Here is a 115,343-nt window from a genome sequence, read left to right as displayed (position 1 = left end):
GCGCGACGTTGCCGCGCAAGGCTCGCATTCAATTCGGCAAGCATGACGGGGTTTGCCTTCAGCGCGGCTTCACGCACCACTGCCGTTTCAACGGCTTCCCGGATGAAGCGCGCATCTTCGACGCCGGCGCGCGAAATCTTCACGACCTGAGTTCCTCGTTGAGGCAACACCCGCACGAGACCAGCCTCGCTCAACTTGATCAAGGCCTCCCTGACAGGAGACCGACTGACGCCGAAGCGCCCGGCAAGATCCTGCTCGGACAGCATTTCCCCCGGCGACAATTGCATTGTCACGATGGCTTGACGGAGGGCTCGCGTGACCTGACGGGCCATGGGCTCCCTGCTGAGGCCGAGCTTTGTGAGACTTCTTTCGTTCATAAGTAGTACACTACCATACTAGTAGACCATTGCAAAGAAGCGTCAGTCGCTCTAAGCTCAGGCTCGTTGATGCTTGAAACCGATCAAGAAGCAAGTCGGAGCGAAGTGTCCAGGGAGTGACGCCATGCTGATCCATCCGGACCGGCTTTTTCCTGTTGAGCCAACAGTCCGCGCCGTCGCGCAGAGGCTCTACAGGGCTGTCCAGGATCTGCCGATCGTCTCGCCGCATGGCCATACGGACCCGCGTTGGTATGCACAGAACGAGCCGTTCCCCGATCCGGCAACGCTGTTCGTGATCCCCGATCATTATATTTTTCGCATGCTCTACAGCCAGGGCGTCAGCCTGGAGGATCTGGGCGTTCCGACCAGGGATGGCAGCCCCGTCGAGCGCGACGCGCGCAAGATCTGGCGGCGCTTTGCCTTTCACTACCATCTCTTTCGCGGCACGCCGACGCGAGCATGGCTGGACCATACCTTTGCGACGCTCTTCGGCTTTACCGAGCGGTTGTCGCCGAAGACGGCGGACGATTATTTCGACCGGATCGACGCAGCCCTTCGCACGCCTGAATTCAGGCCCCGTGCGCTGTTCGAGCGTTTCCGGATCGAAGTTATCGCCACGACGGAAAGCCCGCTCGATCCGCTGAAATCTCACGAAATGATCCGGCAATCAGGTTGGAAGGGCCGAGTGATCACAGCCTATCGCCCCGACCCGGTCATCGACCCGGATTTCGAGGGCTTTCGAGATAATCTCGTCAGCTTCGGCGAGATCACGGGTTGCGATACGCTCTCTTGGGATGGGTATCTGGAGGCCCACCGCAAGCGCCGCGCTTTCTTCCGCGGTTATGGCGCGACATCGACCGATCACGGCCATCCCACGGCGCGAACGGCGGACCTGCCACGCGCGGAAGCCGAGGCGCTGTTTCGTAAGGTGTCGACCGGCGCAGTGAGTGTCGACGAAGCCGAACTCTTTCGCGCGCAGATGCTGACCGAGATGGCGGCCATGAGCGTCGAAGACGGTATGGTGATGCAGGTCCATCCCGGCTCGTTCCGCAACCACAACAACACGGTCTTTTCTCGTTTTGGCCGCGACATGGGAGCGGATATTCCCTCTCAGACCGACTATGTGCGCGCATTGAAACCGCTTCTCGACCGGTTCGGCAATGAGCGTAATTTTACGCTGATCGTCTTCACCCTCGATGAGACGAGCTATTCGCGGGAACTGGCTCCGCTTGCGGGGCATTATCCTGCGCTGAAGCTTGGTCCTGCCTGGTGGTTTTTCGATGCCCCGGAAGGGATGCGTCGGTTCCGCGAACTGACCACTGAAACTGCCGGGTTCTATAATACGGTCGGCTTCAATGACGACACGCGGGCTTATCTCTCGATCCCTGCGCGCCATGACGTAGCCCGCCGGGTCGACTGCGCTTTTCTCGCCAATCTCGTGACGGGCCATCGCCTCGATGAGGATGAGGCGCACGAGGTGGCACATGACCTCGCTTATCGCCTCGCGAAAGAGGCCTACAAGCTGTGACTTCGGACATGGTTCACAAGAATCATGCCGCACAGAACGGGAGGAAGATGATGAAGAACCCAATCACCAGACGGACTTTCGTCGGCGGTGCCGCCGGCGCTGCGGGCGTGGCTGCGTTCGGCGGATCGAGCTTCGCGCAATTGGCGCTGCCGAAGGAACCGGTCGCGCTCAACGTAATCGACGTTGCGGGCAATCTCGCCTTGACGCAGAAAGCCATCGAGAATTACCGCAAGGCGAAGCCGAACCTCGTCTCGCGCATCACTTTTACGAAAGCACCGGCCCCCGAACTCGCCGGCAAGATCAAGGCGCAACAGGATGCGGGCCGGGTCGATATCGATCTCGTGCTGACCGGCACCGATGCACTCTCCGCCGGCATCGACCAGAAGCTCTGGGTGGAACTACTTCCGACCCACGCGGGGGCGCTACCGAAGCTCGATGACATCTATCTTCCAGCCGCTGCCAAGATGCAGACCTTGGCCAAGGGACAGGGCGTCGTCGTCACCTATTATCCGTCCGGCCCGTTGCTCGAATACATGCCCAACAAGGTGCAGACCCCGCCGACGACGGCCGAGGAACTTCTCGCCTGGGCGAAAGCCAATCCGAACCGGCTCATCTATGCGCGCCCTGCCAATTCGGGGCCCGGCCGCACCTTCATCATGGGCTTGCCCTACATCCTCGGCGACAGCAATCCGCAGGATCCCGCGAAGGGCTGGGACAAGACCTGGGCCTATTTGAAGGAGCTCGGCCAGTACATCGAATACTACCCGTCCGGCACCGGCGCGGTGATGAAGGAACTTGGCGAAGGCTCGCGCGACATGACCGTGTCAACGACGGGCTGGGACATCAATCCGCGCGTTCTCGGGGTTGTGCCGAAAGAGGCGAAGGTCGCGGCGCTCAAAGGCTTCCACTGGGTGGCGGATGCCCACTACATGTGCGTGCCGAAAGGGCTCTCGAACGAGAAGCAGGCTGTGCTCCTCGACCTGATGAACTTCCTGCTTACCAAGGAGCAGCAGGCCTACACTTATGACGAAGGTTATTTCTACCCCGGCCCCGCCGTGAAGGGCGTGACCCTCGACATGGCTCCGGCCGAAAGCCAGGCCGCGATCAAGGAATTCGGGCGTCCCGAATACGAGAAATGGATTGCCGAGAATCCGATCGAGTTGCCGCTCCAGCCGGACCAGATGGTCGTCGCCTTCCGCATCTGGGACGAGCAGGTCGGCGGATCGAAGCGTAAGTAAAGTCAGGGATCCGCGATGGCTATTGCTCTTTCACAGTTCGACGAGGTCCGGCTCGATCATGTCAGCCGCGACTTTGGCGCCCATAACGCGCTGCGCGACATCAACCTGACGATCCGGCGACGCGAGTTCATCGCGCTGCTCGGACCTTCAGGGTGCGGCAAGTCGACGACGCTGAACTGCATCGCGGGTCTCCTGCCTGTTACGGGGGGCGCGATCTGGCTCGACAAGAGTCGGGTCGATACCCTGCGGCCCGAGGAGCGTGGGTTCGGCATGGTTTTCCAGAACTACGCGCTCTTTCCTCACTTGAATGTGCGCCAGAATATCGGCTTCGGCTTGAAGATGCGTGGCACGCCCAAAGCGGAGATGGAGCGCAAGGTCGATGAGGCGCTGCGTCTCGTGCGCTTGCAAGGTCAGGAGCATAAGCTGCCCGGCCAACTCTCCGGTGGTCAGCAGCAGCGCGTGGCGATTGCCCGCGCCATCGTCATCGAGCCACCTCTCGTCCTGATGGACGAACCATTGTCCAACCTGGACGCGAAACTTCGCCTCGAGATGCGCGCTGAAATTCGACGCATCCACAATGAGCTCGGCGCGACGACGATCTATGTGACTCACGATCAGGATGAGGCCTTGTCGTTGGCCGATCGGATCGTGGTGCTGCGTGACGGCGTCATCCGTCAGGTCGGAACCCCGAAAGAGCTTTATGAAGCCCCGGCCCATCTCGATGTCGCCGATTTCATGGGCTTCCGCAACAAGCTGAAGGGGCGCGTTCTCTCTATTGAGAACGGCCGCGCCGTGATCGATGTGGAGGGCGCGAAGGTCAGCGGTGTCGCTCGGGAAAACCTGTCGGTTGGAGCGCCGGCTTTCGCTGCCATCCGGCCCGACGATCTCGTTGCCGGGGAGCCGGGGCCGAATGCTCTCGCGGTTACCGTCGATACCATTGAATATCGCGGCCGCGAGTTCGTGGGTACGGCTCACTCCACAGGCGGGCTCGATTTCGTGTTTCGATCTCACTATGCAGCGGAGCCAGGATCTGCCATTTACCTGCGCGCTGTTGACGAGCGCATTCTCGTCTTCGCCGAACCAATCGAGGGGAGGGGATGATGCAACACGCTCTTGCTCCCACCGTTGTTCAGGGACCCAGTCTGCGTCAACGAATGGCGTCTCGCGGGCTCGACGCAGTGACCCTGCTCGTTCTGCCCGCGGCGATCTTCAGCCTGTGTCTGTTCGTCTATCCCTTCGCTTTCGGTCTCATTCTTTCATTCGAGCCGAAGAGTGGCGGATGGCTTGCCAATTATCAGCGGTTCTTCGCAGATTCATTTCTCTACGAGACAATCGCCAAGACGTTGTGGCTCGCGGTTCCGGTTACGCTTCTCAATCTGGTTCTTGCTGTGCCGATTGCCTTTCGCGTCAGACTCATGCGCCATCAGCGGCTTCTGACGACGATCCTGGTTTTGCCGATCACGCTCGGTACGGTGCTCGTGGCCGAAGGGCTTTTGAACTATCTCGGTCCGCAAGGCTGGCTCAATCGGACCTTGATGACGTTCGGGTTGATCTCGCAGCCCCTGAAACTGGTCCACAATTACTGGGGCGTCTTCGCCTCGCTGGTGATTACAGGTTTCCCGTTCACCTTCCTGCTGACGTTGTCCTATGTCACAGGCATCGATCCGGCGTTGGAGCAGGCCGCGGCCACGCTGGGAGCGAGCGCGGCCCAACGGTTCCGCCATATCTATCTTCCGCTTCTGATGCCCGGCTTCGCCATCACGTTCTGCCTGTCCTTCGTGCAAGCATTCTCCGTTTTCCCATCGGCAGTTCTTCTCGGCGCGCCTGCGGGACCGACCCGCGTCATTTCGATTGCGGCCTATCAGGCGGCGTTCGAGGAATACGATTACTCCATGGCCTCGGCCATCGCGATGATCATGGGCTTCGTGCAGCTCGCCATCGTCGTTGCGGTGCTCGCCTCACGCGGCTTGTTCTACCGCGGCCCCGCCAGCGGCGCGAAAGGGTAAGCCGATGATCCGCGACACGACACTCGGTGCGAAACTCTGGGCGGCGGCCATCTGGGCGCTGGTCGGATTCTTTGTCCTCAATCTCTTCGCCATGATCGGCACGGTGGTGACGAGTTCCTTCGCCACCCGTTGGCTCGGCACGTGGTTGCCCGTCGGTTGGACGACACGCTGGTACGATTCCGCTTGGAGCGAATTTCAGCTCGGTGATGTCCTCATCGTCACCTTCCAGGTGGTCGGCGCGGTGGTTTTGGTCTCCGGCGTTCTGGGGGTCACAGCGGCCTACGCGCTTGCCCGGCGTGACTTTCCGGGTAAGCGCCTTATTGTGCTGCTCTTTCTCTTGCCGCTTCTCATCCCGCCGATCACTTTCGGCATTCCACTCGCCACGGTTCTCTATCGCACAGGCTTGGCGGGCACTTTCTGGGGCGTCGTCGCGGCCAATCTCGTGCCGACGGTTCCGTTCGTGATCCTCGTCATGATTCCTTTCATCGAGCAGATCGATCCGAAGATCGAAGCGGCGGCTCGCGTTTTTGGCGCGAACACCTTCAAGCTCTTCGTTCACGTGCTGATGCCGCTGCTTCTGCCGGGAATTCTCGCGGCCCTTCTCCTCGTTCTGGTGCGCACCATCGCCATGTTTGAGCTGACGTTCCTGGTGGCTGGGCCGACGAGCCAGACTCTTGTCGTGGCACTCTACTACGCGGTCTTCGCAGCGGGTGTGCGTGCCGTGCAATCCATCGATGCCATGGCCGTCATCTACATGGTGACGACGCTCATCTGGCTCATCATCGCCCTGCGTTTCGTCAACCCGACGCAGATCGTCACGCGTGCCAAACAACAACCGGCTCATTGAGATATGATGAAACGATTGAGCGAGGCCACCCTCGCGGATCTTTCGGTGGCTGTCCGGCGTCCTGTCTACGACCGGGCGCAGATCGCCACCGGCATCGTGCATCTCGGTGTCGGCGCGTTCCATCGGGCTCATCAGGCGGTCTACACGGATGACGTTCTGGCGCGCGATCCGCGCTGGGGCATTGTCGCCGCAAGCTTGCGCAGCCCGGATACCTACGATGCGCTGGAGCCGCAGAACGGCCTCTATACTGTCTCCGTTCGCTCCAAGGCGGGAGAGTCTCTTCGCGTCATCGGTTCGATCTCGCGCATCATTGTCGCGCCGGAGGCGGTGGACGAATTGCTTGGCATCATGGCCCATCCGGCGACGCGCATTGTGTCGTTGACCGTCACCGAGAAAGGATACTGCCATGATCCTGCAACCGGTGTGCTCAATGAAAAGCATCCGGATATCGTGCACGATCTTGGGGAGCCGCGACGACCCAGATCTGCGCCGGGTCTGATCGTCGAGGCCTTGCGTCGCCGTCATGCGGTCGGCACGCCGCCTTTCACGGTATTGACTTGCGATAATCTTCCATCCAACGGGCGCACGGTGAAGCGCGTTCTGGTGCGCTATGCCGAACTCATCGACAGCGATCTCGGACGATGGGTCGAAAGCGAAGTCGCTTGTCCCTCAACCATGGTGGACCGGATTGTGCCCGCGACCACCGACGAGGATCGCGCTCGTATCGGCCAGATTCTCGGGGCAAGGGATGCGTGGCCAGTTGTCACCGAGCCTTTTACCCAATGGGTGATCGAAGACGATTTTCCGCAAGGGCGTCCGGCTTGGGAAGTGACCGGGGCCGAGTTCGTTACCGATGTGGAACCCTTTGAGCACATGAAGCTCAGACTTCTCAACGGCAGTCACTCGACGCTGGCGTATCTCGGATACCTCGCAGGGTATGAAACCGTGGCGGAGGCCATGGCGGATCCTGCCTACGAGCGGCTTGTTCATGGTCTGATGGATGAGGAAGTAACACCGACCCTCCACATGCCTCCGGGATCCGATATCGCGTCCTACAAACGTGCACTGATCGAGCGCTTCAAAAATCCCGCCTTGAAGCATCGCACTTGGCAGATCGCCATGGATGGGTCGCAGAAATTGCCGCAACGGCTTCTTGGAACGGTGCGCGACTGCTTACGTAACAACGCATCCGTCCATCGTCTGACGCTCGGGGTCGCGGCGTGGATGCGATACGTCACTGGCATCGATGAGACAGGTGCTCAAATCGATGTGCGGGATCCCATGGCTGCCCGGTTGCGCACATTGGCCGACAGAGCGGGTTCATCCGCCGAGCGCTTGGCGGGTGAACTCTTCGCGGTGCGTGAGATCTTTGGAGACGATCTGCCAAAAGACCTGCGCTTCACCGACGCCGTAACGGTGGCTTTGACGCATCTCTACGCGAAAGGTGCGAAGCGTACCGTCGCCGAATTCACATCAACCTTGAGCTGACGAAATTTCGAGAGCCATCATGAAGATCGAAAATGCCTATTGCATCGTGACCTGCCCCGGTCGCAATTTCGTCACGCTCAAGATCGTCACCGATGAAGGTGTGTATGGGATCGGAGATGCCACACTCAACGGGCGGGAACTGGCCGTCTCCGCTTATCTTGAAGAGCATGTCATTCCGTGCCTGATCGGTCGCGATCCGCAGCAGATCGAGGATATCTGGCAATACCTCGCGAAAGGCGCTTATTGGCGGCGTGGCCCGGTGACCATGTCCGCCATTGCGGCGGTCGACATGGCACTGTGGGACATCAAGGCGAAGGTCGCCGGTCTGCCGCTCTATCAGTTGCTTGGAGGAAAGAGCCGCTCCGGCGTCATGGTCTATGGCCATGCCAACGGACGCGACATTCCGGAAACCCTTGACGCTGTCGGGCATTATCTGGAGCTGGGTTACAAGGCGGTGCGGGCGCAGGCTGGCGTTCCAGGCCTTGATACGGCCTACGGCATCGCGCGCGGGAAGCTGTTCTACGAACCGGCCACCAAAGGTTTGCCCGAAGAGCAAATCTGGTCGACCGAAAAATACCTGAATTTCGCGCCCAAGCTCTTCGAGGCGGTTCGCGTGGCTCACGGGCTGGACTTTCATCTGCTGCATGATGTGCATCATCGCCTCACACCCATCGAGGCTGCGCGGCTGGGAAAGAGCCTCGAACCGTATCGTCTTTTCTGGATGGAAGATCCGACACCGGCGGAGAACCAGGAGGCCTTGAAGCTCATTCGCCAACACACGATCACACCCATCGCCATCGGTGAGATTTTCAATTCGATCCACGATTGCCGCGAGCTGATCCAGAACCAGCTCATCGATTACATCCGCACGACGGTCGTTCGGGCCGGTGGTATCACTCAGCTGCGCAAGATAGCGGCTCTTGCGGAACTCTATCAGGTTCGAACCGGCTCACACGGCGCAACCGACCTCTCGCCCGTCTGTATGGGATCGGCGCTTCATTTCGATCTCTGGGTGCCGAATTTCGGTATTCAAGAATACATGCGGCACACCCCGGAAACCGACGAGGTATTCCCTCACGCCTATACCTTCGCCGATGGATACCTGTATCCGGGCGATGTCCCGGGGCATGGTGTCGACATCGACGAGAAGCTGGCTGCGAAGTACCCCTACCAGCGCGCCTATCTGCCGGTCGCCCGTCTTGAAGATGGAACGATGTGGAGTTGGTAAGGACCACCGTGATCGGACAGCGAGATGCTTATGTTTCCCGATTGATGCGCGTCGTTCCGAAAGCCTTCGAGAGGACCTCGTTGTAAAGAGATCGACAAAGTCTTGTGCGGGTCTCGACGGAGGCGATCCTGGGCTGATGATTCCATAGTCGGATTTGCGGGCAGGATAGAAAGAAGAGCGCCCTGCCGTAGACCCGCACGCGTTGCCACGCGGCTTCTGAAAGAAAAAAGCTATAGGGGATGGGAAGCCGTGTTTTCCATCCCCTTTTCGTTCCGGGAGATAAGCCTACATACTTGAGCAGAGGTATATCTCGTCGAGGCATTGCAATGCTCTGCGGGGCGGCGGCCACCCCAACCTCTCTCATGAAGCAGCCTTACGAGGCAGCCGCCTTCGTCAAAAAATTCGAACGCGGCGCCTCGGAGTATTGTGCACCGAGGAGCCTCCGCCTTGAGTAGTATCGCAATCACGGCTGCAGTCATCGTCGGCGCGGTGGTCCTCTTTGTGTGGAACCGCTTGCCCGTTGTCGTCGTGGCGATGATGACGGCCCTCGCGCTCTATGCCACGGGCGTGCTGTCGGTTGAGGCGGCATTGAGCGGTCTGGGCGATCCAGCCGTCATCTTCATCGCGACGCTTTTCATCATCAGTGCGGGACTGGAGGCCACAGGTGTGACGGCCTGGGCAGGACAGTTCCTCATTACAAAGGCCGGAAAAGAGAATCGCCTACGTCTACTCCTTCTGACCATGTCGCTGGTGGCATTTCTGACGGCGTTGATCAGTGTCAATGGCGCCGTGGCGGCGTTGCTCCCCGTGGTCGTTGTCATGGCGGTTCGCCTCAAGCGCGCACCGTCGCAACTCCTCATGCCCCTCGTCTTCTCGGCTCATGCAGGTTCGATGCTTGCCCTGACCGGTACGCCGGTGAACGTTCTGGTCTCGAACGCTGCTCTTGAAGCCGGGGTTGGTCGATTCGGCTTCTTCGAATTCACACTGGTCGGCGTCCCGCTTCTCCTGGGGGCCATGGCCATCATCATCCTTTTTGGCGAGCGCCTGTTGCCGCACCGGAGTGGCCCGTCAATCCCTTCCGACTTCAGTCGGCACGCCCTGACGCTTGTCGAGCAATACGGATTGAGCAACGGTGTGTTCCAGATGCGCGTTCGCGCCAATTCACCCTATGTCGGCGCATCGCCCGATATCGTGAACGTCGCTGGTTTCCCCGGCCTTCAACTCGTCGCTATCCAGCACGGTAATGATGGAGGCCCCCTGCGCCGCACGACAATCTCAGAAGGAGACTACCTTATCATACGTGGCGAGGCGGAGACGGCCGCCGCCTTCGCGGCCGAGAAACATCTGGCTTTTAGGCAGGAGAGTGCAGCGACCGACCTGCAGGATACACTGTTCAATCGGAATTCCGGCCTCGCCGAGGTGATCATTCCACCGCGCTCCGGCATGATCGGGACGTCCGTGTTTCCAGGAATGGTCACCGAGAGTGGCGATCTGATCGTTATGGCCGTTCAACGCCAAGGCGAGGACCTTAGTCCCGACAAGGCCGTGCTCGAGGTCGGAGATACAATGCTGCTTCAAGGAACATGGAAGGCCCTGGACATACACCTCAACGACCCGAACGTTCTCGTCGTGAACTCGCCCGAACTCGTCCGTCGTCAGGCGATTCCCATGGGAACAGGTGCGAGATCGGCGATCATTATCCTGATTGCCATGGTCCTCATGCTCGCAACGGGGATAGTGCCGCCCGCTATTGCGGGCCTTCTGGCTGCGGGTGCGATGGTTTTGAGTGGTGTTCTGACAGTCGATCAGTCCTTCCGGGCGATCCATTGGACGACAGTCATTCTGGTTGGCGCCATGATGCCGCTTTCGACGGCCATGGATGAAACAGGTGCAGCGAGCCTGCTGGCGGAGGCATTGGTCGGCGCCGTCGGAGATGCGGGCCCCTATGCGCTCCTCGCTGGGCTCTTCGTATTGACCGCCGTTCTCGGGCAGTTGATCAGCAACACGGCCACGGCTCTGATCATGATCCCCATCGCCGTAGCCGCCGCAAACAGCATCGGCGTTTCTCCAAGGCCAGTCCTGATGAGCGTTGCCGTCGCAGCCGCAGCCGCATTTCTGACGCCTATCGCCACGCCCACCAACCTGATGGTCATGGCGCCCGGGGGCTACAAGTTCGGGGATTATTGGAAGCTCGGACTGCCTCTTCTCCTCTGGTTCTTTCTCGTCGCGACGTTCTACGTTCCGTTGATCTGGCGTTTCTGATCAGGCGGCGAGATCATGCAGCACACGGGCCCATGATCGGATGCCGTGATGAAAGCTCTTGAGATCGTACTTCTCGTTCGGGCTGTGGATTCGATCGTCGTCGAGCGCGAAACCCGCGAGGATGACGTCCATCCCCAATGCGGATTTGAGCTCATGCGTTACCGGGATGGAACCCCCGCCTCCGATAAAGACGGCATCGCGGCCCCATTCTGCGCTCAGGGCGTTGCGCGTCTTTTCGAAAGCGGATGCTTCGATGGGAAAACGAATGGCCCGACCGGCGCCGTGCTCGGTGAATTCCACCTTGCAATCGGCTGGGATGCGGGCGCGCACAAACTCGCGAAAAGCCGCGCGGATGGCGTGGGGATCCTGGTCGAAGACAAGTCGGAACGAAATCTTTGCGGAAGCTTGCGAAGGTATCACGGTCTTGAAACCTGCGTCCTGGTAGCCGCCGCCCATTCCGTTGATCTCGCAAGTCGGGCGTGACCAGATCATCTCGAGAGCGCCGCGGCCGCGTTCTCCTGCAGGCACCGAGAGCCCAACTGCGCCGAGGAAAGCCGCTGGATCGAAGTGCAACGTCTCCCATTGCGCGCGCAGTTTTTCCGGCAACTCAGGCACGCCATCGTAGAAGCCGGGAATCGTGATGCGGCCGTCCGCGTCGCGCAGATCGGCAAGAATTCGGGCAAGCACGTGATTGGGATTGACAGCTGCGGAGCCGTAGAAACCGGAGTGCAGATCGCGGTCGGGGCCCGTTATGACGATCTCCTCGCCGCAAAGACCGCGCAGCATTGTTGTGATGGCCGGTGTTTGGGCATTCCACATGCTGGTGTCGCAGATCAGGCCGATATCCGCGCGCAACTCGTCGGCATTGGCCTTGAGAAACGGCGGCAGGTTCGCGCCGCCCGATTCCTCCTCGCCTTCAATCAGAATGGAGACGGGTATCGGCAGCTTGCCGGTGACGGCCTTCCAGGCACGGCAAGCCTCGACAAAGGTCATGACCTGCCCCTTATCGTCGGAAGCGCCGCGTCCGCGGATCGCACGCGTGCCATCCGTTCTCGTTTCCAGGAACGGCGCGAACGGATCGTGGTCCCAGAGGTTGAGTGGATCCACCGGTTGCACATCGTAATGGCCATAGAAAAGCGCAGAGGGTCCTTCGCCGCTTCTGTCGTGTGCGACGACGATGGGATGGCCCGGGGTATCGCGCGAACTTGCGTCGAATCCGATGCTTGTGAGGTCTGCTGCATGCCATTCTGCACAGGCACGACAATCCGCTGCAAAGGCAGGATCGGTCGAGACCGACTTGATGCGTAGAACGTTGAACAATCGCTCAAGAGCGGCGTCGACATGCGAGTCGATATGAGAGAGGACGGCGTCCAGTTCCGACATCACGATCTCCGGCCGAGCTGGCTGTTGATGCACGCGGGTAGCTAATGAACGCTCAGATGAATGTTTTCCCGCCAAGTCCCGAAAGAATATATGCGTCGCTGCAAATGTACTCACTCCAAAAGCGTCTTGGAATGCTCCAGAATCCTAAACTTTGGCTTCACGTCCCAAATCGGGAACGGAAATTACGGCGCATCCGATTGTTTTCGAATGATGTCGCCCTAGGATTTTAGGACAAAGAGCCTCTCCGAAGGGAGCGGGACACGGCGTTGGCGGGACGGGGGCGGTTCGCTGCGAAGGCGGAGCCGGAACGATGACGTCGCGTGCCTCATTGAAATCCAGACGCGAGGAAATATCCACATCCGGTCGCGTCACGAATCGGCGGGTGCCGGCTCTGGAACAGTCCGGGGTTTGGCGAGAATTTCGATTGGACGATGTCGAAGTCTCATCTGCCAGAAATGACGCTCCAGGTTTCTCGGTCGATCATCTCTCATGGGACCTCGGTGGTGTCTTACTCGCGCAGACTTTTCTGCCCGCGAGTGCCGAAAGATGGTGGTGGGATCTTCCCAAGTCCTTTGAGGATCATTGGTGCCTGGCCCTTGCCCGCGGCGATGGGCGGACGCATTCGCGGGTTCGTTGGGCGAGTGGACCTGCGAGTTTTCTCAGCTTTTTATCTCTGATCAAATCTTTCGAAGAGCAGGGAGCTGGCGAAGAGGCTCTGACTTTGTTTTTGCCGCGAGCCCTTTTTCGTAAAGAAGTGAGAGCGCTCGACAATACACACGGGGTGGTGCTGGATCCGGGACATGGAGTGATCCTTGCCGATTATTTAACCTCCCTCGCTCGGGTGCTGCCATCCATTTCCCAGGAGTATTGGCCCGGCTTGAAAGCGGCCACCTGTGCCATGGTGGCGGCTTGCCTTGCACCCATGGTCGATCGAATGACGGGTGATGAAAAGCCGATAATGGCGGCTTTGCGCGAGCGCGCCCGCCGCATCGTGAAGCAGAATATCTCTTCGGCGGAGTTCGGTCCCGAAGCGCTCGGTCGACTCTTGTTTGTATCTCGTTCGAAGCTCTATCGCGTGTTTGAGAGAAGTGGCGGTGTGGCGCGCTTCATTCAGCGCGAGCGTCTTGAAGAAGCGCATCGACATCTCTTTTACGCCAAGCTTGGCATGCCGATCAGCAGGCTCGCGGGCGAGGTTGGCTTCGGCGATCACTCCGCTTTCAGCAGGGCCTTCAAATTGGAATACGGTTATAGCCCGAGCGAGCTTAGAGAGATGGCATTGGCCAAGCACCTTCTCGAAACGCAGGCTCCTAATGAAGGCGTGTGCGATAGCGACAGCGCATACGGGGCTGCAGATGATGTTCATTATAAGTCTGAGATGTTGAGATAGTCTCTGGGCGTCGGATTTCATTCCCCTCAGCTCAGCCACCTCGGACAAGTGTTGCCGGAACAGTCATTGGAAGGATGAGAGCGGTGAACGATGCAACCGAAGCCCCCAAAACGGCAATGCAGAAGATACTCGATGTTGTCGAGAGAGTCGGGAACAGAGTTCCTCATCCAGCGGTGATCTTCATCATCCTGATCGGCATCGTCATCGTCCTCTCCCACATTTTTTACCTGATGGGGGTAAGCGTCGGCTATGAGGTCATCAACCCTGAAACGCACAAAGTCGAGCATGCATCGACCGCCGCGAGGAGTTTGCTGACCGCTGACGGCATTCGGTTCATGTTTACAGGGGTCGTCCAGAATTTCATGAATTTCAATGCCGTCGGCGTCATCATCGTCGCGATGGTGGGTGTCGGGGTGGCCGAGTCCGCTGGCCTGATCAGCGCTCTGATCCGCAAGCTTGTTGTCGTCGCTCATCCGAAGGCCCTGACTTACATTCTCGTGTTCGTCGGCATCTTGTCGAGCATCGCCGCCGATGCCGGATATCTGGTTCTCATTCCGTTGGCTGCGGCCGCTTTCATCAGCATTGGAAGACATCCTCTCGCTGGATTGGCGGCCTCGTTCGCAGCGGTGGCCGGGGCCTTTGGCGTAAACATTCTGATCGTTCCGATCGACGGCATCCTGACCGAGATTACGAACGATGCAATCCACCTTCTCAATCCAGCGATCTCCATCAGCCTTGCGGCGAACATCTGGTTCTCGATTGCTTCCGTCATCATGCTGACGGTCGTCGTCGCGCTCATCACCGAGAAGATCGTGGAGCCGCGCCTGGGGCTCTACACAGGAGAGCATACCGTCGAGGCGAGTGAGGGATTGTCAGCAGAGGAATTGCTCGGACTGAAATACGCGACCTATGCGTTGATCGGTGTCGCAATATTCATGGCTGTGCTGACTCTGCCGCCTGGAGCCCCGCTGCGAAATCCGGAGACCGGCGCCATCGTCGGTGACTCTCCGTTGATGAACAGCTTGATCGTGGTGATCGCCCTTGTATTCATGGCGATGGGGATTGGTTATGGCATCGGTGCCAAGACGATGAACAACACCAACGATGTCATCAACGCGATGACGAAAGCCATCGCGAATCTCGCCGGCCTCATTTTTCTGCTGCTGATTATCAGCCAGTTTCTGGCTTACTTCAATTATACGAACATGGCGACGCTGGCGGCCGTCTCTCTTGCCGATATTCTGAAGCGGGCGGACTTCGATGCGCTCTGGCTTCTGGTTGGTTTCGTCGTCGTTGTCTTGATCCTCGATCTCATCATCACGGGCGCCGTGCCGAAATGGGCAATCTTTGCGCCCATCTTCGTGCCGTTGCTGATGAAGCTGAACGTGACGCCTGAGGCGGTTCTCGCGGCCTATCGCGTCGGCGACTCGCCCGTGAACGCGATTACACCGTTGAACGCTTACTTCGCGATGATCGTCACGTTCGCGCAGAGATACCAAAAGGATGCGGGAGTCGGCACGGTTATTGCGTTGATGTTGCCCTATGTCGTCATAATGGCCGTGGTTTGGACCCTATTGCTGGCCATTTGGCATCTGCTCGGCCTTTCCTGGGGGCCGGGCTAGTATAACCCGTCCTCGCCTTCGACACCGGCTGTGACGCTCCTTATGACCGTCTCTCGGCATTGCGAACGCGCGGCGCGGAACTCTTGCGTTCAGCCACAAAGGTCGTTGAATCGCGAACGATCAATCGGCACGCGAGTTCGGTTCGGCGAACCAGTCTCTGTCCCTGCATTGCCAATTCAACGAGCGTTTCCACGGCGGCTTCACCCAGTTGTCGGGCGGGAATATGAATCGTGGTGAGGCGGGGCTTGAGGAGGTCGGAAATCGGCAGATCGTCGATGCCCAGGACCGAGATGTCTTGCGGGCAAGCGATATTTCGCGATGACAGAGCGGACAGCGCGCCGAGAGCGAGACTATCGGCAGCACACAAGAGAGCAGTGGCGTCCAGCTCCCGACGATCAAGACGCTCGCCGATTGCGCGCTCCGCACATTCCGGCGTCCAATCCTCCACTTTGATCACATGACCGGGCAACGGATCCAGACCGTGCTCCTGAAGCGCGTCGGCCCAGCCTTCGAGGCGGCGTTGAATCGTGACGCGTCCCGGTTTCATCACAAAGGCGATGCGGCGATGACCCAGCCCGATGAGATAATCGCAGGCAAGTCGCGCTGCTGAACGGTTGCACGGACTGACGCTCGAAATGCGCATGGACGGATCGTCACTGTTGATGAGAACAGCAGCCTTCCCACTTGCGTGGACACGTTCAAGGAGCTGTGCGTCGTCCACCGTGAGAAAAAGCACGCCGCGCACGCTCTTGTCGGCCAGCACCTCATCCAGTGCGGTGTATTGATCCTCACCGCCGGAAAGCGGGATCAATGAGATTTCGGTATCGTGCGCGGTGGCGGCGGACTTGAGGCCTTCAAGCACATGCCAGGTAAATTGTGACCGGCTGTAGTCTGTCATCGCCGCGGGACTTGCGAAAACAGCGATGCGGCTGCCTGCAAACGATGTCGGCATCGGATAGCGCGCCATCTTGGCGGCCTCGACAATGCGCTGGCGAATGTCGTCTCGAACGCCTTTCTGTCCTGCAAGCGCGCGGGAAACGGTGCTGATCGAGACATCGCAGGCGCGCGCGATATCGCGCAACCGGCTCCGGCCTAAGGAAGATCTATTGGTTTTCGGCGAATTCGAGGTCATGCATGGATCATGCAAAAAATTTTCATGTTGCGCAAGTTTTGCAGATCGAGAAAAATATCCATCAAGAACAAAACTATTGCCTTGGGAGGCAGCGCGCATGCTCGAGCGGGGAAAACTCGTCCGTCAACTTGATCGTTTGGTCGAGGGAATGGTCGCGTTGCGTCATGATGGTGCCTTCCATGAACCGAATCTCGACGGCACCCCGGGCGATTACATCAGTTTCGATGGATGGGAATGGCCGCAAGGCGTGGGCCTCTACGGTCTTGTACGCTATTGGGAATTTACCGGTGCGGACCATCATCGCGCCCTGGTTGAAGCTTGGTATGAGCGTCAGCTTGCGCGCAAGCTTCCTTCCGCGAATGTGAATACGACTGCTCCCATGCTCGCGCTCTCGATCCTCTGGGCGCGCACCCGCGACGAACGCTGGCGCGGCCCCCTCGATGATTGGGCCGCTCTCGTGATGAAAGACTTGCCGCGCACGGAAGAGCAGGGCTTTCAGCACATCGTTTCAGACAGCATCAATCCCGGCGAGCTGTGGGATGATACGCTGTTCATGGTTGTGCTGTTCCTCGCGAATTATGGACGCACTGCCGGTCGCCCCGAGCTAGTCGAAGAAGCGGTTCGGCAATTCCTGCTGCATGTGCATTACCTTACGGATACCGACACGGGCTTGTGGTTCCACGGCTGGACTTTCGAGGGACGTCACAATTTCGCGCGGGCACGTTGGGCTCGTGGCAATGCCTGGGTCACGGCCGGATTGCTCGACTTTATCGAGCTCGGGGGCATCGAGGGAGGCGTCAAGGATTTCCTACTCGGATGCCTGCGCAGTCAAGCCCGCGCGCTCCTGCTCTATCAGCATGAGAGTGGCGGTTGGCATACGCTGATCGATGATCCGACGTCCTATCTCGAAACATCCGCGACGGCGGGCTTCGGCTACGGCCTTCTGAAAGGCGCGCGGCTGGGCGTGCTGGGCGAAGACGCGCGCGAGGCGGGTTTGAAGGCGTTGGACTTCGTACTCAAGAATATCGACGATCGCGGCACAGTGCAGAATGTATCCTACGGCACCCGCATGGGTCATGACCTGCAATTCTACCGCGACATTCCCATTCAACCGACCGGCTACGGGCAGGCGCTCGCAATTCTGCTTCTGGCGGAAGCCGTACGTCACACTGGCGAAATTCAATTGGAGGCTGCTCAATGATCGATGTTCGCTACGGCGCGGGGCCGGAGGCGATCTCAGGCATGTCGTCGCAGGAGCTGCGCTCGACCTTCTTGATCGAGAGCGTTTTCACGGTAGACGAGATGCGTCTCGTCTACACGCATGTGGACCGCATGATCATCGGCGGATGCTGCCCGGTGAAGAAGATCGTCGAGTTCGGAGAAGGCACAGCCATCGGAACGCCGTATCTGCTTTCCTATCGCGAGATGGGTATCGCCAACCTCGGCGGCGGAGCCGGACGGGTCGAGGTGGATGGAAAATCCTTCGACCTGGCAAGCCGCGATATTCTCTATGTGGGTCGCGGAGCGCAAAAGCTGAAGCTGTCGAGCATGGATCCCACAAAGCCGGCTCGGTTTTATGTGAACTCGGTTCCTTCGCAGGTCGATTACCCGCATCGCTTGATTACGCGCGCGGAGTCGAAGTTGCTAGAACTCGGAAGCGAGCAAAACTCCAACAAGCGCTCGTTGCGGATGTATATTCATCCTGAAGTCGCGCCTTCGGCGCTTCTCTTGATGGGCATTACGGATCTCGCTCATGGAAGCGCCTGGAACACCATGCCGCCTCATCTCCACGAGCGCCGCATGGAAGCTTATGTCTATTTCGATCTCGCCCCCGAGGATCGGGTGATCCATGTCATGGGGCGGCCCGACGAGACCCGTCATCTTGTCGTCGCGGACGGCGATGCAGTTCTTTCTCCCGCGTGGTCGATCCATATGGGTGCGGGAACCGGGCCTTATGCTTTCGTCTGGGGTATGACTGGCGAGAACCAGGAATACACTGACGTCGATCCCGTTCCCGTCAATACATTGCGCTAACGAGGGCCGCTCCATCATGAACACGGAAGGCTACCTGACCGTTTCACTCAAGCCGGGAGATGCCATCGGGCATTGGCAGCTCGGTGATGTCCTTGAAGAGCGTTATGACGTTCCGGATCGCACCATGGAAGGGAAGATGGATGCGTTCTTCTTCCTGACCAAGGATCGGAATTTCATCCCACACCAATATCCCTGTCGGACAGACTTCATCGCTGCCTATCGCGGGCAGACGCCGAAGCCTGCCAGCGCTTTCGAAGCGAAACGCGTGTGGTTCCCATTCGGCAGCCCCCGCGTCGATCTCTCCGGTTTCTGGTTCCGCGCGACGCGGGTCGAATGTTGGGCCCGCACCACGGTGGAGAGTGCGACGGATCAGGTTGCGCAGTTCCGCTTTTCCACCTGCGGCGGCGCATTCGTCGAGGTGAACGGGCAGCGCATTGCTGAACTGTCCCGCTATCAGCGCAACTTCGAGGAAAGTGCGGTCATTGACGTTCCGCTGCGCGCAGGGCGCAACGAGATCCGCGTTTGGTTCGCCGATTTGTGCGAGCGCGACGCCCGCTACTATTTCAGCCTTGAATTCGTAAGCGGAAACAATCTCTCGGTCGCATTGCCGACGCCGATCGAAGGTGCGCGCGCCGCTGCGGTGGAGCAGATGCTCGAGGGCATGCGTGTCGAAAGGCCATTCTACGGCAACGGGGAAGTCGCTGTCGTTTTTGATGAGCCTCTTACTCACGCGCTCGACGTGCATGTGGAGGTGCGCGGCGATTTCATGTCGACGGAAGGTAACGTTGAACTCGTCAAGCACTTGCCCGCTGGTGCGACGCGCATTGCACTTGCGGATGCCAAGGATCTGCCGGCCGACTTCCGCCATTTCGACGTGACCCTTAGTGACGGACCTTTCACGGCGACGCGTGTTCTGGGCGTCGAGATCTGCCATCTGGACGATGCGCCGCAGCAGGCCTCGGATGTGAAGGCACGCGCCCGCATCGTGCTGGATCATGTGGCCGAGAAGGGCGAGCGCGACATGGTCGCTGCTCTGGCGAGGCTCGCTCTCGACCGTGGAGGCCAGGAGACGGATCGGATCATCGAGTCCTGCCTGCCCATCGTCGGGGACTGCCATGATTGCGCGGATTTCCTGCTCGTTCCGCTGCTCTGGTGCCGCATGGCATGGCCGGAGCGAATCTCTCCGGAAACGCGGGCGCGCATGGACGATGTGATCCTGCGATTCCGTTTCTGGATGGACGAGCCCGGCAACGACGTGATGTGGTATTTCAGTGAAAACCACGCTCTGCTGTTCCACACGGCTTGTCACCTTGCCGGAACGCTGTTTCCGGAAGCGACGTTCAAGCGCTCTGGCCGTAAGGGGCGTGAGCAAGCCGAGATCGGGCGTCAACGCCTGCTGGAATGGCTGACGCATTTCGAGGCCTGCGAAATGGCCGAGTGGAATTCGGCTCCCTATTTCCCTATCGATCTCAAAGGTCTGTGCGCTCTCTATGCTCTCTCGCCCGATGCCGGTATTCGCGAGCGTTCCGGTGCAGCCATCCGTCGTCTTCTCGAGATCATGGCCTTGTCGAGCCACCATGGCTTGATGACGGCGTCGCAGGGGCGCAGCTACGAGCACACTCTGCGTCCCGGACGCACGCTCGAATTGTCGGGTATTTCTTATCTGGCTTTCGGCAAGGGTTGGTTGGGCCGCCGGTTCCACGCCTTGCCGCAACTCGCCTTGTGCTTCACCGAGAAAGGCCTGGAGATCGACCCTAAACTCGCGGCCATTGCCGATCACAAAGGCGATGAAGCCTATGAGTGGCGTTACAAGCAGGGCGAGAATGGAATCGCCTCGCTGTATCACTTCAAGACGAAGGATTACGCACTCGGCAGCATCGCCGCTTATCGTGCCGGCGAATGGGGCTATCAGGAAACGATGATCCATCTGCGCTTCGGGGATAAGCCGGAATCGCAAATCTGGATCAACCATCCGGGTGAAGTCATTCATAGCGGTTATGGTCGCCCATCTTATTGGGGCGGCTGCGGCACCGTTCCCCGCGTGCAGCAATATCGCTCGCTTGCGATGGTTGATTTCGAGGCGCATCCCTCGCAGCCCGACTTCACGCATGCCTGGCTGCCCGAGGTCGAGATGGATGAGGTCGTCTACGACGGAAATCGTGTGCTCGCGCGTTCTGGGAACGGCCTATGTCTTCTGGTTGCGAGCGGGCCGCTGGAGCGGGTTAGCGTCGGCCCGACGGCCGGATGTGAAATCCGCCTCGCGGGGCATCGCGGCCGCTGGATCGTGCGCTTGTCCGACATCGCGACCGAGGGCGACCTGAAAGCTTTTGGCAAGCGCTTTGCCGGGCTTACGGTTTCCGAGGGCGCCGATGGCAGCTTCGTTCTGAATGATCCCGATTTCGGAGCCGTTACCTGCAATGCAGATGCAACTATTCGGGCTGGTGGGGAAACTCTCGACCCGAAACGCTGGACCCTGTCCGGTGAACTTCGGACCTTTCCGGAGGGAGCGCTCGTGACGCTTCCCTCCCAAAATCAATGGCAGCGCCTCAAGACTGCCTGAAATCGAAATTCATCATGGGAGGAAAATGATGAGAAATTTTAAGAAACTGACACTTGGTGCCCTGGCTTTGACGCTCAGCGCATCGGCATCTCTGGCTGCGACGGAAGTCCGCATCATGTGGTATTCCGACGGCAACGAAGGCGAAGTTCTTCAGGATATGGTGAAGCGCTTCGAGGCGCAGAATCCCGATATCAAGGTCGTGGTCGACAACGTCGCTTTCGGTGTCATCAAGGATCAGCTGCCCGTGCAACTCGAAGCGGGACGCGGTCCCGATATCGTGCGTGTGGTGGAGTTGAAGTCGCAGGCCAAGCACTGGCTCGATTTGCGCCCGCATTTGAAGGACGCCGCGACATTCGAGAAAAACTTCAGCAACACGCTCGACTGGATGCGCGACGACGGCAGCAAAGCGCTGCCGGGATTCATGACCCAGCTCACGATCACCGGTCCGCTTGTCAACACGACCCTGTTCGAGCAGGCCGGCGTGCCGGTCCCGGGGGAAAAGGCTTCCTGGGATGATTGGGCGGCCGCCGCCCGCAAGGTCGCTCAGAACCAGAAGGTTCCGATCGCGCTCGCTTTCGACCGTTCCGGTCACCGCTTCATGGGTCCTGCGATCTCGATGGGCGCGAAGGTCATCGGTGCCGACGGCAAGCCTGCTGTGACCGATGAAGGCTTCAAGGCCATGGCCCAGCGCATTGCCGACTGGCACAAAGACGGCACCATGCCCCGCGAAATCTGGGGCGGCGTTGCCGGTACGACTTACAAGGGCGCGAACGACGAGTTCGTGAACGGTCAGGTCGCCGTCTACTTCTCGGGCTCCTGGCAGGTCGCGCAGTTCTCGCAGAAGATCGGCGACAAGTTCGATTGGTCGGCTGGAACGGAGCCTTGTGGTCCGGCAGCCTGCACCGGCATGCCCGGTGGCGCTGGTCTCGTCGCTATCAAATACACACAACATCCGCAGGAAGTTGCGCGCGTGGTGGAATATCTGGCAAGCGAACCGGTTGTCCGTGAGTTCTCCGAGCGCACTCTGTTCCTGCCGGCGCACCAGGGCGTTGCCGCTAAAGGCGTCGACTTCAAGTCGAAGGATCCGAACGTCAAGAAGTCCCTCGACATCTTCCTGAAGGCCACGCAGACCGCGTCTCCGCTGGCGCTCAAGATGCAGAGCTACAAGTGGTCGGGTGCGATCTACGCTTCGGTCATCAGCCGGCTCGGACAAGTGGTCGCCGGAGAGGCGCAACTGGCCGACGCCTACGCTCGCATCGAAGACGACATCAAGCAGAAGGTCGCTGAGGCCTCCCGCTAGAGCACTCACACCGGCAAGTCGCAAACGGCTTGCCGGTGCAATCACGCTCTCTCGAATGAGGATGTCCGAACATGAGCACCGTGAGTGAAACGCAAGGGCGGGCGTCAAACCTGTCCGCTGTGTTGACTGTGCCGATGCGCCTTGTCATGGGCGCGTTGAATGCGCCAATGAGCTTCATTCAGAGGCGGTTCGGTCTCGGCGGCATGGGCGCTGTATTCCTTGCGCCGAACATGCTGATCTTCGGCGTCTTCGTCCTCATTCCGGTTGCGATCAATCTGGCCTATTCCTTTACCGGCGGCATGGCGATTTTCTTCGGCGAGCGCCATGCCGTGGGCTTTGAGCAATACCAAACCCTGCTTACGTGCGGGGACTATACGAAGCCCGCGACCTGCCGGGAGGATGCATTCTGGCAGAGCATCCACAACACCGTTTTCTTCGTCTTGGTTCAGGTTACGATTCTGGTTCTGGTGGCATTGGGAACGGCACTCGTTCTGAATCGCGAAATGCGCAGCCGCGGTTTCTGGCGCGCCGTATTCTTCTTCCCGGTTCTCTTGTCGCCTGTTGTGGTAGGACTGATCTGGAAATGGATTCTCCAACGTGACGGTCTCCTGAACGCGGTTCTGGTCGAATACGGCTTCGAGCGGACCTTGTGGCTCGCGGAGCGGAACTGGGCCATGTTCTGGGCCATCTTTGTATCGGTCTGGGCGCACCTCGGATTCTACGCCCTGATTTTGCTAGCAGGGTTACAAGCCATCCCACGCGATCTTTACGAAGCCGCGATGATGGACGGAACGAGCCAGCCGCGCACATTCTGGCGCATCACCCTGCCGTTGCTGTGGCCCAACCTTTTGGTGGTCATCACTCTCGCACTTATCCGTGCGGTTCAGATTTTCGATGAAGCTTTCGTGCTGACAGGCGGTGGCCCCGGCACGAGCACGCTCTTCATTACCCAGTACATTTACGAGACGGGCTTTGCCCACGTGTTGCGCAATCTCGGTCTGGCTTCCGCAGCATCCATCCTCATGGGATTGGTGCTCGTCGGCCTGACATTGCTGCAATTGATGGCATCCAATCGTCGAAACCGGGAGGAAAAGGCATGAGCGCGGTTTCCACCTTCCTTCTTCGGCGACGCGGCGGCAAGGGCTGGCATTGGACGGACGTGCTCTCCTATGTCTGGCTCGGGATCGGCTTCTTCCTGATGTTCGGCCCCATCGTCTGGCTCGCTCTTTCCTCGTTCAAGACGCCGGCCAATCTCGTGGAATTCCCGCCGACCATGTTGCCGCTCGATGCTCGCATGGCGAATGTTGAGGGTTACGACAAACCACTGCCGCTCTATCGTGTGAAACAGGAGGACGGCACAGAGCGCGTACTCGCGCAGGTGCGCCGCGTCGGCATCATGGCGCAGATGGTCGCCCCTGAGAACCCGCAACAAATCATCCGTGTGCCGATCGACAAACGGACGCCGGAGCGCGAAGTAAAACTTGCGACGAGTAACTACACGGAGCCGCTGCAGCAATTCGACTTCCTTCGCTATTTCCAGAACTCCATCTTCGTCACTGTCATGGCGACGATCATCACGTTGATCGTCAATTCCATGGCCGCCTTCGCGCTATCGAAATACGAGTTCAAGGGGCGCACGGCGGTTCTCGGAATCATTCTCGCGACCTTGATGGTGCCACTCTCGGTGATTGTGGTTCCGCTCTATCTGGTCGTGAACGAATTGCGCTTGTTCGATACGCTGTGGGGCGTCATTCTTCCAACCGTGGCAACGCCAACGGGGGTCTTCCTGCTCCGCCAATATATGCTGACCATTCCGGACGAGTTGATCGACGCCGCGCGGATGGACAAAGCCTCGGAATGGCAGATTTATTGGCGCATTGTTCTGCCGCTCGCAGCACCTGCGCTTGCGGTCCTTGCGATCTTCTCGATCATGTGGCGCTGGAACGACTTCCTGTGGCCTTTGATCGTGCTCTCGCGCAAGGAGCAATACACGTTGCAGGTTGGGTTGAACGCCTTCTCCGGTGAGCTGAACGTGCAATGGCACTACGTGCTGGCGATGACGGTTCTATCGATCCTTCCTGTCGCCGCAATCTTCCTGTTCCTTCAGCGCTACATCACCAGCGGCATCGCGAATACGGGCTTGAAGTAATGTCGGTTCCAGTCGGAAAGAGAACATCGTGAGCAACCTCGCCCTTCATCAAGTTACAAAGCAGTTTGGTTCCGTGAAAATCCTGCACGGTATCGACCTCGATGTGCGCGACGGGGAATTCGTGGTGTTCGTCGGTCCATCGGGCTGCGGAAAGTCGACGCTTCTTCGGATCATCGCAGGACTGGAAGCTTCCAGCTCGGGGGAGATCCGTCTCGACGACAGGCTCGTGAACGACGTTTCTGCCGCTGACCGTGGTCTGGCGATGGTGTTCCAGTCCTACGCGCTCTACCCGCATATGACCGTAAAGCAAAATCTCGCCTTCGGCCTTGAAAACAGTCGCATGGCGAAGGCTGAAATCGAGGCTCGTGTAATGGAAGCTGCGCGGATGCTTCTGATCGAGCCGCTGCTCAACCGAAAGCCTGGTCAACTTTCCGGAGGCCAGCGCCAGCGCGTGGCCATCGGGCGCGCCATCGTACGCCGTCCTGGTATTTTTCTGCTGGACGAGCCGCTGTCCAATCTCGATGCGGAGTTGCGTGTGGTGATGCGCGCCGAACTCGCGGCGCTTCACAAGCGTCTCGACGCTACGATGATCTATGTGACGCATGACCAGACCGAGGCGATGACGCTCGCCGACCGGATCGTCGTTCTGCGCGATGGTCGTGTCGAGCAGGTCGGCACGCCGCTTGAGCTATATAACAAGCCGGCGAACCGCTTTGTCGCGGGGTTCATCGGTTCGCCGCGCATGAACTTCATCGATGCGCAGGTCTCACAGTCCGGTCTTGATGTTGGCGGCAGATCGCACGCTCTCCCGAGCATCGAACTGGCATTGGGAACACCTGTTACAGTCGGCGTTAGGCCTCACGAACTCGACATTACCGATGTGGAGGATGGAACTCTGGCTCTCGAAATAACGCTCGTCGAGCAGCTTGGGGCTGAGACGGTTCTCCACGGCAAGACTCATCTCGGCGGAATGTTTACGTTGACGGCCCCCGGACAAGGCCGCTTTGCGGTAGGCGACCGCATCGGCGTGGCGCTGCCGTCGCAGGTTCATCTCTTTGATGCCCAGGGCCAAGCCGTCGCTTCGCACTGAATCAAAAAGCGACGGCATGATGCCGTCGTTTTCTTTTTGAACACTGATAGCGTTTGTTCTCGGTCGATTATCGCGCGAGCCAGCCTCCATCCACCGGAAGCACGGTACCGTGAATGTAATTTGCGGCTGAGGAAGCGAGAAAAACTGCGGCGCCGCCGATATCTTCCGCGTGCCCCCAACGCCCGGCCGGAATTCGGGAGAGAATTTCCGCGCTACGCTTCGCGTCCTCGCGCAAGGCTTCCGTGTTGTTCGTCACGATGTAGCCAGGCGCAATCGCGTTGACATTGATACCTTTCGCGGCCCACTCGTTCGCAAGCAACTTGGTCAGTCCCGCCACTCCGCTTTTACTCGCGGTATAGGACGGGACCCGAATGCCGCCCTGAAATGACAGGAGTGAGGCGATATTGATGATCTTTCCGCCTTTTCCATCCTTCAACATGCGACGCGCCGCAGCCTGAGACAGAAAAAACGTCGTCTTGAGATTGAGATTCATCACGTCATCCCAGTCGGATTCCGTGAAGTCGATAGCATCGGCCCGACGAATGATGCCGGCGTTGTTGACGAGAATATCGACGCGGCCGCTTAGGCCCTCGGCAGCGTCCAGAATCTCTTCGATAGGGGCGAGATTGGAGAGGTCCGCTGCGACCGCACGAAAAGGTACTTTCGTTGGCGAGATCAGTTCTCGCGTTTCATCCATCGAAGAGCGGCCAACGGCTACAATGCTTGCGCCCGCTTGCGCGAGCGAAAGCGCAATTCCTTGGCCGATTCCTGTGTTGGCGCCGGTGACGATGGCGAGCTTATTTTGAAGATCGAAGGCGTTCTGCATCAGTTTTTTGCCGCACGAAAAATACGTACGGAATGTATGCCATTTTATCCGCCCGTCCGCGACATTTAATTGACCCAACTCAAGGAGCCGGGCTGGAAAATTCTCATCATCCGATGTGAATGACAACGTCGTGCTCTAATTGGACAAGTGATCTTTCACAGGTCGGGTTAGAGCGGGGTTCTGCTGGTGTCAGAGAAACTGGCCGGTGACCTCTTCCACTTCGCCAGAAAATCTAAGTCAACCTCGAGCCTCGCGGCGCACAGATCTCCCATCGCCTTCAATCTCAAGAATCGCCCGGGTCATGTCGAAGCCGATGCTTTGTGTTAAATTTTTAATATACTTGTCTAATTCGACGGAGTGGATTTGTGAAATAGACCCGGTATTCTTGCAAATTAAAACTAAATTTATATTGTGTTGCTTGGGTTCGGCAATATTCGAGATAGCATATTTTTTATTTGAATTTATTTTGTATACCAAATCGGCAGAAATCAAAAATTCGAGAGCTCTATAAACGCTCACAGCGTTTATTTGTTTGTTGCTTGAGCTCAAATTGTGAGCCGCTTCGTATGCGCCAATGCTCTCATGTCTTGCTATTTCAAGATAAACGCGTTGCCGCATCGGAGTGAAATTCAAACCTTTTGTAGAGCAGAACTCTCTTGCGCCGCTCAATAAGCTTTCTTCTCGGGACTTTTTTTTCACTGGTCGTTCTCCAACGTCTATAAAGCATTCGATTCCAGGAGCGCGGCTCTCGACCCGAATATTCGAAATACGGATGTTCTTGCGCGGCCGGGCGGGACTCGATTCGAATATATTGCGGATACGTTACATCGTCCGTAGGTGCTGTCCCCATCGATTCACCTAGAATCGGAATTAATTGCTGAGCATTTTCTCAGTTAAAATAGCTTTGCCATGACATGGGGCGCTGTGTCAGCGCTCAGCCCAACACCTCAATTGGAGCCACAAGCCACGCACCCTATCCGTCAACCGATTGAGATACGAAGTGAAGGATGCGACTAGAGGCCTTGGCATGATTGTCGACGGAAGAAACAAGTGAGGAAATAGCATTTTTGCAGGACCACCCACCTTGCCGTTCAAACAGCGCAGGGTGCCCAGCTCATTTCCCGACTATAAATTCATTCATAGAATCGGCACAGTTCTTTTGAAAAGACGGCGCCTGCGTGAACGCCTGCCTTACTTTGCCGGAGGACGTTTCCCAGAGGGTGTACCGTCCGGATTCATGCCGTATCGTCGATAGTTCTCCTGGAGATCGCGTTCCAGTTGGGCGTCCATGCGAGCATTTGCGCTTGCCGTCCAAGCATTTCTTGCGGCCAGTCCAGCGGAGGCGGTGGCCATGCTCGCAAGCCCCGTCGGGTCCACCGATGCGGCGATCCCGGCGACGCCTTGAGCAGTGCCGAGCATCACGGCTTCCGATTCCAATTGCTTTTCCAGTGCTCTCGTCTCACCGGAGAACTGTTCGCTCTTGAAGTTGGATTTCGTGGTTTGACAGCCGACAAGCGAGAAGCTGCAGGCAATTGCTGCGAGAGATCTAAGGGCGCGCATTGAACGATTCCAATTAATAAAGAGAGAAAACCCTGGGCAGTTCCTGCCCGGGATCTGTTGAAGAACGCCTGTCGCTTAGATGACGTAAAAATCCTATAGGTCATCTTGAGCTTCTTCGGCAGGGTTGCGATCTGGACCGCGGCGCCGCTGCCCGAGCCATCGGCATCGTAGTAGAGAATGCCCTTCTTGTTGTCGTAGATGATGTAGTCGTTAGCATCCTTCGCCTCGGGGCCAATGATGAAGAAGTTCTTTTTCAAGAGAGCCGGCTTGCTCTCGGAACCTTTGGATCCGAGCTTCTTGAAGTACAAAGATGTCCTTGCTGGCGCCGCCGAAGAGAACATCCCGATGTGGTTGTCCTGCCTCGATCTGAGCTTGCATGACCGTCCATGACAGGTCTTCGCTGAGTTCTCTGTCGAACGCGCGCTCGATTTCCACGAGACGGTGGCTGGCGACAAGGAGAGAGATGACGAATGCAATGATGGCAGCCGCGGAGAAAAAAAGGCCTTCGAAGTGGTAACCCGACCGTTCATTGGACCGTGAGAATCTTCAGTTGCCCGATCCACCGGGAGTCATACTGAGGGTTGCGTAGAGCCTCCTCCTGATCTCGTGGATAGACGATCCAGAGAGGACCTTTGTCCCGCACACGCAAATCCCGGCCATCCATTCGAAATGCCAGGAGCACATCATATTGCTCAAAGTCGGATATCGGGATCTCGACCGCAGAGTCGTTGAGCGCAGAGGCGATGACGCTCGAACCTCGCGCTCCAACGAAGGTCATGAGATCGCGCATCGACACGCCTTCGAACGTCTTCACTCCATCGGTCCAGTTCGTCGAGGTACGCAAGATCCTAACACCAAGTCGCTCGATCATTGCTCGATCGAAGGCGGCGCCATGGTCGCTGTTGTTTGATTGGATCGAGCCGCTCACTGTCAGAACAACTTTCCCCATCGGGTGAGGAATGTTTTGCTCCCCTGATGCGCCGTAAGCGAGCACAAGAGTAAACAAAGAAATAAGCCACGTGAGCCGCGCAACCATGCTTTGCCCTAAATGTTGTCGATATGAAGCCGCGGCACTGAAATCTTTAGAATCGAACCTGCGCTTTAGCGGGCTACTCAAAGTTCAAGCCAACTTGCAAACGCAGCTGAAAACGGCGCGTCGAAATGCATGCGTGATGAAAATCGGAAGGTGAGCGTTTCCGAATGAGGCGTACGAGGCAGCATCATCTGAAACTATGCTCAATGCCGAATCGGCCACCACGACAGTGGTCCGTGGTATCTGTGTATTGCTATTGCAAGCCAAACGTAACCATGCATTTGCATGGGATGACACGTTTCATTGTTTCAATTTTTGCGACGCAATCGGGATGAAGGCTACATGATATTGCGTGCTTGCAGATACCGGTCGAAATCGTCGCTTACTGAGACTGTGATCTCGTGTCAAAATGGGGTTCGCACGCAGTGATCTGATATGAAACACTGTTGTATTTTGTTGATCTTATTGATCTTATTGATGTTTTTACCTAGTCGTTCAAGGGGGGACTAAACTTCTTGTATCGGCTTTTCTGCCCGGCTCTTATTCCAACTTTCATATATGCCCGGATATTCCCGGCAGCGCACGGAAAGGCGGACAACAATCCGCCATCAGAGAGATGCTTATCAATTCCGATGTGAAGCTTCGTGGGGGATGCGTGCGATACATTGCTTTCTCCCATCGATATGAGGAGACTGGGAATTGAATTGCCAGAGAAAGTCTAAAGGTCAGTTCGATGCTGAACAACGACACGAATATAAGGACTACGGATCGAATTATCCTTTGCGTAGAGGACGATCTTCGCCTGCGTTCCGATATCGTCGAGGAGCTCGAGGCAGTCGGTTATCGGGTCGAGAAAGCGGAGAATGGTGAAGAGGCGCTGAGGAACCTTGGGATCTGTAAGCCGGATCTCATTCTCTGTGACATCACCATGCCTGTCATGGGTGGATATGATCTTCTGCGGTCAATTCGCAATCAGCGTCCTGATCTGGATGACGTGCCGTTCGTGTTCATGTCTGTTCTGAGCGACAAGCGAGATGTGATCCAGGGCAGGACCCTCGGCGCGGACGACTATCTGCTGAAACCCCTCGACTACGACGTGATGCTGGCAACGATCCGTTCCAGGCTCAGCCAAGTCGAGCGGGTGCGCCGCAACATGGTGGTTCAGCTCGAACGAGAGCGGCGTGAATTGCTGGATACGACCATGCTCGAGACGCGAGATGCATTCGCGGGCTTGGCAAATGCTTTTGACAGCCTGTCCAGTGGAGTCATCTTTCTCGATAGCATCGGGCAGGTGCAGCACATGAACCGCACGGCACAGCAGATAACGCAGGGCGAGGATGGTCTTGTACTATCCGCGCAGAGCCTGCGTACGACCTCCACGGCGAGCACGCGCAGTTTAAAACAAGCGATTCATGACGCCCTTGGCGAGCCCAATAACAGCAGCATGGTGACGATTCCAAGAGCGATGCACCGGCCGCTGGTCCTCCAAATCTACCCGCTGAGTTCGGGGGATGCTGCAGGTTCGCCCGCTGTCGCCGTGTTCGTCGTCGATCCCGAAATGCGCCCGCGCCTTTCGCAGGAAATGGCCTCCCGGATGTACGATCTCACGCGCGCGGAAGCTCGCTTGGCTGTGGCTCTTGCCGACGGCAAGCGTCTCGACGAGATTGCCACCGAGTTCGGCGTGTCACCCACGACGGTGTCTTTCCACCTGCAGAATCTCTTTCGGAAGACCCATACGAGTCGGCAGGCGGATTTGGTCGCGCTTCTCATGCGCGGAGCTCTCGCTTTCCAACCCGACGAGGCGAGTTTGTAACGCGGATGGGCACGCCTTGGCGTCTGTTCTGCTGCTCCGGTTCAGTTAAATCAGTTCAAAGATGACGCCTTAGTCGGCGAACGGTCTAAAGCCGATACCTTCCGGCCGGGCTAAGCGTGCAAGGCTTTCCACCTGATAAGCAGGCTGCTGAAATTTCAGCGGCTCGTTTTCCATGACACGGATGCAGCTGCTATCGGGAGCGCTTCGTCGGAAGAGGCCGTCCTCTAGCGGCAGTTCCTTGGTTTCCAATCATTCGGCAAATTTGATCACCCATACGGGTGATGTGTGGAGATTGGCCTCCCCCTATCAACAGAGAGGATTTCGTCAGCGAGGCGACCACTCGTCGCCTCTGCTCCTATGACAAAGATGCTCGAATGAATCTTCGCGTTGATATAACGTTGGACAAGAATGTTTGGAGTGCGACGCCCGGTTTGGGTAGCGTCGCTCTCGACGGCGCAGATGTGCTGACACTTCTTGCTCATCAACTTCTCACACCGCTCGCAGTTATCGATGGAACGGCCCAACGGCTCATTCGTCAATCGAACGTTATCGACGCCTCTGGAATCGTTGAGCGGAGTCATCGAATCCGGATCGCCGCGGAGGAGCTGCTGGGCTTGGTGCGGGCGCTTCTGGATAAGATCAATCCCGCGTCTGGGCAGGTAGCGCCGGAGCAAGACCTGTGTTCGTTACTCGATATCGTGTCTCGCTCATGCAAGCATGTGTGGTGTGATCAGCCGGATCGCAAGTTCGATATCGATATCAGCGCCCAAGCCGATGCGATCGTGGGCGATCCAATTCTGTTGCAGCAGATGATGCATATCCTCGTTAGCAATGCATCGAAATACTCATCAGAGCAGACGACGATCCGCATCGAGGGATCGATTGTCGACGGTTATCTTCTCGTTTCTGTAAAAGACTCAGGAATCGGCATCCCTGCCGATGACCAACAACAACTGTTTCAGCCGTTCTTTCGCGCGCGAAATGCGACCGAGCATTGTGGGACCGGCTTAGGTTTAAGCCTTGCCCGGCGAATCGCACGGAGCCACGGGGGAAGTATCCGTGTGGAGAGCGCAGAGGGGTATGGGTCGACTTTCACAGTCGCCTTACCGTGGTCGCAGCCTCCGCTTCCACCGCCGCTATAGCTTCAGCCCTGCTCTCCGTCGGCATCCAGTCCCAGATCCAGAATCGGGGCGCTGTGGGTAATCCAGCCGGTGGAAATCAAGTCGACACCACTCGCTGCGATTGCCGGGGCGGTAGCGGATGTAATTCGGCCCGACGCTTCGGTGATTGCTTGCTTGCCGACACGGCGGACCGCCTCGGAGAGCATCGCAGGGCTCATATTGTCCAGCAGGATCGCGTCCGCGCCAACGGCCAGTACTTCGTCGAGCTGATCGAGCGTGTCGACTTCAATCTCGATCTTGACGAGATGGCCGACTGTCGCGCGGGCACGCTCAAGGGCAGGACGGATGCCACCGGCGATAGCGATGTGGTTGTCCTTGATGAGAACGGCGTCGTCGAGGCCGAACCGGTGGTTGGATCCGCCGCCGGCACGAACGGCATGCTTCTCCAGCACCCTCAGGCCCGGTGTCGTTTTGCGGGTGCAGACAATACGAGCATGCCCGTGGGCGCGAACGGCGTCGGCCAATATTGCCGTTGTCGTCGCGATGCCGGACAGCCGGCAAAGCAGATTAAGAGCGACGCGTTCCGCCGATAGAATACCCCGCGCCGGTCCCGCCAGCCGAATAACCGTTTCGCCCGGTTCAACCCGAAAGCCATCGGACCGCTCGATCGTGACACTGATCGATGGGTCGATCAGCGCGAATGCGAGGCTTGCAACGTCCGTTCCAGCCACGACACCAGATTCACGGGCGACAATGGCGCCGTGAAGGATTGCAGTTGCCGGAATGACGGCGTCGGTCGTGATATCGCCAGCGCGACCAAGATCCTCCATGAGGGCGGCCCGCACGATAGGCTCGACCAGCAGGTGCGGAAGCGGAACGATACCGTTTAGATTCTCCCTGGTCACGTTCATGCCACTCTCCTTGTCGGCAGCGTCTCATTGATCTCAGCCGCCATTCGCAAGGCCTGATCGAGCGTGAATTCGGTGGAGCTGACTGCGGGCGAAATTGCGGGGTAGTCCAAGCGCTGATGGGCTCCTCGGCTTTCCTGCCGCATGTAGGCTGCAGTCGCGATCAACAGGCCGACCAGGGTTGCGTCGGGTAGGTTACTGACGGCCTCACTGTGCCTAAATGCCAGAAGGTGATGGATTGCGTTCTTCAAACCTTCCGCCTCACGCACGACCCCAACTTGCCTGTCCATGAGATGTCGGATCTCTTGCATGGTCATGACTTGAATGCTGCGCAAGGGAGGTCGGGGCTGCGAGGAGGCTTGTGTCATGGCAGTTCGCGAAGCGGTCTCCTTCACATCGCGGGCAATCCACTGCGCGTAGGCCAACGCTTCGAGCAGCGAGTTGCTGGCCAATCGATTGGCTCCATGCAACCCGGTCGAGGCTATTTCGCCACAAGCCCAGAGCCCTTCGACCGAACTGCGCCCGTTGTCATCGACTTTGATTCCGCCCATGTGATAGTGCGCGGCGGGCCGCACCGGGATCCGATCCAGAGTCGGGTCAAGACCGGCGGTTCGGCACAGCGCAACGACGCCTGGGAACTTTTCATAGATCCCTTCTCCAAGGGCCTGCCGCGTGTCCAGGAAGACGCGCTCACCCGCCGTGATCTGAGCGAAGATCGCGCGCGCCACGACGTCGCGTGGGGCCAATTCCGCGCATGGAATGTCTTCCATGAATCGTTCGCCCCGGCTGTTGACGAGTATCGCACCCTCACCGCGTAGCGCTTCGGTTGCGAGCGGCATTGGATCGAGATTTGCCGCGATGGCGGTGGGATGAAACTGAACGAATTCGACATCTCGCAAGAGAGCGTTCGCACGAGCCGCAAGCGCTAATCCTCCGCCTGCAGAACTAAGCGGGTTCGTGGTATACGAAAAGAGACCTCCAACCCCACCCGTGGCGAGGATCACGGCCCGGCTTGCGATCAGGATCGGTTCTCCCGTCGATCCGGTTTCACAGGGTGAGCAGAACACACCTGCGACGGAGCCCTTTTCGTCGAGCGCGAGATCGGTGACGCATCTGTTCTCCAGGATCTGAACCGAGGGTGCCAGCTTTGCCGCTCGAATGAGGGTGTCCAGCACGCGTTGTCCGGTTCTGTCGCCTCCCGCATGAACAATCCGCCTGCGTGAGTGCGCGGCCTCGAGCCCCAAAATCAGATCGCCAGCAGGTTCAGTTCGATCAAACAAAGCGCCCTGAGCAATCAGCCACTCGATGCACGATGGGGCTTGTGCTGCAACACGCGCCGCAACGCTCGGCTCACTGAGACCGGCGCCGGCCAGAAGTGTATCCGTTGCGTGCAGACTGGGATTGTCATTTGATCCGAGAGCCGCCGCGATCCCTCCTTGTGCCAGCGCAGTCGAGGCCTGCAGGCCAAGAGGCGCTGCGACGATCAAGGTCACGGGCAGCGGCGCGAGGTGCAGAGCAGTTGCAAGCCCTGCGATCCCCCCGCCGACGACCACCACGCGGTCGTGCGGGCCGGGTGTTCTCATATCAACCTCTTACCTAACCGCGAGCATGCGCTCGACAGCGGCTCTCGCCCGCTCGGCGACGGCTGGGTCAATCGTGACTTCGTGCTCGCGTCGTTCGAGAGCTCGCCGGATCTTCGGCAGGGTGATCCGTTTCATGTGCGGACACAGATTGCACGGACGCACAAACTCGACCTCCGGGTATTGGACAGCAACGTTGTCGCTCATGGAGCATTCGGTGACGAGTGCGACACGGGCCGGCCGCTTGTCGCCGACAAAGTTAGCCATGTCCGCGGTCGATCCGGCGAAATCAGCCTCGGCCACAACTTCGGGCGGCGCTTCCGGGTGGACGAGCACAGCCACTCCCGGATAACTCTCACGCACCTCGCGGATATCTTCGGCCGAGAAGCGTTCATGAACTTCGCAATGACCTGCCCAGGTGATGATCTCGATGCCAGGCACCTGCGCCGCGGTGTTCTGCGCCAGGAACTCGTCAGGCAGCATGATGACGCGGTTCACGCCAAGGGATTCGATCACTTTCTTGGCATTGCCGGAAGTGCAGCAGATGTCCGACTCCGCTTTGACGGCCGTTGACGTGTTCACGTAGGTGACGACCGGGACACCCGGATAGCGCGCGCGCAGTCGGCGCACATCCTCGGCTGTGATCGACTCCGCCAGCGAACAACCGGCATCGGCGTCGGGGATAAGCACGGTCTTGTCCGGATTCAGAAGTTTGGCAGTTTCCGCCATGAAATGCACGCCGGCAAGCACGATGATGTCGGCATCGGTGGCTACGGCCTCGCGTGCCAATGCCAAGCTGTCGCCGACGATATCCGCCACCGTATGGAAGATCTCGGGTGTCTGATAGTTGTGAGCTAGAATGACGGCATTGCGCTCCCGCTTGAGCGAGAGGATGGCCTCGATGTCCTGTGCGAAGATCGGCCATTCCTGCGAGGGAATATGGCGACTGACCCGAGCATAAAGATCCGGCAAAGGCAGAGTTGCAGGTACGAGTGGCGCAGCGCTGAGCATTGCAGCCTCCTATGCTCAGTTTGAGCATTAGTGGGTCGAAAGAACGCCGGCTGGTGAGCCGGCTTCTTATGCTAAGACTGAGTATAAGTTGGCGTCAACCCGAAATCTTTCAAGAGATGGTTCGCCGCGCTCCGGGTAAGCGCAGCCCAGGCGCAGGGCGCTCGACCAAAACCTCACGCCGGAATCGCACGAGCCGGGCCGGGCGTCCTCCGGTCTCGGCTGTCACTTCGCCGGTTTCCTCGACCAGTCCTTGCATTTCTACCAAGCGCCGGAAGTTCTGCTTGTGGAGACGCACACCCGAAAGGGCCTCCACGGTTTTTTGCAACTCCAGAAGCGTGAACGTGGGAGACATCAATTCAAAGATGACGGGGCGATATTTGATCTTTGCGCGCAGACGGCCGATGGCCGTGGACAGCATGCGCCGATGGTCGAGAGCCATGGACTGACCGGGTGCGAGCCGCGCTTTGGACGGTGGTTGAACATTGCGCAAGGCCTCGGGAACAAGGCCAGCCTCGAACAGAAGTTCGTAGCGCTCGAGCACGCGCTCGTCTGTCCATGTGCCTGACTGCAATCCGAAGGTGAGCTCGATGCGTTCATCACGGAACTTTTTGAGAGGTTTGCCTCCCGCACGCGCCCACGCTTTCAAGGCAGGCTCGATCACGTCGAGCGCTTTTGGGCGCCCTTCGCGCCAGTCCTCCCAGGGGAGGTAATTGTACCAATTGCGCCAAGCCGCATGGGCTAGCCCGGTCGGGCGCGCCTCGCGAAGGAGTGCGAGATAGGCAATCGACAGAGAATGCCCGGCATCACGCATGCCCGCCTCCGCCCGAGCGCGATCCCCGAACGTATAGAGCTGTTCGACATAACCAAGTTTAAGTTCCGTCTGCTGTGCAACCCAAGCCCGCAATCCCGTTTCCAGCGTCCGATGCTGTGATTGCAAAGGTCCCGATGGCAGGCCGTCAAGTTGCGGCGACTCGGCACGGATGGTCAGGACTCGCGGTTCATCAGGGGTGGCCGCCATGATGACAGCGCTGAGCTCGACAGAAAGGGCAACGTCACGCCGCACGCGGGTCTTGGGTCGTGGGGAGGAGGGAAGGGGCGGCATGGACACTCAAGAAAGGACACGGTTCAGCAAGGCCGCAAGGATGGGTCTCCTTGCCTCCACAGTCGAGGGATTTTTGACAGATCGAGAAGGAATCCCCTGCGGATCGCCTATCCCTGCCCGTATCAGAGTTTCATTAAATGTGTCGACATAAACTGATTTTATCGGAACAATAGGCTTGCTTTTTCCGGAAATTACGAAAATTATGTCGACATAATCATGCGACCTAGCGACACGGACACGCCGGGTAGGTCAGAAAACCAAGCGGGGAGACGATCAGGAAACCATGGCTAGCTTCACCAACAATGAGCGCCCGGCGCCCGACAGCGTCCTGGTCGACATCGCCGATTACGTGCTGAATTATCGTGTCGACAGCGCTCTTGCGTATGAAACCGCGCGCAACTGCCTGCTGGATACGCTCGGCTGTGGTCTGGAGGCCCTCGAGTATCCCGCTTGCACGAAGCTGCTCGGGCCGGTGGTGCCGGGAACTGTGGTTCCGAACGGTGCGCGTGTACCCGGCACCCCCTATCAACTCGATCCGGTGCAGGCGGCCTTCAACATTGGGACGCTGATCCGTTGGCTCGATTTCAACGATTGCTGGCTCGCCGCCGAATGGGGGCATCCGTCCGACAATCTCGGCGGAATTCTCGCTGTGGCGGATTGGCTCTCGCGCAATGCGGTCGCTGCCGGTCGCGCGCCATTGACCATGCGCGACGTGCTGACCGCCATGATCAAGGCGCACGAAATCCAGGGCTGTTTCGCCCTGGAGAACTCATTCAATAAGGTCGGCATCGACCACGTCATCCTGGTGAAAGTGGCGTCGACCGCCGTCGTTGCGGGTCTGCTCGGTCTCACCCGCGACGAAATCGTCAACGCACTTTCCCTCGCCTTCCTCGACGGCCAGGCGCTGCGCACCTATCGCCATGCGCCGAATGCGGGTTCGCGCAAGAGCTGGGCGGCGGGCGATGCCACAAGCCGCGCGGTTCGTCTCGCCCTGATCGCTCAGACCGGCGAGATGGGTTATCCCTCGGCGCTCAGCGCGAAGACCTGGGGGTTCTACGACGTCTCCTTCCGCGGCCAGCCGTTCAAATTCCAGCGGCCCTACGGCTCCTACGTGATGGAAAACGTGCTGTTCAAGATCTCGTATCCGGCCGAGTTCCATGCGCAGACGGCGGTGGAGGCGGCGATGGCCTTTCATGAAAAACTTGCCGCCATGGGCCGCAGCGTCGCCGATATCGCATTGATCAAGATTCGCACGCACGAAGCGTGTATCCGCATCATCGATAAGAGCGGTCCGCTGCACAATCCGGCCGATCGCGACCACACGATCCAGTACATGGTCGCCGTGCCGCTGATCTTCGGGCGTCTCGTCGCGTCGGACTATGAAGACGCGGTGGCCGCCGATCCACGCATCGACGACTTGCGAACCAGGATCGAATGTGTCGAGGATCCGGCTTTCACGCGCGACTATCATGATCCCGAAAAGCGCTCCATTGCCAACGCAATGACCATCACGCTGAATGACGGCACCGTGTTGCCCGAACTCGTGGTCGAGTATCCCATCGGCCACAAGCGGCGGCGCGCGGATGGTATTCCGTTGCTCGAAGCGAAGTTCCGCACGAATCTCGCTCGCCGTTTCGTCGAGAAGCGCCAGCGCCAAATTCTGGACGCTTCACTCGATCAGGCTCGGTTGGAGGCGATGCCGGTCAACGACTATGTCGACCTCTACGCGAATTGAGGAGAAATCGGCATGCCATATCTGGTGAGTTCCGACCTCCCTTCGATATCTGCGGGCCAACGCTTCCGCTCATTGGTGGAAGCGCGCGGCATCCTCTCCGTTCCTGGTGCGCAAAACGGCATGGCAGCACTCCAGGCCAAGGCGGCAGGGTTTGAGGCGCTCTATCTATCGGGGGCCGCGATGACGGCCTCCATGGGCCTGCCGGATCTCGGCATCATCACGGTCGACGAGGTCGCGTTCTTCGTCCGCCAGCTCGCACGGTCGAGCGGGCTTCCGGTGTTGGTCGATGGCGATACCGGTTACGGCGAGGCGCTCAATGTGATGCACATGGTGCGCACATTCGAGGACGCCGGTGCGGGTGCTGTACATATCGAAGACCAATTGTTGCCGAAGAAATGCGGGCACCTCAACGACAAGAAGCTCGCTGATGCTCACGACATGGCCGCGAAAGTGGCGGCGGCGGTGAAGGCGCGGCGGCATCTCTATGTCATCGCGCGCACCGACGCGGCGGCCAGCGAAGGAATCGATGGCGCCGTCGCGCGCGCCCGGCTTTATCTTGAAGCAGGCGCGGATGCGATCTTTCCGGAAGCTCTCACCACAGCTGAGATGTTTCGCACCTTCGCAGAACGAATGCCGGGTGTGCCGCTGCTCGCCAACATGACGGAGTTTGGCCGCACGCCTTTCTTCACCGCATCTGAATTCGAAGCGATGGGCTATCGCATGGTGATCTGGCCCGTGTCTGCGCTGCGTGTCGCCAACAAAGCGCAGGCCAAGCTCTATGCAGCCATTCGCCGCGACGGCGGAACCCACAAGATGATCGATGAGATGCAGACACGCGCCGAACTCTACGATCTGATCGGACTCGCCGACTATGAGTCGCTCGATGCCTCCATTGTAAAGACGGTCATTCCGACAGGGATACCGCAGCATAAAGAGACTGTTTGAACGGCGCATTGCGCCGTTGTCGAAATAATAAAGCCGCCACAAGAGCGGCAGCTAACGCCAAACGCTGGATGGTCCGGCCGCGGCGAAAAGGTCAAACGAGGGAGACGACATGTTCAAGACACTTCTGATCACGGGCGGATTGGCCCTGACGCTGACGACAGGTATCGCGGTTGCCGATCCTGCTAAGGTCATGATCCCGGCCAATCCGGGCGGCGGGTGGGATGGCGCCGGGCGCCAGACGATGGCGGCGCTCAACCAGGCCAAGATCTTCACGGACGGTGTGAATTTCACCAACAAGGGTGGTGCTGCCGGTACCATCGGGCTCGCCGAGTTCGTGCGTACCTCGAAGGGCGACGACAATGCGCTGCTCGTCACAGGCGTGATCATGGTCGGTGGTGTCATCACCAACAAGACGCCGGTTTCGCTCGATGACACAACCCCGCTCGCGCGCCTCACGAACGAATATAATGCGATTGCCGTCCCGGCGGATTCGCCGATCAAGACGCCGAAGGATTTCATCGCAGCGTTGAAGGCTGATCCGACAGCGGTATCGGTCGGCGGCGGTTCTGCGGGCGGTGTCGATCATGTCATGCTGGCTCTGTTGGCGAAACACGCGGGCGCACCTGTCGACAAGATCAACTTCGTCGCCTTTTCGGGTGGTGAGATCCTGGCCGCGCTCGGCGGTGGTAAAATCAAGGCTGCGATTTCCGGCGCATCCGAGTTCCGCCAATTCGCCCAGTCCGGTCGCATCCGCATCATCGCCGTGTCGGGTCCGACGCGATTGGAAGGGCTCGATGTGCCGACGCTCAAGGAAGCCGGCATCCCGGTCGAGATCGGCAATTGGCGCGGCATCGTCGGGGCGCCCGGTATGAGTGAAGCCGGACGCAAGGCCTGGGCCGAGCGCTTCGAGAAACTGCGTAAAACCGATGTCTGGACGGCCACACTGAAGAGCCAGGGCTGGGAAGATGCGTACCTCCCCAGTGATGCGTTCGCCGCATTCCTGAAGCAGGAGAAGGCTGACTGGTCCGTCGCGCTGAAGGAAGTCGGCATCCTCAATTGAGCGGTATGCATTGGAGCCCGTCACACCTTGCGGCGGGCTCCGGCGCTGCATCCACGCCTTCCTGCGCTTTTGAACGCCGGTGCCGATATGATCGGTGCGCGTAAGAGGCGCCAGCTTTTCGGAGCGACAGCATGCTCACGACTGACGGAAAATCCACCCAGCTACGCTCAACCCGTCCATGGTGGATCGGTATCGCCGTTCTTGTCATAGGGGGGATTTGGATCCATGGAGCGAGCGGAATTTCGGCGACGACTAAATATGTCGGCATGGGCCCTGCGGCCATGGTCGGCGCGGTCGGTGCCGGGCTTGTTCTGATCGGGGTGCTGCTGATCCTCCAAGTGGCGCGCGGCGAGAACTTCAATCCGCAGGAAGAGGAGAGCGCCGATGCGGACGCGCCGCCCTCGCGAAAGGCGTTTCTTCTCGCGCTCGCGGGGATCTGCGTGCCGCTCGTCACCATTCAGGCGCTCGGCTTCCCGATCACGGCGGCGCTGACCTTCGCGCTGGTGACGCACGCCTTCGGATCGCGGCGCACCGTCTTCGATCTTGCGGTCGGTGCGGTGATCGGGGCCGGCTCGTGGTTCGGCTTCTCAAAACTCGGCATCGACCTCGGCGCTTTCCTGCCGCTCATCAGGTGACACAATGGACACGCTGAACCAGCTCATCGGCGGTTTCGCCGTCGCCCTGCAACCGATGAATCTATTCTGGGCGCTTGTTGGGTGCGCCCTCGGCACAGCCGTCGGCGTGCTGCCCGGCATCGGGCCCGCTTTGACCATCGCACTGCTGCTACCCGTGACCGCGCAGGTCGCGCCTGAATCCGCCTTCATCATGTTCGCGGGTATTCTCTACGGCGCGCTCTATGGCGGATCCACCACCTCGATCCTGCTCAACACGCCTGGCGAGAGCGGATCGGTGATGACCGCGATTGAAGGCAACCGCATGGCGCGAACGGGGCGCGGCGCAGCCGCACTGGCGACGGCTGCAATCGGCTCGTTCATCGCGGGCACCATCGGCACGCTGGCGCTCACTTTCCTTGCACCGGCCATTGCCGAACTCGCCTTCATTTTTGGGCCGGAGGATTATTTTGCGCTGATGATCCTGTCTTTCACCTCCGTCGCGGTGGTGATGGGAACGTCGCGCGTTCGCGGTTTCGCGGCGTTGTTCCTCGGTCTTGCGCTCGGCACTATCGGCATCGACACGCAGACTGGCCAACCGCGCATGGTGTTCGGTTCGCTCGAATTGCTCGACGGCGTCTCCTTCACGGTGGTGTTGGTATCGCTATTCGCAATCGGCGAGACTCTCTATGTGGCAAGTCGTTATGCCAAGGCACCCGCGATGCTCAACCCGCTGTCGGGTGGCGCATGGATGACGCGGGAGGACTGGAAACGGTCCTGGAAGCCATGGCTGCGCGGCAGCCTGATCGGATTCCCCATCGGCTCGCTACCTGCGGGCGGCACTGAGATTCCGACCTTTCTGTCCTACACCATAGAACGGCGACTGAGCCCACACCCGGAGCAATTCGGCAGCGGCGCCATCGAGGGCGTCGCGGGGCCGGAAGCCGCAAACAATGCGGCGGCGGCCGGCATTCTCGTGCCGCTGCTCACGCTCGGCCTGCCTTCGACCGCAACAGCTGCCGTGCTGCTTGCGGCCTTTCAGAACTACGGCCTACAACCCGGCCCGCTGTTGTTCGCCACCAATCCAAACCTACTGTGGGGGCTGATCGCCTCACTCTATATTGGCAACTTGATCCTCTTGGTGCTCAATTTGCCTCTGGTGGGAATCTGGGTGCGGTTGTTGCTGATCCCGCGCCCCTACATCTATGCGGGCATCGTCGTTTTCGCGATGGTCGGTGTGTGGGGTGTCTCCACATCCTGGATGGATCTTGCGCTCATGTGCGGGCTCGGGCTCGTCGGCTATGTGGCGCGAGTCTACGACTTTCCCATCGCGCCAGCCTTGATCGGCATGATTCTCGGACCGCAGGCGGAGATCCAGCTCCGCCGCGCGCTTGCGGTGAGCCAGGGCGACTGGACGGTGCTGGTCAGTACACCTATCGCGGCTGGCCTTCTCGCGATTGCGGCAGGCGTTCTGCTGTTGCCGCTCGTGTTGCGCCGATTGCGCAGTGCGGCGGAAGCTTCCGAGACGGCAATCGGTGTCGAGGCGAAATGAGGTCAGGCTGAACGGCTCGCCCCGCCTCCGGCGAGCGCCGTCTGTAGCGCGGCGCGCGCGGAACGGATATGGCGGCGCATCAGGATTTCAGCGAGTTCGCCGTCGCGCTGGCGGATGGCTTCCGTGATACGCAGATGCTCTCGCCACGCTTCGCTGCCACGGCCCTGCACCGTGCGGTGCAGACGGCGGCATAGCCGGAGACGAGGATAGAACTGGTCGCATAGCAGCTCGGCCAGGATCGGATTGCCGCTGCCTCGCGCAATGCGCATATGGAAATCGGTTTCAGGATCGTCCTGAAGATAGGCGCCAAGCGGATTGCGGTCGATCTCGCCACGATGCCCGGCGACCAGTTGTTCCAGAGCGGCGATATCGTGATCGGCCATATTCCCGGCGGCAAGGCGCGCAGCCATACCCTCCATGGCTTCGCGGACGTCGAGCAGTGCGAGGAACTCCTCGGCGCTCGGCTGCGAGACTCGCGCTCCTTGGTTGACCACATAAGTGACGAGGCCACGCTCCTGAAGACGACGGATCGCCTCGCGTACCGGCGCGCGGCTCGCGCCGAAGCTTCGGGCGATGGCAGGCTCGCTGAGCTTGGCTCCAGGGGCCAACTCGCCGGCCAGAATAGCCGCCGTCAGATCCTCATAGAGACGGGTCGCGAGCCCGGTCGAGGCGATTTCGTCCGATACGGTATCTAGGTCCGCGCCCTTCAACATGTCGACACCTTTTTCCGAGCGTTCTTGAGTTTGGCTGATTTCATAAGGGAAATCCTTGAGATTGTCATTGCGGGCAACCTCTCATGCCGACAGATATAAAAAGTTTGATACTGAATTACGAGCGATGCCGTCTGACAGCCGAAGCGTTCGACGCTAATATGGCGGTGAACAAGGACGGCTTTCGATGGCCACACGCTGCCCAGATGCTTCCAAGCCCTATGTCGTGTGGACGGCGATCCTCGGCTCCAGTCTCGCCTTCATCGATGGCACGGTGGTCACAGTCGCCATGCCTCAGATGCGTGCAAGCCTCGCAGCCTCGCTCTCGCAGATGCAATGGGTCACAAATGCGTACGCGTTGACGCTTTCCGCCTTCCTGTTACTCGGAGGCGCTGCCGGCGATGCTTACGGGCTCAAGCGGGTTTTCATGGTCGGGATTGGCCTCTTTGGCCTTGCTTCCGTCTGGTGTGGACTGACCGTAACGCCTGAGACATTGATCGTCGCCCGAACGGTTCAAGGCATTGGCGGCGCTTTGATGGTGCCCGGTTCGCTTGCCTTGATCAGCGCGAGTTTCGAACCGGCAGAACGGGGCAAGGCCATTGGGACCTGGGCGGCCGCCTCCGGGATCGCCGCTGCGCTTGGGCCGATCCTTGGCGGCTGGCTCATCGATATCGGTCCTTGGCAGGCGATCTTCTGGATCAATCTTCCGATCGCTGTCGCGGCGCTCTGGTTGTGTTGGAGGCATGTTCCGGATGACCCGATTTCCGCCGGATCGAATAACTTGGATTGGTTGGGGGGAGTCCTCGCCGTGGTTGGCTTGGCGGCCCTGGCCTTTGGCCTGACTTCTCTTGGAGATTTGGGAGGTGCGAGGGAAGAAGCCATTCTTTCCGTCTTGATCGGAGCCATTTTTCTCACGGTTTTCGTGGCGCATGAGCGGCGCTCAAAGATCGCGATGATGCCGCTTGATCTTTTTCTTGTTCCGGCGTTCGCAGGGGTGAACATTCTGACGCTGCTGCTCTACTTCGCACTTGCCGGTGCTCTGTTTTTTCTCCCCACAACCCTCATCGAGGCGCACGGCTACTCGGCGGCGCGAGCCGGCTCCGTGTTCCTGCCCTTTACCCTCATCATGGCGCTTCTCTCGCGGTTGGGCGGCATCCTCGCCGACCGGTTCGGCGTTTGCATCCTTCTGACTGTGGGACCAATTCTGACAGGGGCGAGTTTCGCTCTTCTTGTCCCCGCCGTCGCTTCCGGAGATTATTGGTCCGCGCTTGTGCCGGTCATGGCGTTCATGGGTCTCGGGATGGGGATCACGGTTGCTCCTCTCTCGACAACCGTGATGAACGCGGCTCCGCCTCAGCGCATGGGCGTGGCGTCAGGCATCAACAATGCCATTTCACGTGTGGCAGGATTGCTCGCGGTCGCGTGTCTCGGTGCTGTGGCGACTTTCGGTTTTCAGGGCGCGGCCGCATCGGCGGACCCCGGCGTCGCAGCGCTTCTCGCGCCAGTGACATTCGGGGCTGCTCCGCCCAAGCCGATTTCGATGGATGCCAGTGTCCAGAATTCTCTGGCTCTGATCTACACTCAGGCTACGGTCAGAGGGTTTAGCTTGGTCGCCTTGATCTGCTCGGTGGCGGCAATCATGAGCGCCTATTTCGGGTATAGGTCAACACGCTCGCCATCCTGAACTCTCACGATGCCCGGGGCTTCCATCGTGGAGCAGTCTCTCCGTTGGGACGCCACCTAATAACCGCTTTTATGGATGCGAATAGGGGCGGGTCGTCCGGCTGGGGGCTTGATCTGGAAGGTAAGAAGCAATGTCGTCGGAGTCGGCGCACCGATGAGCACAAAAATCGCGGCTGCAAATGTCATGTTAAAGCGTGCCTACGAGGTCTCGACCTCCGATGACGGTACCCGGATCTTGGTCGATCGGCTTTGGCCTCGCGGGGTCTCCAAGGAGGCTGCCGCTCTCGATGAGTGGATGAAAGACATCGCACCGAGCACCGGTCTTCGTAAATGGTTCGGGCATGATCCAGCTCGTTGGGAGGAGTTTCGTCGGCGCTACACCGACGAAGTGCGTCAGAAGCCTGACTTGCTCAATCGATTGCGATCTTTAGCGCGACAAGGCCCGATCACGCTGGTGTATTCTGCCCATGACGAGACGCATAACGACGCTGTCGTTCTCAGGGAGATGGTTCTGAATCGGTAGCTGTTGAGCGCCGCTCTCGGTTTTCATCATCTTGCCTCAATCGCAGAGGACGATTCCGGCGTCCGAAAGACGGAGGTGGCTCGTGACTTCATCATGGACCTTCGAGGCCGTTCAATCGCTCGTGACCCTCGCCAAAGAGGGTGCTCCAGTCTCGGTTATCAGTCTCAAATTGAAACGCTCGGTCGTCGAGGTCAGGGCTAAACTCGATGAGCTTGGCATCATTCCGCCGGCAGAGGCCTAATGCCCAAGGCGTACGGAATGACTATCAGCCAGGCGTAGCCTCGCGTGGTGACGAATTGAACGCGATCGGTGCTTCTCGCCAGTGATGGCGAGGCGTGTTTCCTCTGTCTTGACTTCTTGAGGCCCGGGGAAAGTGGCCTACCTACACTCATGCTGGCTGCGACAGGGCATGACAGATGGCGTCTGGTTGGCGCCGTTTGTGCTTGTGTTGTCGAGGTCGAGCATTCGTGCAGCGGAGGCGTGCATGCGGATCATCCTTGTTGCCCTGATGATGTTAGGGGCTGCTCTTCCTTCGCGTGCGCAGCAGACACCGCCGCCCGATGCGATCCCAGTCGGGACCGTCCGCGCCGAGCAAAAGGCGATCTCGCAGAACATCGAATTCGTCGGCCGCGTCGAGGCCCCTGAGCGCGTCGACGTCCGCGCGCGGGTGAAGGGATATCTTGAGGATGTCCTCTTCAAAGAAGGCGACATGATCAAGGCGGGCGCCCCGCTCTACCGCATTGAGAGCGATACGTTCGAGGCGGAGGTCAAACAAGCGGAAGGCGCCCTGCAACGCAGCAACGCCGGTTACGATCTCGCGGTCATCCAGCTTCGAAGAGCGGAGGAATTGCTGAGTAAGAATGCCGGAACGGTCGTCGCCCGGGATCAGGCACGCGCTCTCGCCGACCAGGCGAAGGGAGCCGTCACGTCCGACGAGGCCAATTTGAGCACGGCGAAGATCAACCTTGGCTATACCGTCATCTCTTCCCCCATCGACGGGCGCATCGGCCGGACGAACGTCACGGTTGGGAATGTTGTCGGACCGGACAGTGGTGTTCTGACGACGATCGTCAGCCAGGACCCGATGTACGTGGTTTTTCCAGTCAGCCAACGTGAGCTGCTGAAGAATGCCGCCTCGGAGAACAAAGCTGATCCGCGTGACATCAGTGTGCGCATCCTTTTTTCGGACGGGGTCACCTACGATCAGGTCGGACGCATCAACTTTATCGACGTTTCGGTTGAGCGCACTACCGACACGGTCACCGCGCGGGCCGTCATGCCGAACCCGAAGGGGCAACTGACCGACGGACAGCTTGTCCGTGTCCTCCTCGGGACCGACAAGCCCGAGACCAGGATCGTCGTTCCGCAGGCGGCCCTCATTGCCGATCAGGGCGGCGTGTATGTCTTCATCGTTGAAGACGGCAAGGCGGTGATGCGGCGGGTCAAAGTCGGGGGCGAAAGCGGACCAGGGAGCATTATCGACGAAGGCCTGTCGGGTGGCGAGCAGGTGATCGTCGAAGGATTGCAGAGCGTGCGACCTGGTGCGCAAGTGAGAGCCACACCGGCGTCCAATGCCTTGAGCGGGATGTAGCACCATGCTCTCGGCCATTTTCGTCGACCGACCGCGACTTGCAATCGTCATTGCCATCGTCACCACCATTGCCGGCTTGCTTTCCCTTCTGGTGATCCCGGTCGCCCAGTATCCGGATATCATTCCGCCCCAGGTCTCCGTCACCACGAACTATCCCGGTGCCTCGGCCGATGTGGTGGACGCAACCGTCGCCCAGCCGATCGAATCCCAGGTCGTTGGCGTCGATAAGCTCATCTATATGAAAAGTGTCAGCGGGAATGACGGAAGCTATACGCTGACCGCCTCCTTCGAACTTGGCACCAATCCGGACATCAACGCCGTCAACGTGAACAACCGGGTGCAGGTCGCGCTCTCCAAGCTGCCGCAGGACGTGCAGCGGCAGGGTGTCACGGTCAAGAAAAAGTCGTCGGCCTTGCTCGGCGTAGTCGCTTTTTCCTCACCCAAACAGACCCACGATCCGCTGTTCATTTCAAACTATGTGACGATCAACATTCTCGATCAGGTCAAAAGCACGCCGGGCGTCGGCGACGCTTCTCTCTGGGGACCGCAGGACTATGCCATGCGGGCCTGGGTGCGGCTTGACCGACTGACGGGTCTGAACCTGACGACAGGCGATATCATCAACGCCATTCAGGCCCAGAACGTCCAAGCCGCCGTCGGCCGCATCGGCGCTCGCCCTATCTCGGACGATCAACAACTGCAGTTGAACATTCAAACCAAGGGCCGCCTGAGCTCCGTTGAGGATTTCGAAAAGATCGTCCTGCGGACGAACCCGGATGGATCGGTTCTCCAGCTTCGAGACGTCGCGCGCCTTGAATTGGGCGCTGCCAATCTCGATCGCGAAACCCGCTTCAACGGCGGGCCCGCCGCCGTGATGGCGATCTATCAATCCCCCGGTGCCAATGCTCTCTCCACGCTGGACGCGGTGAAGAAGCAAATCGGGGATCTCGCCCAGAGCTTTCCGGAGGATCTCGAGTGGAAGGTCACCTACGATCCCACGACCTTTGTGACCGACACGATTCACGAGGTCCAAAAGACCTTGGTCGAAGCGTTCATCCTCGTCGTCCTTGTGGTCTTTCTCTTCCTCGGAAGTCTGCGCGCGACGCTGATTCCAACCCTCGCGGTTCCTGTGAGTCTGATCGGCGCGTTCATTGTGCTCAATGCCGTCGGCTATTCCGCCAACTCCGTCTCCCTCCTCGCCGTCGTGCTGGCCATCGGTATCGTGGTCGACGACGCCATTGTCGTTGTCGAGAACGTTGAGCGCGTGATGGAAGAGCATCCCGAGCTTTCACCGGCCGAGGCAACCAAGAAGGCAATGGAGGAGATTACCGCTCCGATCATCGCGATCACGCTGGTGCTGCTTTCGGTTTTCGTGCCCGTGGCTTTCATTCCCGGCATCTCGGGCGAGCTGTTCCGCCAGTTTGCGGTGACGGTCGCGGTGGCGATGTTTCTCTCCGCGATCAATGCGCTGACATTGTCACCGGCGTTGTGCGGTGTGCTTTTGCGGCCGCACCACGGGCCGCGTCGCGGCATCATCGGCTTCGTGATGCGTTCCATCGACCGCGTTCGTGACGCCTACGGCAATGTGGTGGCGCGGATCGTCCGGGTGTCCATCATCGGGTTGGCCATGGTCGCGGTGGCGAGCGCCGGTGTGTATGCTCTCTCGAAGATCACACCCACGGGCTTTTTGCCAGAAGATGACCAAGGGGCCTTCTTCGTTGTCGTCCAACTGCCCGATGGTGCGTCTGTCGCAAGGACCACGGATGTCATTCGGCGCACCGAAGCGGTCTTGAAGGAAGAGGAAGCGATTGCGGATTACACCTCGGTCATCGGGCTGAACTTCATCGATAATTACTCGCAGGCCAATGCCGCGTTCATCGTCGTCACCATGAAGCCGTTCGAGGAGCGTCATGACCGGTCCCTTGGTGCGAATGCCGTCATCGCGCGTCTCGGGGCCAAGCTGCGTCAGATTCAGGGTGGGACGGTGGTTCCCATCGCGCCACCGCCGATCATCGGGCTCGGCACCGGCGGCGGCTTTACCTATGTCCTGAAGGATCTGCGCGGAGGGGACCCGAAAGCTTTGGCCCAGGTCTTGCGTGGGTTGACGGTCGCGGCCAATCAAGATCCGCAGCTGTCTCGTGTCTTCAGCACGTTTTCTGCCACCAACCCCTCTATCTATCTCGATATCGACCGGAACAAGGTGCAGATTCTCGGCGTGCCGCTGAACAACGTCTTCCAGGCGCTGCAGGCCGCGCTCGGCGGATACTACGTCAACGATATGAATCTCTTTGGACGCACATGGCAGGTGCAGGTGCAGGCCGAAGCGGTCGACCGATCGAAGGTCGATGACATTTACCGCATCAACGTCCGAAACGCCGACGGTGAGATGGTGCCGTTGCGAAGCCTTCTCGAGGTTCGGGTCATCGTCGGGCCGCCGGCCCTCATCCGCTACAACAACCGTCGCGCTGTTACGATCCAGGGGAGTCCGGCGCCGGGCGTTTCGTCCGGACAGGCGCTCAACGCGATGGAAAGCGTTGCAGCTCGTGTGCTTCCCGCAGGCTTCGCTGGGGAATGGACAGACACTGCCTTCCAGGAGAAGCGCGCCGAGGGCAAGACAGGCATCATCCTCGCCTTTGCGGTGCTTTTCGCTTTTCTCTTCCTCGTCGCGCTCTACGAGAGCTGGACCATTCCGATACCCGTGCTGCTGTCCGTTGCTATCGGCGTGCTCGGTTCTTTTGCCGCGATCGTCGTCGCCGGGCTGACTTTGGATCTCTACGGGCAGATCGGAATGATCGTTCTGATCGGCTTGGCGGCGAAGAACGGCATTCTGATCGTCGAATTCGCGAAAGAGCAGCGGGAGAGAGGTGTGCCGTTACTAGAGGCGGCGACCGAAGGGTCGCGGCTACGGTTCCGCCCGGTCATGATGACGTCACTGGCCTTTATTCTGGGCCTTTATCCCCTCGTGGTCGCAACGGGAGCGTCGGAGCTGGCGCGGCGTAATGTCGGGACACCCGTGTTCGGCGGAATGATCCTCGCATCGTTCGTCGGAATTTTCGCGATCCCGCCGCTTTACGTGATGTTCCAAGCGCTTCGCGAGAGGGTAAAAGGAACCGCTGGCCCCAAGGTTTTAAAGCCGGCGGACGCACCGACATCGCCATCGGTGCATGAAACGACCGAGCAGGCTTTGGAGCAAAACGCTATCGCGGAGGCATCAGAGCGGGGGTAGTTATCGGCAACGCCGGTAGATGGTCCCGGTCGTATCCTGTTCGTTGAAGTAGCGCGCGAGGCCACCGTCAGGCGAAGATGACATGATCGTCTTTACCTCATTTGCGGCGACGGAGTTCGCGCAGTGCATGTTGAGGATCTGACGGTTCCCGCTCGTCGGCTCGACAGAAAGGATTCGGCATGAGGCCTGGGGTGTCGTCAATCGGTTTCCGGACACGACGAAGGCTGGTGCGAAAATGTCGAGAGGCTTCTTGAAAGAGGTGCTCTTTCCTCCCGAGGCATAGACGGCCTCGCAGTTGAAGCTCTGCTCCAGCCAAGCTCCCTGATACGCGGATAAGTTCAGTTTCGCGGCATGTCCATCCGATGCCTCAAACGTCAGGGCGAGACCGAATGCGATGAAACCGATGGTGAAGCGAATGCTCATCGAGACCTCCTTTGGAGTCGGGTGCCGTTAGACTTGTAGAGACCGATGTTCCACGCTCGGAATGGCTGAGTGCGAGAGGCCATACTCCGAGGCATATAAGCGGTTAGCTTATCAGAATTCCCAGAGTTGAGCAGCGGCAACTCGCGAGGATCAGCTCCGTGTATTTCATTTAGAAAAAGTGACTTTCTTTCCCCTGCTTCCGCGCCACATGCATGGAGGTGGGAAGCGGGGCACGACAATGGTGCCGGACATGAGGTGTATTTCGCGCTCGGTTGTCCCTCATTTCCGAGAAGCCGCATGACACCGGCTACGTGGACCCGCTGAAGAGCAAGTGACAATGGGGAGATATACGGAGGACACGCAATATGGATTTCCTCGTCTCGGCCCTGCGGCACAATCCGGAACTTGCTATCTTCCTGACGTTGGCGCTCGGTTTCCTGATCGGCCGCATCAAGTTCGGGAGCTTTACTCTCGGAACAGTCGTCGGTTGTCTTTTGGCCGGTGTGCTGATCGGCCAACTCGACATCAAGGTTTCCCCTTTGGTCAAAACGATCTTCTTCGACCTTTTTCTTTTTACGACAGGTTACAAGGTCGGGCCGCAGTTCTTCCGCGGTCTCAAGAGCGATGCTCTTCCTCAGGTGGCCCTGACCGTTCTTGTCTGCGTCACTTGTCTGCTCGCGGCTTTCGGCTTTTCAAAGCTGATGGGATACGACGTGGGAACGGCGGCAGGCCTTCTTGCGGGAGCCTTCTCGGAGTCGACGGTGATCGGGACGGCCGGCGAAGCCATTCAACGCCTTGCCATTCCCGAGGCGGAGCGAGCTGCTCTCGTCAACAATATTCCGGTGGCCTACGCGGTGACCTATCTGGTGGGAACGGCCACGCTGGTTTGGTATCTTCCCACAATCGGACCGAAGCTCATGGGAATCAATCTCCGCGAGGAGGCTCTTCGACTCCGCGCGAGCGCCAGGAAAACCGATGAAACCATAGAAGGCGTCACGTCTGCGGCACGTTCATTCGACGTGCGGGCTTATCGCGTCACCAATCAAAATCTGTTTAACAAAACGATAGCCGAGCTTGAGAGCCTCCCCCGACATGCCCGCGTATTCATTGTGCGTGCTCGCAGTGGAGACCGGGTTCTGGACGCGGCACCGAATCTCGTCATCCAGAAGGACGACGTCATAGCGGTGATCGGTCGGCAGGAGATCCATGCCACACGCGGTGATATGATCGGCCCGGAAGTCAGCGACCCGGTTCTCCTCGACATTCCGCTCGAGACATTGGACGTCGTGGTCACCAATCGGTCGGTCGAAGGCAAGTCGCTAACGGAATTGTCGCATCTGCAATTCGCGCGCGGCGTCTTTCTGTCCAAGTTCACACGATCCGGGCTTGAAATGCCGATTGGGCTCGAAGCCCGCATTGATCGGGGCGATGTGATGCGCCTCATTGGACCCCTGCCCGAAGTCGAGCGGGCGGCAAAGGAATTAGGCTATCCCGACCGACAAACCTCGGCGACTGATATGGTTTTCGTTGGAAGCGGCATATTCTTAGGCGGTTTGGTCGGCCTCTTGTCCGTCGTGGTGTGGAGCGTACCGTTGACGCTCACGACAAGCGGGGGAGCGCTGGTGATGGGTTTGGTGTTCGGATGGCTGAGGTCCGTCTACCCGTTTTTCGGCCGTATTCCGGAGGCGGCCATTTGGATCTTCGATACCGTTGGGCTTTGCACGTTCATCGGCATCGTTGGCTTGAGCGCCGGTCCGAGTTTCATCTCCGGGCTGCGGGCATCCGGTCTGAGTCTTGTCGCCGTGGGTTTGATATCGGCTCTGCTGCCGCACACGCTTGGAATCCTGTTCGGACGTTTCGTGCTGAAGATGAATCCTCTCATCGTCCTGGGAGCCTGTGCCGGCGCCGGTACGATCACTGCTGCGCTACGTGCCGTGCAGGATGAGGCACAAAGCAACGTCCCGGCCCTGGGCTACACAATTCCCTATGCCATCGGAAACATTTTGCTCACCGCCTGGGGGCCCGTCATCGTTGGGATGATGACGCTCTGAAATGGATTTCGCTCGATTGAGCGATGTTCAACGCACCGAACACTGCTCGTCTCCCTGTCGCAGGGACAGTCACGCGTACCTACATAGTCTCTGAAGGCATTGTGCCGGAGAAAGACCATGACAGCTCTCGATCAAAAGCTGGGTCCGTCCGCGTTAGCTGAGCGGCGGTATAAGATCGGGATTATTATTTTTATTCTCGCATTCGCCGTGTGGCTGCTCATTCCGCTGGCGGCCGCATTACAGGTCTCGCCCTCTCGTATCGCAGCGTTGTCCGGGGCAATTTTTATTGCCAACAAGGTCCTCCTGGTCACCTGTGTGGTCGTCATGGGCAAGGAGGGATTCCAAAAACTCAAGGCTCTCGCGTTGAAAGGGATATTCCCCGTAGAGGTCGGCCCCACGCGATACACCATCGGACTGATAATGTTCTGCCTACCGCTCGTGTCAGCGATGTTTGAGCCATATGTCGAGCAATTTTGGCCTGATCTGGCATCAGATCTATGGCTCAAGGTGCTCAGCGACCTCATGCTGATCGCGAGTTTCTTCGTGCTCGGCGGCGAGTTCTGGAACAAGGTTCAAGCCCTGTTTATCCGGACGGCCAAGGTTGTTGACGTCGGGAACATGGATTTCCCGAACGGATCGTCGTCGACCCCTGCCCGCTAAGTCGCGACTTTCTTTCCTCGGTCTCTGCGCCAGATGCATGGAGATGAGAAACGGCGTAGGACCGTGGTGCCGGACATGAGATGGATTTCGCTCCGGATTGTCCCTCATTCCCGAGAAGTCGCATGACGTCGGCTGCGTGGAGCCGCTGGATGCCAGGGCTGGTGACAGCGCGTGAATACAAGCTCGCCTGGTTGCCGCATGACATCTTTGCAGGTCTCGTCCTCACGACGATGCTGGTGCCCGTCGGCATCGCCTATGCTGTCGCCTCCGGCGTGCCCGGCATCTATGGCCTTTACGCGACGATTGTACCGCTGTTGACCTACGCCCTCTTCGGCCCCAGTCGCATTCTCGTTTTGGGCCCCGATTCGTCACTCGCCGCCGTCATTTTGGGTGTGGTGATGCCCCTATCAGCGGGGGACCCGAACAGAGCGATAGCCATTGCAAGCCTGATGGCCGTGGTCTCGGGCGGCCTGTGCATTCTTGCGGGCGTGGCGCGTCTCGGCTTCATCACGGAATTGCTGTCGAAACCCATACGCTACGGCTACATGAACGGCATAGCGCTGACGGTCCTCATCAGTCAGCTTCCCAAGCTCTTCGGCTTCTCGATCGAGGGCGATGGACCTCTCAGGAATCTGTGGGCAATCGGCGCCGCCATCGTCGCCGGCAAGACCAACTGGATCACGCTCGCCCTCGGTGCGGCGGCCCTTGCGGCGATCCTGCTTCTCAAGAGAGCACCGCGTGTGCCGGGCATCCTGATTGCAGTGGTCGCCGCAACGCTCGTCGTCAGCGTGCTCGATCTCTCCGCGCGCGCCGGGGTTGCGGTGCTCGGCGCTCTCCCTCAGGGCCTACCAGCTTTTTCAATCCCTTGGGTTTCTTCCACGGATCTTGTGTCCGTCCTCGTCGGCGGCGCCGCCGTCGCGCTCGTGTCGTTTGCCGACACGAGCGTCCTTTCGCGTGTCTATGCCGCCAGAACCGGCGTTGCTGTCGATCCGAACCAGGAGATGATCGGGCTCGGCGCCGCCAATTTGGCGGCCGGCTTCTTCCAGGGTTTCCCGATCAGCAGCAGCTCTTCCCGCACTCCGGTGGCGGAAGCATCCGGTGCCCGCACGCAACTGACGGGGGTTGTCGGTGCGGCGGCGGTGGCGATCCTGCTGATTGCAGCTCCCAACCTTCTCGAGCATCTGCCCTCAACCGCGCTCGCGGCTGTGGTCATTGCATCTGCCATCGGCCTCATCGAGATCGAAGGCCTGGTCCGCATCTATCGTATGCAGCCCTGGGAGTTCTGGCTGTCGATTGTGTGCTTCGTCGGTGTTGCTGTCTTCGGTGCTATCCCGGGCATCGGTCTTGCGGTTGCGATCGCCGTGATCGAATTCCTGTGGGATGGCTGGCGACCGCATTCCGCTGTGCTGGGTCATGCTGAGGGTGTCATGGGCTTTCACGACACCAAACGCTATCCTCAGGCACGGCAGATTCCCGGCCTTGTGCTGTTCCGCTGGGATGCACCCTTGTTTTTTGCCAATGCCGAGTTCTTCCGCGAGCGTGTCCTAGAGGCGGCTGCGCAATCGCCGACGCCGGCCCGCTGGCTGGTCGTCGCGGCGGAACCCGTCACCAGCGTCGACGTCACTGCTGCGGACACCCTCAGCGAACTAAACGATGCCTTGCATGCGGCGGGAATCGATTTGTTGTTCGCGGAGCTCAAAGATCCCGTGAAGGACAAACTGAGGAAGTTCGGCCTGCTCTCTGAACTCGGCGAGCACTCCTTCTTCCCAACCATCGAAGCAGCGGTGAATACCTATCTCGAAACATATCCGGTCGCGTGGCCCGACTCCGAGGAGCGCCGCTTATGACGGAGCCGCGATTTGAATGGGCGCACGGCGCGAGTGGAGTTTTGTCATGAACTGGCTCCTGATCTTTATCCCCGTGACGGCCGCGCTCGAATGGTTCGCTCCCTCCAAACATCTGCTCGTCTTCATAGCCTCTGCCCTCGCCGTCCTTCCGCTCGCCGCGTGGATGGGGCGTGCGACCGAGCATCTCGCGGAACGAATGGGCGAGGGGATCGGCGGCCTTCTCAACGCCACCTTTGGGAATGCGGCGGAACTCATCATCGCCATCGCAGCTTTGCGCGCCGGGCTTCATGACGTCGTCAAGGCCTCTATCGCGGGGTCGATCGTGGGCAACATTCTGCTGGTCCTGGGAGCCTCCATGCTCGCGGGCGGTTTGCGGCGCCCGGAGCAGCGTTTCAATGCCGTGGCAGCGCGCTCTCAAGCAACGATGCTGACGCTGGCAGCGATCGGCCTGATCCTTCCGGCCGCCTATAACGTGGCCATCGGACAGCGAAGTTCCGGGAGCCTCACCGGGCTCAGCGTCACCATCTCGGTAGTGCTTCTGGCGGTGTATTGCTTGTTCCTGGTGTTTTCGCTCGTGACGCATTCCGCCCTTTTCACTGGAACCCGCGACGCTGAAGAGGAAGAGGAGAAATCCGCGCCACCTTGGAGCGCCGGCCGGGCGGCAACTGTGCTCGCCGCCGCCACGGTGATGATTGCATGGATGAGTGAGATCCTGGTCGGTGCGATCGAGCCGGTCGCGAAAGAGTTGGGCCTGAGCAAAGCCTTCGTCGGCTTGTTCGTGGTAGCAATTCTCGGAAACGCAGCCGAGCATGCGACGTCGGTCACTGCTGCGGTCAAAAACCGAATGGACCTCTCGCTCTCGATCGCGATTGGCTCGAGCGTACAAGTCGCGTTGTTCGTGGCACCCCTCCTCGTTCTCATCAGCCTTGTCGTCGGACCGGCCCCGATGGATCTCACCTTTCCGGCCGGGATGGTGCTTATCGTCCTGTTGTCCGTGTTGATCACAGGGCAGGTGGCGGGAGACGGGCGGTCGGATTGGCTGAAAGGCGTCCAACTTCTGGCCGTCTATCTGATCCTCGGCGTGACCTATTTCTTCTTACCGGATCCAGGCCCCCCATCGAGTCCATAGAGGTTGCGTCCAGCTCCGCTCATGATCGAGCTCCCACGCGGACGTCACTTTGATTGCCATGGCGACGGTCGGCTTTTCACTGCCGCGGGGCGTCGGCCTTACTCTGCGAAGCGCCTTCGCATAGCCTCAGATGACAGAATGCTCATTCGCAATATTGGGGATAAGAGCGCGACGTTCTAGGCGACATTCGCTCGCGACGCTCTGCGAGTTGCCGCTGGACCCCGATCTCTCAGCTGCTAATCTGCACGCGAGGCCGGTATTCTGATGAATGACGTTGCCGCTGGACCACGATCTCTCAGCTGCTAATCTTGTCAGAGAGTGCCTTGCGCCCCGTCGTGCGTTGCCGCTGGACCACGATCTCTCAGCTGCTAATCTGATGGCAAAGACGGTGCCCCAGGCAGGGACGTTGCCGCTGGACCACGATCTCTCAGCTGCTAATCTTGTTGGCTCTCATTCTTCTGGCTGTCGTCAGTTGCCGCTGGACCACGATCTCTCAGCTGCTAATCTCGATGTGCCGTTATCTCATTGAAAAACATGAGATAACGGCATTTTTTTGCGGGAAAAAATCACTTGTCACGTTAGAAAAGGGCCAGTTGATCGGGATTTTTCCTCTTTCGTTTTCGGCGCTGCCCTGAGAAGCGGACGATGTTTTCATATTGTCTGTCGGTAAAGGTGAGAATGTGAACGTCACCCTGATCGGGCAGATTGGCCTCGATCCGGCGCATGTAGGCTTCGAACTGTTCTTTGCCATTACAGAAGCGCGCATAGACGGAAAATTGGCTCTTCTCGAAACCTTCGTCTAGCAGGAATTCACGAAACTTCGTCGCGGCGCGTCCCTGTTTCTTGGTGGTAACGGGAAGGTCGAACATTACGAAGATCCACATGAGTCGATAACCACTGAGTTGAGTCGCCGTCATCGCAGCAGGGCATCCAGCCCAGCCAGATCGGCAGCAGACGGTGGTTGGGGAAGAACGAGAGCGGCCGCACCCCCACTCTGAAAACAATCGGCGAGGGTCTGCGCGGAGCGGATCGCGGCTCCTGAGACAGTGGTGGTGCCAGCCTCTCCGGGAAGATCAAGTGCGATCAACCCGGCGAAAGCCCGCTTTGCTTCTGGTGTCACGGAGTCGATTCCAGCCGCAATCAGGCGAAGAGTCAGGGCATCAACCAGCGGACGGAATGGCTCGATCAGATCGTCGGCCAATGCGAAGGCGTTGCCACGATTGGCGTGGTGTATGCCAATAGAGGGATGAAGCCCCGCCACTACCACGGCACGTGCGCACAGGGAGCGAAGGACCGCATAGCCATAGTTGAGCATCGCGTTCGCGCCGCCTGAGTCGCGGTCGCGGCGAAAATCCTCCCCCATCAGCAAATTCCAATAGCGGCGCGCAGCCTGCGCTTCCACATTCTCGGGGTCTCCCGAGCCGACTTTTCGCGCAAGAAGATCGAACGCGGAGGCGGGCTTGCCGTTGGCATCCAGTACCGCAGCCTGCCAGCGTATCTTTGCGATGACAATGCGCCGCCAAAGTTGTTTGGCGAGAGGCCTTCCAGCCTCCCATTGCGCGCGGATGCGCCCGTTCTGCGCGTGGTGACCGTCGAGGGGAAGACACACTGCCACCGGCGCATGGTTGGACCCGCAAAGCAGCATCAATGCCCCACGCTCTGCGAGAGCAATGACGAGGTTGGTAGACCATGTGACCCCGTGAGCATGCACGATCACGGCAGCCACATCGTCAAGAGGGATCCGCCCAACCTCCTGCCGCTCCTCCGAAACGATCATGAAGCCGCGATAGGCCGAGAGGTGGCGGCCATCAGTCGCGATATCGACGATCTGCTCCATATCCGCCTCCGCTCAGGTCGACTTCCTGCGTGTCCGACGCTTTGCTGTCCGGGCAGGGAAGCCCGGATCTTGAACACGTCCCAGTTCATCGATGCGGACCTGGCGCGCCTTGGCCTTCTTCAGGCTGCTCCCGGTAACTGACACATATTTGAATGGGTCTACATCGTTCGGCGCTGCATCGCGGCTCTTCAAGGACCCGGCTTCGTTAGGGGCAGCCAGAGTGATTGCGCCCATCTGGGAAAACTTCACCACTCGCATCAATCGCCTTTCGCCACCCTCCGGTTCAATGGCGATCACATCATTCTGCTGAAGGCTCAGAACCTTGCGCGCGATGTGATGGTCGGCTCTGATCTTCGATATCCAGCCGGGCTGATGCGCCTCAAACATCGAAACGACTTCCGGCACCCACTTGCCGTCCGCCAGTTCCCACACGTCATAGCGATAATTGGAATCGCCCTTGTAGCCTTTGTAGGCGCGGCCGGAGGCATCTCTGATCTCGATGACCTTCAGCGGCTCGACCACGCGCACGCGACGGATGCCGCGGAATTGTAGGGGGCCGAGATGCGGGAAGTCCACGATGGCCTTTTCGAAATCTTTCCCCTGACGCCCTTTCGTGAAATCACGCAGAGCCTCCTTAAGCTCCACATCGCGAATGTTGTCGAGATCGGAAGGGCTTAGCCCCCCAAGAGACTTTCGGGTTACGACGATGCTGTTGCCCTTCGCGTCCGTTTCGCCGGTCAGGCCGTAGGCGGTCTCATTGTGCAGCCGTCCAGCAGTGATATCCCGACCCTTTGACAATCCGGATTTTGAAACCGTTCCGTGATCGGCGCGATGACTGACAACGATGTCGTTGACGGCACGGCGCAGGTCGTCACGGAATCCCTGCCACGGCTCGGGAACGATGATGCGTTCGCGCCCCTCGCTGCCATCCTGCCCTGAAGCGCGCGCGATAGCCTGCAGCATTGACCGATCCACGATGGCAACAACCGCCGCGTCGATGGCGTGGTGGCGGTGATCCAATCGGTTCTTGGAGGCATCACCGCCAGCGAAGTTGTGATCGGGCAGTAACTCGTTGAGTCCGAGCTTTCGGCGGACCATTTCCGTTAGTCGGCCCGGCGAAACCCAGACGCGACTCGAACCCTCGCCTCGTTCCGGATAGAGTGCCGTTAAGTATTCGCGCGCAAGACGCGAGAGATATTGGGTGTCGACGAGGTGGCGAGCGAGGAAACCTCCCTCGTCCCTAAAACGCTCCATGGCATCCGGCTCGAACCGCCACCGCTTGTTCTTCGGCAGGCGGGCGGCGCGGGCGCCAATCTCATCCCATTGCGGGCTGTGTCCCCAGGTTTCGTAAGGCGAGCGCTTGCTCTTGAAACGGTTGGCCTCGCGCAGGCAGACGATCTTGTTGGCGTTGGAATCGTCCAGGGTCGTTTCGAACGGGAGAATATGGTCGACCTCAACCGCGCCAGAGAAGAGCATGTCGACGGAGATCTGCTCTCCGGTATAGATACAACGCCGGTCCAAGGCGTTCTCGCGGTTCAGTTCCTCCCAGAGCTTGAGAAGCGCGCGGTTGCCGCCGGTATCCGGCTGGCCGATTTCGATGAGCTTTTTGGAACGCTTCTCAGCCGCGACGCGGTTATCGTTGTTCTCTTTGTTGCGCTGCCTTTTCTCATCGTCGGTGAGCTTCAATTCGCGGGCAAGTTCAATGGCAATTTCCTTGGGAGGGCCGTAAGCACGGATAAGCCGGTTCACCACGCGGCGAAGCTGGTTGAGGCCGATGTGCACCGTCGGGTTGGTGAGCCGTCCGACGCGCATCTCCTCCGAATCCGAGGGTTCGCCCGAACCCGGCATGATGTGTTGTTCGAGAGCGACGCCGTAATAGGGTAGGGTGGCATGAACCTCGCCGGTCCGGCGATCGCTATGATGCCCGAGTCCGGCCCGTGCGACGGCCTCGCTGTAAACGATGACACGTCCATCTTCCGTTTCGTGACGTAAGGCTTCGATGAGGCGGCTCGTGGCCGTGGAGCCGAAACGTCCGCATCCTTGTGGTAGTCTGGCTGCGGTCGAGGCGACCGCTCTCGCCTCATCCGTCGAGAGAGCGTGCGTTGCTTCAAGCCAGCCGCGGAACTCCGCATCGTCTTTATCAGTCTCGACGTCGAGCAGGCGCTTCACGACCTCCCACTGCGCCTCGACGGAAAGATGCGCCCATCGTGTACCGAAGCGTTTCTTGTCGCCCAGTAGCGCGGAAACTTCATCGCCCTTGAGTTCGAGCCGATTCTCGCTCTCCTTGTTGAAGCGTGCCTCGGGGTCGAGTTTGAGCACCTTTCGAAGGGTCTCAAATTTCACCTTCGCCTTGTCTTTCAGTTTCAGGAACAAAAGTTCGCGCTCGTCCATCCTCAGACGTTCGGCTTTTTCGCCCGGGCGCACTATCATCAGCGCATTCAGCTCTTCCAACAGACGGCGCTGCTGGAAGAGAGGGTGCGCTTTGGGAAGCCGCTTCTCCTCGGGAATCAACATGCAGATTCCGACTTCCGGGGCCTTGAGCGGTCTCTGGTGAAAGACGATTTCGAAGAGCCGGTCGTGCACTTCATGTGTGAGCGTTGCGGGATGGTGCGGGGTTTGAGCCTCCCAGATGGCATCGAACTCTTCTTCGATAAGCGCCCGGCCCGGGTAAAAGTCGTAACCGTCACCCTCTGCCCCGTCCCCGGTCTCAGGGCGCAGCCGGGTTCTTACGCTTGGAATACGGTTGCGATCCGTTGCATCACCTCGGCGGTTATGCAGAAATTCGCCAAAGGTGCGGGCTCCGCTTTCCTCGATCGCTACTCGAAGCCGATCGATACCGACGGCAATCTTTCCGGCTTCATCGTCCGCTTTCCTTTCTGCTTTGCGGTTCGATTTGAAGCCTCGTCTCTGATTGAGATGAAAGAAGGCCCGGCCGATGTGATAGAGGGGCAGGGGCTCAACCAGTGCGCGCGCTCGCAACTCGAAGGGATCTAGGCCCTCAAGCAGCCTACGCTCGGCGCCATCTGCTGGAAACAACCCGCCTTTCGTAAGGTGCTTGATGAGCGCCGCCTGACGTTGCTTGAACCGATCCCGCCGCCGCCGCGCTGCCCGAGCATCGCGCCGATCAACTGCCAGGGAAGCGCCGGACTTCAGATCGCGCCCATCGCTATAAATCCGGGAACCTGCCCCGATAATGGCCGAAGGTTGCCCATTCCCGTCGAGGCGGAGCCCGCACCATCCGAGCGAGGTTGCGCCAAGGTCGATTCCAAGCCGCCAGTCCATCATTCCCTCCGGATTTTATCCCGCAGAATAAAATCCGATTGACCTAAGCAATTCAACTGTTAGTTTAGGCATCAGAGATCGTGGTCTGGCTGTTAACAAGCAGCTAGTCTGCACCAAATAAGGGCGGCGCTCCGGCGTCGCCTTTTTGTTTTCTGCGCAGCGATATTGCGCCTGTTCTCATTCAACAGGGAAGTATCGTCCCCGTTTTTGACCTGCTCGGGAGCGAGTCTTAGCTGGGGCATCGTCGAGATTTTTGCGAGCCCTTGCAGAGCGGGAAGGCTCCTCTCTAAATGAATAGTTTCCTGTCAACGAGAATTGCAATAACACGTTGCAATGCTCTCGAATTTTGCACGTTACGATACGCCACCCCTATTCCCCATGGCGGCGCCGCTGGAAGTGCGCGCTGAGGATCTCGCGAATGCAACGCTTGAGGGCGGCGCAGGAGATGATGTTCTCCTTCTCGTCGGTGGCGGGACCTTCGATCTGACCGCCCCCAGTGTCTTCAGCAGTATTGAAATCGTTCGCGGATCTGATCAGCACGATAAAATCATTCTGAATGAGGAGCGTTTCGCGGCCATCAAGACTTTCGAAGGTGGTGACAAATCGGCCATCACTTGGAACGAGCTTGTCCTCCAAGGTGAGGTATTTGACTTCACTGGAAAGATCGTCTCCGGATTTAGTCGGATTTCCCTGGCGACAGACAATGCCGTTCTCACGATTGCAGGGGGAGACGATGTTGCAAGGGCAACCGCCCTTCTTGCGGGGGGAATTGAGAGCCAGAATGATACGCTGGAGGCTCTTGGCCTCACGTTCACCTTGGGCGAGCGGAAGGCGTTGCATCGGCAAGGCATCGACACGATCATTGATGCGTCGGGTACATACCAAAATCTTGCGCCGAAGGTATTCCAGCTTGATGGCGACCGCATAACGGCCGTTGCGAGCCAGGTTGTCTTCGTCGATGTCGGCCGAAATGCGATACTCACTGACGACGATAGTGCTTTAAGCCTGCTGACAGTGCTCGCCCCGCGTGGGGTGAACGCCACGGGACGATTAGGCATTGAGGTTTCAGGCTCAGTTGAACTTGTGTCCGGTTATGTCGCCGGCAGTATCGTTAAAGTAGCAGGCGTCGAGGTCGGAATGCTCTGGGATGCCGGCGATATCGGCATGAGCATCGCATTCGGGCCGAACGGAACGCCTGAACGTGTTCAGGAGATCGTGAGGGCTCTGACTTTTACGATGGATGACACTCCGCCTGAGGCAAGCAGACAACAGCAGGTGTCGATTACGCTGGTGGATGAGGGTGGACGTAAGGCCACCTCGACAATCGTGATCGAGCAAGTTGTCGAAACAAGCCCACCAAAGCTGAGTTTAAGCCATGCCAGTATTCCCGAGCTGGCTCAGGACGGCACGGTCATCGGCTTGCTGACGGCAAGCGTCACTGGGGCTGGGGATTCCTTCACCTATTCGCTCGTCGATGACGCGGGCCATCGCTTTGCTATTCGGGGTGACCGGCTTGTTGTTGCAAGCGGCATCAAGCTCGATTTCGAGCAGCAGCGGTCCCACAACATCACGGTCCGTGCGAAGGCGCCGGATGGCAGCCACTTCGATCAGATTTTCACAATAACGATTGAGGACGTCACCGATGAAACCGTCCTGGGCGGCGTCGGGAGTGACGGTGTCGGAACTGGAGCTGGAGGATCCGGAGCGGGATCCAGAGGGGACAACACGCTGGTTGGCGGCCCCGGCAAGGACAAACTGTCGGGCGGTGAAGGGCGCGACAAGATCTACGGGAAAGCCGGCAACGATACGCTGACGGGTGGTGAGGGCGAGGACGTTTTCGTCTTCGATACAAAGCCCAAGGCACGCAAGAACATCGATACCATCACCGACTTCAACGTGAAATACGACAGCATCTATCTGGACAAAAAGATCTTCAAGGGACTGGGCAAGGCCGGATCCCCCGATGCGCCTGTCCAACTCAAGAAGGCGATGTTCTGGAAAGGGACGGCCGCACACGACAAGAGCGACCGCCTCATCTACGACCCGAAAAAGGGTGCACTGTTTTATGACCCGAACGGTTCTGATCCAGGCGGTCTCGTCAAGATCGCGGTCCTTCCCAAAAAGCTCAAAACCTTGAGCCACAAAGACTTTTTCGTCATCTAAGAAATCTGAATCTAAGAAATCTGACTATGGCCCAATTTCCCTACTTTATCGAGACACTGCGCAAAGATTACTCAATCTTCGAGAACAAGCGCGCTTATCCCAATGCGAAGGATGGAGATGGCGTTGTCATCACCTACAACTTCATGACGTCGGTGTCAGAGGATCTGCGGTCTGACATCATTATCGACCCGGGCCCATCGTTCAAACGCTACACAGCTGCTGAGAAGCGCGTGATTGAAAGGGCGCTGAAGGCTTGGTCTTCCGTTGCCAACATCACATTCGTCAAATCGGATGCACAGGATGCCGACCTCATGTTTGGCCAGCATCGGATGCCCTATAGAATTGACGGTTATGCGGGCGGGCTGACCTACACCTTTGACCGCAATAAGCTGAAGCCAGCCGATATCTGGCTCGATACGGATGATTTCATTCGCACACCGTTGGGGCAAATAACCGCGACCCATGAGGTTGGCCATAGCCTGGGACTGACACATCCCTTCGTCGGCAAGAAGGGTTTCAAACCCGGTGAGCTTGAGACATCGGTCATGTCGCAGAACCTGTGGGGACCATCACCCTACAAAGGGTCGGGCACCAAACTCGGGGTTCTCGATACGGCGGCGATCCAGGCGATCTATGGGCCGGCAAAAAAGAAGCTCGGCGACAATACGTACAAGCTTGGAACCACAAAGTTGATTTGGGATGGCGGCGGGATCGACACGATTTCTGCAGCCGGCGCAAAGGCCAAGGCTCATATCGATATGAATGACGGTTCCTGGAACTGGATCGGCAAGAAGGCGGCGTCAATTCTGAGCGCGGGGCAGACTTGGCTTGGGCATTTCACGGAGATCGAGAACGCGGTTGGGTCGAAGTTCAGCGATACGATTGTCGGGAATGAACTCGACAACACGATTCGAGGCGGCAAGGGTAACGATACCATAATCGGTGGCGCTGGTGCGGATACGCTCTATGGGGGACCGGGCAAGGATCGGTTTGTGTTCAAGAGTTTCTCGGAGATGGGAACGCTTGATCGTCCAGATGCGATCATCGATTTCACGCCCGGCGACCGGATCGATCTGCGCGGGCTCGGCTTGAAGTTTCTCGGAAACGCAGGCGCCGACTCGATCCTGACTGCAACAAAATTTGCGCAATTCTACTTCAATTCCTCGCTCGGAGAGCTTCGCTTCGATTCTGACGGAAACGGAACCGCAGACTTTGCGATCCGTGCCGTTGCGTCGCGCGCGGATCAATTTTTGTTGTGAAGGTGATCCTCGTGAACAGCGTTCTGACAGGAAATGGAATGATTATACGCCTGATGCAAACGCTCAGTGGCGCCTTTATAATCCTGCTTCTCTCGACCGCCTTCGGGAAGGCGGCCGAGCTCGATCAGGTCTGTGGAACGCAGCCTTCGGTGCTCGAGCCGATCTACCCGATTGAGGGGCCGTTCGAAGCGCCTACGCTGGGCCACGAACCGCTGGACCGTGCGATGGATAACCATGGGATTCCTCAAATGAACGCTCTACTCGGAATGCAAGAGGCCTTTTGCCGAGGTAACTTAACAAATAAGGATTTTTTGAATGAACAAAGCTCATAAACGCATTTGGCTGGCAGCTCTAGTATCGGCGCTAACTGTGATTGATTTCGCATACTTGATGAACTTCAGAGGTTATAAAACTTATTGCAGAAATTTTTTCTGCGTGAGTTATGATGATATTGATTCAATATTTCCATTAGTTATAATAATACTATTTAAATATTTTGTATTGACTATTATTTTATATATGGCGATTCAGTTTATAGGTTTTTTTATCACAAAATTTTTCGGATTAAAAAGGCATCTTTGAAATGCTAAACATCGCCTATAAAATATTGCGGCGCTCTCTTTATGCATGCTTCATCATTTTCTGCTTATTTATCTTAGTAAATATAATAAACCTACTAATTTATATTCGCGGGCCAATTCTTTCATATGATCCAATATTTCAAGAAAAAAGATCAATATCGTTCAAAGAGCTAACTTCCAACGGCGCCTATGAGGTTTGCCTCGTATTTCCGGGTATAGAAATGGAAAGGGTGACCAGAATACCTAAAGAAAAATTGAATAAAATATTGAGACATAACGTTGACAGAGTCGATACCGCATGGACCATAGTGAGATATAATAACTCTCTCATCAAAGCTGATCTTATTAGCCCTTCGCTTTTTTCAGCTCAAATCGAGAATTCATTATGCATTAAAAATGAAGATGTCGATTCCTGCTTTGCGTTCGATGTATCGAGCAAGACGTTTCATATTGAAACGAAGTGCCATCAAGGAGTGAAAAATGGCCGATAAAGACATGAGCGGACTAGCACGTGCGATCGATGCATTGGGTTTATCAGGAATTGTTGGGAGACAGGATAGTAAATACGCTGATCTCGCCACAAAAACACGAGAAGAATTTGGGCTTCCAGAAACGTATCAAAATACACTTAAGCATTCTATTCTGTCGACCAACCTGTCTCTAAATTGGGGGCCCGCATCGTTAGTTGCCACAGGATGGCTGGAAAATTTACAAATTGGGACTGCATTTATTAGTAAAAACCCAATTCAAAATACGATAGATACGTATAACGATACTTTTAAAGATCAGTTAAACAATTTTACAGGTCCCTTTATCGCAGATTTTCTCAGACAAAATTATGAAAATATAACCTTAGACCACATTATGGCCGCAAATGGAATTTTGGCTAAAGCGGGATTGCTGTCTATCTCAGTGGACGATCCAAGGCTAAATTCTCTAGACGCTAAATTAAAGCTCACCGTGCAAATTCAGAACGTTTTAAAGAATAATATTTCTGTAATTAATAGAATAGCTAATGATCATACAGTAACAGAAAAACACAATTGCTTCCCTTCTAATACACAAATTAGTCTCGCGGGCGGATTATCAAAGCCCATTAATGAAATCCAAGTTGGCGATATTGTAAATTCTTTTCACCCAATTTCGAATAAATTCGAAAATAAAACTGTAATACGAATTTTTACTAACATAACAACCGAATGGCTAATTACTTCAATTGGCCTTGTCCTGACTCCTGGCCATCTCTTGCTGAACGAATTTGGTAAGTTCGAGAGAGCAGATGATCTCATCGCGCGTGGTGGAAAGATCGTTCTCGAGGATGGGACGCTTCAATCCGTAACGGCAGAAAGGATCGCCTATTCCGCCGAGACGCGTCATCTCTACGAAGAAGCCGAAGAATTCGCTTATGTCACCGACGGCGGAAACGCGCTCAAGCCCGAGATCCGCCGCGGCTGGCGGACTTATAATTTCGAAGTCGAAGAGCTTCACACTTATATCGCCGGCGGGGTCCGCGTACACAACGACTCGCTGCAAAACTATCTCAACCTCTCGGTTATGCTACGCAACGAAGCCTACACGGCCGTGGCATTTAATGACCTTAGAAATGAGTTCGGTATCCACGGTGCCGCAGCTGCGGCGTATCGTAGTGATTCGTTCGCATCGCCTGACTTTGGAAAGCACCTCTCAGAGCAAATGGGAGCCTATTCGAAGGCTCTTGCCAGTCATGACTTGGTGACTGCCGAGGCCATCAAGAATGGTCTTGCCAATGTCCTTGCTACGGGAATTGCACCAGCAATCAGAGAGCTGGAAGAGACGATCAAGGCAAATCCCCATTCTTCAGCAAGACCAGAGTGGCAAAAGGAACTAGACACTCTAAGGGCCAACTCCAGCAAAGTAACTCAGGCACTCAAAACAGGGCGGTTTGATGATAAATCTCCGGTTCCAAGCCCATCTGTAGGTATTCCTGATGTTCTTGCGAATGTCGGAAATTTCCTCGGCGGAGTGATTGGGGGGCTCGCCGATGCTATCGGCGGATTGCTTGGAGGGATCGCTGACGCGATTGGAAATGCGCTTGGGGCGATAGGGGAGGCCTTGGGAGGGCTCTTTGGGGGTGGCGCCACATCGCACGCGGAGGTCGAGGGGCAGAGTGAACTCTCCATAAATGGTCCCGCCCCTGCCGAAGGCGCCTCTACGACTGAACCGATTGTAGTCCAAAGAGGATCTACCACTCTGACCTACAACCCAGATGGCTCTGTCTTGTCTGAGACCTCTGGCGGGAACAAGAAGAGTTACGCCGCTGTCAAAGGAGAGGACGTTCTCGAAATAGGCGAGCGAGTGGTGCAAGCAGATGGCGCTGTGCGTGAGGAGGTTACCACTGCGCTTCCAGGGAAAAATAGCGGTGTTCAAAAAACTCTCAGCACCTACGATTCATCGGGAGCGCTGACCGCCCGTGTGGTTCAGATCAAAGACATCGTACGAATGACCTATCAGCGAGATCGCGACGGAATCCTCACGATTAGTCACTACACCCAGTCTGGAGCCCTCGAACTGCAAATCTTTATCGACAAAGATGGATCCGGCTGGAACTGGGAGTTTGACTACAAAACGAGCCGCGAGTGGAAGAACAAGAAGACTTTTTATGACAAGAAAAACAAAGCGCTCTATGCCGAAGTCGAACTCGCCAAGGGCGCCACAGAAATCTGGAGTTACACAAAGACCCGCACACTTCCATCGGACATAAACAGGCTCAAGTTGGTCGATAAGGCTAAGAACGGCGTCGGGAATGCTAATAACAACCGGATGACCGGAAACGATCTCGGCAATGACCTCTATGGCGCTGCTGGGAATGATAAGATCTTCGGCGGCCAAGGAAACGACACGCTGAGAGGCGGTGAGGGCAGCGATATTCTCCAAGGCGAGGCCGATCAGGACAATCTCGTTGGCGAAGCGGGAGACGACACGCTCTACGGCGGTGAAGACAACGATAGTCTTTGGGGTGGAGACGGTAATGACGTTCTCTACGGGGATGACGGTGAATCCAAGCTCCCGGGCGATGACAAGCTCTATGGCGGCTTCGGCGACGATACCCTCCACGGAGGGCTTGGAGACGATACGCTAGAAGGTGAACAGGGAGACGATGTCCTCTATGGCGAGGCGGACCGGGATCATCTCTCGGGCGGCGACGGAAACGACACCCTTTTCGGCGGCAGCGGTGGCGACGTATTATACGGTGACGCTGGGAACGATATTCTGCAAGGCGGATCGGGCAATGACACGCTTTTCGGCGGTACCGGCGCTGACTATCTCGATGGCGGAAGCTGGGATGACAAGCTGAAGGGCGACGACGGCAACGATACGCTTATCGGAGGTGATGGTTACGACACCTTGGAGGGCGGAGCCGGCGACGATCTTTTAGAGGGCGGCGACGATGCAGATTTCCTCTACGGTGGCGATGGCCGCGACACGCTTTACGGCGGCGGAGGCATCGACAATCTGTTCGGTGGAAACGGCAACGATCTGCTCGATGGCGGGATCGGCGATGACATCCTTTGGGGAGACGACGACGACGACACTCTGATCGGAGGCGATGGGCGGGACGAGCTTCACGGCGGAAGCGGTAACGATACGCTCAACGGCGGCGCAGATATGGATTGGCTTTTCGGGGAGGCCGGAGACGATATCCTGAACGGCGAGGGCGGCAACGACATGCTGTTCGGCGGCGACGGACGCGATAGTCTGTTCGCTGGTGATGGTGACGATACCGTCGAGGGCGGGGCTGGGAATGACACCATCGAAGGTGGCTCCGGCAACGATCGGCTGCGCGGCGACGCCGGTGACGACGTCATCCACGGCAACGAAGGCCGTGATGATATCGACGGCGGTGCGGGCAACGACCTTATCTATGGCGATGATGGCAATGACGCTCTTCTCGGTTCATCAGGTCATGACACGATCTGGGGCGGCGCCGGCGATGATGTCATTACGGGCGACGAGGGCGATGACATTCTCCATGGCAATGACGGCAATGACATTCTCAAAGGCGAAGAGGGGGCCGACTCTCTGTACGGCGAGGCTGGCAACGACACTATCTTCGGTGGAACTGGGGCAGACACAATCCTCGGTGCGGAAGGCGACGACCAGATCTATGGCGATGCCGGCAACGACAGTCTCGATGGTGGCGCAGGATCCGACAAACTTTGGGGCGGCGACGGCGCAGACACACTCGTTGGCGGGGATGGCAATGACGTCCTGACAGGAGATGCCGGAGACGACAGTCTTGTCGGCGGTCTTGGCGACGACATGCTCTCAGGAGCCGACGGGAACGACACACTTGATGGCGGCGGCGGCCGTGATCAACTCTTCGGCGGTAACGGCAATGATACCCTTATTGGCGGCCCTGATGTTGATTTCATCGATGGAGGTAGCGGCGTCGATGTGATTGTCTTGAGCGGTAGGCGCACAGACTATGAGATCCGCTTCAATACGGCGACCGGTCGCTATTCCATCGTCGACAAGCGTGCCGGTTCTCCCGATGGAACGGACTTTGCCGACATCGAGATCTTCCGCTTCAGCGACGGCCAGTTCACGAAGGCCGATCTCGACTACATGACGAATACGGACGCGGAATCTGCCTGGGATTTGGAGAATAGTGACGGCTCCAAGAACCGGCTCGGTTGGGAGATCGATCCCGACAATCCATCACAGCTTCACGCCTTTATCGAACACCGCAACCTTGCTGGCGTTCGTGTCAGCAGAACCGAATTCAAATACGACGGTTCTCGGCTCGCGTATGCGTGGGATGTAAGTCCCGGCGGGACTGAACAGGACTGGGCGTTTTACATTCAAACGTTCGACGCGAACGCCAACCTAGTCAAACATCTCTATAAGATGGATGGCGGCCTATACAAGGTTCTGCAGTGGGATCCTTACAGGGCTGAAGACTGGAGCACGCGCGAGACGCGCTACGAGAGCCAATCCGCCTACGACGGTGCCAAACCGTATTGGCAAGAGGACATGCTCCACGAAAAGATCGAAGGCGTAGTCGAATATGTTCAGCGTGAGTGGGACTATGGCGCTTCCGTTTGGAGCAACGTTGAGCGGCATCTGGATAATCTGAAGCGCACGTTGTGGCAGAGAACGAACAACGACGATGGATCCTATGTCATCGAGGGCGCTGACTATGATTCAGACGAGCTCAATTACGTGGATAGCCGCCTGGAGAGCAAGCGGCTCGGGGAGGAATGGGAGAGCTTCACAGAAAAGTACGATCCACGCGAACGCAAGGTTTGGGAGTTCTACTCCTACCACGGCTACTTCGTAGATGAGGTTTACGTAAAGCCTCGCAGCATTGAAAAGGCATGGGACTATGCCGGGCTTGATTGGGAGAGTTGGGAAATGCATCGCGAGGGTACGGGTCCCGACGCTCGCGAGACGAAATACATTGTCGACTATGATACTCACCCGACACTCTCGAAGCTCGTGAAGTTCTGGGACTATTCGGGAACAACCTGGTCAACCCAAGTGACGCACTACGACAAGGCTGTTCCGACGCGTGAACTATGGCAGGAAGAGCAGTGGCTGTCCGACAAGAAGCTGACGAAGGGTATTGTTCGGACGTGGGACTACACAGCCGCGCTCGACTGGCAGAAATATGAGGCGCACTACAAGGGTGAGACCAAGATCACCACGAAGGAGATCACCTGGTACGATAACGGGAATTACGCCGAGATCGACCACGATATCGATAATGAAACATCAGCATGGCAACGCAGGACGGTCAAATGGGTGGATCCAACCAAGACAACAGAACTTTATCGCGCCGAGCTGAAAGACAATCTGCAGTTCATGGAGCACATCTTCGATCCGTTTAACGTATCGGGCGATCCTACCTATTCCAAGATCCTATACACGAATGAAAGTCGTTCGACGAAGATCGACGAAGAGATCCTAAACGACGACGGCACGTTGCTTGATGCCAAGTATGATCCGTATGGCAGCAGATCTCCCGATTGGTACAAGTACGCGGTCACTTATACGAACGATACTCGGGCCGTGGAACTTCGGGTAGAATATGTCTACGACGACAAGTCGTCTCAAGTGCAGGAATGGGATCGCTTCAACCGCGAAAAATGGTATGAGAAGCTCGTCAAAACTGACAAAAACGAAGTCAAGTATTACGAGAAGGTAATTTCCGATTCTGTAGGCGGCGTGAAGAAGGAAGTTTTGTGGGAGAAAAATATCGGATCCGGTACCTGGAAAGAGCGCATAACGACCAAGACTGATGGAACACACATAGATCGCCGAGAGATCATCTACAAGGATAAAGAGACGATCGAAACTTGGGAGTACTCTGGCGATAACATTAAAAGCCGCGAGATCGCAACTCTCAACAAGGGGACGGGCTCTTGGGATTGGAAGATAGAACAATTCATTGGGGAAACGGATCCAAGCATCATCTATACCAAGAACAAAGATAAAACCGCTCTTCTGGAGGTGAGGGATCCAAGAGACACCTTTGACTATAGTTCTTATACAATTATCCGTGATGCGAGCGATCATGCTGTTAGTGCGGAGACTTACTATGATAAGGGTGAATATAAGGGTCAAAAATGGGTCGATACGTGGACGAAAACGGGCGTCGGAACATGGGTCCATAAACAAGTGCGATATGATGCTGATGGCAACATAGTTCAGATGGGCGAGGACAACGATAACGGCCTTCATCCTCCTTTCTTTGAAAGTCCATTCGCGACCAAAGCGTCCTTCGCGGATCTCGCTTTCGGTATTGAATCTGGTGCTTTGTTCGAGAGTAACGCTACTATTGTTTACGCGAGCAATTTCTACAGCACGGCCAAAGACGATATCTTGAAGGGGACCAGCGCGAATGATGTGTTCTCGTTCAAGACGCAATTCGGTCGCGACATCATTGAAAAATTTCAGGCAGGTCCAGGAAGTGGCGATGTGATCGAGTTTCGTAAGGCGACGTTCGTGAATTTCGCAGAGGTTCTTGCTCACTCGACGCAGCAAGGCGCGGATGTACTGATTACGACCGATGATCGTAGTACTTTGCTGCTCAAGTATGTCGCTTTGTCGAGCCTGAGTGCTGACGATTTTCGGTTCGCAGGATAGTACCTGAGTTCCAATAGGTAACAGCTAAGCCTGCGGAGTGTATCGAGGGCTATCCGGTTGCCGCTGGACCACGATCTCTCAGCTGCTAAGCTGGCCTGGTGATCTGTTGAGAGTCGCTAGTAGTTGCCGCTGCCACGATCTCTCAGCTGCTAAGCTGGACAGCCGTTATCTCATTGAAAAATATAAAGTAACGGCTCCTCGGCTGCAGATAAAAATCGCTGGACTTCTAGAAATTAGGGCGAACTGATCAGGGTTTTCCGCTGCCGTTTACGGCGCTGGTCGAAAAATCGGACGATATTTTCATACTGCCTGTCGGTGTAAGGTAAGAATGTGAACATCGCCCTGATCGGCCATGAGTCGCGATATCGACGATTCGCTCTGGCCTCAGGTCGTCTTCCTGGAAGTTGAACGCCTCGCAGTCCGGGGAAGCCGGATGCTGAACGCGCCCCCCCCAGTTCATCGACGCGGATCTGGCGCACCCTGGCTTTTTTCAGTAAGGGCGACGCTACGGCGCCTCCTTTTTTTGTTCGTCTACATAACGAACAGTCCAGTTCGCAGATGCTTTCACGACGCGAGAGAAAGGGTCCGAGTTACAAGCCGCTCAACCAATGAGCCGATCTCGCCACAGCTCTGGCGCCTGCTGGGGCCGTTGTTAGGGCCATTCTTAACGGTTCAAAAAATATCTCAATAAAAACAAAAACTTAGGCGGAAAGGTTGGCGGAGAGGGGGAGATTCGAACTCCCGATACGGTTGCCCGTATGCCGCATTTCGAGTGCGGTGCATTCAACCACTCTGCCACCTCTCCGGAGGGCCTGATCCTGTTGCCAAGGTCGGCTGGTTGAGGCGGGGTGGATATCATGGGTCTTGAGGCTCTTCAAGCACCCTCCTGCCGGTTTTTGCTGGGTTTTTGGTTGACAAGGTCGGGGGTGTTCCCTAGAGAAGCCGTCTGTACGCGCGGGCCTTTGTGTCCGCGTGTTTCGTTGCGATGGCCGTCGGTCATCGTGAATTGAAGCCGGAAACTGCCAAAAAGCCGACCCTGCGGGTTTCCCGCAGAGAGTTGGGTTTGAACACGAGGATGAAGATGTTCGCAGTGATCAAGACCGGCGGCAAGCAATATCGCGTCGCCGCCGAAGACGTCATCACCATTGCCAGGCTCGAAGGAGAGCCGGGCGCCGCCGTCACGTTCGACCAGGTTCTCATGGTCACGAACGACAACGGCACCCAGGTCGGTGCGCCGCTCGTCGAGGGCGTCACCGTGGCGGGCGAGGTGGTTGAACACACGCGCGGCGAGAAGGTCATCGCCTTCAAGAAGCGCCGTCGTCAGAATTCGCGCCGCAAGCGCGGGCATCGCCAAGACTATACGGTCGTGCGGATCACCGAAATCCTGGCCGCTGGCGCGAAGCCCAAGAAGGCTGCGGCTAAGAAGACAACCAAGGCTGCGGCTGAAGACGCTGCGCCGGCCTCCGCTGAATAAGCGACGGCTCTGACAGGAACACGGGAGTACACCCATGGCTCATAAAAAAGCAGGCGGCTCGTCTCGCAACGGTCGTGATTCCGACGGCCGTCGTCTGGGCGTCAAGAAGTTCGGCGATCAACAGGTCGTGCCGGGCAACATCATCATTCGTCAGCGCGGCACGAAGTGGCACGCAGGCGCGAACGTTGGCATGGGCAAGGATCATACCCTCTTTGCCACGGCCAATGGACGCGTCCGATTCCTTACGAAACAAGGCCGAGCCTTCGTATCGGTCATTCCAGCCCAAGAGGCAGCAGAATAAACGGCGAGAGCAAAGCGAAGGAGCTCCCGCCGGTATCACACCGACCCGGCGGATCCAGAAGCTCCTGACAGGCCAAAAAGCGGCCAAGCTCCAGATCCAGACAAGCCAGGGGAGGTGGGATACCACCTCCCCTTCGCGTTTTCGGGCCTTGAAAGATGGCCCCATCTGGATCGGAGCAAGATCATGTTTCCCGACCTCACCCGTGACGATGTTTTCCGTTTGGAAACGCGCCGCCTTTGGCTGCGTTGGCCCCGTCTTGCCGATGCCCAAGCCATCGTACGTCTTGCCGGTGAGAAAACGGTCGCGGATATGACGACGCGAATTCCGCATCCATACTCACAGGAAGACGCCGAGCGGTTCGTGTTTCACGCCAGGCAGGCGAACGCGAATGGAGACGGGCTCGACCTCGCCATCACGCTGAAGGGCAAGCCCAACAGCGTCATCGGCATGGTCGGCATCAGTTCCAATCCGGAGGATGGCAGCCCCTTTCTCGGTTACTGGCTCGGTACGCCGCACTGGAGCGAGGGTTATGCAACCGAGGCCGCTCGGGCGCTCATCGACGCGTTCTTCGCTTATACTGATGGAAATGAGCTCACCTCGGCAGCGCGTGTGATCAACCCAGCCTCACGCCGCGTCCTGGAAAAGTGCGGCTTCGCCTTCCAGGGCTCGGGCCTCATGACGTTCCACGCGCAGGGTGGGTTATTTCCGGTCGACCATTTCCGCCTCGACCGGCGGGCGTGGACGAGCCTGAAGACCTGGAGCCATACCGGCCTCGTGCGCGAGCCGGGTGAGGCGGAAGTGGGTGAATTGTCTCTGGCATATTAACGAAAAGGCGCTCCCGGTCCGCCGGGCGCGCTTTTTCGTACCCTCTTCGCGTTGCTCCGGCACGCCTTGTCCCGTAAAGGGAGGAGGCTATGAAATTTCTCGATCAAGCCAAGATTTATATTCGCTCAGGTGACGGTGGCGCAGGTTGTGTCTCGTTTCGCCGCGAAAAGTTCATTGAGTTCGGTGGACCCGACGGCGGTGACGGTGGCCGCGGTGGTGACGTGTGGGCGGAATGCGTGGAGGGCCTGAACACCCTCATCGATTATCGCTACCAGCAGCACTTCAAGGCCCAGAAGGGCGAGCACGGCATGGGCAAGAACCGCGCCGGTGCCAAGGGCCGCGACATGGTGCTCAAGGTCCCGGAAGGGACCGAGATCCTGGACGAGGATGGCGAGACCGTCATTGCGGACCTCACCAAGGTCGGCCAGAAGGTTCTGCTCGCCAAGGGCGGCAATGGCGGCTTCGGCAATGCCTATTTCACCACCTCCACCAATCGCGCGCCGCGCCGGGCCAATCCCGGCCAGGAGGCGCAGGAGCGCTGGATCATCCTGCGGCTCAAGCTGATCGCGGATGCCGGCCTCGTGGGCCTGCCCAATGCGGGCAAGTCCACGTTCCTGGCGACAGTGAGTGCGGCCAAGCCCAAGATCGCGGATTATCCGTTCACGACCCTGCATCCGGGTCTCGGCGTGGTGCGGGCGTATAACCGCGAATTCGTGCTCGCCGATATTCCGGGCCTGATCGAGGGCGCGTCGGAAGGCGCGGGCCTCGGCGATCGATTCCTTGGCCATGTGGAGCGTTGTCGCGTGCTGTTGCACCTGGTGGATGCGACCAACGAACATGCGGGCAAGGCTTACAAGACCGTGCGAGGCGAGCTGGAGGCCTATGGCCACGAACTTGCGGACAAGCCCGAAATCGTTGCGCTGTCGAAGGCCGATGCGCTCGATGAGGAAACGCTTAAAGAGCGCGTTGCGCAGTTGAAGCGGGCTGCCAAGCGCACGCCTTATGTGATTTCGGCGGCCTCGGGGCAGGGCGTACAGGAAGTGCTGCAGGCGCTGCTTCAGGTTATCGATGCCGCGAAGGTCGAGGAAATGCCGTCCGCGCCGCAAGAAGAATGGCATCCATAAGAATGGCATCCATGACGCCTGATCTGCGCCAGTTCCGTCGCGTCGTTCTCAAAGTCGGCTCGGCTTTGCTTGTCGACCGCGCGCGGGGGCGTTTGAATCATGCCTGGCTCGCGGCGCTTGCTGAAGACATCGCGGATCTGCACGCGCAAGGGGCCGATGTGCTCGTGGTGTCGTCCGGCGCTATCGCCATGGGACGCACGGTGCTGGGGCTTCCGCCGGGATCGCTGAAGCTTGAAGAGAGTCAGGCGGCCGCCGCCGTCGGGCAGATCGCGCTGGCGCGGATCTGGGCCGAGGTTCTGGCGCATCACGACATCACCGCCGGGCAGATTCTGGTGACGCTCGCGGACACGGAAGAGCGGCGGCGCTATCTCAACGCTCGCGCAACCACGTTGAAGCTTCTCGAAATGCGCGCGGTGCCCATCGTGAACGAGAATGATACCGTGGCGACGAGTGAAATCCGCTACGGTGACAATGACCGTCTCGCGGCGCGTGTTGCGACGATGATTGGCGCGGATCTGCTGGTGTTGTTCTCCGATATCGACGGTCTCTATACCGCTCCGCCCGCATCGGATGCGAACGCGAAACACATTCCCGTGGTCGAGCGGATCACGCCGGAAATCGATGCGATGGCCGGTGGCCCGGCTTCCGAACTCTCGCGCGGAGGCATGCGCACGAAGGTGGAAGCCGGCAAGATCGCGACAGCCGGCGGCACGCATATGATCATCGCCGATGGCCGCGCGAAAAACCCGCTGCGCCGCGTGCGCGATGGCGGGCGTTGCACATGGTTTCTCACGCCCTCGAACCCTGCGACGGCGCGCAAGACATGGATCGCGGGCGCGCTTGAACCGCGCGGCACGCTTCATGTAGATGAAGGCGCGGCGAAGGCCCTGCGCGGCGGCGCAAGCTTGCTTCCGGTCGGTGTGCGCCGGATCGAAGGCTCCTTTGCGCGCGGTGATGCAGTGACGATCCATGACGGAAGCCGTGTGCTGGGGCGCGGGCTTGTGGCTTACGACGCGGGAGATGCGGCCCGCATCATCGGTCGCCCGAGCAGAGAGATCGAAACGATCCTCGGCTATGCCGGTCGCGCGGAGATGGTGCACCGGGACGACATGGCGCTCTCGGATTGAGCGAGCTCAACATGCGTGGTCAACGGCCGCGCCCATAGTGACCGATCAGTTCGGCAGAAGCGATGACGTGAGACTGCGCTTTTGCAATGACTTGAGCGCCTTTTGACGAAGATAAGGAATCGCTGAGGCGCTGATCGAGGGCGCTGATCTTGAACCGATAACGATGCGGCTTGTCCCCACGCGGCGGACATGGTCCGCCATAGCCGGTGCGTCCAAAGTCATTGATGGCCTGCAAGATGTCACTCCCGCCATGATTGCCTGCGCCTTCGGCGAGCTGGGAGATGTTGGGCGCGATGTTGAAAGCCACCCAATGACAAAACGTGCCGCGCGGCGCGTCCGGATCTTCACAGGTGAGAAGCAGGGATGCGGTGTTGGAAGGAATGTCCGTCCATACCAATGGCGGAGACAGATCTTCCCCATCGCACGCGTGTCGTGGCGGGATCGAGGCGCTTTCAGGAAATGCAGTGCTCGTCAGCCTCATCCCCATCTCGATGGCCTTTTGGATTCTCGGGAACGCTAGCATCGGGGCAAGGCGCCCGGTTGATATTTCTCAATCGAGAGCGAAGCCGTTTTAGCGAATACCGGTGCTAACCCGTGGCTTTCGCCAACAAGGCCATGAGCTCGTTTGCATCATGGGGCGCTGCGCTTTTCACGTCGTTGTCGAAATAGACGAAGACGTCGCGGCCCTCGCTTCGCCACGTGTCGATTGAGCGGGCCCAATCGTGTAGCGTCTCACGGCTGTAGCGTCCCGTGTAATGGCCCCCTTTGCCGTGGCCGCGCACATAGATGAAGTCCGCCGTCACGATCCAGGGCGCGGGCGCGGCCACGTGATCGGAAAGACAGAGCGCGGCGTTATGCTCCCGCAGGATATCGAGCGGCCTTTTCTCGAACCAGCTGGCATGTCGGAACTCGACGGTGCAGCGCCGTCCGCGCGGGATCTGTCCGAGGCAGCGCGCCAGACGCTCCAGGTATTCGGGTTTGGCTGACAGAGTCGGTGGAAGCTGGAACAGCACGGGGCCGAAAGCCGGGCCGAGTCCATCCATGCGCTTGAACACGAAGTCGACGTTGTCCCCCACATCCTTCAGGCGCTTGAGATGGGTGATGATGCGCGAGGCTTTCCACGCAAAGAGAAAGCCCTCCGGCGCGCTGTCGCGCCACGTTTCCACGGCCTTCTCGGTCGGTATGCGGTAAAAGGAATTGTTGATTTCGGTCGTGTTGAAATGTTCAACATAAAACGACAGGAAATTCTTCGGCGTCAGGTCGGCCGGGTAGAAGGGGCCGCGCCAGTCGCTATAGTGCCAGCCGGACGTGCCGATGCGAAGCTCGGCCGTTTTCGATCGGGCGCTGGAACTGGATTTTGACGCGGAAGACCCGCGAGGCTTGGACATGGACGACACTCGGATGATGAGCGGGCACGATCCCGTCAGACTCAACGCCGTGGGAGCGGTATCGGGTGCGGGCGTCGACGTTCCGGCCCTGATGCAGGATCTCGGCCGCAAAGCCAGGGAGGCGTCGCGCCGCATCGCCTTGGCATCACCGGAACAGAAGAACGCGGCTTTGCAGGCCATGGCGGCGCACATTCGCACTCGTGCCGATGCGATTCTGGCGGCCAATGAGGAGGATCTCGCCGAGGCCGGAGCCAAGGGGCAGGCGGCTTCCTTCATCGACCGCCTGACGCTCAATCCGCAGCGGCTGGAAGATATCGCCCAGGCCATCGAGAGCATCGCCGCGCTGCCTGATCCGGTCGGGCGCGTGCTGGCGCGTTTCGAGCGGCCGAACGGGCTCGTGATCGAGCGTGTTGCCACGCCACTCGGCGTGATAGGTGTGATCTTCGAGAGCCGCCCGAACGTGACGGCGGATGCGGGCGCGCTCTGCCTCAAGGCGGGCAATGCTGCGATCCTGCGCGCCGGGTCCGAGAGTTTCCGTACCTCTTCCGCCATCGCCGAGGCCATGGGCGAAGGGCTGAAGGAGGCTGGGTTGCCCGCCGACGCCATTCGCCTCGTGCCAACGCGGGATCGCGCGGCGGTGGGTGCGATGTTGAGCGGGCTCAGCGGCAATATCGACGTCATCGTCCCGCGCGGCGGCAAGAGCCTTGTGGCGCGGGTGCAGGACGAGGCGCGTGTGCCTGTCTTCGCGCATCTCGAGGGTCTTTGCCACGTCTTCGTCCACGAAGGCGCGGATCTCGATATGGCGAAGCGCATTGTTCTGAACGCCAAGATGCGGCGCACGGGCGTCTGCGGCTCGGCCGAGACGTTGCTCGTCGATAGCGCCATCGCCGAAACGCATCTGAAGCCGCTCGTCGTGCAGCTTCTCGATGCCGGCTGCGCCGTGCGCGGCGATGCCGCGACACTTGCCGCCGATCCCCGCGTGACGCCTGCCTCGGAGGAGGATTGGCGCACCGAATATCTCGACGCCATCATTTCCTGCCGCGTGGTGGAAGGGCTCGATGGGGCGCTCGCTCACATCGAGACCTACAGTTCCCATCACACCGATTCCATCGTGACAGACGATCCGCTCGCGGCCGAGCGTTTCCTCACGCAAGTCGATTCGGCCATTGTCCTGCACAACGCTTCGACCCAATTCGCCGATGGCGGCGAGTTCGGCTTCGGCGCGGAGATCGGCATCGCTACGGGACGCATGCACGCACGCGGCCCGGTCGGGGTGGAACAGCTGACCTCGTTCAAATATCGCGTGCGCGGCGCGGGGCAGATCCGCTCTTGAGCCCTTCCTCGTCGCGGTTTCGCATAAGGCCATCCGGGCTCGCGCGCTTGCCGCGAGCGGCGCCGGGCATGAGGATCGGGCTCTATGGGGGCTCGTTCAATCCGCCCCACGCCGGGCATCGCCTCGTCAGCCTCATGGCGTTGAAGCGCCTCGGGCTCGACCGGGTGTGGTGGATTGTCACGCCCGGCAATCCCCTCAAGGATACGGGGGATCTCGCGACGACCGCTCTGCGCGTCGCTGCCGCGGAAAAACTCGCCAACCATCCGCGCATCGACGTGACGGCTTTCGAGGACGAGATCGGCGCGCGCTACACCATCGACACGCTGTCCTATCTCAAGCGACGCTACCCGGAGGTTCGTTTCGTCTGGATCATGGGAGCCGACAATCTGGCGAGCTTCCATCGCTGGCGTGGCTGGGAGGCGATTGCGAGCCTCATGCCCATCGCCGTGATCGATCGGCCTGGCTGGACCTTAAGAGCCATCGGCTCGCGCGGGGCCGTATCACTCGCCGGATATCGTGTTCCGGAAAGTGAAGCTAAAGCGCTGCCTGACATGCCCGCGCCTGCCTGGGCCTACCTTCACGGACCGCGCTCGTTCCTTTCCTCGACCGAACTTCGCAAGGCCGGAACAAACTTCTTGACGAAGCAGCCGTTGAAATAACATGCCTTTCCGCACTATCTTAGAAATCACGGCACATGGGTGTGCCGATGGAAAGGGCCAGAATCTGAACCGTCCAATTCCGCTTGAAGCGGATCGTAATCCGCTTCCCCCTCCCTCCGGAGCGGTGGCTCCGCAGGTCGAGGATATCCGGGCCATCGCGCTGGCCTCAATCGAGGACATGAAAGCCGAGAACACGGTCGAAATCGACCTCGCCGGCAAAACCTCGCTCGCCGACACCATGATCGTCACGTCGGGCCGCTCCAATCGTCACGTGGGCGCCATCGCCGATCGCATTCTTCAGGACCTCAAGGATAAGGGGTTCGGGAATGCGCGCGTCGAAGGCTTGCCGACGTGTGACTGGGTCTTGATCGACGCCGGCGACGTTCTGGTTCACATCTTCCGTCCCGAGGTGCGTGGCTTCTACAACCTCGAGAAGATGTGGAGCGCCGACCGCCCGCAAGACCACATGGCCTGATTTTTCGGGGGGTAGCGTTGCGATTGAGCCTTCTGGCCGTGGGCCGCTTGAAGAGTGGCCCCGAGCGGGAGCTCGTCGAACGCTATCGCCAGCGAATCGAGGGCATGGGCAAAGGGCTCGGCCTCGCCGGGCTCGATCTTGTCGAGTTGCCTGAAAGCCGCGCGCGGCGGGATGATGACCGTCGCGCCGAGGAAGCCGCCGCGCTTCTCGAAAGGGCCGGGGCGTCTGTTCTCATCGTCTTCGACGAGCGCGGCAAGAGCCCCACCAGCGAGGCTTTCGCGGGGCGAATCAGGCAGTGGCGCGACGAGGGTCGCAACGGCATCGCCTGCATCATCGGCGGACCCGACGGCCTCGATCCGAAGGTGCGCGAGAGAGCCGATCTCGTGGTTTCCTTCGGCGCGCTCACTTTGCCGCACCAGATCGTGCGGGCTCTCGTGGTCGAGCAACTCTATAGAGCCCTGACAATCATCGCCGGACACCCTTATCATCGCGTCGGACACGACGATTCCTGACGGATGATCCGCTTGGCTCGCTTTTCCAAGGTTTATACCCTCGCCGTCTGGATGGCGATTGCCGCGATTGGCCCTGCCTTCGCGCAGCAAACCATCGCGCCGCCCAACGATCCGGCACAGAAGGCGCTGGAGACGGCGGAGGAAAAGGCGCGCCGTGAGCAGGACCTGAAAACCTTGGAAGCCGCGATGACCGCCAATGCCGACGCGCGAAAGCGTCTGGAGGCGGAAGTGGCCGAGATCAGGACTGACCGCGCCAAGCTCAACGCCGCGCTCATCGAAACGGCGGGCCGGGTCCGCTCGACCGACGAGCGAATCGCGGCTCTGGAACGGCGGCTACAGACCCTGAATGCAAGCGAGACCGCTATCCGGCGCTCGTTGGAGAGCCGTCGCGGCATCATTGTTGAAGTTTTTGCTGCTCTCCAGCGCATGGGACGACGCCCGCCCCCGGCGGTTCTCGTCCAGCCGGAGGATATGCTGGAGGCCGTCCGTGCCTCGATTTTGCTCGGCGCCGTTCTGCCGGAGCTCCGCGCCGAGGCGGAGACTCTTGCCAGCGATCTCGCGGAACTGGTCCGCTTGAAGGGGGCTATCGCCACCGATCGGACGGCGCTCGAGGGCGAATTGAAGGCCCTCAATGGTGAACAGCAACGCCTTGCAGCCCTGGTGGACGCCCGTCAGGGCCGGATCGGCGAGGTCGAGCGCAGCATCGGCAGCGAGCGCGAAAAGGCCGCCGAGCTTGCGCGCCAGGCCGGTACTCTCAAAGAATTGATCGACCGCATGGAGCGGGAAATTTCGGGCGCCCACCGCGCCGCGGAGGAAGCTCGCAAGGCCGCCGAGACCCAGGCGCGCGAAACCCGGGAGCGATTCGCGCAGGCCGCTTTCCGCGATCCGGCCCGCCTCGCACCGAAGATTCCCTTCGCGGAAGCCAAGGGACAGCTCCTGAAACCGGTCGGCGGCGAGATTTCCAAAGAATTCGGCGCCTCCGACGGCTATGGCGGAACGACGCGCGGCATTTCTATCACAACCCGTCAGAAAGCCTCTGTGGTATCCCCTGCGGACGGCTGGGTTGCATTTGCAGGTCCCTTCAGATCTTACGGACGACTCTTGATCATCAACGGCGGCGGGGGATATTATGTGCTCCTGGCCGGCATGGATCAGATCAATGTCGAGGTCGGACAATTCGTCCTCGCAGGAGAGCCTGTCGCAACCATGGGTCAGACTTCCCTCGTGTCTCCGGCGGCGGGCGCTATCGAAACCAACGACCCGGCTCTCTATGTAGAGTTCAGGAAAGACGGTGGTTCGGTCGATCCCGGCCCGTGGTGGGCGAAATCGCAAAGCGAAAAGGTTCGCGGCTAATGCGTAAACTGTCTCTTCTTCTTATCGGTGCCGCTTTTGGTGCTGGCAGCGCCACGTTGGTGTCGCAGACCGATCTTCTGTCGAGCACGAGCGCGATTGCCGCCTCGGCCGATACTTATCGGCAGCTCAGCTTGTTCGGCGACGTCTTCGAGAAGATTCGTACCGATTACGTCGAGAAGCCCGACGAATCGAAGCTCGTCGAATCGGCCATCAACGGCATGCTGACCTCGCTCGACCCCCATTCGAGCTACATGGACGCCAAGAGCTTCCGTGACATGCAGGTGCAGACCCGCGGCGAGTTCGGCGGTCTCGGCATCGAAGTCACGATGGAAGACGGCCTCGTGAAGGTCGTAACCCCCATCGACGACACACCGGCCTCCCGCGCCGGAATCATGGCCAATGACGTCATCACGCAGATCAACGGTGACAACGTCCAGGGACTCGATCTCAATCAGGCCGTCGACAAGATGCGCGGCCCGGTCAATTCCTCCGTGACGCTGAAACTTCAGCGCAAGGGAGCGAAGGATCCGCTTGAGGTGAAGCTCACCCGCGAGACCATCAAGGTCCGCGCCGTGCGGGCTCGCGTCGAAGGCGATATCGGCGTCCTGCGCGTCACCCAGTTCAACGAGCAGACCTATGAAGGCCTGCGCAACGGCATCGACAAGCTGACGAGCGATATTGGAGCCGACAAGCTCAAGGGCTTCGTCGTCGACTTGCGCAACAATCCGGGCGGCTTGCTCGATCAGGCCATCATGGTCTCGGATGCGTTCCTCGACCGTGGCGAGATCGTCTCGACCCGTAGCCGTAATCCGGAAGATACGCAGCGCTTCAATGCCAAGGGCGGCGATCTGACCAAGGGCAAGCCCGTCGTCGTCCTCATCAACGGCGGCTCCGCTTCGGCCTCGGAAATCGTGGCCGGCGCCTTGCAGGATCAGAAGCGCGCGACCGTCATGGGTACGCGCTCCTTCGGCAAGGGCTCGGTGCAGACCATCATCCCGCTCGCGGGCAACGGCGCCGTGCGCCTGACGACCGCGCGCTACTACACGCCGTCCGGTCGCTCCATCCAGGCGAAGGGCATCGATCCCGATATCGAGGTGGTGCAGGACATTCCGGACGAGCTGAAGGGCAAGGACGAGACCAAGGGTGAGGCTGGCCTGCGCGGGCACCTGACCAACGGCGCCACCACAGAAGAGCGTGGCGGGTCTTCGGCCTATGTTCCGCCGGATCAGACCAAGGACAAGCAGCTGGCCGCAGCCTATGAATTCTTGCGCGGCGAGCGCAAAGGCGCGGCCAACACCACGACTGGCGGCAATGCCGCCCCGGCGACGCCGAGCGCCAACTGACGGCCCGGGTCGTCAAGCTGACCTGCGACAATTCGAATGGCCCGCGATCATCCATCGCGGGCCATTTTATTCAGAGCATGATCAGAACAAGTGGAAACCGGTTGTTGGCCCGGATCATGTGGTCATCTCAGACAGCATGATGATCGATGAAGGTCTTGTGCCGAACGCCGCAAAGCGGCACTGTCGCAACGTCATCGTCAACCCTTGTTCACGGTGTATTAGAAATGAAAATTTGGGTGGGTTGTCGAGGATAGCATTCCTTGCCGGAGTTACCCCTGAGGAGGAGCTGAGCCGATGCCGAGCGCCAGAGGATCGCGGAAATTGTCTGATTTGCCTTACCGCTCCTGTGTCGGCGTGATGCTCCTGAACAAGGAAGGCCTCGTTTTTGTCGGGCGTCGGCGTTCCGAAGGGGGCCCTGAACATGTGGCGGACGGCTATGCTTGGCAGATGCCGCAAGGCGGAATTGACCCGGGAGAAAGCCCTTACGACGCGGCCTTGCGGGAAATGTACGAGGAGACCAGTGTCCGCTCAGCGCGTCTTCTCGCCGAAGCGCCCGATTGGTACACCTACGACCTGCCCTCGATGGTTGCCGGACGCGCTTGGCGCGGGCGCTATCGTGGCCAAACCCAGAAATGGTTCGCCTTCCGCTTCGAAGGGGATGAGAGCGAGATCAACATCCTCCAGCCGGGCGGCGGTCATCACAAGCCTGAATTCGACGAATGGCGCTGGGAGGAAATGGCTCGCCTGCCGGAGCTGATCATTCCGTTCAAGCGGCAGGTCTACGAGAGCGTCGTTTCCGCATTCGAGGAACTCGCACCGAAGGCCGGCTAACACCAGCCGATGCGCTAGAGTTGATCATGTCTCGTTGAAATACGATCAAACTCAAGATCCTTTATTTTCGCATGATCCGGCGAACAACCCGGTTTCCACTTGCTCCGATCATGCCCCAAGCCTCAGTTGTCGTTTTCGCTCGTGAGTTCTTCCGGCCGGAGGCCTTCATTGAGGGGGCTCTCTCGCAAGCGGACGCCGATCCCGCCGAGTTCTGAGATCGCCCCATCCTCCACCAGCACGATCCCGGCGGTCTCCAGCGCGGCGGCAAGGGTGTGCTCGACCGCGTGGGGGACGGGCTGAGCCTCTTCGAAGGCAGCGAGCGTATCGAGCGGGATCCCGGCAAAACGGGCAAGGTCCTCTTGAGTCCAGTCGAGCAGGGCGCGCGCGGCGCGGCATTGTGCGGAAAGAAGTGCCATCCCGACGACATATGGCGCCGGTGGGGCTCTGCCAGAGGTCGATGCGCGATCCATAACCCGATCTTGTCGCTCGCGACTAAACGCCAGGCCGCTCACGTGGCTGATTAATCATAGCGCCTAACCGTGTCAGGGGCTTCGATGTGAGCAAGTCTGAAACGGAGAGCATGGTCATGATCGCAAACACTGGAATCAAACATGCGTAGTAACGAAAGCCGACATTCGGATTGATGTAGGACAAGCAGACGGCCAAGGTGATTGCCGCTGTTCCTAGCGACACGATCCCCAAATTCACTCTCGAAGCCCGCACAGAGACATCCTTGTGGCGAGAGAGGATCTGCCAGGAAATAGCAGCCGCAAACACAAGCAATATGACGCCGTATCCTTGCAGCAAGCGCGAAAAGTTTTCCGGCACATAGAGCGCCGACATGCGCGGCGGGGCGGCAAGCTCAAGTGAAGGATACAGGTCGGGAATGCGTTTGGCCCACTTCACGGCCTTATCCTGGACTTCCCAGTGCACTGACCGGGCCGATACGAAGAAGCCTCCATAAACCAGCTTCATATAGATCGGATAGGCGCTGACAAATGCCAGACCAGTCACACCGAAGGCTGCGATTGTTTCGAAAGCGGAGCGCCAGGAAGAGCGGGGGATGAGCAGCAGAGAAACGACCAGGAACGGCAAGACGAAAGCGACATTACGCTCGCTCACGAGGAGCGCCAATCCCGTGACGGAGCCCAGAACAAGTGCCTGCTTCCGGTTTATCGCGCGATTTGAAGCAGCAAAAGCCAACAGGAAGGCGAACAGCAGCAGCGAGAGCGTTTCCGGTCCGAAGGTCAATCCCAACAACCGGCGGAATCCAAGAACCGAGTTTCTCTCGGCCATCCATGCTGGAACACATAGCGTATAAAGCACGAAGCACGCGCTCACGAACAAAGGCGTCAGGAGCGTGTAAAGGCTCGTCGCATTCTTGTTGCCTCCCAGCGCGTTCGAAACGGCTCTGGCGATCAGCATGAACGAAGCCGGGAGCAAGACGACCAAATGAAAGCAGAGCAGGCTCATGTTCAGATGATTTGCAAATCCCTCACGCGTTTCAGGCGTTAGGGCCGGACTCACGAAGCGTAGAATTCCAGCGTAAGGGATCAGAAAGAACGAATAGCCCGGAGCATATTGCAGGCCGACCGAAGTGCCTTCCAAAAGCTTGATGCTTTCCGCCGCGTAGAAGATCTGGTCGGCGCCAGGCCAAATCAACGTGACCAGCGTCGCCTTGCGCAGTGCAAGTTCCGATTCCGCCTGAAAAATGTAAATTCCCAAAACCGCGACGGCGACAGCGAGCAGGCAGCACGCGTATTGAATGCGAATGTCCCTGTCGCTCCGATAGAGAAGAAGAGCCAATCGTGAAAGATGCGTGAGGGAAACGACGACGATAACGCCTTTAGCGCCAAGCTTTGTCGATGCGCCGAGGAGCAGGGCCAGGGTGTAGATGCCGAGCCATGACAGGAGATCGATCTTCCTGTCGTTCCGACGTATCGAGAAGGCTTCCTGCAGGAGAAAATCCACAAGGACAAATACTACGAATGCACCGGTGAGCGCGAAAATAGTCATCATTGGAAAATCATCTGCCATATCCTAGCGAATGCTGTCGGCTCAGTCGCTAGTTTTCATACTGGATTCGTATTGAATTTTATTAACGAGCACTTCAGCCAAGATCAAGCATCGCAAGGGATGCGGAAATCTAACGCCTACATCCCCAACGGGCTGCAAGCGCATCACTAAATTGCTGAAAAGATTGGTGAACCAAGAAAGCTTGGTGCCCCTGGCCGGGATCGAACCAGCACTCCTTGCGGAACTCGATTTTGAGTCGAGCGCGTCTACCAATTCCGCCACAGGGGCTCTGTGAACTGCCGAGTAGCATCGGGACGAGGGCGGGTCAATGCGGAGGCGACGAGAAGATTCTCGCCTTTGAGCGTGGCTTGTGCTCAAAGGGGGCGGGCCGAAACCGGGCCTGATGACCTTGGTTTTCCATGCTGCGACGCCTCTACGACTGGACCTTATCTCTTTCCGCCAAGCCGTCCGCGCCCTATGCGCTGGCCGCCGTCTCGTTTGCGGAAAGCTCGTTCTTTCCCGTGCCGCCGGACGTGATGCTGGTGCCGATGATGCTGGCGCGGCCCGACAGGGCGTTGTTTTACGCCGCAATCTGTACGGTCGCATCGGTTCTCGGCGGGCTTCTCGGCTATATGATCGGCGCTCTGCTCTACGAGTCGCTCGGCACGTGGTTGTTTCAACTCTACGGTTTGACATCGGGCGCCGAGGCGTTCCGGCATTCTTATGCCGAATACGGGCACTGGATCATTCTGCTCAAGGGTCTCACACCGATCCCCTACAAGCTCGTCACCATCACTTCGGGCTTTGCCAGTTACAGCTTGTTCTGGTTCGTGGTGCTGTCGATCGTCACGCGAGGCGCGCGGTTCTTCATCGTCGCCTTGCTGATGAGCCGGTTCGGTCCCGCCATCAAGGACATTATCGATCGCCACTTCAATCTGGTGGCCGCTGGTGCCGTGATCGTGATCGTCGGCGGGTTCGTGGCCTTCCGCTATCTGTTCTAAAGCATGATCAGGACAAGTGGAAACCGGTTGTTCGCCTGGATCATGCGGAATCGAGAGCATGATCCGGCGAAGCGGGCACCGCTTCGCAGATGATCGTTGGACACGCAAGGAGATGAGCATGCAGCTTCCGGTCACGATGCGACAGGCTGCTTTGGCGGTGGCACTCAGTGCGGCGGCCACCATCGGCGGGGCTTACATTTTTCAGTATGGGTTGGGTTATCAGCCCTGCAAGCTCTGCCTGATGCAGCGCGATCCTTACTATATCGGCATTCCGCTGGCGCTCGTCACAGCCTTCCTGCCGCCGCCTCTGCGCAAGGGCGGGCTTTGGCTGCTTGCTCTGGTCTTTCTGGTGAGCGCCGGGCTTGGCGCTTACCATTCCGGTGTCGAGTGGGGCTTCTTCATGGGTCCGAGCGATTGCGGCGGGGGCTCAGGAGCGGGCGCCGGCAATGTGGGAGATTTTCTCAACCAATTGGAGAAGACCCGTGTCGTCAGCTGTACGCAAGCGGCGTGGCGTTTTCTCGGCCTGTCGCTCGCCGGATGGAATATGCTGATCTCGCTGGCACTTGCCGCTGTGGCCGCCCTCGGCGCGCGGTCGGGCCGCAACTGAAGGCCTGCGCTACGGTTCGAGCTCGCTGTCCCAGTAGAGATAGTCGAACCAGCTCTCGTGCAGATAGTTCGGCGGGAAGAGCCTGCCGTTGGAATGCAGATCCTGAAGGGTCGGAGCGAAGGGGCTTTGCCGGGGCCACATCTCGGCTTCGCGGGGCATCCGGTCGGCTTTCTTGAGATTGCAGGGCGCGCAGGCTGCGACCACGTTCTCCCAGGTCGTCTGGCCGCCTTTCGAGCGCGGAACGACGTGGTCGAAGGTCAGATCGTTATGGTCTCCGCAATATTGGCAGTTGAAGCGGTCGCGGAGAAAGACGTTGAAGCGCGTGAAGGCAGGATTGCGTGTCGGTTTGACGTAGGTCTTGAGCGAGATGACCGAAGGCAGACGGATCTCGAAACTCGGACTTCGGACGACCTTGTCGTATTCCGAGACGATGTTGACCCGGTCAAGAAACACCGCCTTGATCGCATCCTGCCAGGACCAGATGGACAAAGGGTAGTAACTCAATGGCCGGTAATCGGCATTGAGGACGAGTGCCGGACAGGCATCCGGCTTCACGACAGGCTGGACGTGTATCGTCACATCACCTCCTCTTGGGAGAAGAGTCGTATCCGTGGACAGAGTCTACAGGCACTGTGACGTTGTTGTGAAGCTCAAATCCTTTGTCGTCTATGCCGCACCCACAGGGTAGCTAAACCGTCCAAGTTGACGTGGTCTCCCACCCTCGCAAATACTCTTTGAAACCCGAGAGGAGCCTGTGATCGCCACCGTCCAGCACAGTCTGGCCTGGATCGAGCCCGCCATCGCGGCTTACGGCGTCGCGGCCTTGTTCATCATTCTCTATTTCGAGTCCTTCGGCGTGCCCCTGCCGGGGGAGAGCGCACTCGTGAGCTGCTCGCTCCTGGCCGCAAAGGGCGATCTCGTCGTCGGGCACGTCTTCCTGGCGGCCTGGGCTGCGGCGGTGCTGGGGGACAGCACAGGATATGTCATGGGTCATTATGGCGGCCGCCCGTTGCTGGAACGATACGGCCCGCGCCTTGGATTGACTGATGAGCGTCTGACTCGCTTTGAAATCGAATTTCGCGAGCGCGGCTTTTTCATCGTGATGACCGCGCGATTCGTTGTGCTGCTGCGCCAGCTCAACGGCCTCATCGCCGGCGCGCTGAGGATGCCCTGGGTTCACTTTGTGATCGCGAACGCCCTCGGCGCTGCACTCTGGGCGGGGCTATGGAGCTTCGGCCCCTATTTCTTCACTGATCTGTTTCGACGCTGGCTATAGCCGTGTGATTACTCCGCTATTGGCGTTCCTGGCTTTGGGAGTTCGAACCCAGCCCTATATCGAGCCTACGAGGAGGGAAGAACGCTACGATGCTCGAGGACATCAAGAATATCCTGATCGGGTTTCGGCAGGAGGATTTGCACCCTTCGAACGCCGTGTCTTACGGGCTCTCCCTGGCGCGCGAGGCCAAAGCGCATGCCTCAGTCTGTGCTTTGTCTTCCAAGGTGGTTGTCACCCACGCCTTTGTCAGCGGCGTTGCGGCAGGTCTTGTCGCCAGTGAAAACAAGCGCCTGCGCGAGCTCGCCGAGAGCGCTGTCGAGCAGGCGCGGCAGAATGCGATTTCAGCCGGTGTTCTCTGCTCGGGAGAGGTGGTTCAGGAGCCCTACGCCGCTCTGACGTCCTCTTTCACGAACCGTGCTCGCGTTCACGATCTCACCGTTGTCGATGCAGAATTGAGCTCCTGGAGCCTCGGGCGCGGTCTGCTGGAAGACACACTTTTCAGCAGTGGCCGACCCCTGATCGTGATTCCGAGCGGCACGCTGGAATTTCGCGCGAAGACGGTTCTTGTCGCGTGGGACGGCAGTGCACGTGCCGCGCGGGCGGTAAACGATGCTTTGCCTTTTCTCAAGGTTGCCGAGAATGTGGAAATTCTCTCGGTTTCCGGGGAAAAGGACCTGTCCATGGCGGTGCCCGGCGGTGAACTGGCGCCTCACCTGAGCCGCCACGGGGTCACGTGCTCCGTCAAGGATCTGACGGCCAAGCATGGCGATGCGGGGGAGACGATCCGCACTCAGGCAGGCCTGATTCGGGCGGACATGATCGTCATGGGGGCCTATGTCCGTTCCCGCATGCGCCAATTCGTGCTTGGCGGCGTCACGGAGACGCTCCTCGGGAAATCGCCCGTCCCTCTGTTCCTTACCTATTGAAGATTTAGCGGGTCGGAACGGGCTTTTCTCCACGATAATCGTAGAAACCGCGCTTGGTCTTGCGGCCGAGCCAGCCGGCCTCGACGTACTTCACCAGAAGCGGGCAGGGGCGGTATTTCGAATCGGCCAGCCCCTCATGCAGGACCTGCATGACCGAGAGACAGGTATCGAGGCCGATGAAGTCGGCAAGCTGCAGCGGTCCCATGGGATGGTTCGCCCCGAGCCGCATGGCGGTGTCGATGGCCTCCACCGATCCGACACCCTCGTAGAGCGTATAGATGGCCTCGTTGATCATCGGCAGCAGGATGCGATTGACGATGAAGGCGGGGAAATCCTCGGAGACGGTTGCGGTCTTGCCAAGCTTGCCGATGAATTCCTTGGCGGATTCGTATGTCGATTCTTCAGTCGCGATGCCGCGGATCAGCTCCACGAGTTGCATCACGGGCACCGGATTCATGAAGTGAATGCCGATGAAGCGCTCGGGCCGGTCTGTCGCCGCTGCAAGCCGCGTGATCGAGATCGAGGAGGTATTGGTCGCAACCATGGTCTCGGGGCGCAGCGACGGGCAGAGCGCGGTGAAGATCTTACGCTTCACTTCCTCGTTTTCGGTCGCTGCTTCGATGACGATGTCGCACGCTGCCAGATCGTCATAGCTCCGGGCCGCGACGATGCGAGAAAGCGCTTCCTGGCGCTCGCTCTCGCTGATGGCCTCTTTCGAGACCTGGCGCGCCATATTGCCGTTGATGGTGGCGAGCCCCGCGTTGATCCGCTCTTCCGAGAGGTCGTTCAGGCGTACATTCAAGCCCGCGAGCGAGCAGACATGGGCAATGCCGCTACCCATCTGACCCGCACCGATCACACCAACGGTTTTAATCTCGACGGCCATCTGCCTATCGCCCCAAACGATTTTTTCTGAATGGACTACGTGCGGGAGGCCCGCCCGGTTCGCTTTGTCTCTTATTCCTGACCTCAACGACCGGCTTTGGTCAACTCCTCCTGAAGTTCAGGGAGGATTTGAAACAGGTCTCCAACGAGTCCGTAATCGGCCACCTGGAAGATAGGGGCCTCCTCGTCCTTGTTGATGGCCACGATCACCTTGGAATCCTTCATGCCGGCGAGGTGCTGGATCGCGCCGGAGATGCCGACCGCGATGTAGAGATCCGGAGCGACGACCTTGCCGGTTTGGCCGACCTGCCAGTCGTTGGGCGCATAGCCCGCATCGACAGCCGCGCGCGAGGCACCCATGGCCGCGCCGAGCTTGTCGGCGATGGGCTCGATGTATTTGGTGAAGTTTTCCGCCGAGCCGAGCGAGCGGCCGCCCGAGATGATGATCTTGGCCGAGGTCAGCTCCGGTCGGTCGGTGTGAGCGATTTCTTCGCCCTTGAAGCTCGATAGCTGAGGATCCGCCGTCGGGTTCACGCTCTCGATGGAAGCGGAGCCGCCCTCAGCCGCTGCCGGGAAGGCGGCGGTGCGCACGGTGATGACCTTCTTGCCGTCGGTCGCCTGTACAGTCTGGATCGCGTTGCCCGCGTAGATCGGCCGCTCGAACGTGTCGGGCGAGACGACTTTGGTGATATCGGAGACCTGCATCACATCGAGGAGCGCCGCGACGCGCGGCAGTACGTTCTTGGCCGTCGTGGTCGCAGGCGCGACGATGGCGTCATAGGGTCCGGCGAGCGAGACGATGAGGGCTGCCAGCGGCTCGGCGAGCTGATGCTCGTAGGCCGCGTTGTCGGCCAAAAGCACTTTCTCGACGCCGCCAAGCTTGGCTGCGGCCTCGGCGGCAGCTTTGGCGTTCGCGCCTGCCACCAGCACGTGAACCGGCGCTCCGAGTGCGGCAGCAGCCGACAGGGCCTTGTGGGTTGCGTCCTTCAAGTGAGCGTTGTCGTGCTCGGCGATCAGCAATGTGGTCATTGGTCTGTTCTCCCTTAAAGCACGCCGGCTTCGACTTTAAGCTTGTTCACGAGTTCGGCCACCGAGCCGACCTTCACGCCGGCCTTGCGGCCGCCGGGTTCCGTCGTCTTGAGCACTTTGAGGCGCGGGCTCACATCGACACCGAGCGTCTCGGGGCTCGTTTCATCGAGCGGCTTCTTCTTCGCTTTCATGATGTTGGGAAGCGACGCGTAACGCGGTTCGTTCAGGCGCAGATCCGTGGTGACGATAGCCGGCAGCTTCAGGCCCACCGTCTGCAACCCGCCATCGACTTCGCGGGTCACATCGATCGCGCCCTCACCCACATTCATCTTGAAGGCGAAGGTGCCTTGAGGCCAGCCCAGCAAAGCCGCCAGCATCTGACCGGTCTGGTTCGAATCGTCGTCGATGGCCTGCTTGCCCATGATCACGAGATCCGGGCTTTCCTGCTCGACGATCTTCTTGAGGATCTTCGCCACGGCGAGCGGTTCCACCATCGCATCGGTCTTGACCAGAATGCCGCGATCCGCGCCCATGGCGAGCGCCGTGCGGATCGTCTCGGCCGCTTGTGCGGGGCCGATCGACACCGCCACGATTTCCGTCGCTTTACCCTGTTCCTTCAGTCGAACCGCCTCTTCGACAGCGATCTCGTCGAACGGGTTCATCGACATCTTCACATTCGCCAATTCAACTCCGGATCCATCGCCCTTCACGCGGATCTTCACGTTGTAATCGACGACACGCTTCACAGGCACCAGAAGCTTCATGCGAATGTCCTCACTCGAAAGGCCGCTTGCAGAGACAATCGGATGCACCCGACAACCTCCGACTAGATTGGCATTTGGATGCTGGGGACCCTAGCGGGCAAGGGCCGATTGTCAACGCGAGGTGCGTGATTTCAAGGCTATGCATGTGATTCTTGTCACCGGGAAACGCTCAATTCACGCGCTTCTAAGCGGGCCAGAATAGGATCATGACGATGGCGCATGAGCGGTACCAGAAGTGCACCGGTAACGAACCCGCCGAGATGGGCGAACCAGCCGACGGACTCGTCGATGCCGAAGAAAGCGGCGCCGATCTGGAGCGCGATCCAGAAACCGATGGCTCCGAAGGCAGGAACGTGAAGCGGAATGCCGACCCAGAACAGGGCCCAGATCCGCACGCGCGGATAAAGGATGAGATAGGCCGCCACCACTCCCGACACGCCTCCCGACGCACCGATCAGCGGGCGATAGGACGTGGCGTTCATATAAGCGTGAGTGAGGCCCGCGGCGACGCCACACAGGATGAAGAAGATGAGGAAGCGCACATGCCCCATGGCGTCTTCCACATTATCGCCGAAGACCCAGAGAAAAAGCATGTTCCCGCCCAGATGCATCAGCGAGATATGGACGAAGATGCTGGAGATCGGCGTAAGCAGGACTGGCAGAAAAGGATAGCCCCCCGGAAGAATTTCATGGCCGAACAGCACGGAGGGGAGCAGGCCCAGACCCGCCACCATCGCGTCGTTTCCGAGAGAGCCGAAGCGGCTGAAGAGATAGACCGCGATGCAAATGCCGATCACCAGTCGCGTCATGACTGGGATCCGCATGTTCTTCAGCGGCACTCCATCATGCAGAGGCAGAAACATGGCGCTGCCTCAACGGTTTTGCCCGGGCACCCACAAAACGTCGAGGGCGCCGTTGTCGTTGATGGAACGTGACGCGACGAAGAGAAGGTCGGAAAGGCGATTGAGATATTTCACCGCGATGGGAGAGACTTTCTCCTCCGGCCGATCCATGAGCTCTACCACACGCCGCTCTGCTCTCCGACATACGGTGCGCGCCAGATGAAGGGCGGCTGCGGCCGGTGTGCCGCCAGGGAGCACGAAGGATCGCAAGGGCGCGAGGTCGGCATTCAGAAGATCGATTTCATGTTCCAGTCGCTCCACCTGCGCCTCGGTAATGCGGAGCGGTTCGTAGGGAAGCGGCTTGCCGGTTTCCACCGTCGCCAGATCGCCGCCGAGATCGAACAGGTCGTTCTGGATGCGCGCCAGCATTTCATCGATGGAATGGTCCTTGGTGTGCAGGCGGACCATGCCGATGCAGGCATTCGTCTCGTCCACCGTACCGAAGGCCTCGATTCTCAAATCGTATTTCGCACGCCTCCCGCCGGCCGCGAGAGCGGTCGTGCCTTTGTCGCCGGTGCGGGTGTAGATGCGGTTGAGAACGACCATGGGTGGCGGGTGCTTTTTGCTTCGGCTGAGGGTTTAAGAAGTAAGCCGATAATTGCGTGCCGCACAATCGCGACAAAACGAACGCCAGAGATATCTCAGCGAAACAAGAACCGGTTCGCCCGAACACCGTCGGTTAGAACGAATAGCCGACCCGCGCGCCGATATTCGTCAAACCCCTATTGTCGGCGCAGGAGCCGCCGTTCGAAAGGTGTTCGATGGTCGCCATCAGGTTCCAATTGGCGGCCAGACGCACACCGACCGAGCCGGACTCGCGAAACAGAGGCGAGCATCCCAGGGACGACCGATCCGGCGACGCGTACAAATGGCCTTTTTCGCCGTTGTGGATCGCGCCGCCGAAGCTGCCTTCCACGAAGAAGGTCGGGGTGATGTCGACGGTCCAGGTCAGGCCGGCATAGGCGAAACTGGCAAAACCCTCGAAATTCACGCTGCCGCCGATATGCGGGCGGGGGATGAAATAGCTCGTGAAGAGATCGGAGGCCGTAAACGGCTTAGCGAAAAGAATCTCGCCGGTCAGGTTCGCTGACTTGTTCCGGCCTTCCGGTCCCCAGGGATCCTCAGCGGACAGGCCGAAGCGCAATTCGGAAACAAAGCTTGTCGTGGGAGGCACGGTGGCCGTCGGCTCGACGACGGCGTTGGCCACTTGCTGCCGCTTGGCGTCTGCCGCAACGGCAGTCGATACGCCCGTCAACGCAATCAAAAGGCTCAGGCCTGTGATCGTGCTGGCGCGCATCGGTTCCCTATTGTTTGAACAAGCAATTAATAAGCCGCTCACGTTAACGAACGGTTATCCATAATGCGCCCCTTTAAAGGACGATGGTGGGATCGTGTCAATATCGGGTCAGCGGAGCCGTTCAGGCCGCACGCCACCAGACGACGGCCATGATGACGATAATTGCAATGAATTGCAGGAGGATACGCAAGCGCATGAGCTGCTGCGACTTATTGGGGCTTCCCCCGCGCATCATGTTGATAAGCCCCAAAAGCAGAACGATCGCGACGGCGACAACGGCGACCGATACGAGGATATTCGAAAAGCTGGTCATGGTTATTCCCTAACGTCCGGCGGTCTCGCGTCACCCGGGCCGAGCGTTTTTCGGAACCCGTCATGCTGGTTGATGCCATCCGTTACAGGTTAATTGCGTCGCAGCAAACGCTCGAAATAATCAAGTTCTTCCTGCGGGCGGCTGGGATCTCCCAGTTTGCGCCGCAATTCTTCCAGAATCCGGGCCGCACTCCCGCCACGCCCCAAGCCTGGGATTGTCGTCCCACCCTCCGTTTCGCCCCGTTCGCGGAAGGGACGATTGAGCGGATCCCGGTTGTCGGCTTGGCCATTCTGGCGCCCTAGCGAGCCCGGTTCGCCTTCTCCCTGGTCTCCGGCCTGATCGTTGCCTTGGCCCTGCTGCATCTGTTGCGCCATGCCCTGCATGCCGCGCCGCAATCCTTCGAGCGCGCGGCCCTGAGCCTCCACAGCCTGACTGTCCTGGCCCTGGCCCAATGCATCCTCGGCCTCACGCATCGCCTGTTCGGCGTCTCCAAGGCCGTCCTCGTTCTCCATCCCGAGGCCACGCATCCGGTTCTGCAGGTCGCGCAATCTGTCGCGCAAGGCTTGCTGGCGTTGCGAAAGACCCTGTGAAGGATCGCCGTCGCCGCCTTCCGCCTGCTCCTGTCCCTGACCCATTTGCGGCTCGCCGTTCTGACCGTTCTGGCCCTGCCGCTGCTGGCGCTGGCGATTGCGTTCGCCCTGGCGCATGCGTCGGTTCTGCCCATCCTGGAACGTTTCGTCGCGCAATTGCTGCTGCTCGCGCGCCATGTTTTCCAGGTCCTGCATGGACTGGCCCATTTCCCGTCCGAGAGGATCGTTCTGACCGGGCCGCGCCATCTGCAGGTTTTCCAGGATGTTGCGCAGCTGGTTGAGCAGGCGCTGCGCTTCGGCCACATCACCGCGGCGCATGGCTTCCTGCATCTGCCTGAGCATCCGGTTGAGATCGTCCTGCGAAATGACGCGATCGGGCGCGCGCTGGTTCTGCTGCGCCTGGCCGCGCTGCTGCATGCGCTGGGCAAATTCGCGCAGGAATTTATCCATGGCCTGACGCAGTTCCTGGGTCAGGCGATTGATTTCATCGTCTGGAGCGCCGCGCTCGATGGCCTCGCTCAGTCGCTCCTGGGCGGCGCGGAGATCGCGTTCGGCCTCGCTCAGATTGCCGTCCTCGATCTGGACCGCCATGGTCCAGAGCCAATCGGCGACATCGGTCAGATCAGTATCGGTCTTCGCTTTTCGCAGGCGCTGCGCGGCCGTGCGAAGGCCGATAAAGACGCCCCATTGCGGTGTGTAAGCATCAGGGGCGATGAGCAGCGCGTCCAGCGCGGTCTGGATCCTTTTGCGATCATCCGGCGCGAGCACGAGATTGCTGCGCTGTTCCACCAAAGCCTTGGCGAGAGGATTGTTGAACGAGCGCTGCGGCAACTTGAATTCGATGGGCTCGCTTAACGCTTCCTGCCCGGCATCGTCCTTCACGCGCAGCCTTACCTTGACGCGCGCGCCGGCCCAGGGATGTTCGGTCAGGTCCACAATGGAGCGGGTTTCTGCCCCGTCCGGTGCCGGAAGGGCCAATGCGATCTGCGGCGCTGGAACGAGCGAGCGGCCTTTCGTCTCGGCTTTTTCGACGATGCCCTCGATGGAAGAAATTCCGTAATCGTCCTTGCCCTTGTACGCGAGCGTGAAAGTGCCGCGCGCGTTGATTTCGGGTGGTCCGGAAAACGCGATTTCCGGCGGCCGGTCGGGGATGGCTTCCACCATCAGCTTCACGGTGCGCGCGAAGCCGGTTTTCACGGATAGAGCGGCATTGCCTTGCAGAGTAAAGCGCTGCTCACGCAGATCGCTGCGCCGGGTCGCGGCTTCTGGCTGCGCGACGAGTCCCTGTTCCGGTGTGATGGTGGCGTCGCCTTCGCCCGCCACACGGATGACGATTGTCGATTTCATCGGGGCGCGCAGGCTCTGCTCGCCTTGAGCCAAATCGATCATGAGCGGGGGGAGACGCGTGTAAAGTGGCGGGTCGATCCAGCCATCGACGCGAAAGGCTGGGTCGCGTGCGGCGGTCTCGCCCCAATCGAAAGCGGCCTTCAGTCTTTCTCCGATTTCCGGGCCGGCCACGAAGGCACTCGCAACGACTGCGACGATGCCGGCGGCTCGAAGAGCGTAACGGTCGCGGCGCGGCATGTCGGGGCGGGGTGGCGAAACCCGCAGACGATCGAACGCGGTCGCTGCGCGCTTCCGGTGTAACGCCCACAACGCGGCAGTGCCGGGATCGTCCGAGCCCATGGCGAGGCTGTCATCCAGAGTCCGCGCGGGGCTGTGCGAAATCCCTGAATCCCGGTCGAGCCGATCAAGCGCTTCAACCCGGTTCGCCCGGCGCAAGCGGGACAGGGGCCAGAACGAGCCGAGGAAAGCGAGCCCGAAAAGCCCGACACCGATCATGCGCGCCAAAGGCGGTGTCTCAAACCAGAGGCCGAGCCAGGATACGGTCAGGAAGGCGCCGATAACGGCAAGCGGCAGCCATAGGACGGGCCAGGCCTTCTCCCACCAGAGTACGGAACGAGCGCGCATGACCAAGGTATCGAGGCCTGCTCGCTCCTTATCGCCTTTGCGTTTCGGCTCCGGGCCCGCGCTCATCCAACCAAGTCTCCACCTCGCGGTTACGCCGCGCGCGATGCGAGTCAGCGCCCCGTGTCTAAGCTAGCATGCCCTCCGACGATGACCAGACGTCAATTGTGCACGGTTTGTTGAACCGCGAGCTTTCAAGGCGAGCTTGCGAAGGCAAATACAACGAAACAACGATATGTTCCGGATATGTTATTGAAATAATCAAACAGAACAGGTCGTGGCACCCAGCGCGAATTCACGGTGGTCAACAGCGCTAAGGTTGAGCACTCTTCGTCCTGGGGACGGCTTTCTCCTCCCACTCTGGGACGCCGGCGCGGCTAAGAAAAGCCCGGCGTTCATCACCGAGGCTTTTCGTTTGAACGCGATGTTCGCTATCGCCATCGCATGGCGAGCCACCGTGAAGGTCAGGCAAGCCAATCGGGCATGCGGTCGAGGCCGATCAGGTCTTCATAAGTTTGACGCGGGCGCACGACGGCATGCTCGTGCCCGCGCACCAAGACCTCCGGCACGAGGCGGCGGGTGTTGTAAGTCGTCGCCTGCACAGCGCCATAAGCACCTGTCGTCATGATGGCGAGAAGATCTCCGGCCTTCACGGAAGGCATGTCGCGTGAGAGCGCCAGATAGTCGCCCGTCTCGCAGACAGGGCCGACCACGTCGGCGATGATGTGCGTGGCATTGCGACCCGGAGCCACGACGGGTTTGATGTCGTGATGGGCGTCGTAGAGCGTCGGGCGGATCAGGTCGTTCATCGCCGCATCGACGATGACGAAGGTCTTGCCGGCGCCTTCCTTCACATAGATCACCTGTGTGATGAGAATGCCCGCATTGCCCGCGATCAGGCGGCCCATCTCGAAGACAAGCTTCAGCCCGAGATCGCGGGTGTGGCGCTTGATGATGTCGGCATAGGCCTGCGGATCGGGCGGGGGCTCGTTGTCCTCCCGGTAAGGCACGCCGAGGCCGCCGCCGAGATCGATGTGATGAAGCTTGTGCCCATCCGCCATCAGGTCGCGCGCGAGTTCCGCAAGAAGAGCCGTTGCGTTGTCGAAGGGCGACAGATCCGTGATCTGGCTACCGATATGCATATCGACGCCGGTGACCTGAAGTCCTTTCAGGGACGCCGCGCGTGCATAGACCTCGCGCGCCCGGGCAATCGGAATGCCGAACTTGTTCTCGGACTTTCCGGTCGAAATCTTTTTGTGGGTCTTGGCGTCCACATCCGGATTGATGCGGATCGAGATCGGCGCGCGTGTCCCCTTCGCAAGTGCGACTTCCGACAGGGCTTCGAGTTCAGGCTCCGACTCGACGTTGAAGCACAGAATGCCGCTATCGAGCGCAAGAGCCATTTCCGCCTTGGTCTTGCCGACGCCAGAGAAAACGATTCGCTCCCCGGGAACGCCGGCGGCCAGCGCTCGCCGCAATTCACCCTCCGAGACGATGTCCATACCCGCACCGAGGCGTCCGAGGGTCGCGAGCACCGCCTGGTTGGAATTCGCCTTCATGGCGTAGCAGACAAGGGCGTCCGTATCCGCGAAGGCCTCAGCGAGCACGCGGTAATGCCGCTCCAGCGTGGCGCTGGAATAGCAATAGAAAGGCGTTCCGATCTCGGCCGCGATGCGGCGTAAATCGACATCCTCGGCGTGCAGCACGCCATCCCGATAGGCAAAATGGTGCATGGGGTGACTTGTTCGCGGTGCTACAGAATCGGATCGAGAATGAACTGCGACTTCGGGATGGTGAAGCCGCGTTTGGGGTTCTTTCTCGGGGTCCCCACCGGCGACGGCAGAACGCTATCGTTGGTGTCGTCTTCGTCGCTCGACTCGGTGGTGGTTTGCTGGGCTTTGGGCGCGGACGGGTCCGGCGGGGCCTCAGGCGCGCCACGGCGCCCGCAAGCGGTAAGGGTCAGGACAAGGGCTCCCGCGACCAGGGCGGCGCGGAGAAAAGGCAGATCAGGCAACATCAAAACGCTCCGAAACGTGGCCGCACCATAGCGGGAAGAAACGGCGGAGGCGAGGGGGATGACAATCCAGCCTGGAAAACAGCCGTGGGACGCCGGAAAGCCTTGCGCTCACCGGCATTATCGTTACAAAATAACGTTTGGATAATTGCATCTTGCCGCGAGGAGCATGTCATGGCGCCGATCAAGTGGAGTGAATTCCATGTCAACCGGACGGTCGCCGGGGTTCAGCAGCAAGTGCAGGTCCAGGCGCTCAAGAACGGCATGTTCGTGGGGACGTGGCTTGAAGAGGTGAAAAACGATCAAGGCGTCGTCGTTTCATCGGCAATCAAGGCGCAGGTTTTCTATTCCGGAGCCGCTCCGATGGGGTCGGAAATCCCGGTGAGCCTGGCGACCACCGGGTCGGTGGAAGAGCCCACGATCACCGTTCTATCGAGCGGCCGGTTTGTCGTGGCCTGGCATTGTGAGGATCCTGATCCGGGTGCGACGGTCAAGTCGACCATCAAGGCGCGGATCTTCAATGCCGACGGAAGTGCCTACGATGCCGATGGCGACGGCATGCGGGACGAAGAAATCGTTCTCGCCGGTAGCGCCGAAGCCGGAAAGCTCTCGCATCCCTCGCTCGCCGCTCTGTCCGGCGACAAGTTTGTCGCGACCTATACGACAAACAATGGAACGCCTGCCACTCCCGAATACGATGTGAGGGGCTGCCTCTTCTCCGGCTCGGGCGTCATGCAAGGCGACGCTTTCGTCGTGAATGCGACGACTATAGGCGATCAGGGCAATGCGACGGTCATTGGCACCGATGGCGGCTTCGCGGTCGTCTTCTCAAGTATGGAGGTGATTTCGGGGTCGCCTGTCGACCGGGTTTCCGGACGTGTTTTCACGCTCGACGGGGGCACCTCGACGGGGGGCGCACAGTTCGTTCTGTCGAATTCATGGGACGGGCTCGCACCGCCCAAGATAACGAAGCTCGCGGATGGACGCTTTGTCGCCGTCTGGTCGGAGCTGGATTTTTCAGGTGCTGCGGGCGCCGATGTGGACGGAACCTGCGTCAAGGCGCAGATCTACAAGGCGGATGGGACGCCGGATAGCAATGCTATTCGCGTGAATGCGCTCGTAAAGGAAGGCGATCAATTCGCTCCCGCAGTGACGGCTTTGGCGGGTGGCGGCTTCGCGATTGCCTATGTCTCCCCGGGAGCTTCATCCGGATTCACCAACATCCGCACTGTGACCTTCAGCGGAGCGGGCGCGTTCGTCGGCGAAGATGTCGTCGCGAGTGATGTTTCGATCAATGCCTATCGCGGTGCCCCGACCATCACCGAATTGTTCGACGGTCGCCTCATCGTCAGCTGGGATCAGGTCAAGAAGATCAGCCCGAATGGGGCGCCTGCGGTGTTCGACCGCGATACGGTCGGGCAAGTGCTCGACTATCGCATCAAGGGCATCGATCTCACCTGGGGTAACGGGAACGATCAGGCGGTCGGAACACAGTTCGACGATACGATGAACGGCGGCGACGGCGACGATCACCTCGCGGGAGCCGGAGGAAACGACTTGCTGATCGGCGGCTCTGGAAGCGACCGTCTCGAGGGGGGCACCGGCGCGGACAAGATGCAAGGCGGCATTGGAAATGACGTCTACTATGTCGACAATGCGGGTGACACCGTCACTGAAGGGACTGGCGAAGGCTACGATACCGTTTTCACGTCCACCGACTACATACTCGGCGCCAATGTCGAGGCTCTGGAGGCTCTCACCGGCGCCGTTCGTCTCACTGGCAATGTGGGCGCCAATGTCATCAGGGGCAATGCCGCAGACAACATCATCAATGGTGGCGCGGGTGCGGACCGGATGGAAGGCGGCCTCGGCAACGACAGCTACGACGTCGACGATGCGAACGATGTGGTCGTCGAGAATTTTGGGGCCGGGCTCGATACCATCTTCACGTGGATCAGCTACACACTTGGCGAGAATATCGAAAACCTCACCGGCCAAGGGACCGCCAAGCTTTCTCTGAGGGGCAACGATCTCGCCAATGTCATCACCGGATCGACAGGCGCGGACACGATCAGGGGCGGCCTCGGCCAAGACAAACTCGTCGGCGGCAAAGGCAAGGACATTTTCGTCCTGGATTCGCCCGCCCTCAATACGAAGGCCAATGTGAAGGCGCTTGCGGACTTCAAAGTGGTGGACGACTCGATCTGGCTCGAGAATGCGGTTTTCACCAAGCTCGGCAAGAAAGGCAGCGAGAAGAAACCCGTGCAGCTCGCGACAAGCGCCTTCTGGCTCGGAACCAAGGCCCACGACAAGGACGACCGCATCATCGTGGACATCAAGAAGGGCAACGTCTTCTATGACGAGGATGGCAGCGGCAAGAAAGCGGCGGTTCTGATCGCGACTCTGCCGAAAAAACTCACGACGATTTCCGAGAAAGACTTTTTCATCATCTGATGAAATTCGTTCTAACTGACGTGGAAACCTCGCCCGCCGAATGCGGCGAGGTTTTTTTGTTGCGGGCTGAGCGGGTGGCGGCGATTTCCGCCCACTTTGCGGTCGTCAGAGGGCTCCCTGCCTTGCGCCTCGCTAAGTCGTGTTCGGCTCCTTGAACGCGGGGGCTTGAGGTCGGGCTTAAAACGCGCGACATCGACGGCATGTCGAATACGATTGAGAAAAAGCGAGCCCGGCGCGCGCCCTGGATAGTCGGTCTCGTCGGATTGTGCGCTCTCGGCGCTGTGACCTTGTATGGCTTTTCGGGTCGCCCCTTTATTTCCGACACGCAGGAATGCCGCGCGTCGGAGGCTGTGCTGCAACGGCTTCGGCCCTTGGCGAAGGGCGATTTGGCGGCGCTTGTCGTTCCGCTAACGTCCAAGACGCTGCCTGTGCTCGCCTTCAAGGATGAGGCGGGACAGGCGAAGACGTTGGAAGGTTTCAAGGGCAAGGCCGTTCTGGTCAATCTCTGGGCGACATGGTGCGTGCCCTGCCGCGAGGAGATGCCGGCGCTCGACAAGCTTCAGGCGGATCTGGGCTCGCCCGATTTCGAGGTGGTGGCGATCAACGTCGACACCCGCAATGCCGAGAAGCCGAAGGCTTGGCTGAAGGACAACGGGATCGCCAACCTCGCCTATTACGCGGATCCTTCCGGAAAAGTGCTGCAGACCCTGCAGAAATCCGGACATGTGGTCGGCCTGCCGACGACGCTTCTCATTGATGGATCGGGGTGCGAAATCGCCCTGTTGAAAGGGCCCGCCGAATGGCATTCGCCGGACGCGCTCGCTTTCGTGCGCGCGATGCTGGGGCGTTCCTGATTTTTCAGGGATGCTTTGTGAAGGCGCCGTTCGCGTCAGGCACGCCCACCTCGCCGGAAAAGGAAGGTTTGGAGAGACGCCACGGGCGGTCCCTGGCCTGCCGGGCTTCGCCCTTTCGCAAGAGCTTTAGCGTCCCATCCGTGCCGACCGAGTCGATGACGATGAGGCCAAACGCCTGCAGCATCGTTGCGGCCGTCTTGGTGGGGAGATCGTCGGCGCGGACAGCTATCGAACCCGCTGCATAAACCGCTTCGATCAGACTTTTGGACGCCGGCGCGGTGTGGTTCTTCTGGGCTCGTCTGAACGCAAGAACATTCGTTTCGGCAACATTCGTTTCGGTACTTGGCATTCCGGCCCCCATTTTTGCAGCGCGTGTCGCCCGTTACCGGGTCATGAACCGCGCCAGTGTGCCGGAATGCTCGACGGGGAGGGAATGCGGCAAATGCACATCCTTCAGGCAACAAAAAAGCGGGCCTGTTGTGGCCCCGCTTGATTGTCTTCTTCGGCTTCTTGAGGGCCTCAGGCGGTCTGCTTGACCGTGATGCCCTTGTCCGCGAAAAACTGCTGCAATTCGCCCGCCTGGAACATTTCGCGCGCGATGTCGCACCCGCCGACGAATTCACCCTTCACGTAGAGCTGGGGAATGGTCGGCCAGTTCGAATAATCCTTGATGCCCTGACGGATGGTCTCGTCCTCGAGCACGTTCACGCCCTTATACGGCACGCCGAGATAATTCAGAATCTGGACGACCTGGCCGGAGAACCCGCACATGGGGAATTCAGGGGTGCCTTTCATGAAAAGCACGACGTCGCTGGACTTCACTTCGTTGTCGATAACCTGACGGGCGTCAGTCATGGGATGCTCCTACTCCACGGCGGTCAAGGCGCCGGGTTCGATATGTCTCTCAATTGTCGGGTGCAAGCGTCGTCAAAGCAAGGGCGTGCAGCACACCGCCCATGTTTCCTTTCAACGCGGCATAGACCATCTGGTGCTGCTGCACCCGGGTCTTGCCCTTGAAGGCGGAGGACACGACGGTCGCGGCATAGTGATTGCCGTCGCCTGCCAGATCCTTGATTTCGATCTTGGCGTCCGGGAGCGCCGTCCTGATCATGCTCTCGATTTCGCCTGCATCCATCGCCATTTCGCGTTTCTTTCCATTCAGGCCTTGCCGGCCATGTAGTCCGGCAGCCAGGATTCATGGGCCGCCTTGAGGTCTTTCACCGATATGGCTTGGCCACCCGGCAGAATCAACGAATCGCCGCCGGTCAGGCCGAGGGTGATGGCAGGAATGCCGAGTGCCGTGGCCTCGTAGAGAATATCGGCCGCGTCATTGGGATCGACCGCAATCACATAACGGCCCTGATCCTCGCCGAAGAGGAAGGCGTGGAGGGGAATGCCTTCCGGCTGATAACCGATGATAGCGCCGATGCCGCGCGCCATCGCCATTTCGGCGACCGTGAGGGCAAGACCGCCGTCCGAGCAATCGTGCACCGTATCGACCTGTCCTGAACGGATGAGCTGGCGCACGAAATCGCCGTTGCGCTTCTCTGTCGCGAGATCGACCGGCGGCGGAGCGCCTTCCTCGCGCCCGCAAATGTCGCGCAGGTAGATCGACTGGCCGAGCCAGCCCGAGGTCGCGCCGATGAGGATGAGCGCGTCTTCCTCGCGCTTGATCGCGACAGTGGCGTGCACCGCCACATCGGCGACGATGCCGACGCCGCCGATGGCCGGGGTCGGCAAAATGCCCTGGCCGTTGGTCTCGTTGTAAAGCGAGACGTTGCCGGAGACGACCGGGAAGTCGAGTGCGCGGCAGGCTTCGCCGATTCCTTTCACGCAGCCGACGAATTGGCCCATGGCCTCGGGACGCTCCGGGCTGCCGAAATTCAGGTTGTCGGTGATCGCCAGCGGCAATCCGCCGACGGCGGTGATATTGCGCCACGCTTCCGCGACCGCCTGCTTGCCGCCCTCGAACGGATCGGCCTCGCAATAGCGCGGAGTCACATCGGTGGTGAGGGTAAGGCCCTTCGGCCCGTCCTCGATTCGCACGATGGCCGCGTCGCCGCCGGGGGTCTGGACCGTGTTGCTGAGAATCAGATGGTCGTACTGCTCCCAGACCCAACGCTTCGAGCATTGATCCGGCGAACCGACGAGCTTGCGTAGCGCCTCGATCTCGGAGACGGGCGGCTTCACGCTCTCAGGCGCGATGACCGGCAGGGCGGGGCTCGGGACATGCGGCCGGTCGTAGAGCGGAGCCTCGTCGCCGAGTTCCTTGATCGGCAGATCGGCCTTCACCTCGCCCTGATGCTTGATGACAAAGCGCAGGGTGTCGGTGGTCCGGCCGATGACGGCGAAGTCGAGCCCCCATTTGACGAAGATCGCCTCGGCGTTCTTTTCCATGCCGGGCTTGAGCACCATGAGCATGCGCTCCTGACTCTCGGACAGCATCATCTCGTAGGCGGTCATGCCCTCTTCGCGGCAAGGCACTTTGTCGAGATCGAGTTCGATGCCGAGGTTGCCCTTCGCGCCCATTTCCACAGCGGAGCTGGTGAGACCCGCCGCGCCCATGTCCTGAATCGCGATGACCGCGCCCGACTGCATGAGTTCGAGGCAAGCTTCGAGCAGGAGCTTTTCCGCGAAGGGATCGCCGACCTGGACGGTCGGGCGCTTTTCGTCCGACGCGTCGTCGAACTCGGCGGAGGCCATGGTCGCGCCGTGGATGCCGTCGCGGCCGGTCTTGGAGCCGAGATAGACGATTGGGTTTCCGACGCCGGTGGCCTTTGCGTAGAAAATCTCATCCGTGCGGGCGAGACCCACGGCCATGGCGTTGACGAGGATGTTGCCGTTGTAGCGCTTATCGAACCCGACGCTGCCGCCCACCGTCGGCACGCCGAAGGAATTGCCGTAGCCGCCGATGCCAGCGACGACACCGCCGACGAGGTGCTGCGTCTTCGGATGATCAGGCTCGCCGAAACGCAGGAAGTTCAATGCCGCGATGGGGCGCGCGCCCATGGTGAACACGTCGCGCAAAATGCCGCCGACACCGGTCGTCGCGCCCTGATAGGGCTCGATGAAGGAGGGGTGGTTGTGGCTTTCCATCTTGAAGATACAGGCCTGCCCGTCGCCGATATCGATGACGCCCGCATTCTCGCCGGGTCCTTGAATGACCCAGGGGGCCCTCGTCGGCAGGCCGCGCAGATGGATGCGCGAGGATTTGTAGGAACAATGCTCGTTCCACATGGCCGAGACGATGCCGAGTTCGGTGATCGTCGGCGTGCGGCCGATGAGGGCAACGAAGCGCTCGTATTCGTCGGGCTTCAGCCCGTGCTCCTTGACCAGCTCCGGGGTGATGGCGACGTCGTTGCGGATCATCCGAGTTCTCGCGTTTGGAAGAGGTCAGGCCGCGCGGCGGGTGGAAGAAACGAGGCTCTCGAAGAGCCCGCGTCCATCGGTGCCGCCGATGAGATCTTCAATCAGGTTTTCCGGATGGGGCATCATGCCGAGCACGTTGAGCTTGTCGGAATAGATGCCCGCGATGGAATTCATGGAGCCGTTGCGGTTGGCGTCCGGCGTCACATTCCCGTTCTCATCGGAGTAACGGAAGGCCACCAGACCTTCGCCCTCGATGCGCTTCAGGGTCTCGCCATCGGCCGTGTAGTTGCCCTCGCCGTGGGCGACGCAGACATCGATGGCCTGCCCCTTGGCATAGGCGCTCGTGAAGGCCGTGTCGTTGCGCTCGACCTTGAGGAATTGGCGGTGGCAGATGAATTTCAGGTTGGCGTTGCGCATCAGGATGCCGGGCAGAAGTCCCGATTCGCACAGGATCTGGAAGCCGTTGCAGATCCCGAGCACGAGGCCGCCCCGCGCCGCGTGGGCCCGCACCGCATCCATGATCGTGGCGCGTCCGGCGATCGCGCCGCAGCGCAGATAGTCGCCATAGGAAAAGCCGCCGCCGAGAACCACGAGATCGGTACCCTTCGGCAATTCGGTCGCGGAGTGCCAGACCGTCTCGACCTGCGATCCGGCCTGCTTGAGCGCACGCACCGCATCGCCGTCGCGATTGGTTCCGGGAAAGACGAGAACAGCGGATTTCATTCAAGCCATCCTTTTTGTCGTCATGGGCCGGTGTCCCGGCCATCCCACGCCTTGCGGCGCGGAGAAACGTGAATGCCCGGATCAGGTTCCGGGCATGACGGTCAGATGAGGTCTATCCGGTAATTCTCGATCACCGTGTTTGCGAGCAGCTTCTCGCAAGCGGCCTTCAGCGAGGCCTCGGCCTTGGCCTTATCGATCGTGTGCAACTCGATGTCGAACACCTTGCCCTGGCGCACGCTGTCGATGCCTTCGACGCCAAGCGATTTCAGAGCTCCCTCGATGGCCTTCCCTTGCGGGTCGAGAACGCCGTTCTTGAGGGTCACGGTGACGCGAGCTTTCATGGGTCTGGTCCAGGCCGGTTGGGATTTGAGCCAACGCCATAAAGGGAATGATCGCCGGATACAATGTCCCTCGGATCTTATTGTCAGGCGACAGGGTTCGCTGCACGAATCTTCGCCGGATTATGGTCTAGGTGCCGCAATATCGGGCAGCGACTCGGCGGACCGTTGCCTCGACCTCGCGCTCATCCCCGCCGATCACCAGGATGACAAGAAGGCCGTCATTCCTGCGCTGTGTAAGAGAGGCGCTCCAAACGGGCGGCTTTGCGGCGTCCGCACGGGTCAGCGACAGAATGAATCCGTTTGCGGAAGCGGCCAGAAGAGGTTTTGCTCGGGCCACCACCTCCGCTCTGCCGGGCGTGGAGGAAAGCGCTCTGGCGAGCGCCTGCGGGTTCCGCGACACCGCCTCGGCCTTATCCGCGTCCGGGCCTGTAAGGCGCAAGACACCTGCGACGATCCCCGGTCCGCATTCGGCGCAAGCCGAAATCGCCTCCAGCTCGCCGCGCCCTTCCGAAAGAAAGGGCCCCAGGGGCAGGGAAAACCAAGGCGCATTCTCCGGCACGCCCTCGACATTTCGGGGAAGATAGCTGCAACCGCCGAGCAGGAAGAGGCCGAGAATGGCGATCCGGGCGACAAGGCTGGAGGGGAGGCGACGAGAAGGCATGGCGCTTGTATGCGTCAAACTTGGCCTGAGGTCGATGGGGCGTTGCGCCGTCGAGGCCTCTGGCCCTCACGGCCCTCATCCCCGGCCGGAGCGAAGCGGAGGGGAAGCAACTATAAAGAATCTATGGTGCTTTCCGGTCCTGCGGGACCGCCGGGGTGAGACAGGCACCACGCAGCCTCACCCTGAGGGATGCGGAGCATCGTCTCGAAGGGCGAGGCGTCTCCGAGCGCGCTGGAGCCTCCGTCGAGACGCCGCTACGCGGCTCCTCAGGATAAGGTGAGGGATCCTCAAAGCAAAAAAGCCCGGCGTGAGCCGGGCTTGATCGAGCGGAATGAGGTTCGCGTCTTACTGAACGAGGCGCGGGCCCGGCATGGCCGGGTTTTCGTTCTCGGAGAGGATGCCGAGGCGGCGGGCGACTTCCGAATAGGCTTCCACGAGGCCGCCCATGTCGCGGCGGAAGCGGTCCTTGTCCAGCTTGTCCTTGGACTTGATGTCCCAGAGACGGCAGGAATCCGGGGAAATCTCATCGGCGACGACGATTCGCATCATCTCGCCTTCCCAGAGGCGGCCGGTTTCCATCTTGAAATCGACGAGGCGGATGCCGACGCCGAGGAAGAGGCCGGAGAGGAAATCGTTGACGCGGATGGCGAGCGCCATGATGTCGTCGATCTCCTGGGGCGTCGCCCAGCCGAAGGCGGTGATGTGCTCTTCCGAGACCATTGGGTCGTTGAGGGCATCGTTCTTGTAGTAAAACTCGATGATGGAACGCGGAAGCTGCGTGCCCTCCTCGATGCCCAGCCGTGTCGAGAGCGATCCGGCGGCCACGTTGCGGACAACGACCTCGAGCGGGATGATCTCGACCTCGCGGATCAACTGCTCACGCATGTTGAGGCGACGGATGAAGTGGGTCGGTACACCGATATCGTTCAGATTCTGGAAGACGAATTCCGAGATCCGGTTGTTGAGGACGCCCTTACCGTCGATCACTTCATGCTTTTTGGCATTGAAGGCGGTAGCGTCATCCTTGAAGTGCTGGACGAGTGTTCCAGGCTCCGGTCCCTCATAGAGGACCTTCGCCTTGCCTTCGTAAATGCGACGGCGGCGATTCATCAGTGTCTACCGTGGTTTGAGGAAATCAATGCCGAGGCTCCCTTGGATGCAGATCCGCGGCTCGCACAGGCATTGCGGCGAACCGCCGCCCGGCTTGAAGCGCAACCTATCCGATCCCTGGGATAAGCACAACGCGGGGCAGGGGTGTCTCATGCTCCCGAAATCATCTCGCTCGCGTCGTTTTTCAAGGCTACGATGTTGGCGAGACTGAAACCGCGCCCTTATATCGCGGAAAGCATAAAACGGGAGGAGTTGCCGATGACGGAGTTCGACAAGCGCGAAGAGGCGTATGAGAAGAGATTCGCCCTCGACGAGGAGCTTCGGTTCAAGGCAACGGCCCGCCGCAATAAGCTTTTGGGCCTCTGGGTCGCCGAGCAGATCGGAAAATCCGGGGCCGATGCGCAAGCCTATGCCAAGAGCGTAATTCTGGCCGATTTCGAGGAAGCCGGTGACGCGGATGTCATCCGTAAGGTGAAAGCCGATCTCGAAGCCGCTGGTAAAAGCACGGATGATGCCCAGTTGCAGGCGAAATTGCGGGAGCTGATGGCGCAGGCCGTCGACGCGTTGAAGGCTGGGCGCTAAGAGGCGGCAATGAATACCTTCCTTCCTGAGCGCTGGAAAAACGGCGGTTCCGCCTTTGCGGCCTGGTGTGGTCTGCCTGAGCCGAGCATTTCGGCCGTTCTGGCCCGTGAGGCCTTCGACGCCATCGTGCTCGACCTTCAACATGGGGTCATCGATTTCGCGGCGGCCGCGCGGGCCATATCCGGGATCGCGGCTGCGGGTAAGCCAACTGTCGTCAGGGTTCCCGTCGGCGAATTCGGCACGGCATCGCGCTTCCTGGATGCCGGCGCCGCCGGGGTGATCGCGCCGATGATCAATTCCCTCGAAGATGCCCGTCGTTTTGCCGGGTTCATGAAATATCCGCCCATCGGCACGCGCAGTTGGGGGCCGCACGGCGCTCTGACGCTCTCCGGCCTCGAGGTGGGCGCCTATTTCAACAAGGCGAACGGGCTATCTTCTGCCCTCGCCATGATTGAAACCCGCGAGGCGCTCAACGTCGTCGATGAGATCCTGGCCGAACCCGGAATCGATGGCGTCTTCGTCGGTCCCGCGGACCTTTCCATCGCGTTGTCGGGCGGCAAGAGTCTCAATCCGGGAAGTCCGGAGGTGGAGGCCGCCATCGACCACGTGCTCGCCCGCACGAAAGCGGTCGGCAAGATCGCCGCGATCTACGCCGCCAATGGCGAGAAGGCTGCCGAGTTGAGCCGGAAGGGTTTCCACTTCATCTCGATCGGCACCGATGCGGGGCTTCTCCGCATGGGGGCCGCAACGGCTTTGGCGGCGGCGCGAGGCTGACGCTATTGGGGATAGGGGAGCCCGAAGGACTGGGTCAGAAAAAGTCCGCCATGCTGGAGCGCACCCCCGTCGATGCCGTGGCCGACCCCCATGGAAATATGCCATTGGCAGGGGATCTCGGCGGCGGCCAGCGCCTCCTTCGAGAAGAAGAACATGTCGATCGGCAACACCTCGTCCCGGTCCCCGTGGGTAAGGAGGATCGGCGGTTTTCCCTTCGCCTCGGCCTTGAGGCTATCGGGCCCCTTATCCGAATCGAGCACCAGAAGCCCCGAAAAGCCGAGAATGCCGGCGGGAGCTACGGGTCGACGCAAGCCCATATGCAAGGCCATCATCGTACCCTGGCTGAAACCCACGAGCGCCAGCTTCGTGTCGTCGAGGCCATATCGGGCCAATTCCGCATCGAGATAGGCGCCGAGAGCCGGGGCGGCGCTCTGGACCCCGCGCCAGAACTCGGTCGGATCGCGAAGGGTCAGGGGGAACCATTCCTTCCCCATCGGCGCACCTTCACAAGAGTTCGGCGCATTGGGCGCGGCGAAGGCCGCGTCAGGCAACAGGCCTTGCCACTGATAGCCGAGTTCGATCAGATCGTCCCCGTTGGCCCCGCGACCATGCAGGAACACCACCAATTGCTTGGCGGTTCCGGATTTCGGGGCGATGCGAGGACCGTCGAGGGTAACCATGGGCGAGACCTGCCATATATAAAGGAGGAGCGAAGCGCCCCTTGCCATCGCAGATCAAGCGCGCCCTTCTTCTCCGGTCAAGCATCGAATGAGACCCGGTGCCAAGATCCGGCTTGGCGGAGTCGCCTTCGATGACGGCCCCGGTCTTCCGATTCGCGCCGAGCCCGAACGGCCGGCTGCACCTGGGGCACGCTTATTCGGCTCTGTTGAATCAGGATCTTGCCAGCCGCCTTAACGGACGGCTTTTGTTGCGGATCGAAGACATCGACATCACCCGCTGCCGGCCGGATTTCGAACAGGGGATCTATGACGATCTCAGCTGGCTCGGCCTTCGCTGGGAAAAACCGGTTCGCCGCCAATCCGAGCATTTTGAGGATTATCGCGCTGCGGCCCGGCGTCTGCGGAGCATGAGACTTCTCTATCCGTGCTTCTGTTCCCGCAAGACGATCATGGAAGCTGTGGCACGAAACGAGGCCGCAAGCGGGAATCCTTGGCCGCGCGATCCCGACGGTGCTCCGCTTTATCCAGGCCTTTGCCTTTCCTGCTCAGTCGATGAGGCCGAGAAGCGAATCGCTGCCGGCGAGGACCATGCCTGGCGGCTCGATATGCAGGCTGCCCTTGCCTCTGCTCCCGGGCCTTACACTTATCGTCGCTTCGACAAACAAGGTCGGGAGGAGTTGGTCGAGGCGCATCCGGAGCGCTGGGGCGATGCGGTGATCGTGCGCAAGGAAACTCCGACCAGCTACCATCTCTCGGTCGTGATGGACGATGCCTTGCAAGGCGTCACCCACGTGGTGCGGGGCCAGGATCTCGAAGCCTCCACCGATCTTCATGTCTTGCTGCAGCGCTTGCTCGGCCTACCGACGCCGCTCTACCACCACCATGGGCTGGTACAGGATTCGAATGGGGACAAGCTCGCCAAGAGCCGGGGATCCGAATCGCTCGCTGAACTGAGGGATCGGGATGTGAGCGCCGTGGAGGTTCGCGCGCGCCTGGGTTTTGGCGCTCAGAGCCTGATTGTGTCTCTTTGAAACACGATCAAGCTCTCGATTCCTTATTGCCGCATGATCCGGGCGAACAACCGGTTTCCACTTGTTCTGATCATGCTCTAGACGCCGAGCACCTGAAGCCAGATCAGGGTCGTGACGATGGCGAACAGGGTCGAAAGCGTAATGGCGGCCGAGGCGATAGGGACACCCTCGTTGTAACGCTCCGCGAAGAGGTAGGCGTTGATGCCGGACGGGCAGCAGGCGAACAGGATTGCGACGCCTGACCAGGCCGGCGGCATGCTGAAGACCTGCGTCGCGAGGATCAGGACGATCAGTGGATGAACAACCACCTTTAGAACTGCGATGATCGTCGGAAGCTGCCACCCCATTCCGATTCCGTAGCGACGCAGGGCGATTCCCATGGCAATCAAGGCGCAAGGGATGGCGGCGCTGCCCAGGAGATCGACTACGTGCAAGATCGGCTCGGGGACGTCAGAAGCGATGGGGCGGAAGGCACTCCCGGCCAGGATGCCGACCACGATCGGATGCGTGAGAAGACGGCGGATCAACTGAAGCGGTGAAGTGCTCCGCCCCTCCGCCAGCACCGTCGCAAGCGTCATCGTTACCGGCAGATGGATGGCAAGGAGAAGGAACAACGGCACCGCGCCCGCTTCACCGTAAGCCTTGAGGATCATCGGGACCCCGACGAAGACGGTGTTCGCCTGGCCGGCGGAAAAGCCCGCGACCACCTGGGAAATGCCGCTCAATCCATAGAAGCGGCGTCCGACGAAAGCGGCCAGTAACCAGACCGCAGCAACGCCGACGAAATAGGAAATCCAGTAGCCCCAAGGTTGAACAGCGGGGATTTCTGCTTTCACGAGGGTTCGGAAAATCAAACAGGGCAGGGCGAGAGTAAAGACAAATTCCGACAGCCCCTCGCCGACACGGTGCGAAACATACCCCGTGCGACTGGCACCATAGCCGATTGCGATCAGACCAAAGATCGGCAGGACGATCGCAAGAGATTCAAGCATGTGGCCTCAGCGCAGATCGGCCCTTTGGGCGACGTTTGTCGTAGCGGTCGCCCGGGAGAGCAGATCGTCGATTTGCTCGCGCTGGCGTTTGAACTCGTTCAGTCCGCGCCCTTCGAGCTCGCGTCCGCGTGGCAGGCGGATTTTCATCGGGTCGACGAAATGGCCGTTGACGATGACTTCATAGTGCAGGTGCGGTCCGGTGGAGAGGCCTGTGCTGCCGAGATAGCCGACGATCTGGCCCTGTTTCACCTTGGCCCCAGGGGCGACGCTTTTGCCGAAGCCCGACATATGGTTGTAGGCGGTTACATAGCCGTTGGCGTGTTGAACCTCGACGCGGCGTCCGTAACCTGATTCCCACCCCGCCTTGATGACGGTGCCGTTACCAGCCGAGAGGATCGGCGTTCCGATCTTGTTGGACCAATCGACGCCTGTGTGGGGCCGGCTGTATCCGAGAATCGGATGGAAGCGGGTGCCGAAGCCGGAACGCAGGATGCCCTCCGCGATCGGCTTGCGTAGCAGGAATTTCTTGAGCGAGCGGCCCCCTTCGTCGAAGAAGTCGACCATTCCGTCATCGCCTTGGTAGCGATAGATTCGGCGCGCTTCGCCGCCGGTGGTCAATGAGGCGTAGAGCACTTCAGGAGCCGTGCTGCTGTTTTCGTCGTCCGTACCGAAGAAGATTTCAAATGTATCGCCAGGGGAGACGCGGCGCTGGAAATCGACGTCATAGCCGAAGATCCGCACCAACTCGTCGACCGTCTGGCGTGGCAGGTCGTTCTTCAGAGCCGTTTCATAAAGGCTTTCATAGAGGCGGACACCGCGGCCATCGTCCTCTTCGTCAGTCTCTTCCGGAGCGGCGGT

Annotated in this window: 101 protein-coding genes, 2 tRNA genes and 1 CRISPR repeat array (2 of these 104 cut by a window edge); of the genes, 58 read left to right on the top strand and 45 right to left on the bottom strand. The window is 59.3% G+C overall.

The features are described 5' to 3' along the window. On the bottom strand, positions 1-332 hold the beginning of the coding sequence (locus AB4072_RS10435) for a GntR family transcriptional regulator (RefSeq protein WP_441967771.1). The gene continues 349 nt to the left of window position 1, outside the view; 332 of the gene's 681 nt are visible here — the first part of the coding sequence; the start codon lies at positions 330-332; the stop codon falls past the left edge of the window. 169 nt (positions 333-501) lie between these two features. Here AB4072_RS10435 and uxaC point away from each other — a divergent pair, with 169 nt between their 5' ends. The 8 genes from uxaC to AB4072_RS10395 all read left to right on the top strand — a co-directional run bounded on the left by uxaC (position 502) and on the right by AB4072_RS10395 (position 10,974). Beyond that, positions 502-1,905, top strand: a complete 1,404-nt coding sequence (uxaC, locus tag AB4072_RS10430; RefSeq protein WP_441967769.1) for a glucuronate isomerase — start codon at positions 502-504, stop codon at positions 1,903-1,905. 50 nt (positions 1,906-1,955) lie between these two features. Next, entirely contained in the window at positions 1,956-3,143 is a 1,188-nt protein-coding gene (locus AB4072_RS10425; RefSeq protein WP_441967767.1) for an ABC transporter substrate-binding protein, read from the top strand. A 15-nt stretch (positions 3,144-3,158) separates the two neighbouring features. Then, a complete protein-coding gene (locus AB4072_RS10420; protein ID WP_441967765.1) occupies positions 3,159-4,244 on the top strand; it encodes an ABC transporter ATP-binding protein in 1,086 nt (361 codons plus the stop codon). Then, complete coding sequence (locus AB4072_RS10415; protein ID WP_441967763.1) at positions 4,244-5,149, top strand: ABC transporter permease; 906 nt, start codon at positions 4,244-4,246, stop codon at positions 5,147-5,149. The genes AB4072_RS10420 and AB4072_RS10415 overlap by 1 nt, the downstream gene beginning before the upstream one ends. A 4-nt stretch (positions 5,150-5,153) precedes the next feature. After that, complete coding sequence (locus AB4072_RS10410) at positions 5,154-5,996, top strand: ABC transporter permease (protein WP_441967761.1); 843 nt, start codon at positions 5,154-5,156, stop codon at positions 5,994-5,996. 6 nt (positions 5,997-6,002) lie between these two features. Next, positions 6,003-7,484: a mannitol dehydrogenase family protein gene (locus AB4072_RS10405; RefSeq protein WP_441967759.1), complete on the top strand. Its 1,482-nt coding sequence runs from the start codon at positions 6,003-6,005 to the stop codon at positions 7,482-7,484. Positions 7,485-7,503: 19 nt separating this feature from the next. Further along, positions 7,504-8,712, top strand: a complete 1,209-nt coding sequence (manD, locus tag AB4072_RS10400) for a D-mannonate dehydratase ManD (protein ID WP_441967757.1) — start codon at positions 7,504-7,506, stop codon at positions 8,710-8,712. 447 nt (positions 8,713-9,159) lie between these two features. Next, positions 9,160-10,974, top strand: coding sequence for an SLC13 family permease (locus AB4072_RS10395; protein WP_441967755.1), 1,815 nt, complete (start codon positions 9,160-9,162; stop codon positions 10,972-10,974). On the opposite strand, the gene AB4072_RS10390 is transcribed toward AB4072_RS10395, so the two are convergent. After that, positions 10,975-12,357, bottom strand: coding sequence for a M20/M25/M40 family metallo-hydrolase (locus tag AB4072_RS10390; protein WP_441967753.1), 1,383 nt, complete (start codon positions 12,355-12,357; stop codon positions 10,975-10,977). Between the two features lie 310 nt (positions 12,358-12,667). Here AB4072_RS10390 and AB4072_RS10385 point away from each other — a divergent pair, with 310 nt between their 5' ends. Together AB4072_RS10385 and AB4072_RS10380 are read left to right on the top strand one after the other, a co-directional pair. After that, positions 12,668-13,744, top strand: coding sequence for a helix-turn-helix domain-containing protein (locus AB4072_RS10385; RefSeq protein ID WP_441967752.1), 1,077 nt, complete (start codon positions 12,668-12,670; stop codon positions 13,742-13,744). A 74-nt stretch (positions 13,745-13,818) separates the two neighbouring features. Further along, entirely contained in the window at positions 13,819-15,366 is a 1,548-nt protein-coding gene (locus AB4072_RS10380) for an AbgT family transporter (RefSeq protein WP_441967750.1), read from the top strand. Positions 15,367-15,406: 40 nt separating this feature from the next. Here AB4072_RS10380 and AB4072_RS10375 read toward each other — a convergent pair whose 3' ends face one another. Beyond that, complete coding sequence (locus AB4072_RS10375) at positions 15,407-16,447, bottom strand: LacI family DNA-binding transcriptional regulator (protein WP_441967749.1); 1,041 nt, start codon at positions 16,445-16,447, stop codon at positions 15,407-15,409. 148 nt (positions 16,448-16,595) lie between these two features. Between AB4072_RS10375 and bglB the strand changes: the two genes are divergently transcribed. From bglB to AB4072_RS10340, 7 genes are all read left to right on the top strand, one after another. Beyond that, positions 16,596-17,699: a beta-galactosidase BglB gene (bglB, locus tag AB4072_RS10370; RefSeq protein ID WP_441967747.1), complete on the top strand. Its 1,104-nt coding sequence runs from the start codon at positions 16,596-16,598 to the stop codon at positions 17,697-17,699. Continuing rightward, complete coding sequence (gene kduI, locus AB4072_RS10365; RefSeq protein ID WP_441967745.1) at positions 17,696-18,532, top strand: 5-dehydro-4-deoxy-D-glucuronate isomerase; 837 nt, start codon at positions 17,696-17,698, stop codon at positions 18,530-18,532. The genes bglB and kduI overlap by 4 nt, the downstream gene beginning before the upstream one ends. A gap of 16 nt (positions 18,533-18,548) precedes the next feature. Further along, entirely contained in the window at positions 18,549-21,092 is a 2,544-nt protein-coding gene (locus AB4072_RS10360; protein ID WP_441967743.1) for a hypothetical protein, read from the top strand. Positions 21,093-21,120: 28 nt separating this feature from the next. Next, on the top strand, positions 21,121-22,392 hold the full coding sequence (locus AB4072_RS10355; protein ID WP_441967741.1) for an ABC transporter substrate-binding protein: 1,272 nt from the start codon (positions 21,121-21,123) through the stop codon (positions 22,390-22,392). Positions 22,393-22,463: 71 nt separating this feature from the next. Beyond that, positions 22,464-23,492, top strand: coding sequence for a carbohydrate ABC transporter permease (locus AB4072_RS10350; RefSeq protein ID WP_441967739.1), 1,029 nt, complete (start codon positions 22,464-22,466; stop codon positions 23,490-23,492). Beyond that, a complete protein-coding gene (locus AB4072_RS10345; RefSeq protein WP_441967737.1) occupies positions 23,489-24,541 on the top strand; it encodes a carbohydrate ABC transporter permease in 1,053 nt (350 codons plus the stop codon). Before AB4072_RS10350 ends, AB4072_RS10345 begins: the two co-directional genes overlap by 4 nt. A 28-nt stretch (positions 24,542-24,569) precedes the next feature. Beyond that, positions 24,570-25,631 carry an ABC transporter ATP-binding protein gene (locus AB4072_RS10340; protein WP_441967735.1) on the top strand — a complete coding sequence of 354 codons (1,062 nt, stop codon included), beginning with the start codon at positions 24,570-24,572 and terminating at the stop codon, positions 25,629-25,631. A gap of 67 nt (positions 25,632-25,698) precedes the next feature. Here AB4072_RS10340 and kduD read toward each other — a convergent pair whose 3' ends face one another. The 5 genes from kduD to AB4072_RS10315 form a co-directional block, all read right to left on the bottom strand. Further along, positions 25,699-26,457, bottom strand: a complete 759-nt coding sequence (gene kduD, locus AB4072_RS10335) for a 2-dehydro-3-deoxy-D-gluconate 5-dehydrogenase KduD (RefSeq protein ID WP_441967733.1) — start codon at positions 26,455-26,457, stop codon at positions 25,699-25,701. 237 nt (positions 26,458-26,694) lie between these two features. Continuing rightward, a complete protein-coding gene (locus tag AB4072_RS10330) occupies positions 26,695-27,156 on the bottom strand; it encodes a Fur family transcriptional regulator (RefSeq protein WP_441967731.1) in 462 nt (153 codons plus the stop codon). A 492-nt stretch (positions 27,157-27,648) separates the two neighbouring features. Continuing rightward, positions 27,649-27,876 carry a hypothetical protein gene (locus AB4072_RS10325; protein ID WP_441967729.1) on the bottom strand — a complete coding sequence of 76 codons (228 nt, stop codon included), beginning with the start codon at positions 27,874-27,876 and terminating at the stop codon, positions 27,649-27,651. Further along, entirely contained in the window at positions 27,876-28,358 is a 483-nt protein-coding gene (locus tag AB4072_RS10320) for a hypothetical protein (protein ID WP_441967727.1), read from the bottom strand. The genes AB4072_RS10325 and AB4072_RS10320 overlap by 1 nt, the downstream gene beginning before the upstream one ends. Before the next feature lie 185 nt (positions 28,359-28,543). Beyond that, positions 28,544-29,053 (bottom strand): molybdopterin-dependent oxidoreductase, encoded by a 510-nt coding sequence (locus AB4072_RS10315; RefSeq protein WP_441967725.1) that lies wholly within the window; start codon positions 29,051-29,053, stop codon positions 28,544-28,546. Positions 29,054-29,783: 730 nt separating this feature from the next. Between AB4072_RS10315 and AB4072_RS10310 the strand changes: the two genes are divergently transcribed. Then, entirely contained in the window at positions 29,784-30,863 is a 1,080-nt protein-coding gene (locus tag AB4072_RS10310; RefSeq protein ID WP_441967724.1) for a response regulator, read from the top strand. A gap of 374 nt (positions 30,864-31,237) precedes the next feature. Then, a complete protein-coding gene (locus AB4072_RS10305) occupies positions 31,238-32,005 on the top strand; it encodes a sensor histidine kinase (RefSeq protein ID WP_441967722.1) in 768 nt (255 codons plus the stop codon). 2 nt (positions 32,006-32,007) lie between these two features. On the opposite strand, the gene nadC is transcribed toward AB4072_RS10305, so the two are convergent. The 4 genes from nadC to AB4072_RS10285 all read right to left on the bottom strand — a co-directional run bounded on the left by nadC (position 32,008) and on the right by AB4072_RS10285 (position 36,585). Continuing rightward, positions 32,008-32,895 (bottom strand): carboxylating nicotinate-nucleotide diphosphorylase, encoded by an 888-nt coding sequence (gene nadC / locus AB4072_RS10300; RefSeq protein WP_441967720.1) that lies wholly within the window; start codon positions 32,893-32,895, stop codon positions 32,008-32,010. After that, complete coding sequence (locus tag AB4072_RS10295) at positions 32,892-34,475, bottom strand: L-aspartate oxidase (RefSeq protein ID WP_441967718.1); 1,584 nt, start codon at positions 34,473-34,475, stop codon at positions 32,892-32,894. Before AB4072_RS10295 ends, nadC begins: the two co-directional genes overlap by 4 nt. Before the next feature lie 9 nt (positions 34,476-34,484). Further along, positions 34,485-35,483, bottom strand: a complete 999-nt coding sequence (gene nadA, locus AB4072_RS10290) for a quinolinate synthase NadA (RefSeq protein ID WP_441967717.1) — start codon at positions 35,481-35,483, stop codon at positions 34,485-34,487. Positions 35,484-35,592: 109 nt separating this feature from the next. Next, on the bottom strand, positions 35,593-36,585 hold the full coding sequence (locus AB4072_RS10285; RefSeq protein ID WP_441967715.1) for an NUDIX hydrolase: 993 nt from the start codon (positions 36,583-36,585) through the stop codon (positions 35,593-35,595). 283 nt (positions 36,586-36,868) lie between these two features. Between AB4072_RS10285 and AB4072_RS10280 the strand changes: the two genes are divergently transcribed. The 5 genes from AB4072_RS10280 to AB4072_RS10260 all read left to right on the top strand — a co-directional run bounded on the left by AB4072_RS10280 (position 36,869) and on the right by AB4072_RS10260 (position 42,488). Further along, positions 36,869-38,320 carry a bifunctional 2-methylcitrate dehydratase/aconitate hydratase gene (locus AB4072_RS10280; RefSeq protein ID WP_441967713.1) on the top strand — a complete coding sequence of 484 codons (1,452 nt, stop codon included), beginning with the start codon at positions 36,869-36,871 and terminating at the stop codon, positions 38,318-38,320. Between the two features lie 12 nt (positions 38,321-38,332). Continuing rightward, on the top strand, positions 38,333-39,265 hold the full coding sequence (prpB, locus tag AB4072_RS10275) for a methylisocitrate lyase (protein WP_441967711.1): 933 nt from the start codon (positions 38,333-38,335) through the stop codon (positions 39,263-39,265). A gap of 109 nt (positions 39,266-39,374) precedes the next feature. Next, complete coding sequence (locus AB4072_RS10270) at positions 39,375-40,325, top strand: Bug family tripartite tricarboxylate transporter substrate binding protein (RefSeq protein WP_441967709.1); 951 nt, start codon at positions 39,375-39,377, stop codon at positions 40,323-40,325. 131 nt (positions 40,326-40,456) lie between these two features. Further along, positions 40,457-40,960, top strand: coding sequence for a tripartite tricarboxylate transporter TctB family protein (locus AB4072_RS10265; protein WP_441967707.1), 504 nt, complete (start codon positions 40,457-40,459; stop codon positions 40,958-40,960). Between the two features lie 4 nt (positions 40,961-40,964). Continuing rightward, the gene (locus AB4072_RS10260) at positions 40,965-42,488 is read left to right on the top strand and encodes a tripartite tricarboxylate transporter permease (protein ID WP_441967705.1); all 1,524 of its coding nucleotides are present in this window, start codon (positions 40,965-40,967) and stop codon (positions 42,486-42,488) included. A gap of 2 nt (positions 42,489-42,490) precedes the next feature. Here AB4072_RS10260 and AB4072_RS10255 read toward each other — a convergent pair whose 3' ends face one another. Next, complete coding sequence (locus tag AB4072_RS10255; protein WP_441967703.1) at positions 42,491-43,201, bottom strand: GntR family transcriptional regulator; 711 nt, start codon at positions 43,199-43,201, stop codon at positions 42,491-42,493. A gap of 184 nt (positions 43,202-43,385) precedes the next feature. Between AB4072_RS10255 and AB4072_RS10250 the strand changes: the two genes are divergently transcribed. The 5 genes from AB4072_RS10250 (at position 43,386) to AB4072_RS10230 (ending at position 50,221) form a co-directional block, all read left to right on the top strand. Continuing rightward, positions 43,386-44,882: a DHA2 family efflux MFS transporter permease subunit gene (locus AB4072_RS10250; RefSeq protein ID WP_441967702.1), complete on the top strand. Its 1,497-nt coding sequence runs from the start codon at positions 43,386-43,388 to the stop codon at positions 44,880-44,882. 153 nt (positions 44,883-45,035) lie between these two features. Continuing rightward, positions 45,036-45,404 (top strand): DUF488 domain-containing protein, encoded by a 369-nt coding sequence (locus tag AB4072_RS10245; RefSeq protein ID WP_441967700.1) that lies wholly within the window; start codon positions 45,036-45,038, stop codon positions 45,402-45,404. Positions 45,405-45,486: 82 nt separating this feature from the next. Beyond that, positions 45,487-45,645: a hypothetical protein gene (locus AB4072_RS10240; protein ID WP_441967699.1), complete on the top strand. Its 159-nt coding sequence runs from the start codon at positions 45,487-45,489 to the stop codon at positions 45,643-45,645. A gap of 243 nt (positions 45,646-45,888) precedes the next feature. Then, a complete protein-coding gene (locus AB4072_RS10235) occupies positions 45,889-46,995 on the top strand; it encodes an efflux RND transporter periplasmic adaptor subunit (protein WP_441967697.1) in 1,107 nt (368 codons plus the stop codon). 4 nt (positions 46,996-46,999) lie between these two features. Continuing rightward, positions 47,000-50,221, top strand: a complete 3,222-nt coding sequence (locus AB4072_RS10230; RefSeq protein WP_441967695.1) for an efflux RND transporter permease subunit — start codon at positions 47,000-47,002, stop codon at positions 50,219-50,221. Here AB4072_RS10230 and AB4072_RS10225 read toward each other — a convergent pair whose 3' ends face one another. Beyond that, a complete protein-coding gene (locus AB4072_RS10225; protein ID WP_441967693.1) occupies positions 50,222-50,644 on the bottom strand; it encodes a hypothetical protein in 423 nt (140 codons plus the stop codon). It lies immediately after the preceding gene. A gap of 365 nt (positions 50,645-51,009) precedes the next feature. Between AB4072_RS10225 and aspT the strand changes: the two genes are divergently transcribed. From aspT to cax, 4 genes are all read left to right on the top strand, one after another. Beyond that, positions 51,010-52,695, top strand: coding sequence for an aspartate-alanine antiporter (gene aspT / locus AB4072_RS10220; protein ID WP_441967691.1), 1,686 nt, complete (start codon positions 51,010-51,012; stop codon positions 52,693-52,695). Between the two features lie 117 nt (positions 52,696-52,812). After that, positions 52,813-53,355 (top strand): transporter suffix domain-containing protein, encoded by a 543-nt coding sequence (locus AB4072_RS10215; protein WP_441967689.1) that lies wholly within the window; start codon positions 52,813-52,815, stop codon positions 53,353-53,355. 122 nt (positions 53,356-53,477) lie between these two features. After that, complete coding sequence (locus tag AB4072_RS10210) at positions 53,478-55,202, top strand: SulP family inorganic anion transporter (protein WP_441967687.1); 1,725 nt, start codon at positions 53,478-53,480, stop codon at positions 55,200-55,202. 46 nt (positions 55,203-55,248) lie between these two features. After that, positions 55,249-56,331: a calcium/proton exchanger gene (cax, locus tag AB4072_RS10205; protein WP_441967685.1), complete on the top strand. Its 1,083-nt coding sequence runs from the start codon at positions 55,249-55,251 to the stop codon at positions 56,329-56,331. 206 nt (positions 56,332-56,537) lie between these two features. Continuing rightward, a CRISPR array of direct repeats spans positions 56,538-56,838; the repeat unit is 37 nt; unit sequence CGTTGCCGCTGGACCACGATCTCTCAGCTGCTAATCT. A 71-nt stretch (positions 56,839-56,909) separates the two neighbouring features. Here the strand turns inward: cax and cas2 are convergent. The 3 genes from cas2 to cas9 are packed head-to-tail and all read right to left on the bottom strand — an operon-like array spanning position 56,910 to position 61,450. Next, a complete protein-coding gene (gene cas2 / locus AB4072_RS10200) occupies positions 56,910-57,248 on the bottom strand; it encodes a CRISPR-associated endonuclease Cas2 (protein WP_441967683.1) in 339 nt (112 codons plus the stop codon). Then, positions 57,245-58,168 (bottom strand): type II CRISPR-associated endonuclease Cas1, encoded by a 924-nt coding sequence (gene cas1 / locus AB4072_RS10195; protein ID WP_441967682.1) that lies wholly within the window; start codon positions 58,166-58,168, stop codon positions 57,245-57,247. Before cas1 ends, cas2 begins: the two co-directional genes overlap by 4 nt. Positions 58,169-58,180: 12 nt before the next feature. Next, a complete protein-coding gene (gene cas9 / locus AB4072_RS10190; RefSeq protein WP_441967680.1) occupies positions 58,181-61,450 on the bottom strand; it encodes a type II CRISPR RNA-guided endonuclease Cas9 in 3,270 nt (1,089 codons plus the stop codon). A 333-nt stretch (positions 61,451-61,783) separates the two neighbouring features. On the opposite strand from cas9, the gene AB4072_RS10185 reads away from it, so the two are divergent. From AB4072_RS10185 to AB4072_RS10170, 4 genes are all read left to right on the top strand, one after another. Continuing rightward, positions 61,784-63,613 (top strand): hypothetical protein, encoded by a 1,830-nt coding sequence (locus AB4072_RS10185; RefSeq protein WP_441967678.1) that lies wholly within the window; start codon positions 61,784-61,786, stop codon positions 63,611-63,613. 26 nt (positions 63,614-63,639) lie between these two features. Beyond that, positions 63,640-64,872 carry a M10 family metallopeptidase C-terminal domain-containing protein gene (locus AB4072_RS10180; RefSeq protein WP_441967677.1) on the top strand — a complete coding sequence of 411 codons (1,233 nt, stop codon included), beginning with the start codon at positions 63,640-63,642 and terminating at the stop codon, positions 64,870-64,872. 11 nt (positions 64,873-64,883) lie between these two features. Further along, positions 64,884-65,204 carry a hypothetical protein gene (locus AB4072_RS10175; RefSeq protein ID WP_441967675.1) on the top strand — a complete coding sequence of 107 codons (321 nt, stop codon included), beginning with the start codon at positions 64,884-64,886 and terminating at the stop codon, positions 65,202-65,204. A gap of 729 nt (positions 65,205-65,933) precedes the next feature. Continuing rightward, entirely contained in the window at positions 65,934-72,581 is a 6,648-nt protein-coding gene (locus AB4072_RS10170; RefSeq protein WP_441967673.1) for a hypothetical protein, read from the top strand. A 715-nt stretch (positions 72,582-73,296) separates the two neighbouring features. Here AB4072_RS10170 and AB4072_RS10165 read toward each other — a convergent pair. Beyond that, positions 73,297-73,386, bottom strand: a tRNA-Ser gene (locus AB4072_RS10165). 276 nt (positions 73,387-73,662) lie between these two features. On the opposite strand from AB4072_RS10165, the gene rplU reads away from it, so the two are divergent. The 5 genes from rplU to proB all read left to right on the top strand — a co-directional run bounded on the left by rplU (position 73,663) and on the right by proB (position 77,432). Continuing rightward, entirely contained in the window at positions 73,663-74,055 is a 393-nt protein-coding gene (gene rplU / locus AB4072_RS10160; protein WP_441967671.1) for a 50S ribosomal protein L21, read from the top strand. Positions 74,056-74,089: 34 nt separating this feature from the next. Further along, complete coding sequence (gene rpmA / locus AB4072_RS10155) at positions 74,090-74,356, top strand: 50S ribosomal protein L27 (RefSeq protein WP_441967670.1); 267 nt, start codon at positions 74,090-74,092, stop codon at positions 74,354-74,356. Positions 74,357-74,539: 183 nt separating this feature from the next. Further along, positions 74,540-75,181: a GNAT family N-acetyltransferase gene (locus AB4072_RS10150; RefSeq protein ID WP_441967668.1), complete on the top strand. Its 642-nt coding sequence runs from the start codon at positions 74,540-74,542 to the stop codon at positions 75,179-75,181. Between the two features lie 89 nt (positions 75,182-75,270). Then, the gene (obgE, locus tag AB4072_RS10145; protein WP_441967667.1) at positions 75,271-76,305 is read left to right on the top strand and encodes a GTPase ObgE; all 1,035 of its coding nucleotides are present in this window, start codon (positions 75,271-75,273) and stop codon (positions 76,303-76,305) included. 11 nt (positions 76,306-76,316) lie between these two features. Continuing rightward, positions 76,317-77,432, top strand: a complete 1,116-nt coding sequence (gene proB / locus AB4072_RS10140) for a glutamate 5-kinase (RefSeq protein ID WP_441967665.1) — start codon at positions 76,317-76,319, stop codon at positions 77,430-77,432. 19 nt (positions 77,433-77,451) lie between these two features. Here proB and AB4072_RS10135 read toward each other — a convergent pair whose 3' ends face one another. Continuing rightward, positions 77,452-77,913, bottom strand: a complete 462-nt coding sequence (locus AB4072_RS10135; protein ID WP_441967663.1) for a YbhB/YbcL family Raf kinase inhibitor-like protein — start codon at positions 77,911-77,913, stop codon at positions 77,452-77,454. A gap of 106 nt (positions 77,914-78,019) precedes the next feature. Next, positions 78,020-78,820, bottom strand: a complete 801-nt coding sequence (locus tag AB4072_RS10130; protein ID WP_441967661.1) for a DUF72 domain-containing protein — start codon at positions 78,818-78,820, stop codon at positions 78,020-78,022. Positions 78,821-78,836: 16 nt separating this feature from the next. Here AB4072_RS10130 and AB4072_RS10125 point away from each other — a divergent pair, with 16 nt between their 5' ends. The 7 genes from AB4072_RS10125 (at position 78,837) to AB4072_RS10095 (ending at position 85,326) form a co-directional block, all read left to right on the top strand. Next, complete coding sequence (locus AB4072_RS10125) at positions 78,837-80,153, top strand: glutamate-5-semialdehyde dehydrogenase (protein WP_441968087.1); 1,317 nt, start codon at positions 78,837-78,839, stop codon at positions 80,151-80,153. Beyond that, entirely contained in the window at positions 80,150-80,812 is a 663-nt protein-coding gene (locus tag AB4072_RS10120) for a nicotinate-nucleotide adenylyltransferase (RefSeq protein ID WP_441967659.1), read from the top strand. The genes AB4072_RS10125 and AB4072_RS10120 overlap by 4 nt, the downstream gene beginning before the upstream one ends. A gap of 178 nt (positions 80,813-80,990) precedes the next feature. After that, positions 80,991-81,287, top strand: coding sequence for a ribosome silencing factor (gene rsfS / locus AB4072_RS10115; protein WP_441968086.1), 297 nt, complete (start codon positions 80,991-80,993; stop codon positions 81,285-81,287). A gap of 17 nt (positions 81,288-81,304) precedes the next feature. Further along, positions 81,305-81,799, top strand: coding sequence for a 23S rRNA (pseudouridine(1915)-N(3))-methyltransferase RlmH (gene rlmH, locus AB4072_RS10110; protein WP_441967658.1), 495 nt, complete (start codon positions 81,305-81,307; stop codon positions 81,797-81,799). Between the two features lie 3 nt (positions 81,800-81,802). Further along, positions 81,803-83,152, top strand: a complete 1,350-nt coding sequence (locus tag AB4072_RS10105) for a murein hydrolase activator EnvC family protein (protein ID WP_441967657.1) — start codon at positions 81,803-81,805, stop codon at positions 83,150-83,152. Continuing rightward, complete coding sequence (locus AB4072_RS10100; protein ID WP_441967655.1) at positions 83,152-84,495, top strand: S41 family peptidase; 1,344 nt, start codon at positions 83,152-83,154, stop codon at positions 84,493-84,495. The genes AB4072_RS10105 and AB4072_RS10100 overlap by 1 nt, the downstream gene beginning before the upstream one ends. 294 nt (positions 84,496-84,789) lie before the next feature. Then, on the top strand, positions 84,790-85,326 hold the full coding sequence (locus tag AB4072_RS10095; RefSeq protein WP_441967653.1) for an RNA pyrophosphohydrolase: 537 nt from the start codon (positions 84,790-84,792) through the stop codon (positions 85,324-85,326). 122 nt (positions 85,327-85,448) lie between these two features. On the opposite strand, the gene AB4072_RS10090 is transcribed toward AB4072_RS10095, so the two are convergent. The 3 genes from AB4072_RS10090 to AB4072_RS10080 all read right to left on the bottom strand — a co-directional run bounded on the left by AB4072_RS10090 (position 85,449) and on the right by AB4072_RS10080 (position 87,630). Next, complete coding sequence (locus AB4072_RS10090) at positions 85,449-85,742, bottom strand: XRE family transcriptional regulator (RefSeq protein ID WP_441967651.1); 294 nt, start codon at positions 85,740-85,742, stop codon at positions 85,449-85,451. A gap of 76 nt (positions 85,743-85,818) precedes the next feature. Then, entirely contained in the window at positions 85,819-87,345 is a 1,527-nt protein-coding gene (locus AB4072_RS10085) for a hypothetical protein (protein ID WP_441967649.1), read from the bottom strand. Between the two features lie 200 nt (positions 87,346-87,545). Continuing rightward, a tRNA-Leu gene (locus AB4072_RS10080) sits at positions 87,546-87,630 on the bottom strand. A gap of 131 nt (positions 87,631-87,761) precedes the next feature. On the opposite strand from AB4072_RS10080, the gene AB4072_RS10075 reads away from it, so the two are divergent. Both AB4072_RS10075 and AB4072_RS10070 read left to right on the top strand, forming a co-directional pair. Next, complete coding sequence (locus tag AB4072_RS10075; RefSeq protein ID WP_441967647.1) at positions 87,762-88,343, top strand: YqaA family protein; 582 nt, start codon at positions 87,762-87,764, stop codon at positions 88,341-88,343. A 118-nt stretch (positions 88,344-88,461) separates the two neighbouring features. Further along, a complete protein-coding gene (locus tag AB4072_RS10070) occupies positions 88,462-88,950 on the top strand; it encodes a disulfide bond formation protein B (protein WP_441967645.1) in 489 nt (162 codons plus the stop codon). A 9-nt stretch (positions 88,951-88,959) separates the two neighbouring features. Here AB4072_RS10070 and AB4072_RS10065 read toward each other — a convergent pair whose 3' ends face one another. Next, the gene (locus tag AB4072_RS10065; RefSeq protein ID WP_441967643.1) at positions 88,960-89,529 is read right to left on the bottom strand and encodes an HNH endonuclease; all 570 of its coding nucleotides are present in this window, start codon (positions 89,527-89,529) and stop codon (positions 88,960-88,962) included. 199 nt (positions 89,530-89,728) lie between these two features. On the opposite strand from AB4072_RS10065, the gene AB4072_RS10060 reads away from it, so the two are divergent. Both AB4072_RS10060 and AB4072_RS10055 read left to right on the top strand, forming a co-directional pair. After that, complete coding sequence (locus tag AB4072_RS10060) at positions 89,729-90,226, top strand: DedA family protein (protein WP_441968085.1); 498 nt, start codon at positions 89,729-89,731, stop codon at positions 90,224-90,226. A gap of 89 nt (positions 90,227-90,315) precedes the next feature. Beyond that, entirely contained in the window at positions 90,316-91,152 is an 837-nt protein-coding gene (locus tag AB4072_RS10055) for a universal stress protein (RefSeq protein WP_441967641.1), read from the top strand. A 4-nt stretch (positions 91,153-91,156) separates the two neighbouring features. On the opposite strand, the gene AB4072_RS10050 is transcribed toward AB4072_RS10055, so the two are convergent. The 10 genes from AB4072_RS10050 to AB4072_RS10005 all read right to left on the bottom strand — a co-directional run bounded on the left by AB4072_RS10050 (position 91,157) and on the right by AB4072_RS10005 (position 100,917). Continuing rightward, the gene (locus tag AB4072_RS10050) at positions 91,157-92,038 is read right to left on the bottom strand and encodes a 3-hydroxybutyryl-CoA dehydrogenase (protein ID WP_441967639.1); all 882 of its coding nucleotides are present in this window, start codon (positions 92,036-92,038) and stop codon (positions 91,157-91,159) included. An 83-nt stretch (positions 92,039-92,121) separates the two neighbouring features. Beyond that, positions 92,122-93,066: an electron transfer flavoprotein subunit alpha/FixB family protein gene (locus AB4072_RS10045; RefSeq protein ID WP_441967638.1), complete on the bottom strand. Its 945-nt coding sequence runs from the start codon at positions 93,064-93,066 to the stop codon at positions 92,122-92,124. Between the two features lie 14 nt (positions 93,067-93,080). Further along, positions 93,081-93,830, bottom strand: coding sequence for an electron transfer flavoprotein subunit beta/FixA family protein (locus tag AB4072_RS10040; protein WP_441967636.1), 750 nt, complete (start codon positions 93,828-93,830; stop codon positions 93,081-93,083). A 155-nt stretch (positions 93,831-93,985) separates the two neighbouring features. Further along, entirely contained in the window at positions 93,986-94,693 is a 708-nt protein-coding gene (locus AB4072_RS10035; protein ID WP_441967635.1) for a rhomboid family intramembrane serine protease, read from the bottom strand. Between the two features lie 9 nt (positions 94,694-94,702). Then, on the bottom strand, positions 94,703-95,278 hold the full coding sequence (locus tag AB4072_RS10030) for a cob(I)yrinic acid a,c-diamide adenosyltransferase (protein WP_441967633.1): 576 nt from the start codon (positions 95,276-95,278) through the stop codon (positions 94,703-94,705). Positions 95,279-95,411: 133 nt separating this feature from the next. Next, a complete protein-coding gene (locus AB4072_RS10025) occupies positions 95,412-96,029 on the bottom strand; it encodes an acyloxyacyl hydrolase (RefSeq protein ID WP_441967631.1) in 618 nt (205 codons plus the stop codon). Positions 96,030-96,150: 121 nt separating this feature from the next. After that, positions 96,151-96,342, bottom strand: coding sequence for a twin transmembrane helix small protein (locus tag AB4072_RS10020; protein ID WP_441967629.1), 192 nt, complete (start codon positions 96,340-96,342; stop codon positions 96,151-96,153). A gap of 89 nt (positions 96,343-96,431) precedes the next feature. Next, on the bottom strand, positions 96,432-98,969 hold the full coding sequence (locus AB4072_RS10015; RefSeq protein WP_441967628.1) for a TIGR02302 family protein: 2,538 nt from the start codon (positions 98,967-98,969) through the stop codon (positions 96,432-96,434). A gap of 395 nt (positions 98,970-99,364) precedes the next feature. Further along, positions 99,365-100,633, bottom strand: a complete 1,269-nt coding sequence (lysA, locus tag AB4072_RS10010; protein ID WP_441967624.1) for a diaminopimelate decarboxylase — start codon at positions 100,631-100,633, stop codon at positions 99,365-99,367. A 20-nt stretch (positions 100,634-100,653) separates the two neighbouring features. Beyond that, the gene (locus AB4072_RS10005) at positions 100,654-100,917 is read right to left on the bottom strand and encodes an LptM family lipoprotein (protein ID WP_441967622.1); all 264 of its coding nucleotides are present in this window, start codon (positions 100,915-100,917) and stop codon (positions 100,654-100,656) included. A 171-nt stretch (positions 100,918-101,088) separates the two neighbouring features. Here AB4072_RS10005 and AB4072_RS10000 point away from each other — a divergent pair, with 171 nt between their 5' ends. Next, on the top strand, positions 101,089-103,368 hold the full coding sequence (locus AB4072_RS10000; RefSeq protein ID WP_441967621.1) for a calcium-binding protein: 2,280 nt from the start codon (positions 101,089-101,091) through the stop codon (positions 103,366-103,368). A 200-nt stretch (positions 103,369-103,568) separates the two neighbouring features. Next, positions 103,569-104,222: a thiol:disulfide interchange protein TlpA gene (tlpA, locus tag AB4072_RS09995; protein ID WP_441967619.1), complete on the top strand. Its 654-nt coding sequence runs from the start codon at positions 103,569-103,571 to the stop codon at positions 104,220-104,222. A 4-nt stretch (positions 104,223-104,226) separates the two neighbouring features. On the opposite strand, the gene AB4072_RS09990 is transcribed toward tlpA, so the two are convergent. The 8 genes from AB4072_RS09990 to purC all read right to left on the bottom strand — a co-directional run bounded on the left by AB4072_RS09990 (position 104,227) and on the right by purC (position 110,426). Next, positions 104,227-104,571, bottom strand: a complete 345-nt coding sequence (locus tag AB4072_RS09990; RefSeq protein ID WP_441967618.1) for a hypothetical protein — start codon at positions 104,569-104,571, stop codon at positions 104,227-104,229. 170 nt (positions 104,572-104,741) lie between these two features. Further along, entirely contained in the window at positions 104,742-105,077 is a 336-nt protein-coding gene (gene grxD / locus AB4072_RS09985) for a Grx4 family monothiol glutaredoxin (RefSeq protein ID WP_441967616.1), read from the bottom strand. Between the two features lie 49 nt (positions 105,078-105,126). Continuing rightward, entirely contained in the window at positions 105,127-105,363 is a 237-nt protein-coding gene (locus tag AB4072_RS09980; RefSeq protein WP_441967615.1) for a BolA family protein, read from the bottom strand. A gap of 17 nt (positions 105,364-105,380) precedes the next feature. After that, positions 105,381-107,591: a phosphoribosylformylglycinamidine synthase subunit PurL gene (gene purL / locus AB4072_RS09975; protein WP_441967614.1), complete on the bottom strand. Its 2,211-nt coding sequence runs from the start codon at positions 107,589-107,591 to the stop codon at positions 105,381-105,383. A 24-nt stretch (positions 107,592-107,615) separates the two neighbouring features. After that, positions 107,616-108,314, bottom strand: a complete 699-nt coding sequence (gene purQ, locus AB4072_RS09970; protein ID WP_441967612.1) for a phosphoribosylformylglycinamidine synthase subunit PurQ — start codon at positions 108,312-108,314, stop codon at positions 107,616-107,618. Positions 108,315-108,415: 101 nt separating this feature from the next. Next, complete coding sequence (gene purS / locus AB4072_RS09965; protein WP_441967610.1) at positions 108,416-108,655, bottom strand: phosphoribosylformylglycinamidine synthase subunit PurS; 240 nt, start codon at positions 108,653-108,655, stop codon at positions 108,416-108,418. Positions 108,656-108,782: 127 nt separating this feature from the next. Continuing rightward, on the bottom strand, positions 108,783-109,316 hold the full coding sequence (locus AB4072_RS09960; protein ID WP_441967608.1) for a hypothetical protein: 534 nt from the start codon (positions 109,314-109,316) through the stop codon (positions 108,783-108,785). Between the two features lie 345 nt (positions 109,317-109,661). Further along, the gene (purC, locus tag AB4072_RS09955; RefSeq protein ID WP_441967606.1) at positions 109,662-110,426 is read right to left on the bottom strand and encodes a phosphoribosylaminoimidazolesuccinocarboxamide synthase; all 765 of its coding nucleotides are present in this window, start codon (positions 110,424-110,426) and stop codon (positions 109,662-109,664) included. Between the two features lie 258 nt (positions 110,427-110,684). Between purC and AB4072_RS09950 the strand changes: the two genes are divergently transcribed. Together AB4072_RS09950 and AB4072_RS09945 are read left to right on the top strand one after the other, a co-directional pair. Further along, on the top strand, positions 110,685-111,008 hold the full coding sequence (locus AB4072_RS09950; protein ID WP_441967604.1) for a DUF1476 domain-containing protein: 324 nt from the start codon (positions 110,685-110,687) through the stop codon (positions 111,006-111,008). Positions 111,009-111,017: 9 nt separating this feature from the next. Next, the gene (locus AB4072_RS09945) at positions 111,018-111,782 is read left to right on the top strand and encodes an HpcH/HpaI aldolase family protein (RefSeq protein ID WP_441967602.1); all 765 of its coding nucleotides are present in this window, start codon (positions 111,018-111,020) and stop codon (positions 111,780-111,782) included. Between the two features lie 2 nt (positions 111,783-111,784). Here the strand turns inward: AB4072_RS09945 and AB4072_RS09940 are convergent, their stop codons facing one another. After that, the gene (locus AB4072_RS09940; RefSeq protein WP_441967600.1) at positions 111,785-112,462 is read right to left on the bottom strand and encodes an alpha/beta hydrolase; all 678 of its coding nucleotides are present in this window, start codon (positions 112,460-112,462) and stop codon (positions 111,785-111,787) included. A gap of 131 nt (positions 112,463-112,593) precedes the next feature. Here AB4072_RS09940 and gluQRS point away from each other — a divergent pair, with 131 nt between their 5' ends. Further along, on the top strand, positions 112,594-113,493 hold the full coding sequence (gluQRS, locus tag AB4072_RS09935; protein WP_441967598.1) for a tRNA glutamyl-Q(34) synthetase GluQRS: 900 nt from the start codon (positions 112,594-112,596) through the stop codon (positions 113,491-113,493). 77 nt (positions 113,494-113,570) lie between these two features. On the opposite strand, the gene AB4072_RS09930 is transcribed toward gluQRS, so the two are convergent. After that, the gene (locus AB4072_RS09930; protein WP_441967597.1) at positions 113,571-114,485 is read right to left on the bottom strand and encodes an AEC family transporter; all 915 of its coding nucleotides are present in this window, start codon (positions 114,483-114,485) and stop codon (positions 113,571-113,573) included. 6 nt (positions 114,486-114,491) lie between these two features. Beyond that, positions 114,492-115,343, bottom strand: the final stretch of a protein-coding gene (locus AB4072_RS09925; RefSeq protein WP_441967595.1) for a M23 family metallopeptidase. 1,197 nt of this gene lie beyond the right edge of the window; the window shows 852 of its 2,049 coding nt (coding positions 1,198-2,049); its start codon lies off the right edge, out of view — the gene reads right to left on this strand; its stop codon occupies positions 114,492-114,494.

Origin of the sequence: Microvirga sp. 2MCAF38 (assembly GCF_052115485.1) — a bacterium.
In the GTDB taxonomy this organism is placed as follows: domain Bacteria; phylum Pseudomonadota; class Alphaproteobacteria; order Rhizobiales; family Beijerinckiaceae; genus Microvirga.
Note: the sequence above shows the minus strand (reverse complement) of the source record. Positions and strands in the feature narration are given on the sequence as shown.

What these genes read in the sequence shown, in the direction of transcription:
- uxaC (WP_441967769.1), top strand. Translation starts at nt 502, where the DNA reads ATGCTGATCCATCCGGACCGGCTTTTTCCTGTTGAGCCAACAGTCCGC.
- AB4072_RS10425 (WP_441967767.1), top strand. Translation starts at nt 1,956, where the DNA reads ATGAAGAACCCAATCACCAGACGGACTTTCGTCGGCGGTGCCGCCGGC.
- AB4072_RS10420 (WP_441967765.1), top strand. Translation starts at nt 3,159, where the DNA reads ATGGCTATTGCTCTTTCACAGTTCGACGAGGTCCGGCTCGATCATGTC.
- AB4072_RS10415 (WP_441967763.1), top strand. Translation starts at nt 4,244, where the DNA reads ATGCAACACGCTCTTGCTCCCACCGTTGTTCAGGGACCCAGTCTGCGT.
- AB4072_RS10410 (WP_441967761.1), top strand. Translation starts at nt 5,154, where the DNA reads ATGATCCGCGACACGACACTCGGTGCGAAACTCTGGGCGGCGGCCATC.
- AB4072_RS10405 (WP_441967759.1), top strand. Translation starts at nt 6,003, where the DNA reads ATGAAACGATTGAGCGAGGCCACCCTCGCGGATCTTTCGGTGGCTGTC.
- manD (WP_441967757.1), top strand. Translation starts at nt 7,504, where the DNA reads ATGAAGATCGAAAATGCCTATTGCATCGTGACCTGCCCCGGTCGCAAT.
- AB4072_RS10390 (WP_441967753.1), bottom strand. Translation starts at nt 12,357, where the DNA reads ATGTCGGAACTGGACGCCGTCCTCTCTCATATCGACTCGCATGTCGAC.
- AB4072_RS10385 (WP_441967752.1), top strand. Translation starts at nt 12,668, where the DNA reads ATGACGTCGCGTGCCTCATTGAAATCCAGACGCGAGGAAATATCCACA.
- AB4072_RS10380 (WP_441967750.1), top strand. Translation starts at nt 13,819, where the DNA reads ATGAGAGCGGTGAACGATGCAACCGAAGCCCCCAAAACGGCAATGCAG.
- bglB (WP_441967747.1), top strand. Translation starts at nt 16,596, where the DNA reads ATGCTCGAGCGGGGAAAACTCGTCCGTCAACTTGATCGTTTGGTCGAG.
- kduI (WP_441967745.1), top strand. Translation starts at nt 17,696, where the DNA reads ATGATCGATGTTCGCTACGGCGCGGGGCCGGAGGCGATCTCAGGCATG.
- AB4072_RS10360 (WP_441967743.1), top strand. Translation starts at nt 18,549, where the DNA reads ATGAACACGGAAGGCTACCTGACCGTTTCACTCAAGCCGGGAGATGCC.
- AB4072_RS10355 (WP_441967741.1), top strand. Translation starts at nt 21,121, where the DNA reads ATGAGAAATTTTAAGAAACTGACACTTGGTGCCCTGGCTTTGACGCTC.
- AB4072_RS10350 (WP_441967739.1), top strand. Translation starts at nt 22,464, where the DNA reads ATGAGCACCGTGAGTGAAACGCAAGGGCGGGCGTCAAACCTGTCCGCT.
- AB4072_RS10345 (WP_441967737.1), top strand. Translation starts at nt 23,489, where the DNA reads ATGAGCGCGGTTTCCACCTTCCTTCTTCGGCGACGCGGCGGCAAGGGC.
- kduD (WP_441967733.1), bottom strand. Translation starts at nt 26,457, where the DNA reads ATGCAGAACGCCTTCGATCTTCAAAATAAGCTCGCCATCGTCACCGGC.
- AB4072_RS10325 (WP_441967729.1), bottom strand. Translation starts at nt 27,876, where the DNA reads ATGCTCGGCACTGCTCAAGGCGTCGCCGGGATCGCCGCATCGGTGGAC.
- AB4072_RS10320 (WP_441967727.1), bottom strand. Translation starts at nt 28,358, where the DNA reads ATGTTCTCTTCGGCGGCGCCAGCAAGGACATCTTTGTACTTCAAGAAG.
- AB4072_RS10315 (WP_441967725.1), bottom strand. Translation starts at nt 29,053, where the DNA reads ATGGTTGCGCGGCTCACGTGGCTTATTTCTTTGTTTACTCTTGTGCTC.
- AB4072_RS10310 (WP_441967724.1), top strand. Translation starts at nt 29,784, where the DNA reads ATGCTGAACAACGACACGAATATAAGGACTACGGATCGAATTATCCTT.
- AB4072_RS10305 (WP_441967722.1), top strand. Translation starts at nt 31,238, where the DNA reads ATGAATCTTCGCGTTGATATAACGTTGGACAAGAATGTTTGGAGTGCG.
- nadC (WP_441967720.1), bottom strand. Translation starts at nt 32,895, where the DNA reads ATGAACGTGACCAGGGAGAATCTAAACGGTATCGTTCCGCTTCCGCAC.
- AB4072_RS10295 (WP_441967718.1), bottom strand. Translation starts at nt 34,475, where the DNA reads ATGAGAACACCCGGCCCGCACGACCGCGTGGTGGTCGTCGGCGGGGGG.
- nadA (WP_441967717.1), bottom strand. Translation starts at nt 35,483, where the DNA reads ATGCTCAGCGCTGCGCCACTCGTACCTGCAACTCTGCCTTTGCCGGAT.
- AB4072_RS10285 (WP_441967715.1), bottom strand. Translation starts at nt 36,585, where the DNA reads ATGCCGCCCCTTCCCTCCTCCCCACGACCCAAGACCCGCGTGCGGCGT.
- AB4072_RS10280 (WP_441967713.1), top strand. Translation starts at nt 36,869, where the DNA reads ATGGCTAGCTTCACCAACAATGAGCGCCCGGCGCCCGACAGCGTCCTG.
- prpB (WP_441967711.1), top strand. Translation starts at nt 38,333, where the DNA reads ATGCCATATCTGGTGAGTTCCGACCTCCCTTCGATATCTGCGGGCCAA.
- AB4072_RS10270 (WP_441967709.1), top strand. Translation starts at nt 39,375, where the DNA reads ATGTTCAAGACACTTCTGATCACGGGCGGATTGGCCCTGACGCTGACG.
- AB4072_RS10265 (WP_441967707.1), top strand. Translation starts at nt 40,457, where the DNA reads ATGCTCACGACTGACGGAAAATCCACCCAGCTACGCTCAACCCGTCCA.
- AB4072_RS10260 (WP_441967705.1), top strand. Translation starts at nt 40,965, where the DNA reads ATGGACACGCTGAACCAGCTCATCGGCGGTTTCGCCGTCGCCCTGCAA.
- AB4072_RS10255 (WP_441967703.1), bottom strand. Translation starts at nt 43,201, where the DNA reads ATGTTGAAGGGCGCGGACCTAGATACCGTATCGGACGAAATCGCCTCG.
- AB4072_RS10250 (WP_441967702.1), top strand. Translation starts at nt 43,386, where the DNA reads ATGGCCACACGCTGCCCAGATGCTTCCAAGCCCTATGTCGTGTGGACG.
- AB4072_RS10245 (WP_441967700.1), top strand. Translation starts at nt 45,036, where the DNA reads ATGAGCACAAAAATCGCGGCTGCAAATGTCATGTTAAAGCGTGCCTAC.
- AB4072_RS10235 (WP_441967697.1), top strand. Translation starts at nt 45,889, where the DNA reads ATGCGGATCATCCTTGTTGCCCTGATGATGTTAGGGGCTGCTCTTCCT.
- AB4072_RS10230 (WP_441967695.1), top strand. Translation starts at nt 47,000, where the DNA reads ATGCTCTCGGCCATTTTCGTCGACCGACCGCGACTTGCAATCGTCATT.
- AB4072_RS10225 (WP_441967693.1), bottom strand. Translation starts at nt 50,644, where the DNA reads ATGAGCATTCGCTTCACCATCGGTTTCATCGCATTCGGTCTCGCCCTG.
- aspT (WP_441967691.1), top strand. Translation starts at nt 51,010, where the DNA reads ATGGATTTCCTCGTCTCGGCCCTGCGGCACAATCCGGAACTTGCTATC.
- AB4072_RS10215 (WP_441967689.1), top strand. Translation starts at nt 52,813, where the DNA reads ATGACAGCTCTCGATCAAAAGCTGGGTCCGTCCGCGTTAGCTGAGCGG.
- AB4072_RS10210 (WP_441967687.1), top strand. Translation starts at nt 53,478, where the DNA reads ATGACGTCGGCTGCGTGGAGCCGCTGGATGCCAGGGCTGGTGACAGCG.
- cax (WP_441967685.1), top strand. Translation starts at nt 55,249, where the DNA reads ATGAACTGGCTCCTGATCTTTATCCCCGTGACGGCCGCGCTCGAATGG.
- cas2 (WP_441967683.1), bottom strand. Translation starts at nt 57,248, where the DNA reads ATGACGGCGACTCAACTCAGTGGTTATCGACTCATGTGGATCTTCGTA.
- cas1 (WP_441967682.1), bottom strand. Translation starts at nt 58,168, where the DNA reads ATGGAGCAGATCGTCGATATCGCGACTGATGGCCGCCACCTCTCGGCC.
- cas9 (WP_441967680.1), bottom strand. Translation starts at nt 61,450, where the DNA reads ATGGACTGGCGGCTTGGAATCGACCTTGGCGCAACCTCGCTCGGATGG.
- AB4072_RS10185 (WP_441967678.1), top strand. Translation starts at nt 61,784, where the DNA reads ATGCTCTCGAATTTTGCACGTTACGATACGCCACCCCTATTCCCCATG.
- AB4072_RS10180 (WP_441967677.1), top strand. Translation starts at nt 63,640, where the DNA reads ATGGCCCAATTTCCCTACTTTATCGAGACACTGCGCAAAGATTACTCA.
- AB4072_RS10170 (WP_441967673.1), top strand. Translation starts at nt 65,934, where the DNA reads ATGGCCGATAAAGACATGAGCGGACTAGCACGTGCGATCGATGCATTG.
- rplU (WP_441967671.1), top strand. Translation starts at nt 73,663, where the DNA reads ATGTTCGCAGTGATCAAGACCGGCGGCAAGCAATATCGCGTCGCCGCC.
- rpmA (WP_441967670.1), top strand. Translation starts at nt 74,090, where the DNA reads ATGGCTCATAAAAAAGCAGGCGGCTCGTCTCGCAACGGTCGTGATTCC.
- AB4072_RS10150 (WP_441967668.1), top strand. Translation starts at nt 74,540, where the DNA reads ATGTTTCCCGACCTCACCCGTGACGATGTTTTCCGTTTGGAAACGCGC.
- obgE (WP_441967667.1), top strand. Translation starts at nt 75,271, where the DNA reads ATGAAATTTCTCGATCAAGCCAAGATTTATATTCGCTCAGGTGACGGT.
- proB (WP_441967665.1), top strand. Translation starts at nt 76,317, where the DNA reads ATGACGCCTGATCTGCGCCAGTTCCGTCGCGTCGTTCTCAAAGTCGGC.
- AB4072_RS10135 (WP_441967663.1), bottom strand. Translation starts at nt 77,913, where the DNA reads ATGAGGCTGACGAGCACTGCATTTCCTGAAAGCGCCTCGATCCCGCCA.
- AB4072_RS10130 (WP_441967661.1), bottom strand. Translation starts at nt 78,820, where the DNA reads ATGTCCAAGCCTCGCGGGTCTTCCGCGTCAAAATCCAGTTCCAGCGCC.
- AB4072_RS10125 (WP_441968087.1), top strand. Translation starts at nt 78,837, where the DNA reads ATGAGCGGGCACGATCCCGTCAGACTCAACGCCGTGGGAGCGGTATCG.
- rsfS (WP_441968086.1), top strand. Translation starts at nt 80,991, where the DNA reads ATGAAAGCCGAGAACACGGTCGAAATCGACCTCGCCGGCAAAACCTCG.
- AB4072_RS10105 (WP_441967657.1), top strand. Translation starts at nt 81,803, where the DNA reads ATGATCCGCTTGGCTCGCTTTTCCAAGGTTTATACCCTCGCCGTCTGG.
- AB4072_RS10100 (WP_441967655.1), top strand. Translation starts at nt 83,152, where the DNA reads ATGCGTAAACTGTCTCTTCTTCTTATCGGTGCCGCTTTTGGTGCTGGC.
- AB4072_RS10095 (WP_441967653.1), top strand. Translation starts at nt 84,790, where the DNA reads ATGCCGAGCGCCAGAGGATCGCGGAAATTGTCTGATTTGCCTTACCGC.
- AB4072_RS10090 (WP_441967651.1), bottom strand. Translation starts at nt 85,742, where the DNA reads ATGGCACTTCTTTCCGCACAATGCCGCGCCGCGCGCGCCCTGCTCGAC.
- AB4072_RS10085 (WP_441967649.1), bottom strand. Translation starts at nt 87,345, where the DNA reads ATGATGACTATTTTCGCGCTCACCGGTGCATTCGTAGTATTTGTCCTT.
- AB4072_RS10075 (WP_441967647.1), top strand. Translation starts at nt 87,762, where the DNA reads ATGCTGCGACGCCTCTACGACTGGACCTTATCTCTTTCCGCCAAGCCG.
- AB4072_RS10070 (WP_441967645.1), top strand. Translation starts at nt 88,462, where the DNA reads ATGCAGCTTCCGGTCACGATGCGACAGGCTGCTTTGGCGGTGGCACTC.
- AB4072_RS10055 (WP_441967641.1), top strand. Translation starts at nt 90,316, where the DNA reads ATGCTCGAGGACATCAAGAATATCCTGATCGGGTTTCGGCAGGAGGAT.
- AB4072_RS10050 (WP_441967639.1), bottom strand. Translation starts at nt 92,038, where the DNA reads ATGGCCGTCGAGATTAAAACCGTTGGTGTGATCGGTGCGGGTCAGATG.
- AB4072_RS10045 (WP_441967638.1), bottom strand. Translation starts at nt 93,066, where the DNA reads ATGACCACATTGCTGATCGCCGAGCACGACAACGCTCACTTGAAGGAC.
- AB4072_RS10040 (WP_441967636.1), bottom strand. Translation starts at nt 93,830, where the DNA reads ATGAAGCTTCTGGTGCCTGTGAAGCGTGTCGTCGATTACAACGTGAAG.
- AB4072_RS10035 (WP_441967635.1), bottom strand. Translation starts at nt 94,693, where the DNA reads ATGTTTCTGCCTCTGCATGATGGAGTGCCGCTGAAGAACATGCGGATC.
- AB4072_RS10030 (WP_441967633.1), bottom strand. Translation starts at nt 95,278, where the DNA reads ATGGTCGTTCTCAACCGCATCTACACCCGCACCGGCGACAAAGGCACG.
- AB4072_RS10025 (WP_441967631.1), bottom strand. Translation starts at nt 96,029, where the DNA reads ATGCGCGCCAGCACGATCACAGGCCTGAGCCTTTTGATTGCGTTGACG.
- AB4072_RS10020 (WP_441967629.1), bottom strand. Translation starts at nt 96,342, where the DNA reads ATGACCAGCTTTTCGAATATCCTCGTATCGGTCGCCGTTGTCGCCGTC.
- AB4072_RS10015 (WP_441967628.1), bottom strand. Translation starts at nt 98,969, where the DNA reads ATGAGCGCGGGCCCGGAGCCGAAACGCAAAGGCGATAAGGAGCGAGCA.
- lysA (WP_441967624.1), bottom strand. Translation starts at nt 100,633, where the DNA reads ATGCACCATTTTGCCTATCGGGATGGCGTGCTGCACGCCGAGGATGTC.
- AB4072_RS10005 (WP_441967622.1), bottom strand. Translation starts at nt 100,917, where the DNA reads ATGTTGCCTGATCTGCCTTTTCTCCGCGCCGCCCTGGTCGCGGGAGCC.
- AB4072_RS10000 (WP_441967621.1), top strand. Translation starts at nt 101,089, where the DNA reads ATGGCGCCGATCAAGTGGAGTGAATTCCATGTCAACCGGACGGTCGCC.
- tlpA (WP_441967619.1), top strand. Translation starts at nt 103,569, where the DNA reads ATGTCGAATACGATTGAGAAAAAGCGAGCCCGGCGCGCGCCCTGGATA.
- AB4072_RS09990 (WP_441967618.1), bottom strand. Translation starts at nt 104,571, where the DNA reads ATGCCAAGTACCGAAACGAATGTTGCCGAAACGAATGTTCTTGCGTTC.
- grxD (WP_441967616.1), bottom strand. Translation starts at nt 105,077, where the DNA reads ATGACTGACGCCCGTCAGGTTATCGACAACGAAGTGAAGTCCAGCGAC.
- AB4072_RS09980 (WP_441967615.1), bottom strand. Translation starts at nt 105,363, where the DNA reads ATGGCGATGGATGCAGGCGAAATCGAGAGCATGATCAGGACGGCGCTC.
- purL (WP_441967614.1), bottom strand. Translation starts at nt 107,591, where the DNA reads ATGATCCGCAACGACGTCGCCATCACCCCGGAGCTGGTCAAGGAGCAC.
- purQ (WP_441967612.1), bottom strand. Translation starts at nt 108,314, where the DNA reads ATGAAATCCGCTGTTCTCGTCTTTCCCGGAACCAATCGCGACGGCGAT.
- purS (WP_441967610.1), bottom strand. Translation starts at nt 108,655, where the DNA reads ATGAAAGCTCGCGTCACCGTGACCCTCAAGAACGGCGTTCTCGACCCG.
- AB4072_RS09960 (WP_441967608.1), bottom strand. Translation starts at nt 109,316, where the DNA reads ATGCCTTCTCGTCGCCTCCCCTCCAGCCTTGTCGCCCGGATCGCCATT.
- purC (WP_441967606.1), bottom strand. Translation starts at nt 110,426, where the DNA reads ATGAATCGCCGCCGTCGCATTTACGAAGGCAAGGCGAAGGTCCTCTAT.
- AB4072_RS09950 (WP_441967604.1), top strand. Translation starts at nt 110,685, where the DNA reads ATGACGGAGTTCGACAAGCGCGAAGAGGCGTATGAGAAGAGATTCGCC.
- AB4072_RS09945 (WP_441967602.1), top strand. Translation starts at nt 111,018, where the DNA reads ATGAATACCTTCCTTCCTGAGCGCTGGAAAAACGGCGGTTCCGCCTTT.
- AB4072_RS09940 (WP_441967600.1), bottom strand. Translation starts at nt 112,462, where the DNA reads ATGGTTACCCTCGACGGTCCTCGCATCGCCCCGAAATCCGGAACCGCC.
- gluQRS (WP_441967598.1), top strand. Translation starts at nt 112,594, where the DNA reads ATGACGGCCCCGGTCTTCCGATTCGCGCCGAGCCCGAACGGCCGGCTG.
- AB4072_RS09930 (WP_441967597.1), bottom strand. Translation starts at nt 114,485, where the DNA reads ATGCTTGAATCTCTTGCGATCGTCCTGCCGATCTTTGGTCTGATCGCA.